A 109,897-nucleotide genomic window follows, 5' to 3' on the forward strand; every position below is an offset into this window, starting at 1 on the left:
AATCACAACCCAGCGCAAATTCAGCTGCTTGAAAAATATATTAACCAAAAGCTTGTCGTAAACCAAGTGCAGTTCAGCATCGCACATACGCCAATCATTGATTCTGGTATTTCGTTAAACATGGGAATTGATCAAGCTGTTAACCGCGACAGCAGCGTGCTTGAATATTGCCGTTTGAACGATATCACGCTTCAAGCATGGTCGCCGTTCCAAAACGGATTTTTTGAAGGTCCTTTCCTAGGTGATAAAGAGAAATTTGGAAAGCTAAACGAAGTAATTGATCGCATCGCAAGTAAATATAGCGTGACGAATACAGCGATTGCCGTTGCGTGGATTACAACGCATCCTGCAAATATTCAAGTAGTACTTGGTACGACAAATATTCAACGTATGAAAGATGCAAGCAAAGGTTCAGAAATCAAGTTAACACGCCAAGAATGGTACGATATTTATAAAGCCGCTGGCAACATGGTGCCTTAACCGCTTTAGTCTCTAAAATAAAACAGGTAACTCCGTTCGAACATAGAACGGAGTTACCTGCGTTTTACGATAAGAACTACTGGTTAAGCTAGAAAAAGATTTAGCAGCAGCTCAATTATTTTTGTGACGCCAAAACCTAATAAAAAGGCAATAAAACCGCCGATTACAATGGTAAGCATCATGTGAGCAGTATTCATCGTATCATCCTTTCTGAGTTGAATGTATGTTGCTGCTTGTACAAAAAGTCTGCAGCATAAAAAGCGCAATGAAGAAGACTCTAAAAGAATAAATCCTCGAGATAACTAGAGGTCAAGGCAAAATCATGATGTTTTTCTGAGAAGGTTAAGATGTAGGAGGAAGCAGTATGACGTATACCATTTCACAAGTTGCGAAGAAATTGAACGTGACAATTTATACCATTCGCTATTATGATAAAGAAGGGCTTTTTCCATTTTTAGATCGTACAGCGTCAGGAAATCGTATTTTTAAAGAACAAGATATTGAATGGATTGATTTAATTTGCTGTTTAAAAAGCACGGGTATGCAAATCAAGGATATTCGAACGCTTATTGAAAACTGTACGCTTGAAAATGCCGTGCTTGATAAAAGTCTGCAAATGCTGATGGACCATAAAAAAGCGGTGCAAAAAGAAATCGAAGAAATCCATCACAAGCTTGAGACGATTGATTATAAAATTAAGCACCTGCCGGAAATGTACGAGCGAATTGTGAACAAGCCTTCAAACTAAACAAAAAAGGAAGCGTAAAAATGATCGAAAAAGTAGTACCTCTCACTGCAGAGAATATACAGCAGTGCATTGACTTGTATCTAGATGTATTTACAAAAAAGCCTTGGGATGAACCATGGACGGAAGAATCAGCTAAAGAAAGGCTGACTGATTTACTGAACACGCCTAAATTTATGGGCTATTTATTTTATGACAAAGGAAATTTAATTGGCATGATTGCAGGTCACGCGAAAAAATCATACAGCGGTATGACCTTTTACGTGGCCGAGCTTTGCGTCAGTGCAAGCGTGCAAGGAAAAGGATATGGTTCAGCTATCTTAAGCCGGTTTGAGAACGAACTTCAAAGACACGATATCAACAGCTTGTATCTCTTGACGGCGACTGGAGGAGCTGCACAGGCTTTTTATGAAAGAAACGGCTATACTGTAAATGATCAGCGGGTCGTCTTGAAAAAATCGTTTGTATAATTTTGTACATAAAGCGGGAAGAGAGTTGCAGAGTGGCTCTCTTTTTAATTACTCTTTTTACCTATTAATATGTAGAAGAAAGGGAAGTATGAACAAGAAAAATAAGGTAATGAGAAGGCGTAAACAAGGAACGGTAGATTAAAAAGCCCGTGGTTTTTTCTCAGTGGTGAGTCTCATTATGAGCACACTTAAAAACAGTGCCCATTATGTGGACACTGCTTTTTCATAATAAAGTGGAAAGCTAGCTTTTGGTAAAAAATTAGTGGAAATGAAGCTGGTCATCATTATTTCTAATGATTAGCAACCGCCAAATCCTCCCCAGCAAGCACAGCCGATGATGATTAATAAAATGAATAATACGATGATTAAAGCAAAGCCACTGCCAAATCCGCAGCCGCCACCGCCGTAACCGTAACCGCCATAACCACAGCCACCATAGAAGCCCATATAGTTCACCTCCAAGTTCTGAGTACATTTTTAACATATGCCTGAAATGCAAAAGTGCTCCAAAAATATCCAATGATTTCAATGAAAATAAAAAAAGATAAGAAAATAAGATGGACACGGTACTTTTTTTCACTTTCTACATAGGATGAATCATCCCAAGATCTCATATATGAGCCCCCATGTTATAACGAAGCAGGCTAATACCACTTCCTCCTTAGCCTGCGTACATAATGAAGTAGAAGCCGAAGAATTTTTTCTTCGGCTTCTTGTTTTTTACGATGAAGTAAACATGTTAGTACTTTCCGTATACCCTTCTAAGTCAGGAACCGCTTCTTTTGTATGTATTAGGTACTAAAGACAAATCAAGCTCATTTTCATATAAACTTAGTCATTTGCTTTTTTTTGTAATTCTTTTCCCTTATTTTCAGCATAACCAAGATATTTGCCCAAGACAGCGAATAGGTAAATGCATATTCTTGGGTGAAAGCAAAAAACAAAAAAACGGAGGTTTCTCTTATGAATTCAGAAATGCATTTTTTACCCACTATGTATTCTCAAGATCATCAACTTCAACACGCAGATGAAAGGTTTATTGGCAGGCCGTTTGGCTTTGGCAGACCGTTTGGTTTTGGACGCCCGTTTGGTTATGGTTTTGGCAGACCATTCGGCTTTGGCTTTGGAGGTCCATTTTTAGGAGGATTAGCAGGTGGGCTAGTAGCAGGCTCACTGTTATCACCATATGGCTATGGCGGTTACGGATACGGTTACGGTGGTTATCCGTATGGCGGCTACGGCGGTTATGGCTTTGGCTGCGGCTGTTAAATATAAATAAAAGAAAAATCTCAGAAGAAGTATTTTTTATATCATTCTTTTCTATAAGGAAGTCTGTTTTGAAATGTAAGGCATTATATCCATCCACAGTGAATCAGAACGTACACCCCATCTCATATATAAAACCACCTGGTCATTTCTCCAGGTGGTTTTTGCGTAATTTTTTCACTTTCACATAGCAAAAGAATCAAAAAAGAGATTAGAACCGCGCGATTTGTTCTTTACATTACAGTAAGAAACGCTTACTATGTGAGAAAATGGAAGATGTTAACGAAGCATTCTTTTTACACAACTTTCTTTGAGAAGTAAAAGAGGGAGAGACATAACATGATTGAAAGTCACACTATTTATTTGCGCCCGTTGACTGCCAGCGATGCGCACGACAGCCTCCGATTGCAAAAGGACAATCGAGACTTTTTTAAGCAGTTTTCTATGAGTCGAGAGCATTCTTTTTATACATTAGAGAGCCAAGTAGAAAAAATTCAGCGTCACGAAGAGAATAGGAAAAACGATCAAGAATACTATTTTGGTCTTTTTCAAAAAGAGAATAATAAATTAATTGGCACCATTAGTCTTTTTCAAGTGATGCGGGGATCTTTACAAAGCGCAGTTATCGGCTATTTTTTAGATCACCATCATAATGGGAAAGGGTACGCAACAGAAGCCATAAAAGCACTTGTTGACTATGCGTTTGAAGAGCTGCATCTTCACCGCATTGAAGCCGGCGTCATGCCACGTAATGTGCCTTCTCAGCGCGTACTCGAAAAAGCTGGGTTTCATAGAGAAGGAATCGCTAGAAAAAATGTAAATATTAATGGCATATGGGAAGATCATCAAGTCTTAGCTATCCTTAACCCTAATGACAAAATAGAAGAAATAAACGAGTTCTTAAAATTTTGATATACGTTTGTACATTTAAAATTTATAATGAGAATAAGAGAATAGAACAGTCTATATTTAAATAGTAGGTGACTAAGGTAATGGAAGAGAGGAACATCAATGAAAAAGCCGTTTGGGATGTATTGCAGATGGCCAGCGAAGTAGTCGGAAGCAGGACGCTGTTTGTAGGGATTTTCGACGAACAATTTTCAGTTATGAAAGCCTTTAATAAAGAAGGGGGAAGCCTTGTAGAGGATGGACTGACGCTACCGTTAGAGCTTGCGGTATGCAACTTAGTCACGTGTGATGAACCCCTTGTTATTCCCAATACAAAACGCGATGTTAGAACGTCTAATTTAGCCATCATTGATGGTGCCCGGGTAGGTTCTTATTTAGGAACACCTATTGTGCTAGAAGATGGGAGAATGTTTGGTACCTTATGTGCGGTCGATCCGGATCCTTATCCGTTTAGCGAAAGTGAAATTCAAGGGTTAAACCGGCTGGCTGGTATTTTGTCTCATATTATTTATAAAAATCAAGCGGCTGTTTTGCCGAAAATTGAAGAGAAAATTCTGCAGCTTGATAAGCTGGCACTCGTAGGGCAGCTAGCAGCAGGGTTAGCGCATGAGATTCGAAACCCGATGCAGTCGGTGCGCGGCTTTATTCAATTTTTATTTAATGAAAATGAGCAGGCAGAGCCTTTTCAAAAAATTGTTCTTGATGAACTGGATCGTATGAATGAACTTATTAACAACTTCTTGCTTGTCACGCAGCCAACAGCGCCTAAAAAAGAAATCGTATCGATTGTAGAAGTTATTCATGATACCGTTGCTTTCTTGAAAAGTGAAGCTGCGCTGTATAATGTCGAAATGAACGTAAGAATAGAAGGAGCCATTCCGCTTGTATCAATCGATCCTGCTCAAATGAGACAAGTGTTTATGAATCTTTTGAAAAATGCCATTGAAGCAATGGAGAAAAAGAAACACGGGGAAGTAAATCTTATTATCAAAGAATGGGAAGATTGGGCTCTTATTGACATTCAAGATACCGGTTCTGGGATTCCGCTATCCATTATTAATAAAGTAGGAAATCCGTTTTTCTCAACAAAAGATGGAACAGGCATGGGGTTAGGGCTTTCTATTTGTAAAACGATCATCAACGAGCATAACGGTACGCTTGCGATTGAAAGTGATGAGAACGGGACAGTGGTGACGGTGAAGCTGCCTTTGACGCTTTAAGATAAAACAAAAAAGAAAGGAGAGCAAGCACTCATCCTTTCTTTTTTTGCTGACTTTTTTAATATGCTGAACTGTCTTCAATCCAGTATTCATAGTCTTCCGCATCTTTTTTATTTAACTTTTTGCCGTTGATGTAAATTTTGTTCCATTCGTAAATTTGTTTATCCAAATAAACGTTAAACACAATGCGTACATGCTCTTTTTCTGTATAATCGTAGCCGGTAAATTGTACAACGTGATGACGGCCTTCTTTTTTAATATAGGTCCATTTTGGATGATCGTTGTACATTTCAAGCGTAATTGCTTCGTCGCCGTAGCGAACTACATCTTTAATATTTGTTTTAAAACACCTTTCATTGGTTATAATCTATCATCTAAAATGACTCTATTATTATACATTATTTCTAGTATTTTTCTATTCTTCCTTAAATTATTTTTAAAGTAAGAATATTTGCGCTGTCAATTTTTTAATGAGAACTTTCATAAAAAAGAAGAATATGGTAGATTTGAAGAAAAAGGAGCTTCCCCAACGTGAATCGTTTAAAGAAAGCCCTGCATCAATCGTGGTCAATTCATTCAAGCACGAAGTGGACGGCTGACAATCCTGCTAAAGGACAGTGCGGAGTGACCGCGCTTGTCGTTCAAGATATCAAAGGAGGAGATATTTTAAAAACTCCGTGTAAAGAAGGCTGGCATTTCTATAATCAGCTCAACGAACAGCGCTATGATTTTACACAAGAACAATTTCGTGAGCCTCTCCATTACGCAGACATTTTATCCAGTCGGGAAGAAGCGTTTATGGATACGAATGAGGAGCAATATGAGGCTTTAAAGAAAAAAGTAATGACCCATTTTGTACATAAAAATTTGCGTTAGAAAGGAACACAGGAATGAAAACTATTCAGTATTCCATTGTTGATGTATTTGCACAGAGAAAATATACGGGAAATCAGCTCGCCGTTTTTAAAGACGCAGGAAGCCTTTCAGACAAAGAGATGCAGCAAATGGCTAAAGAAATTAATTTCTCTGAAACGACGTTCATTACGTCGGCTTCTCCGCAAAAAGGAGAATATGACGTGCGGATTTTTACACCTAATGAAGAAGTACCATTTGCAGGCCATCCGACGCTCGGTACCGCTTATCTTATCCGAGAAGAACTAGAAGAAAAAGATACAGAGGAGCTTATTCTTCATTATAAAGCAGGTCCTACGCCTGTTACATATGATGAACAAAAAGATGTACTGTGGATGACACAAGGTCGGCCGACGTTTGGGAAAGTGTTAGATAAAAAGCAGGTGGCGGACGTGTTAAACCTTGATGAAACTTATATCGATATGCGTTTTCCCGTTCAAGAAGTATCCACGGGTCTGCCGGTCATCCTTGTCCCGTTAACATCGTTAGCAGCGGCTAAATCGATAGAAGTAGACAAAGAAAAGTATTTTAAGCTGATAGAACATACGGAAGCAAAAGCAATCATGGTCTTTTCGCCGGAAACCTATCACCAAGATCATCACGTAAATGTGCGAGATTTTGCTGATTATTACGGCGTTCCAGAAGATGCGGCAACCGGCAGCGCCAACGGCTGTTTAGCAGCATATTTAGTCAAATACGGTTATTTTAATCAGCAAGCTATTGACATATGTGTAGAACAAGGATACGAAATCGGAAGACCTTCACTGCTGTATGTAAAAGCTAGTTATGATGGAGAGGCTTTTTACATTAAAGTAGGCGGAAAAGTAGAGATGATTGCGCGCGGTGAATGGATTTTGTAACAAGCTGTTCATCTGCTGTTCACAATAAGTCCTTATCCTAATAAAAACGCAATAGGACTACGGCGTTTGGTTACACTAGTAAACAGATAGATACTGAAAGAATAAATGATGGCGGCCAAAAGGCCGCCATTTTGAATGGTTGATAAAAGGAGTGGCAGAAGAAATGATTCACATTTTACTGGCGGATGACGATGAGCATATGCGGCAATTGGTTCGTCACTATTTGCAGCTTGAAGGCTATATGGTGCATGAAGCAAAAGACGGGGAAGAAGCTTCGGGTCTGCTTGCTAAGCAGCACATTCATTTAGCGGTTGTCGATATTATGATGCCTCATAAAGACGGATATGAAGTTTGCGAAGAAATACGCAGCTACTATGATTTTCCCATTATTTTATTAACAGCAAAAGATCAGCTCGAAGACAAAGAAAAAGGTTTTTTAGCAGGAACGGATGACTATGTGACAAAGCCGTTTGAACCAAAAGAATTGATTTTCCGAATCAAAGCACTGCTTCGCCGATACGAAGTGGTAAATGAAAAGATGATCGTGCTGAACAGCACCTCTATTGACCGAAAAAGCTATGAAGTGCACTGCAGCGGACGACTGTTCATTCTTCCAATGAAAGAATTTGAATTATTAGCTCAGCTCGCGAGCTATCCAGGAAGAATTTTCACAAGAGAAGAATTAATTCATCTGATATGGGGAGCGGATTTTAACGGAGATAACCGTACAATCGATGTACACGTAAAAAGGCTGCGCGAGCGGTTTGAACATACCGATGATTTTGTCATTACGACGGTTCGAGGCGTCGGCTATAAGCTTGAGGTGACGGCAAAATGAAGACGCTCTATTTGCGGATTGTCCTGACAACCATTGCTGTGATGGTATTTAGCAGTCTCCTCGCGTTTATTGTGGCGAACGTTTATTATCAGTACAGCTTAAAACCTTATAACGATCAAAAGCTTACGCGTATGGCAAAAGACATTGCGAGCTTTTACGAAAGCAATAGAGGCGTAGATCAACAGTCTTATTTACAGCATATTAGTAAACTTGGCTATCAAATATATGTAGTGGACAGCACTGGACATGAGACGTTTTACGGACGAGAGTTTAGAAACCAGCGCTTAGAAAAGAGTGCTGTCAAACAAGTGTTAGAAGGCAAAATGTATCACGGAATTGCAAACTTTCCTTCACAGGTGTTTGTGACGGGGTTTTTTGATAATGTGTTAGCTAATACCATCGGCGTGCCGTTAAAAGGAGAGGGTAACAAGCAGCAAGCGCTGTTTATTCGCCCTGATATTCAGCTGCAGTTCGGGGAAATGCGCATTTTTTTCTCGGTCATTTTACTGCTGATGATTGTATTAAGTATTTTGTTTGTACTTATTAGCACCCGTTATTTAGTAAAACCAATCGTCAAGCTAACGGAAGCAACAAAGCAAGTGGCGAAAGGAAAATACAACGTTGAGCTTTACGTAAAGCGCCGAGACGAAATCGGCGCGCTTGCTTCACATTTTTCCGAAATGGCTAAAAGTTTAGAGCAGCTTGAAGAGATGCGCCAAGAATTTGTATCGAACGTGTCACATGAAATTCAGTCTCCGCTGGCGTCCATTCAAGGGTTTTCGAAAACGCTCCGTTCTGCTGACCTTTCAGATGAACAAAGAAATGAGTATCTGTCTATTATTGAAGAAGAAAGCCGGCGCATGTCGTCCCTCAGCAAACAGCTGCTTACGCTTGCTTCACTTGATAAAGAAAGTGAGCATATCGAAAGAAGAACGTTTGACGTTGCAACTCAAATCAAGCAAGTGCTGTTTATGACGGAGTGGAGCTGGCGTGAAAAAGAATTAGCCATTGAAATAGATCTTCCTTCAACGATAATTTCAGGCGATCAAAAACTGCTTCATCAAGTGTGGACAAATTTGATTACTAACAGCGTAAAGTTCACCGAAGAAGGAGGAACGCTGTCTCTTCGCGTTGGTATGGAAGATACGTATTGCCACGTGGAGTTTCAAGATACGGGAATCGGCATGTCAAAAGAAAGCCTACCGCATATTTTTAATCGTTTTTATAAGGAAGATAAAGCAAGAAGCCGGACGGAAGGAAGCAGCGGTCTTGGTTTAGCGATTGTGAAGCAAATCGTCGACATGCACGGAGGTTCCATTCACGTTGAAAGCGAAAAAGGAAAAGGCAGCACTTTTCACGTCTATCTTCCGAAAATGTAATGAGCCGTTCATCTTCCATTCATTTTCTGTTTTTATACTTTAAATAGAATGAAAAAAGGAGATGAAAGAAAGATGTTTTTGGCTTTACGTGAATTAAAACATGCGAAGCTGCGCTACTTACTCATTGGCGTGATTATGGTGTTAATTGTATGGCTTGTACTTTTTGTATCGGGCTTAGCAAAGGGGCTTTCCTCTGACAATGCTTCAGCTGTTCAAGAAATGAAAGGAAATTACGTTGTGCTTCAAAAAGAAGCGGATCAGCGCCTGACGCGCTCTGTTTTATCCATAAACAAAACAGAAGATATTCAACAACTAAGCGGCAAGAAAAAAGCTGAGCCGCTTGGTGTGATGATGACAGCCGTTATAAATGATGGAAAAGCGAAAAAAATAGACGCCTCGTTTTTTGCTATAAGCACAAGCGGCTTTTTAGCTCCGAACGTAACAGAAGGGAAGATGATTACGGACGATGCAAAACATGAAGCCGTGGCGGACTCTTCGCTAAAAGAAGAAGGAGTAAAGCTAGGTGATACGATAAAAGATACAGCTTCAGGAAAAAGCTTTAGAATTGTTGGTTTTACAAAAAATCAGTCGTTTAGTCACGCGCCTGTTATTCATATTAATCTTAAAGAGTGGAAAACAATTGAAAACACAGGTGCGTTTAATGCAGTGGTGTTAAACATGAACGATAAAAAAGCACATGTTCTTCAAAAAAAGGAGTCTGACATTGACGTGATTAGTAAAGATGAAGCGTTAAAAGGAATTCCAGGTTATCAAGAAGAACAAGGCTCGCTTTTAATGATGGTCGCATTTTTGTTTATCATTGGCGCTTTTGTGCTAGCCGTTTTCTTCTACGTGATGACGCTTCAAAAAATGAATCAGTTTGGCGTGTTAAAAGCGATAGGAGCAAAAACAAGCTATTTAGCGCGAACAATTTTATCTCAAGTAGTTGTGTTAACTTTATGCAGTCTCGCTATTAGTATTGGACTGACGTACGGAGTAGCAGCCGTATTGCCGGATTCGATGCCGTTTCACTTAGACGTATCGCTAATCGCAGGGTGTTCAGCGCTGTTTGTAGCTGTTTCTGTACTGAGTTCATTATTATCGCTGTATCGCGTAGCAAAAGTAGATGCGGTTGAAGCGATTGGGAGGGCTGTTTAATGAGTGAAGAAAAATTAGTTTTAGAGAATGTTAGCAAGTCGTTTGGAGACGGAGAAAACGCTGTAGTCGTGTTAAATGACCTATCGCTGCGTGTAAAAGCGGGAGAGCTTGTGGCTATAGTCGGGCCTTCTGGTTCTGGGAAAAGTACGTTTTTATCCATTGCAGGGGCGCTGCTTTCACCGTCTAGCGGACGTGTAATTATTGACGGAGACGAGATTAATAAAATGTCTCCATCACAAATGAACAGCATTCGTCTCAAGAAAATCGGCTTTATCTTTCAATCAGCTAATTTAATCCCGTATTTAACGGTTCGCGATCAGCTTCTTCTTGTCACGGAACTAGAAGGAAATCGAAATCAAGAAGCAAAAAAAAGAGCGGATGATTTGCTTGAAAAGCTCGGGCTTGCCCATCGAAAGCATCACTATCCTGAAAGTCTATCCGGAGGAGAACGTCAGCGGGTAGCGATTGCAAGAGCGTGGATGAATAACCCTGAAATTATCTTTGCAGACGAGCCTACGGCAAGCTTGGATTCAGAGCGAGGAAGAGCGGTCGTGCAAATGCTCGCAGATGAAGTAAAGCTAAGGGGAAAAGCGGCTGTAATGGTTACCCATGACCAAAGAATGTTGGATTTATGTGACCGCGTTGTGTGGATGGAAGATGGGAAATTAGCAGAATCAACTAGCGTGCAAGTTTAAAAAAAGTGCTGCTCTTGACAAGAGCAGCACTTTTTTACGGTATAAAATTAAGAGATGGAGACGTACTTTCTTGTTCTTCGTTGTGTGCATATTTATTATCTCGATTCGGCACCTCTATACGCTCACTCCTTTGTTAGTAAGTCAGTTAGTTATTCATATTCCGTTTTCGTGAAAAGCGTGTAGCGAAAATGAAACGATTGGCATATGTAACGTCATTTAAAAAGGGAGAAAGTAAGAAGGAGGAAATAAACGAACCGTGAAGAAATAGTAAAAAGGTGATGAAAGGATGAGAACATGGAAAGTGACTGCGTTTGGACTTATTATAGCAAGCTTTTCCGGGTGTTCAAGCAGTGGAGTTCTTGAAGAATCTCCGCCAAAAGCGTATCTTGAAGCAAGCAATCGTCTTTATGACACAAAAGTTGGCACTTACTGCTGGAAAAACACGTGTGTGGATAAAGCAGGCCCTTTAGAATTGTTAAAAACAGAACAGCCGATTAAAGTAAAAGCAAATGAATCGCTATCGCTTGTTATCAAGTATAAGCGGCAGCCCAACGAAAAGCATATGGCACAAATACAAAACAGCCATGAAGTGGAAATACCACTGAAGAAAAATAAGCTGAAAGCACCTTCTGAATCAGGCACGTACTACTACTCATATTCAGTGTGGTGGATGGATGAAAGTCAAAAAAATGTATCTAATGGAGATGCATCGTACGCGTTTGTATTGGAAGTGAAATAAGGAGAGAGCCTATGCAACCCCCTATTATTCTCATTGGACCTATATGCGCGGGTAAAACGACGGTTGGTGAAAAAGTAGCGCAAAAACTAAGTATTCCTCAGTGCTCAATGGACGAAGTGCGATTTTCTTACTACGAGGAAATAGGTTTCAGCAAAGAAACACAGCAGGACATTCGAGAAAAACAAGGGTTTCAGGGTATGTACGCCTATTGGAAGCCGTTCGAAGCCTATGCCGTTAAAAGAATACTAGAAGAGTACAAACATGCGGTCATTGATTTTGGCGCCGGTCACTCGGTCTACGAAGACATGGGACTGTTTCAGCAAGTAGAAAAGATATTAAAACCTTATCAGTCTCTATTTTTATTGCTTCCCAGTGCTGATAAAGAAGAGTCCATACAACTATTACATCAAAGACTGCAGCAAATAACGGATGATGAAGATGTTTTTAAGCTTAACAAACATTTTGTAACGCATCCGTCAAATGAGCTGCTGGCAAAGCAAACAATTTACACAAAGGAAAAGTCGGCAGATACAGTAGCAAAAGAAATTATTTCATCTATATCGAAGGAGTGAAAGCAATGATTAAAAAAATCGGTCAAATTATGGTGTATGTAAACGATCAAGATCAAGCGGTAAAGTTTTGGACAGAAAAAATGGGATTTCAGGTTATGTCCGAACAAAATAATGAACAAGGCATGAAGTGGATTGAGCTAGCGCCGGTAGCGGGTGCTGAAACAACCATTATCCTTCATAACAAACAGCTAATAGCAAAAATGCAGCCGGAATTAAATGTCGGGACACCTTCGCTTCTGTTTTTTACGGAGAATGTGGATGAATTATATAGAGATTTAACTGCTAAAGGCGTAACGGTGGGAGAAATTGTATCGATGCCTTCAGGAAAAGTCTTTAATTTTTCAGACAGTGAAGGTAACTATTTTGCAGTTATGGAAAACGCGAATAATAAATAGAGCAAAAACAAAAAATACCGGGAGCATATATATTGTCTCGGTGTTTTACAGGCAAAGCAGGATAAGTTACTTTTCATTTTCATCTGCTGATTGGCAGTAGCAATACTATTCTTTATAAATTTACTCCTTTTCTTCATTATTTAACGCTATGATTGTATAAACGTGTATTAAGAGTCGCTTTAAGTTTCTAAAATTTAATAAGCCATTTCATAAATCAAGGAGTAATGCCTCTCATGATAAAATTAATAGGAGAAAAAGTGTTATTAAGAGAAGCGACACAGGAAGATGTTAATACGCTCTATTACTGGAAATACGAAGAGAAAAAACAAGAAGCGAAAAAATGGAATGCTCCGTACATACCAGATCGAAAGCTGACGAAAGAAAAGTATATGAATTCATGGGAAGAAGAGTATGAGATTTATCCATCAGTTCCCCGAATGCTTGCGGTTATTATTGATGAAATAGCTGTAGGAACGGTGAACTGTTACTGGGTGGACAAACGTACAAACTGGATGGAAACTGGAATTGTCATTTACGATTCAGACTATTGGAGCGGAGGATATGGATCAGAAGCTTATGGAATGTGGATCGACTTTTTATTTGAGTTTACACCTTTGCATAGACTCGGCATGTCTACGTGGTCAGGCAATATCAGAATGATCAAAACAGCGGCAAAAATAGGTATGAAAGAAGAAGCAAGAATCAGAGAAGCACGTATCGTAAACGGTGAATATTTTGATAGCGTCAAAATGGGAATTCTGCGAAGAGAATGGAACAAAAAGATGAAGCAGGAGCTCTAATACCCTTTGTGCTATGTTGTCATTGAACTAGGCAGTTTAGTTTGATATATCCTAATATGGGGAATAGAGGGAAAATGGGGACGTGTGAGATTTTTATATAATTTAAAACTTCTTCCTTCATGAACGGAAGAAGTTTTTCTTATGTGAAATCATGTCATATGTCAAATCTGGTATGTATAAGATAGAAAATAGGCAATATAGCTGTCCTCTCTCATACTACAAAAAAGTTATAGCCAAGCTGTGCGTATCTTTATGAAAGAATGCACTTATGGCAGAGAGAATGATAGTTGCGATGGAGGTAACTAAATGAACGTTGATGGAGAAAATAAAGTTCCTCATTTTTATTCACTGCGGTCTGTTTCGCGAAAATTATTTGAGGTTATTACCAAACAGCTGAATGTCAGCACAACGTACGTAACTAGAAGAGGAGAAACAGCGATGACGGTCCTCAGCTCATATAACGAGAAGGAAGAGATTATTCCTGAAGGATACAGCGTTGAATACGGAGGTACATACTGCCGCTTAATTATTATGAATGACGGAGACGTTATGCATACGGCAAATCTGATGAAGGATGCCGTTACAAGACAGCTAGAAGTAACGGATCAATTGCAGGTAAAAGGTTTTTTAGGTGTTACATTAAAAGATTTAAAAGGAAATGTATTTGGAACACTCTGTGTAATGGACAAGGAAGAAAAAGAATTTTCAGGAGAAGATATTGCTTTTTTACAATCAATGGCAGGTATCTTATCCCATATGATCGATCTGGATGAAACACGATATCAGATGGGATTTTTAAGCGTCCCAATTATTCCGATTACAGAGGGGGTTTCGATTCTTTCTCTTCAAGGTATTATTGATAAAGAGCGTGCGGATCAGATTATGACAGATGTGCTTCACGATGCAGCTCATAATGAAATAGATTACTTTATCATTGATTTATCGAAGCTGCTTCTGAGAGAAAAAGAGTTTCCGAATTTCTTCTTGAAAATGATTACAGCACTTCAGCTCATGGGTGCTCAAGCAGTTATAACAGGTGTAACCCCCACATTTGCGAAAGAGCAAACTAAAAATCATGATTTGAGAAACTTACAGTTAAAAGTCGTGAAAAATATTCAACAAGCTCTTCAATGTGTGGGGTATAACTTAATCAAAACATGAACCAAGCCTTGGCTCTATCAGCCAGGGCTTATTTTTGTGTATGTATATAATTCAATACGAAACGAAAAACAAGCTGGTATGCTCAGAAGCTGTGAAAGCATCAAATGCAGCATAAAGTGAATATAGATAAAGAATGTAGCTTCATTGAAGCCTTGCGTGATGATCATTACGCACCTTTTGGTGGTGTAAGAAATAGCCGGGGGAGAGACCTGTGTATGGCTGATGACCCTTTTTGCTGTATGCAAAAACATCATGGGGGGAAATACATGCGAACAAACTTTAAAAGGTCCGCACAAACGGATGTGGATATGAGAAAGAAACAGCGGAGAACACTTCAGTCCACTTTAAACACAATAGGGATACTTATGTTTATTGGAATTTTGATCAGGTGGTGGACCGTGCCGTTCGCTATTAGTAAAGATCTCCGAATTTACTATAATCAAGATTTTCAAATGACATTGAACGAGTGTAAAGAGTTTCTTACGTTCGTTTTATGCGCAGCAGGCGTGTATTTTATGTTAGTCAACGTCTACTTTTTAGGTAAGATAGGTAAAAAACTAGTCTATATCGTTCTTGTTTTACTTGCTGTTTTTAACCTCTATATGATGCTTATGCTTCTTGTCGCAGTGACGCATTAAAGTTAAAGTGTGAGTGTAGCTCAAAAAAAGAGGTCAACTTCCGGTGACTCTTTTGGATTGAGCTACGATTTTTCTATGTGAAAAACAGATAGATCTTCAGGCATCTTGATTAGCTGAGCTTCCATATTACTTCCACCTTTTGATATTTTCCCTTGGTACATATGCAAACATTATGTATGCTTTTACTTTCATACAATTCTATCAAATCCATTAAAGCAGATTTATTTTCTAAATTCAACTAAAAAGTATTTTCATTATTTTTCCATAAATTATCTAAGATAAGCGGCTATAGGGTTTAAAGAACAAAAGAAAATTGAAATGATTTTTTATGAGTTTTATATCTTGACGAAAAAATATTTCAGGAATAAGATAGGTTACATAAAGTAACGAATGAAAGAAAAGTTACTTTTTAAAGATTATATTTTTCCTAACAGGAGGAAGAGATATGGAAGCGATGACTTTTGTTTTATTCGGTTCAACAGGTGATTTAGCGAAACGCAAAATTTATCCTGCACTCTATAATTTATTTGTAGACGGGAAAATCCCTAAATCAATTTCTGTTGTAGGACTAGGCAGAAGGGAGATGTCCGACGCTGACTTTCAGGAAAAAGTAAAAGAGTCTATTCATACTTTTTCACGTCGCGTCGAAAAAGATTCATCTCTTATGCAGCATTTTCTTTCAGCTTTTCGCTACAGCCCATTGGATGCAACGAATGCTGAAGATTATAAAAAGTTGTTAAATCTAGTAGAAGCACGCGAAGAGGAACGAAACATTCCAAGCAACCGAATGTTTTATCTATCCGTTGCACCAGAATTTTTTGGTACGATTGCCGAGCATATTAAAGACAGTGGCTTAGGTGCTACAAAAGGTTGGAAACGGTTAATTATTGAAAAACCGTTTGGCCATGATCTACAGTCAGCTCGTCAATTAAACGAAAACTTAAGCAAAGCGTTTAAAGAAGAAGAGATTTACCGCATTGACCACTACCTTGGCAAGTCGATGGTACAAAATTTAGAAGCGCTGGAATTCGCTAATCCTATTCTTCAATCATTATGGAATAACGAACATATTGCGAATATACAAATTACAGCAAGTGAAACGGTCGGCGTAGAGGAAAGAGCAAGCTATTATGACCATTCAGGAGCCATTCGAGATATGGTTCAAAATCATATGCTGCAAATGCTGATGATGACGGCTATGCACTTACCGGCCCGCATTAGCGCTGATGATATTCGAAACGAAAAAATAAATGTGTTAAAAGCGCTTCGTCCGCTTGTAAAAGAAGATATGGATCTAGACGTTGTTCGCGGTCAATATGAGGCTGGAAAAATAAACGGGGCTTCAGTGCCGAGCTACATAAATGAGCCCGGTGTATCACCATCTTCTCAGACGGACACGTTTTTAGCAGCCAGACTATATATCGATAATTCGCTTTGGAACGGCGTTCCTTTCTACATTCGTACAGGGAAAAGAATGGCGGAAAAAGCGACGCGAATTGTTATTGAATTCAAAGACTCGCTAAAAGAGTTGTACTTAGACAAAGGAGAAACAACATCTCCAAATCTGTTGATCATTGAAATTAACCCGCACGAAAATATTACGCTGCAGTTAAACAGCAAAAATCCATTTAATCATGGTCATATTGAGCCTGTACAAATTAATTTTTCAGGTCAGCAAGAAGGAGCACCGGAAGCATATGAACGCCTTATTGCAGATGCATGCGCCGGAGATTCTACATTTTTTGCTCATTGGAAAGAAGTAGAGCTAGCTTGGGAATGGGTTCAGCCGCTTCTTGAAGCATTTCAGGAAAATACAGTGCCGCTTCACAACTATGTTGCTGGTTCACACGGCCCTGACGCATCAAATGAGCTTTTAGAAAAAGACGGTTTTAAATGGTGGTTGGATGAAGAAACAGCAAGTCAATCACGAGAAGTACAGCCAGTTTAATACAAACAAATTGAAAGAAGGATGACACATGAGTACCAACATAGATACACTCGCAGTTAATACGATTCGCACCCTGTCAATTGACGCGGTGAACGCAGCTAATTCAGGACACCCTGGACTTCCGATGGGAGCGGCTCCGATGACCTATGCGCTATGGGCGAATCACTTACAGCATAATCCGGCAAATTCAAGCTGGTTTAACCGAGATCGTTTTATCTTATCAGCCGGTCATGGCTCAAGCTTGCTGTATAGCATGCTGCATCTAAGCGGATACAATGTATCAGTAGAAGATTTAAAAAGCTTCCGCAAGCTAAATAGTAAAACACCGGGTCATCCTGAATTTGGCCATACGGACGGCGTAGAAGCAACAACAGGTCCTTTAGGTCAAGGAATTGCAAATGCAGTCGGAATGGCAATGGCAGAAGCTCATTTAGCGGCAAAATTTAATAAACCAAATTTCTCTGTTATTGATCACTATACGTATACGTTAGTAGGCGATGGTGACTTAATGGAAGGCATTTCTTATGAAGCGATGTCAATGGCTGGCCATATGAAGCTTGGTAAACTTATTGCTTTATATGACTCCAACGATATTTCGTTAGACGGGGAATTAAATCTTTCATTTAGCGAAAATATCCAAAAAAGAGCGGAATCTGCGAACTGGCAGTATTTACGTGTAGAAGATGGAAATGACGTGGATGAAATCACAAGCGCCATCGAAAAAGCGAAACAGCACACGGAACAGCCAACGCTCATTGAAGTGAGAACAATTATTGGCTACGGAAGTCCAAAAGTAGCGGGAACAAATAAAGCACACGGCAATCCGCTTGGAGAAGAAGAAGCAAAAGCAACAAAACAAGCCTACGGCTGGAAAACGGAAGAAAACTTCTATGTTCCAGAAGAAGTAAAAGCTCATTTTGAAAAGCTAGAAGAAAAAGGGATGAAAGCAGAAGCAGAGTGGAACGAACTGTTTGCTTCTTACCAAAAAGAATACGCTATGCTGGCTGATGAATTAGAACGTGCCATCACGGGCGAAGCGTTAATTGAAGTGAATGATATTTTAACATTCTCATCGGAAAAAGCGATTTCGACGCGTGTTGCAAGCGGAGAAGCGATTAATTATTTCACTAAATCTGTGCCATCTATTTTTGGAGGCAGCGCTGATTTATCGCATTCCACGATGACGGACATTAAAGAAGAAGGCCCTTACGCACCCGGATATTTCGGTAATCGAAATATTTATTTCGGCGTACGTGAACATGCAATGGGAGCGGCCGGTAATGGAATGGCCCTTCACGGCGGTGTGAAGCCGTTTGTGAGCACATTCTTTGTTTTTAATGATTACTTGCGTCCAGCGATTCGTTTAGCTGCACTGCAAAAGCTGCCGGTCACATATGTGTTTACTCATGATTCCATAGCAGTAGGAGAAGATGGACCAACTCATGAGCCGGTTGAACATTTAGCTTCTCTTCGTGCAATTCCAGGGCTTACCGTTATCCGTCCGTCTGATGCAAACGAAACAGCAAGCGCTTGGGCTTATGCGCTTCAGCAAGCGGAAGGTCCTATAGCCTTAGTACTTAGCCGTCAAAACTTGCCTGTATTTGAAGAAACAAAACAAAATATCAACGACCTAGCTAAAGGTGCTTACGTATTAACCGAAACAAACGATAAGCCGGAGATGATTTTCATCGCCACAGGTTCTGAAGTAGCACTAGCGGTCAGTGCAAAAGCTCAGCTAGAACGTGAAGGTACATCCGTACGAGTTGTAGCGATGCCTAGCTGGGAGCTGTTTAACAAGCAGTCAAAAGAGTATCAAGAACGCGTCTTGCCTGAATCTGTTTCAAAACGAATCTCTCTAGAAATGGGAATTTCACTTGGCTGGGAACGCTTTGTAGGGCCAAAAGGAAAAGTTTTAGCAGTTGACACATTTGGTGCTTCAGGAACCGGAGCTGATGTGATGAAGCTGTTTGGATTTACAGAAGAAAACGTAGTGGCACAGGCAAATGAATTACTAAAGGCTTAAACAAGAAGATAAAAAGATAAATAGAAGGAGCGGTTCACATGAAAGTAGGATTAGTTGGTTTAGGGAAAATGGGGATTAACTTAGGACAAAACTTACTGGATCAGCGTCATGACGTTGTAGCATTTGACGTAAATTCAAACGCAGTTGAACAAATGAAAGGGTACGGTGCTTCAGGAGTATCAAGCTTACAGGAGCTTGTTCAGTCACTCGAAACACCAAGAGTTGTATGGCTGATGGTTCCTCATACGGTTGTTGATTCTGTTATTAGTGAAGTGACGCCTCTTTTAGCTGAAGGAGATATCGTTATTGAAGCCGGAAACTCTCATTACAAAGAGTCTATTCGACGCTATAACGAGTTAAAAGAAAACAAAATCCACTTTATGGACGTTGGCACATCTGGCGGAATGGAAGGCGCTCGTAACGGAGCTTGCTATATGATTGGCGGAGATCGTGAAGCGTGGGAAATTGTTGAACCTATCTTCCGCGATACAGCAGTAGAAAACGGATATCTATATGCTGGAGAGGCAGGGAGCGGCCACTTTTTAAAAATGGTTCATAACGGCATTGAATACGGCATGATGGCAGCAATCGGAGAAGGATTTGAAGTTCTTGAAAAAAGCCAGTTCGACTATGATTACGAAAAAGTGGCGAGAGTATGGAATAACGGGTCAGTTATTCGTTCATGGCTCATGGAATTAACGGAAAATGCATTCTCTAAAGATGCTAAGCTAGATGACATCAAAGGAGTTATGAACTCTTCTGGTGAAGGGAAGTGGACGGTCGAAACGGCTCTAGACCTTCAAACAGCTACGCCGGTTATTGCGATGTCTTTACTGATGCGCTATCGCTCGCTTGAAGATGATACCTTTACAGGAAAGGTAGTTTCCGCGCTTCGAAACGAGTTTGGCGGTCATGCTGTGGAAAAGAAATAACAAGTGAAATAGTGGGTATAGTAAAAAAAACTAATGGAGGAATGAAAAAATGAAATTTTTTATTGATACTGCAAACCTTGACGATATTAAAAAAGCATACAAATTGGGCGTTTTATCTGGTGTTACAACGAACCCTTCTCTTGTTGCCAAAGAAGGCGTAAAGTTTGAAGATCGTATTGAAGAAATTTTAAAAACCGTTCCAGAAGTAGAATCCGTTTCAGCAGAAGTGACGCCGGATGCCGAAACAGCAGAAGACATGATTGCGCAAGCAGAAGAATTAATCAAAATTAACGGCGGAGATCAAAACATTACGATTAAGCTTCCGATGACACTCGCTGGACTAGAAGCGACTCGCTACCTTGCTAAAAAAGGTGTAAAAACAAACGTAACGCTTATTTTCACTGTAAACCAAGCTCTTTTAGCAGCCCGTGCAGGTGCAACGTATGTATCTCCATTCCTTGGTCGCCTTGATGATATTTCAGAAGACGGCGTACAGCTTGTGGCTAAAATTGCCGAGTTGTTCCGCATTCAAAATATCGATTCTCAAATCATTGCGGCTTCTGTAAGACATCCGGACCACGTTACACGCGTAGCCCTTGCCGGCGCTCATATTGCAACTATTCCGTATTCAGTAATTGAGCAGCTTGTTAAACATCCTTTAACCGAACAAGGAATTGAAAAGTTTGCGGCTGATTGGAAAAACGCTGTTCAAAACTAAGTAAAAGATAAAGAACGTGCGCATTCTAGAAAAAGAATGCACGCGTTCTCTCATAATATCCCTAAAGAGGTAAACATCATGAATACAGTAGACGCTAAAATTATTAAAACCCAATACGGTTCAGAAGTTTATGTAGACGATGCAGAGCATATTAACTTTAAAAGCCTTCATGCGCCGAAAGTTAACCAGCCGCTCTATCGCATTGAATTTGAAATCGGGTACTTTTTATTAAAAGAACACAGATATTACGAATACGAAAAAAACTATTTTTGGCTTGCAGTAAGCGAAGATTTTAGTAAGCTAATTATTCAAGAACCTGATATGGAAAGTTTATTTGGAGCTAAAAGCGAAGACGAAAGAACGGCAACAAAAGCGCTTTTAAGTCAGTGGCTCATTCATACCGAGGCTTATAAAAAGCAATTAAACCAGCATATTAATGACTGCAAAAAAAGTAATGAAACAAATGAGGGCATAACGGCTATTTTAGAAAAGTTGCTGCATATTTCAGCAGAAGACATTGAACAAGCCCCAATAGAGAAATTAGCTGCTTCACGAGCAGTTTAACTTAAAAAAGTAGGTAGGCATTCATAGCTGCAATAGAAAAAGATGCTTCGTTTAAAACACGAAGCATCTTTTTTCATTCTTTATAAAGAGAGAATTTATCTTTAGAATACTCTTTCAGGAGGCGCTTTCTCAATGATTAAAGACATCTATGTTGCGTTTTTGGACTTAAGACAAGCAAATTCAACTATGTAACTTTACGAAAAGAGCCTTAGAAAAAGAAAGGACAGCAATAAAAATGACAATATTGTCGTTTTTATTGACGAATTAATCGGGGAAGGGTACATTATATTAAAACGACATAGTTGTCGTTTTAATATAAGGAGGCTGAAATGATGCTTATTACGATGTTAACAACAGGAACTCGAGGAGACACCCAGCCTTTTATGGCTTTAGGATTAGAGCTAAAAAAGAAAGGATACCGTGTACGAATTGCCGCTTCAGAAGCTTACCAAAACTTCATAGAATCGTACGGGTTTGAATATGCCATGCTTCGAGGAGATGTTTCTAAAATTATAGAGAGCGGAGCAGCAGACGACGCAATTAATGCAGACAATCCTCTCAAATTTTTTTCAAGCTTAAAAAATGAAAAGATGATGGGTATGATGATTAATATACAAGAAGATTTGCACAAAGCATGCAAAGGAGCCGATGCAATTGTATATCATCCAGGTGCGGCAATTGGTTACTTTGCTGCTAAAGAGATGAATATACCAAGTATCTTAGCCAGCCCTTTTCCAATGACACCAACAAAAGACTATCCAGCTTTAATTTTTTATGATCGACCACGATTTGGGAAAATATACAATAAGCTGACGCATCGCATTTTTGAATGGGGATTTTGGAAAGTAGTAAGTGGTCCTTTAAAAAAATATTGGGTTCAGCAGTATGGAGAAGGACCTGAAGATTTTTTATGTCCGTACCCAAAGCAGCGTACAGCAGCTAACCCAACTATTATTTCATCAAGCCCCGCCGTATTTTCCGTATCTAAAGATTGGCCTGAACACGTTCATTCCTACGGAAATTGGTTTATGGACAGTGACCATAGCTATCAGCCGGAAGAGAAGCTGGAAAGATTTTTAAAGAATGGAGAACCGCCGGTTTATATTGGATTTGGAAGTATTGGGGATAAAAAAAACGCAGACGAAACGACTGCTTTAGTGATTAAAGCCTTAAAACTTGCCGGGAAACGAGGTATCATCAATATAGGAGGAAGTGGAATGAATCACACGAGGGAGATAACAGAAGACATTTTATTTGTAAAAGATATCCCTCATGAGTGGCTGTTTCCTAAAATGTCTGCCGTTGTTCATCATGGAGGAGCGGGAACAACAGCCGAAGACCTTCGAGCTGGCGTTCCAAGTGTTATTATTCCTTATGGAAATGACCAATTCGCTTGGGGAAGAAAAATTTATGAGCTGGGAGCTGGAGCAAAAGCCATTCCGAGAAAAGAATTGACGGCTGAAAAATTATCCGCAGCTATTTCCTATACGCAAGTTAATGAAATTCAATCCAAAGCACAAGAAATCGGAAAGCAAATCCGAGCTGAAAAAGGAGCCGAAAAAGCAACTCAGGTAATTATTAATACACTCGAGAGATTCAGGAATAAATAAAAAAGTAAGAGAGCGTGAAAAAAATGCCAAAAGTAAGGGAAGGATACGCTGAAAAAAAGAAGCAAGAGATTTTAGAAGCCGCCAGAAGAGTATGCAAGAGCAAACCGGTGCATGATGTAGCCATGCGAGATATCGTTCTGGAATCTGGAATGAGTCAAGGAGGCGTATACAAATATTTTTCAAACCTTGATGAAGTATTTGTCGGACTTCTTAATCAAGAAAGTGTCAGCTATAAAGTAAAAGATAAAATTGAAGCCCTGCTTCAGACCAAGAAAGACTCCTTTGAAATGCTGCATGATTTCATTATGTATATTGGAGAGCATATCCAAGAATCAATGACAGCAGGAGGAGAAATTTACTTTGAACTAGTAGCGTTGTATTCAAAAGACCCTCAGCGTTTTATGAAAATTGAAGATCAGCTAGTTGAAGTATCAAACCTTAAATATATTCAAAAAAAGCTTCACGACTTTATTACGGAACAAATAGAAGTAAAGAATTTCTCTCCGTCTGTACCAGCAGATGACCTGCTAGCTTTTATGGCTACAGCGATCAACGGAATTACGCAAAATCCAGCGCTGGTCTACAACGTAGATGGACAGAAACAAGCTGCAGAGGAGACAAACGTAGAGCGTCATATAAACACGCTGTCAATAGCTGTCCGAAAGCTGTTAGGAGAATAAATACAGTTGCAACCTTAAAAATTCCTCTTAGTATTGCCAGCAGTGTTAGGTATGTTTAGAAAAATGGTGTGTCACTTCTCCGTCTCGCTTTGAATAGTTTTGCAAAAATTAAGCATAATACGATTGCAAACTATATTTAAGGAGATGGAAAAAATGAAAAAAGGACTTATCATTGCTTCTTCGGTTCTTTTCCTTTCAGGCCTAACTGCGTGCGGAGGAAATAAAGACAACAACGCAATGGACAATACTCAAAATGACTTACGCAACACTTCTACAAACGACGGAGTTGATAACAATATCCCAATGGATAATACTGATCAGCCGACCAAGTCAGTTGAAGCAGCGCAAAATGTAGAAGATATGAAGGAAGTTGATGATGCATATGTGCTTCGTGATAATAACAACGCCTATGTAACAGTAGACCTAGCTGGAAATGACGCAGCGGACAACAACGATAACGGCAAGGTGAACACCGTAACGTATAACGGCGATACTTATCATGAAGTTTCAACTGATTTTGAGCAAAAAATTGCGGACCGTGTGAGAGAAGCAGATAGTAAAATTGACAAAGTATACGTGGCGTTTGTCAACACGGGTTTAGACAATATGAATAACAACAATAACGTACCTGGTGTAGATAAAAATGACAACATCTATAAAGATGATGAAAAAGACAACAACCGTGATCCGGAAGATATTGTAGAAGATCCAAAAGATATGATGGATCGTAACAACAAAGATCAATAACATAAAAAGGCCTCTGAATCACCAGAGGCCTTTGGTTCATTAACTAAGTTCAAGTAAAGAAATAAAAATCGGAAGAACACAGCAAGAAACGGCTGAAATAAAATCAAGCTCGTTCTGTTTTTTTGCAGAAAGCGTGAACTCCATCAAAATAATTGTCAGGATACTCATGAAAAGCGTTGCATAAAAAAGAAAATCGCGCTGACTTTCCACTAAAAACAACACCGCATTTAAAATCAAAATAACGGCATAAAGAAACTTAAGCAGCACGTGAAGCTGCATGCTGAATTTATTCTCTTGTTTGTAGCGCAAGATATAGACAAAAAAGAAAATAAATAAAGTTAATTGCCATGAGGCAGGAAGTAACTGCTGCCATAGATTGTCCAAGAAACTCATTCCTCCTATAAAACGATGATGCATATATGTATAACATACATTTTTATTTTAAAAGTGAAGAGTATCTTTAGGCAAGAACAATTCTTCCTTTTTTATTCTTTTTCTTATACAGGCTCTCAACATAAAAAAAGAACGGTCGCAATGACCATTCTTTTTACTTCACTTCAATTAAAACCTTCGTACCGTCTGGAAACTCATCTACTTGATGTGAAATCCAAGACCCGGCGCCTCGGTTGTCTGAAGGCTTTACATATTCAATATCTGCGCCGCTTCCGCCTTCTTCACAAAAGGCCATCGGAAACTCATCTCGGTCATAGCCGCTTTTAGTCGCAATGCCTTTTAAAGACTCACGGCGGTTTTCTTCAGCACCGTCTCGATCGATTGTACAAACAGCCGATTTTCCTTTATCGATTGCATGTTGAATGTGCGCTGCAGTTTCAGGGTAACGATCAGCAGGGAAGGTAATGACTTCATCGTAGGAGGGATTCGTTGAAGAGTTCTGCTCTAACGGATTTCCTTCAATCATAACAATAACGGCTATTACTAAAATTAAAATACCAGAAACAATTTTTTTCAACCTGTAAAACTCCTTTATAAAACGTTTATCACTCTTATTGTAAAGTAATAAGAAAAAAATGTAAAAACATATAATGGAACTAGCTAGAATTCATAAGACAAACATAAGCTCACGTTCAGCTGCTGAACGTGAGCTTATGTCTAATGATGAGAGTGGTGATGATGCGTTTCGTTTTCAGCTGGCTGTAGTGAACGTAACTCTTCTTTTGATAATTTGCCTACTGCGACTTGCTGAGTAGGAAGGATGTGCTCACCGCGAGCATTAATATCGGTTTTAATATAGTAAATACCATCCTCTTTAAAGGCTGCTTTTGCTTTATACATACTGCCGTCATAATGTGCCTTTATTGTTTCAACTTTACCGGGAGCATCTTTTTTCCACACGTTAAACTGAACGCTTTTGGCGTCATCCACCGTTTTATTTTCTTGCATCACATGGACTTCTAACACCTGTGTGCTCTGTGGCTCTATATTTTCAGGAAGCATCACATGCGCCGACAGAGGCTTTTGCTGCTTGTAGAGCTGGTCTGCGTCACTGTTTACGGAGCACGCGGAAAGCACAAGCGTACTGAGTATGACTAGTCCGGACATTTTCCATTTATTCATTGTTACTGCACCTCACATCGTTTCATCAATCATGCGTTTAAAAATCGCTTCAATGCTGGAATTCGTTTGATAACAAAGAAATCTAAAAGCCACACGATAACTAAGGACAGTCCGACTAAAGGAAAGAGGATACCAAACACGACGATTATACACGTCACGATTCGCATTGCACTTCCTTCAGGAACTTTAGGAGCCCCCATGTTTTTAGCTGGTTTTCTCTTCCACCACAGTAAGGATCCGCTGATAGCGATACCAGCAATTCCGATACAAATAATAAGGCCCATAAGCTGATTGATAAATCCAAACTGTGTGCCTTTATGAAGCGTAATACCAAGCGCAATCAATTTGCCCATAAATCCATAGTTGTCGTACCGATAATCGGCTAACACAGCTCCGGTATATTGATCAAGGTGAATGGTTGCTTCATCTTGAGCTCTTGGTGAAAAAACAGAGAGCGTATACACACCTTGAGCGTCTTGCGGAATAGAAATGGTGTAGCCGTCGTGCATATGCTGTTCTTTTGCAATCGTGACAATGTCATCAAGCGATACTTTTGTATATTGCGAAGCTGTGGAGCTTGGCACTTCTAACGTTTCAGCTCCCCAAGGCACGTCCGCAACATCTTTTGTTTGCACGGTTGAAGTAGGAGCACTGCCTACCCAAATAGACGGAGGGTACCCAACACCTGCGTTTGTGGCGACTTGCTGAAACGCATTGCCCCACAGTCCTGACCACGGAAGTCCTGTTAGTATGAGAAAAAGCATCCCCGCTGAAATCCAAAAGGCCGGTACTGCATGAAGGTCACGTATCAGTACGTTTTTACCTTTTGAAAAACGAGGAATCAGCACGCCTTTTATTTTGTCTTTTTTGCGCGGCCACCATAAAAAAGCGCCGGTTACAATTAAGACAATTGCCCAGCAGGCCGCAAGTTCTACGATACGATCACCTGCTGTTCCCGCCATCAGCTCTCCGTGAAATTCTTCAATTTGATTCATCAAGCGACTGGAATCATCTACTTTTCCTATGATGTGACCATTGTGAGGGTTAACAAACATCGTATATGTATGGTCTTTTAATGAAATTCCTACTTCTGACGAACGAGTAGAGAGATCACTGGGCTTATACGTCAACACATCAGCGTCTGGATACTTTTCCTTTACAGCCTGTACTTGTGCTGAAGGGGATACGGACTGTGACTGAGCTTGTACATGATAGAAGTCGTGATACAGTTTTTCTTCAATTTGAGGCTTGAATAAATACATCCCGCCCGTAACAGCTAATATAAGAAGAAACGGAGTAAACATTAAACCCGCATAAAAATGCCAGCGCCATATGGCTTTGTATAGACCTTGAGAACGCGCCGTGCTTTTTTTCGTTGTACTCGCTGATTCTTCGCGCTTTTCCTGCATCGTTTTTTCCTCCTTTTTACTAACTAACGTGCTTTTATTATAGAAGGAAAGGGAGAATTAGCCATCACCCCTGAGAGTGATTGTTGGGACTTATGAGAGAAAGGTGCTGATAAAAAAACAGCTCGTAAAAGCTGTTAGTTCATTAAGCCATTTTGAAACGCATAGCTTGTCAGCTGCACGCGGTTTTCTAAATGAAGCTTGCTTAAAATATTTTTCAAATGGCTTTTTACCGTGTGTTCAGAAATAAATAACTGCGCCGAGATATCGCGGTTTGACAGTCCTTTAGCCACTAATTGAAGCACTTCAAGCTCCCGTGCAGACAGGGGAGTGTCTGGCTTTGTAATCGATGTTTCCTGCGGAAACTCTTTTAAAATTTGAAACGCAATTTCTTTTGACATAGGAACTTCATCTAAAGCGAACGCACGCAAATAGTCGTACCACACTTCAGACTGCAGGTTTTTTAACAAATAGCCCTGGGCTCCTTTTTTCAACGCATCAAACAAATCCGTAATATCGTCTGAAACCGTGATGACCACAATTTTAACATACGGAAACTGAAGCTTAATTTGTTTTGTCGCTTCTAATCCATTCATCACGGGCATTTTAATATCCATTAGCACAATGTCAGGCATTAATTTTTCGGTTAGTTCGATTGCTTCCTGCCCGTTGGTTCCTTCGCCAACAATCATAAAATCTTCATATTCTTCTAAAATATCACGAATGCCTTCTCTTGCGTGAGCGTGATCATCTACAATCAAAATACGAAACGGCTGCATTTACGTAACCTCCTTTTTAATACTAACAATGGTCTGGTTCTGTTTTCGTTGAATGGAAAAGTCCCAGTTCATATCTTTAGCACGATCTTTCATAATTTGCAGACCAAGACCAGCCTTAAGAGATTCAGAGGTGAAACCTATACCGAAATCTGTAATTTCACAAATCCATCCGCCGGCCGTTTCACCGGCTGTAATCCAGATTTTATTTGTTTTTGCATGTTTAATGACGTTCATAGCAGCTTCTTTCACACAGGCAAACAGCTCATTTTTTTCTTTTCTCGAAAGCGTTGTTTCTGACAGTCTCCAATCTAAATTGACATCTAGTAAATGAGTATGTGTTAAATCATCGACGTATTGATGAATGCTTTCAGTCCAGCTTTCTGAAGAGTCTGAAGGAGAGTGCTTTAAATTTGTAATCGCTTGGCGCGTATCGTTATGAACATGCTGCAGAGTTTGCTTCATTCGGATAAAATCAGGATCCTGCTCTAAGTTATTTTTTCTTCCGAACTTGTTCATTTTAACAGATAGGAGAAACAGTGACTGCGCAATGCCGTCATGCAGTTCACGAGCTAATTTTTCACGCTCAATAAGCGCAGCTTTCTTTTCTTTTTCTTGCCTTAGTTCCTCTTGCATTTTTTCTAAAATAGAAAATAAATAGCGGACAAAGACAAGCGTTACAAAAAAGACAAGCAGCGGAGAAAGAACATTTCCCATGTCCATTGAGATGTAAGGGAGCAAAAAGGCATGGCGAACATACTCCCAAAGTGCGATGGTCAGAGTTGGAAGAAGCAAAATCAGCCATTTAATTTGTCTATATTTCACGGTATCCCTTCTTTCATCCATAAAATGTGTCTATATTTTATCATTTGAGCGGAAAATTACTAGAGGAAAGAATAGAAATCACTCTTAGGGGTGAGTGGATAAAGTTAATAAAGAAAATCTTATCTGCAATATCATACAAGAAAAATTCTCGAGTCAATGGTATGGTTAAAAAGCTTAGTATGTGACAAGGAGTGATTTATTAATGGCAAAAGAAATTCGGACAGCGCACGTTGACGCTGATTTACATATTGAAGCTTACCGTTTTAAAGGAATTATGCAAAAGTTTCCTGCTCATTTTCACGAGTATTATGTGATTGGATTTATTGAAGAAGGTCAGCGTCATTTAATCTGCCAAGGCAAAGAATACATCATTAATCCAGGCGATTTGCTGCTGTTTAATCCGTATGATGTCCATAGCTGTGAACAAATAGACGGCAAAACGCTTGATTATCGCTGTATTAACGTAACGCCAGACGCGATGAAAAAAGCTGTTTTTGACATTAACGGCAGTGAAAGTCTTCCGCGTTTTAACAGCAATGTGGTACAAAGAAGTGAGGCTGTCTCTAGTTTAAAAGAGCTTCATTTACAAATTTTAAATGGTGAACGGGAGTTTAAGAAAGAAGAGTTATTTTTATATTTGCTAGAAGAGCTCATGCAGGATCATTCAAATCTTTCTTTTCTTTCATCAGCCGTTGACACGTCTGATGAAATCAAAACAATCTGCAGCTATTTGGAAGACAACTATACAAACAAGATCACGCTGGATGAATTAAGTCAGCTAATTGGATGGAGTAAATACCGGCTGCTGCGCTCTTTTACAAAGCAAAAAGGAATCTCTCCATACAGCTACTTAGAAACAGTTCGAATCAATCAGGCTAAAAAGCTTCTAGAACAGGGACAAAAACCGATTGACGTCTCCTTTTTAACTGGATTCAGTGATCAAAGTCATTTGACTCGATTTTTTAAAAGTCAGGTGGGGCTAACGCCAAAACAATACATGAAAATCTTTGAAAGTGAAAAGAAAACAGAATGCTAGTAATAGCTTAAAAAGGAGAGAAGAGCTGTGGATCATTTAGCTGCTTATATGCTGATGGCGCTGGTTATGTCAATGATACCTGGTGCTGATACGATTCTTATCATGAAAAATACGCTTCATCACGGAGCAAAAGCAGGACGTTTTACCATACTCGGCATGGCTACAGGCCTCACGTTTTGGACGTTAATTGCTGTGCTTGGCTTGTCTGTTGCTATCGCGCAGTCGGTGTATCTGTTCAACACCATTAAATATATAGGTGCCGCGTATTTATTTTACTTAGGTATCAGGGTATTTCTGACAAAAAATACGCTCTCATTGGAGCACATTTCAGAAGAAGAAAAAGCTGTTAAGCCTTCATCTAATCACGCCTATAAAGAATCATACATACAGGGAGCTCTTAGTAATTTTCTTAACCCTAAAACGGTATTGGTTTATATTACATTCATGCCACAGTTTATCAACTTGGATGCTCACACGAATCAGCAGCTGCTTATGCTTGGTTTTATTCTTACACTCATAGCGGTAGGTTGGTTTTTAATCTTAGTGTATGTAGTAGATTACGTGAAAAAATGGCTTAAAAAACCGATGTTTCAAAAAGTTTTTCAGAGATGCAGCGGAGTGCTGCTGATTGGTTTTGGAATAAGAACAATCGTGTAATAGTAGCTAGTAAGCAAAAAAGAGGCTGGGGTAAAAATATGTTAGTTGAAGGAAGATCCGAATGAGTTTGATTCTTGATGGAGAATCAAACTCGTTCGGATTTTTTTATTAGTATGGTGAACATAGCCTTCATATATTTATTCAGTTATTTCTAGCTGTTGATTGGAGGGCAAGGCGAAGACTCCTGCGGGAAAAGCGGAACAGGTGAGACCCCGCAGAAGCGCAAGCGACGAGGAGGCTCACCGGCCGCCCGCGGAAAGCGAAGCCATGCACGGAAATCAACAGCAGTGTAACAAGCCACCGATACTAGTTCATGTATTCAATTTTATCGTCTTTAAATTGTATTGATTTATTTATATCTCAATCTCTTTTCTTAACGTTTAAAAACACGTAAACGAAACAATTTGTCGTGTATCGACACCGAAAATGGTCCAAAAACGTCCGTTCCATCTAAATCCTGCAACCGATCGCGGTCCTACAAAAATAGGGAAATACCAGAAGCTAGAGCCGTTTCTAAGCCATATGAACGTATTGCGGAATAGACAAAGAGAAATGGCTCCCGGGTCAACAGCAAATGGAGTTGCCGTTTGCTGAGCTGGAATAAATGCCGGCGGAGGGGAAGTTGGAGCTTGCTGCGGGTCAGGTGTAGGTAAACCGCCTGGTGGTCTAGGTGGACCGGGCGGGAGTTGAGGTCCAGGAAATCGTGCTGGGTAAAAATAAAAATCCATGTAATTAATGTCCATTTTTTAAGCACCTCTATTTTCTTAATCACTATTTTATAAAGTATGAGAAAGCTGCCTAAAGGGATTGGGCAACTATAGCTTTTTTTACATAGGTCTTTTTTATGAAGAAAAGTTTGGTTCTTAAGTCGGGAATGAATTCCTTCATGAACTCGATAAAAACTGAATAGGATAAAACAGAGTGTGTTTTTAGAGGAGGACTTTTCATGGATAATAATCCAAAAAAGATGTTTACACCGGTTAAGACCTATCAACCTTTCCACAGTATCTATGATCCGTGCCGGCCGATAGGAGTTAAATATTATTCTACGCCGCCTCAATTATACATGGGATTTCAGCCCGCGAATCTGCAGCAGTTTTCACCGAAAGAAGCGCTAAAAAAAGGAACGCTGTGGCCGGCTTTTTGGGACTACTATGAAAATCCATACAAAGATAAGAAGAGGGATGAAGAATGAAAAAACTACCTCCGGAGTACTATCAGGATTTAGAAGAAATACAGGCGATTGATTTTGCACTTGTAGAATTAACGCTGTATTTAGATACCCATCCAAATGACCAGCAGGCTATGCAGCAGTTTAACGAATACGCGCAGCAGGCTATGCAGTTAAAAAGAAACTTTGAAACAAAGTACGGGCCGCTCCAGCAGTATGGAAACAGCTATACCGACGGGAAGTGGAGCTGGGGAACAAGCCCTTGGCCATGGCAAATATAAGCAGATAAAGGCGGGAACTATATGTGGGTGTATGAAAAGAAATTGCAGTATCCAGTTAAAGTAAGTACGTGTAATCCAACGCTTGCCAAATATTTAATGGAACAGTACGGGGGAGCGGACGGAGAGCTTGCAGCTGCACTTCGTTATTTGAATCAGCGCTATACCATTCCCGATAAAGTTGTTGGACTGCTAAACGATATCGGGACAGAAGAGTTTGCTCATCTTGAAATGATTGCGACGATGATTTATAAGCTAACAAAAGATGCAACGCCGGAGCAGCTGAAGGCAGCTGGATTGACAGAACACTATGTAAACCATGATAGTGCACTTTATTACAATAATGCTGCTGGCGTTCCGTTTACAGCTACGTATATACAGGCAAAAGGAGATCCGATTGCAGATCTTTATGAAGACATAGCGGCAGAAGAAAAAGCAAGAGCTACATATCAATGGTTAATTGATATATCAGATGATCCAGATTTAAACGACAGCTTACGATTTTTACGAGAAAGAGAGATTGTTCATTCACAGCGTTTCCGTGAGGCCGTGGAGATTTTAAAAGATGACAGAGACAGGAAGAAAATCTTTTAACTAGCAAAAAACATCCCTCTTTGCGAATGCAAATGAAAGAAGGGATGTTTTTTATTATGGCAGCGTTGATTATGCGCTAGAACTGCAGTGACAAGAAACAACCTTTAATGTTCCTTCAACATCTTTCCAAATTCGCGTATAGCAGTATTCGCCTCCAATAGATTCACCAGTTGCCAGCGACCCATTTACCGCTACTTTTGTAACGGTAACGGCAAGTTCTTGAAACAGTTTAATTTCTTGTTCCAACACTTCGATGCCCGCTATATCAAGACTTTTTGAACGATGAGCATTTATATCTTGCTCTTTTGACAACCATTGCCCAAAGTGATTCACAAAAATAAGCTCATCTGAAAGTAATTCTTCTAATAACTCTACGTTATTAGAAAGCATGGCTGAGCGAAGCATTTCTTCGTATTCTATCACTCTTGCTTGGTTCATTTTTAATCCTCCTTTACGCCTTGTGTAACTCTTTTCTATTTCCACCTTACTTTTCCTTTAAACTTCTTCCTTTAATAGATTGTGTTAAATTATGTTAATAAAGGGGATAAGTGGACTAATTTTCTGTAAGCATAAAATATTCTGAAAGACTCCATTATTTACCTTTAAATGGTATAAAATTAGAGTGAAAGAACCTTTTCTTTCCACTTGTTTAGTTATCTTTTTACTATTAAGAAGCAGTTTTTTATACTTGTAATTGTAGCGGAATGAACGTTCATTCCGTTTTTGGAAAGAGGTGATAAAGTGGAATCTACTCCAACAAAACAAAAAGCGATTTTTTCTGCTTCGCTTCTGCTGTTTGCAGAAAGAGGATTTGATGCAACCACGATGCCAATGATTGCAGAAAATGCCAAAGTAGGAGCAGGAACAATTTATCGCTACTTTAAAAATAAAGAAAGCCTTGTAAACGAACTGTTTCAGCAGCATGTAAACGAGTTTTTACAGTGTATTGAAAGCGGCCTGGCTAACGAAAGAGAAGGATATCGAGATGGATTTCATCATATCTTTGAAGGTATGGTGACATTCACTAAAAATCATCCTCGTGCGCTTGGCTTTATTAAAACTCATAGTCAAGGAGCTTTTTTAACAGAAGAGAGTCGCTTAGCCTATCAAAAGCTGGTGGAATTTGTTTGCACGTTCTTCAGAGAAGGACAAAAGCAAGGCATTATTAGAAACCTTCCTGAAAATGCGCTCATTGCTATTTTATTTGGAAGCTTTATGGAAGTATATGAAATGATTGAAAATGACTATTTATCTTTAACTGATGAACTTCTTGCCGGCGTAGAAGAGAGTCTGTGGGCAGCACTTAGCAGACAATCATGAAACTTAACAAGTGAAAGAGGGATAACATGACAATTAAAGAAATGCCTCAGCCAAAAACATTTGGAGAGCTTAAAAACTTACCGTTATTAAACACAGATAAACCGATTCAAACGCTGATGAAAATTGCAGATGAATTAGGGGAAATCTTTAAATTTGAAGCGCCTGGACGTGTGACGCGCTACTTATCCAGTCAGCGTCTAATTAAAGAAGCATGCGATGAATCCCGCTTTGATAAAAACTTAAGTCAAGCGCTTAAATTTGTGCGTGATTTTGCAGGAGACGGTTTATTTACAAGCTGGACGCACGAAAAAAACTGGAAAAAAGCGCATAATATCTTACTTCCAAGCTTCAGTCAGCAAGCGATGAAAGGCTATCACGCGATGATGGTCGATATCGCCGTGCAGCTTATTCAAAAGTGGGAGCGTCTAAATGCAGATGAGCATATTGAAGTACCGGAAGATATGACGCGCTTAACGCTTGATACAATCGGTCTTTGCGGCTTTAATTACCGCTTTAACAGCTTTTATCGCGATCAGCCGCACCCGTTTATTACAAGTATGGTTCGTGCACTGGACGAAGCGATGAACAAGCTGCAGCGAGCAAATCCGGATGACCCTGCCTACGATGAAAATAAGCGTCAGTTTCAAGAAGATATTAAGGTAATGAACGATTTAGTAGATAAAATTATCGCAGATCGCAAGGCAAGCGGTGAACAAAGCGATGATTTATTAACGCATATGCTAAACGGAAAAGACCCAGAAACAGGTGAGCCGCTTGATGATGAAAATATTCGCTATCAAATTATTACGTTCTTAATTGCGGGACACGAAACAACAAGTGGTCTTTTATCATTTGCGCTGTATTTCTTAGTGAAAAATCCACATGTATTACAAAAAGCAGCAGCAGAAGCAGCACGAGTTTTAGTAGATCCTGTTCCAAGCTATAAACAAGTGAAACAGCTTAAATACGTCGGCATGGTCTTAAACGAAGCGCTGCGTTTATGGCCGACAGCTCCTGCATTTTCTCTATATGCAAAAGAGGATACGGTGCTTGGAGGAGAATATCCGTTAGAAAAAGGTGATGAACTGATGGTTCTGATTCCTCAGCTTCACCGTGATAAAACGATTTGGGGAGACGATGTGGAAGAGTTCCGCCCAGAGCGTTTTGAAAATCCAAGCGCGATTCCGCAACATGCGTTTAAACCGTTTGGAAACGGTCAGCGTGCGTGTATCGGTCAGCAGTTCGCTCTTCATGAAGCAACGCTTGTACTTGGTATGATGCTAAAACATTTTGATTTTGAAGATCATACAAACTACGAGATGGATATTAAAGAAACTTTAACGTTAAAACCTGAAGGCTTTGTTGTAAAAGCAAAATCAAAAAAAATTCCGCTTGGTGGCATTCCTTCACCTAGCACGGAACAGCCTGCTAAAAAAGCACGCAAAAAGGTAGAGAACGCTCATAATACGCCGCTGCTTGTGTTATACGGTTCAAATATGGGAACAGCTGAAGGAACGGCGAGGGATTTAGCAGATATTGCGATGAGCAAAGGATTCGCACCTCAGGTTGCAACGCTGGATTCCCATGCAGGAAATCTTCCGCGTGAAGGAGCTGTTTTAATTGTAACGGCTTCTTATAACGGACATCCGCCTGATAACGCAAAGCAGTTTGTCGACTGGTTAGACCAAGCGTCTGCTGATGAAGTCAAAGGCGTTCGCTACTCCGTATTTGGATGCGGCGATAAAAACTGGGCTACTACGTATCAAAAGGTGCCTGCTTTTATCGATGAAACGCTTGCAGCTAAAGGGGCAGAAAACATAGCTGAACGCGGCGAAGCAGATGCAAGCGACGACTTTGAAGGCACATACGAAGAATGGCGTGAACATATGTGGAGTGACGTAGCAGCTTACTTTAACCTCGACATAGAAAACAGTGAAGATAATAAATCTACGCTTTCACTTCAATTTGTCGACAGCGCTGCGGACATGCCGCTTGCGAAAATGCACGGTGCTTTTTCGGCGAACGTTGTAGCAAGCAAAGAACTACAAAAACCAGGCAGTGAACGAAGCACGCGTCATCTTGAAATTGAGCTTCCAAAAGAAGTTTCTTATCAAGAAGGAGATCATTTAGGTATTATTCCTCGCAACTATGAAGGAATAGTAAATCGTGTAACGACAAGGTTCGGTCTAGATGCATCACAGCAAATCCGTTTGGAAGCTGAAGAAGAAAAATTAGCGCATTTGCCACTCGGTAAAACCGTATCAGTAGAAGAGCTTCTGCAATATGTGGAGCTTCAAGATCCTGTTACGCGCACACAGCTTCGCGCAATGGCTGCTAAAACGGTCTGCCCGCCGCATAAAGTGGAGCTTGAAGCCTTGCTTGAAAAGCAAGCGTATAAAGAAAAGGTGCTGGCAAAACGCTTAACAATGCTTGAACTGCTTGAAAAATATCCGGCGTGTGAAATGGAATTCAGCGAATTTATCGCTCTTCTTCCAAGCATGCGTCCGCGCTATTACTCCATTTCTTCATCACCTCGTGTCGATGAAAAACAAGCAAGCATCACGGTTAGCGTCGTCTCAGGAGAGGCGTGGAGCGGATATGGAGAATATAAAGGAATTGCGTCGAACTATCTTGCTGAGCTGCAAGAAGGAGATACAATTACGTGCTTTGTTTCCACACCGCAGTCAGGCTTTACGCTGCCAAAAGATCCTGAAACACCGATTATCATGGTCGGACCAGGAACAGGCGTCGCGCCGTTTAGAGGCTTTGTGCAGGCTCGCAAGCAGTTAAAAGAACAAGGACAGTCGCTTGGAGAAGCGCATTTATACTTTGGCTGCCGTTCACCTCATGAAGACTATCTGTATCAAGAAGAGCTTGAAAACGCACAAAATGAAGATGTCATTACGCTTCATACCGCTTTTTCACGCGTACCAAATCAGCCGAAAACATACGTTCAGCACGTTATGGAACAAGACGGCACGAAATTGATTGAACTTCTTGATCAAGGAGCGCACTTCTATATTTGCGGAGACGGAAGCCAAATGGCACCTGACGTTGAAGCAACGCTTATTAAAAGCTATGCTGATGTTCATGAAGTAAGTGAAGCAGATGCTCGCTTATGGCTGCAGCAGCTAGAAGAAAAGGGCCGATACGCAAAAGACGTGTGGGCTGGGTAAATAAAAAATAACCTCCGCTATTTAGCGGAGGTTATTTTTATAGCGAGAGTGAGACATAGCTAAACCCATATCATCTAAAGCCGAACAAATTTGACAGAAATATTAACCAATGATTTCGCTTAATATTTCTGTTTCACCTTCAACTAAAATACTTTTGTCCCAACCTCATTTTTATAGCGCCTTAGCGTTTCTTCTGCGTGACAGCAGATCTTTTCAATTAGCTCCTGAGGTTCTTCAATTAAAGCATGAGCACCTAAGGTATAGAAAAAAGAAGCCATGTAGCTTAATTCATTTCCATCAGTTATCGTACCGATATAGCCGCACCCGTCTTCCGTTACCTTCACGTGATTTTCAAGCCACGGAACGCCTTTACACTGACGAACGCCTTCGTGCGTCAAGGTTACTTTTAACGAAATCGGCTGTGAGTTTACTGGTTCTGTTTCAAGCCATTCTTTTAACGTAAGAGACATCTTTTCGTCTTTTTCTAAAACTTTTAACGAGTGAATACGATCTGCTCGAAACAATAAAACTTTTTGCTTATCGCAGGAATAAGCGGGGCAGTACCACAAGCCGTTATGAGCATAAATGCCAAGGGGTTTGACTTCTTTTCTTGTTTGACCCGTCTTTGAATCATAAAGAAATTCAATATATTTTCCTGTAAGGCTTGCTTCTAGCAGCTCTTTTAAATAAGGAGTGTCTAAGTTTCTTTTAGGATTCCAAAACGCAATATGAGCACTTATTTTATCTACTTTTTTCTTCGTTTCTTCAGACAGGTACACATAAAATTTTTGAAGAGCCGCATGAATTTCTGCATCAAACGGAAGGTCATGATAATACTGCAGAGCTTGATAAGCAAAAAAGATCGAAATAGCTTCTTCTTCCGTAAACAAGATAGGAGGGAGAATACGGTTTTTTAACACTCTGTAACCACCGCTCCGTCCTTTTTCACTGTAAAGAGGCAGTCCTAATTCACTTAAGTCCAGCAAATAGCGCTGAACGGTCCGTACAGAAAGGCCAAATTCCTCCGCTAGTTCTTTTGCCGTAAACGTTCTTTTTGTATTAATAAACATAAGCATATCAACAAGCCGTCTAGACTTAGCCATTTATTTTCACCTTTTTCTTTTAATATGACAAAAAGTGTCGTATTAAGATGATATCATACAGAAACAGTAAAGTTGAAAGGAGAAAAGGGAATGAAGAAAAAAATCGTCGTATATATTGCCGCAAGCTTAGACGGGTATATCGCAAGAGAAAACGGAGAGATTGACTGGCTAGAAAGTGTAGAAGGAGAGGGAGACAACGGCTACGAAGCGTTTTATCAAACGTGTGATGCGGTCGTTATGGGAAAGGCTACGTACGATCACGTGCTGAAGCTCACACCCGAGTTTCCGTATCTCGATAAAAAGTGCTACGTGTTTAGCCGCTCAGCTCAAGGAAAAGATCAGTATGTGGAGTTTATAAACGAAAGCGTGGCGTCATTTTTCCACAACCTCAATCAAGATACGAAAAAAATATGGCTGGTGGGAGGTGCTGATATTCTCGCTGATTTCTTAAAAGCAAACAGGGTGGATGAATTTATTATATCGGTTATTCCCGTTTTGCTTGGAGCTGGTATTCCATTGTTTAAGCCAGGAATTCCAGAAATGAACTTCAAGCTCACTAATATGAAGCAGTACGGACAAATTGCTCAGCTGTATTACAAAAGAGGATAAGCCTTTTGCGGAGCATTCAATTCCTGTTATTTTAGGGACAGTGACATCAAGACCGGCTTTTTTTCATAGTATATTTTTGGGGTGAAAAAATGCCAAGAGTAAATTATCGAGATTCAGACGTTGCTTTAATGGCAAGGATGATGAGAGCAGAAGCTGAAGGCGAAGGAAAACAAGGCATGCTGTATGTTGGAAATGTCATTGTAAATCGCCTTAAAGCAAACTGTTTAGATTTCAAGAATTTAAGATCCGTTCCGCAAGTTATTTATCAGGTGCAGGGAGGCAACTATTCGTTCGAGGCTGTTCAAAAAGGAAATGTATTTTATCAACGAGCAAGAGGTGTTGAAAAAAGGTTAGCCAAAAAGAATTTGGATTATTGGAGAGAACACCCGGGGAAATATGCACTGTGGTACTTTAATCCATCCGCTCCATGCCCTCCAACATGGTACGGTCAACCCGCTTCTGGTCAATACAAAAATCATTGCTACTATGAGCCAAAGCCTGGAACATGCGCTAGCGTTTATAACGGGTAGATAGCTTAGAAGATATGCTGCGCTTTGAAAGTCTGGCCTCAAATCCAAACCGTTAGCTGCAGGTGACAAGGTAATTCTTCTTCATATAATAAGAGAAAGCCCTCTTTTCATAAAGAGGGCTTTTGCTAATTGGTGCATGTCTCATTTAGCTTCAAATTTTATGTTTTTACCAGCTGCAAATTCGGATTGATCCTTCGCTTTTGTATCTTTTACCACCCAGGACGTCTTTACCTTAGCTGCTGCTAAAATATCTTTGATTTGCTTATCGGTTAAGCCTTTCGTATAAAGGACAAATTCCCTTGTATAGATGTTTTTGTTTTCTTGCTCTTCATCTGCACCGCTGCCAAACCAATATCTTGTTTGCTGATCGTCTTTCATGTTATTAAAAGCTTCTTTATAGTTAGGTAGCTTAACTTGAATATCCGACAGGTAGTTCGTACCGCGTAAAGTAAGAGTCATATGTACTTTGTGAAAATCTTTTTTAGAAGGGCCTGTTAACCCTGATGTTCCAACTTCACTAAATTCTTTTTTCGTCAGCGGTTTAACTGTAGTAGAAACAGAAACTTTTGGATCTGAATTATTTGTCACAACGTCTTCGGTACTGCAGGCACTTAAAATGAACAGCGTTAAAAGAGCATAAATTGCTCCCATCACTTTTTTCTTCATGCTCGTTCTCCTTTGTCATTAATAGATAATGGTATTCATTCGCCATGTTCATTATCTTTACCTTTATTTGTCACAACGTCATGATTAATGCAGAAAAGTATAGAAACATTAAAAAGAGAAATGCCGAGGCATTTCTCTTTTTGTTCTATGAGTCTGGATTAAGCGAAGTATGCGTATACTCCGGCATACGCTCTTCTTTTTCCGTTAGTTGAGTATCGGGGCTTTGCTGCTCTTGTGAAACAGGAGACAGCGTGGATTTTTGTTCATGATTCATGTTTGTCATTCCTCCTTCTATGAAGTGAGCTGTTAATCAAGTTTATACGTTTACTAATCTTGCTATTAATTTACGTTACATTGTAAAAAATATACAAATAAAACGTGCATAAATGTAAAAATAGTATAAAATACCATGATTATTTTTGTTTAGATACGGGTAGAGTTAAGTACATTACTTTTATCCATTGATGATTGAAAACACATACATAAAAAACAAAGGGAGTGGAGAAAGATGAGAAAAGAAGAGCAGCCGGTATTATCTGATTTTATTGAAAAGGACCAATTTGAGTTAAATTCATATTTAACCTCTTTACTTGAAACGACAAGTGAAAAGAAAGAAAATCAAAGTTGATGAGTTGAAAACATAAAGGGCTACTTTCCATGTGGGAAGTAGTTTTTTTATTTGTGAACTTGATATACTTATTGGACAAAGAGGTGAGAAAGATGAACCAAAAAGACGTGGTTTCGAAAAGTATTTTAACAAAAGCGACCGGCTTTTTGGCATCCGGTTATACTCATAGTTTAAATCCGTATGCTGGATGTACATTCTCCTGCAAATTTTGCTACGTGCGAGAACTGCCAATTCAGCGTTTTAAAGAAATGGAGTGGGGGACGTGGTTAGAGCTGAAAGTCAACGCAGCTGAAGTCTATCAAAAAGAAATACAAAAACTGCGAAAAAAAGAGCAGCCGGTGTGCATTTTTATGTCTTCAGCGACAGATCCCTATCAGCCGGCTGAGCGTAAAGCAGGCATCACTCGGGCTCTTTTAGAAACAATGATCAATCATCCGCCTGATTTTTTACTGATTCAAACAAGATCGCCGCTTGTGACGAGAGATATTGATTTGCTTTTACAGCTTCAAAAAGTATGTGACCTTCGCGTATCGATGACTATTGAAACAGACCGAGAAGATGTAAAACAAATTTTTTCTCCTTATGCTCCGGGGATGAAACTTCGTATAAATGCGTTAAAAAAAGTAAAAGAAAGCGGAATTTTAACGCAAGTAGCCATTGCTCCATTGCTTCCTTTCACGCCTGAATTTCCTAAAAGAATAGACGGAACGATGGACCGGATTTGCATTGATACCTTGTACTTAGGAGACGGTTCCTTAGGTAAAACGTCTAAAAGGCTAGGGATGCCGGAACTATTTGATCAGCACGGTTTCCTAGACTGGTATGACAAAGACATTCATATCAAAGCCATTCGTTATTTTGAAAAATTTTATCCGTCTTCGATGATTTATCTTTCTCAAGAGGGATTTGCCCCGTAAAAAAAGAAGAGCCAGTAAAGCTCTTCTTTTTTTATATTAATTTTTATACGTATCAAACATGTTTGTATCGTCTGGCACGTTTTCTAAATAGCTGATTTTCCCGCTGTCATCTAGTTTAGCAATATCTTTTCCCGTTTGAGTAAATACGCTACCAGATGCACGTTTTCCGCATACTGCCCAAAGCGTTTCAAACATGTCCGTACCTTCAACTGCTTTCCAGCCTTCAAACATATGCTTAATATCAGCATTTTCTTTAAAAACCATTTTCACAAACAGCTTCCAGTTTTCAATGCCTTGCTTTTCGTGGCCATTTAAGACAAATACGATATCGTCTGAAAAAAGGCTCACCAATTCTTCAAATGCTTGTTCGCTTGTACGTGATTGATCGAATAAATCAAAATATCTATTTAAGTTTTCCATGATAATCTCCTTTGGGTGCTACAGCACCATTTTTTCTTCTACAGTTGCTTTTAGCATGTCCAGGTTTTCTTTTGGACATTTTTTATGAATTTCATTTGTAAGCGTGGCAATGGTTTGCCGTTTTAAAATGGACTGCCATGAAGATTCGGCTTCTTCCATTAAATCGGATAATAAGCAAATATCTTTGTCTTTTAAATTAAGCATATCGTGAAAAATACCGCTTGATGAGTAAAGAGACTGCTTGCCTTCAATGGCTACGTATACGTCATAAATACGAATTTCTTCCGGCGTTTTCTTTAAGCGAAATCCACCTTTGCTACCAGGAACGGAAGCAAGTAAATCAGCGCTAACCAGCTTGCGAAGAAGCTTTTGAAAATACGTAGGCGAACCCCCAAGCTGAGTGCTGATAACATCTCCTGGCAGCACAGCTTTTTCAGGTAAAAACGTAAGCAGCAAAATGGCATACACCGATTGCTCAACGCCTGTTTTCATATGCAAAAACATCATCTCCTGCCATATGTGTACAATGTGGATAATGATTATCCATGTTTAGATTATCATACCGCTTATGAATCAAAAAGTAAAGTAGTTACTTAATATACACACGATATTCGTGTATACTGTGAAAGAAGCAGCAACAAAATACGGAGATGAGAGAATGACAACTATTGCAGATATCGCTCGGCTTGCAGGAGTAGCAAAAAGCACTGTATCCCGCTACCTTAACGGAGGGTCTGTGAGCGATGCGACGAAACGAAAAATTGAAGGAATTATTAAAGAAACAAACTATAGCCCAAATGCTTTTGCTCAAAGCTTAAAAGCAAAAAAAACAAATATCATCGGTGTCATTGTTCCTCGCATGGGTTCTTTTGCGACTTCCCGCACATTAGATGGTATTGACCAAGAACTTAGAGACCACCACTATCAAATGATTGTTTCCAATTCTAATCAAGATTTAGAAAGAGAAATTGAAAATATTTATACGCTGGCTAAGCAGAAGGTAGCCGGTATTATTTTGCTTGCCGTTCAGATTACAAAAGCTCATTTGGAAGCGTTCCGTACGATTTCAATTCCCGTTTTGCTAATTGGACAGGAGCATAAAGAAGTTCACAGTTTAATTCACCAAGATTACGAGGCTGCATGCGACATTGGAAGGTACATAGGGGAAAAAGGGCATAAAAAAATCGCTTTTTTAGGCGTAACTGAAAAGGACATAGCTGTAGGGGTAAAGAGAAAAGAAGGGGTAAAGCAAGGTCTTAAAGACAGCGATTGCGAGATCCGCTGTTATGAAACAAGCTTTAACATGAGCGATGCAATCGGAGCAGCTACGGCAGTGATGAAAGAATTTAACCCGTCCATGATTGTATGTGCGACCGATAACATTGCGCTTGGGACGTTAAAGGCAGCTTATTTAAACGGACTGCGCGTTCCTGAAGATGTATCCATTACCGGCTTTGGAGGCTATGAAATTACAGGTGTGATTCATCCGAGCTTAACAACCGTAAAATATTACTATAAAGAAGCGGGCCAAATGGGAGCACAGCGAATTATCAAGCTAGTTAACGGCGAAGAAGTTGAAAAGCTTACACTTTCGAACTATGAATTGATTGAAAGAGAAAGCGTTGACAATCGTTTTACATAAAAAATGATTGACAGAATGTAGGAGATGCTATAGTATGAATGGTGTAAATACAAACAAATAATTGAACGTATCTCCTAAAGGGGAGTAGCTTTAACAGCAAAGTCGTCATTACAGAGATTATCTCTCGGCTTTGTTGGCGACATTATGTTGTTAGCAAGACCTTTACCGCTTATTTGGTAAGGGTCTTTTTTGTATTCAATTATAAAAAAGGAGGAAAAGGCTCGGACATTTAGAGGAGAAACGTTACATAAAAAGAGAAGGTGGAGGTAACTATGGAGGAACTAATTGGCGTATCAGTGCAAGGTTTGCTGCAAATTATTTTTCTTGATTTAATTTTAAGCGGAGATAACGCGATTGTGATTGCAATGGCGGCTCGTAACGTACCAAAAGACTTACAAAAAAGAGCGATTTTAATTGGAACAGGCGGCGCGATTGGTCTTCGATTATTATTTGCGGCTATTATTGTCCCATTATTAAAGATTCCATTAATCGGAGCGGTCGGCGGCTTGATGCTAGTCTGGATCGCGTATAAATTATTAGCCGATAATCACGAACACGGCGATAACCCTCAAGGTGGAGCAACGGTATGGAGTGCGGTTAAAACGATTATTATCGCAGATGCGGTCATGTCATTAGATAACGTATTAGCTCTAGCTGGTGTAGCTCATGAATTTGTTCCAATTATGATTGGTGTATTAATTTCAATTCCGATTATTATTTGGGGAAGCAGCTTTATTATGAAAGCAATGGAAAAATTTCCGATTATCATTTACGCTGGAGCGGCGATGCTCTCATGGTCTGCTGGAAAAATGATTGTTGAAGATAAAATTATTGGTGGATTTGTTCCAAGTACAGCTTTACATCTTGCTGTTCAAGCTATCTTAACGATTGCGGTTGTAAGTATTGGATACATGAAAAACAAAAAAATGAAAAAAGAACAAGCCCACGCAGCTTAATAAAAAAAGAGCGTACGGATGATCCGTACGCTCTTTTTTATGATTCGGGATAGTGCATAAGTAAAAAAAAGCTTGCTTCTTCTTCAGATGAATTGATATAGCTGTGAGAGGTATTTCCTGAAAAATGCAGAGCGTCTCCTGAGACTAATTCATGTTCTTCACTTTCAAAACGAACCGTTAATTCTCCTTCTTTAATCAGTAAGTATTCATCTCCTAAGTGAGTTTTTGCTTCATGCACGCATCCGGGCTTTAATGTGACAATGTAAATTTCAAACTTTTTTTCCGGGTGATAAGGAAAAAAAGAATACACTAAGTAATCACCTTTGTTGTCCGTGATGGGATCTAGCTGTTTTATGCTTACTTTCTGCACATCCGGAGTGTCTTCTTTTATAAATACAGAAAAAGAGACTTGAAGGCCGTTCGCAATCTTCCAAAGCGTAGTAACTGTCGGACTGGATTTACCTTTTTCAATTTGTGCAAGCATTGCTTTGCTCACACCTGTTAATTCAGAAACTTGATCAAGCGTCAAATTTCGATTTTTTCGTAGTTTAACAAGATTTTTAGCAATAATATCTTGAATCGCGTCCATTGTTGTACTCCTTTAATGATTATAAAGATAGTATAACATACCGTTGTTTAATATAACGTATAGATGTATAATATAGCAGAAAAGGAGGGAGTACGGTGATCGCAGAAAAAGCAGTACAGCAGAGAGAAAAAGTGGATCTAACGTTCAGACAAGGGGCCAAGGACTGTGTCCCTACGCTACTCGGTTACATAAGCATAGGGCTTGCCGCCGGGATTGTCGGCGTGTCCTCGCATCTTTCCGTTATGGAAGTTACTTTATTATCAGCGCTCGTGTATGCCGGGGCTGCTCAGTTTATTATTTGTGCACTGATGGTTGCGAACAGTTCGATTTCAGCTATTATTCTCACAACATTTATCGTTAACTTACGACATTTTCTTTTGAGTGCTACGGTCGCGCCTAAATTCACAAAATATTCGTTATTAAAAAACGTTGGAATTGGAGCACTTCTGACGGATGAATCATTTGGAGTGTCTTCAAATAAAATTGCAAAAGGGGAGCCAATTAATGACCGCTGGATGAACGGATTAAATATAACGGCTTACGTCAGCTGGATTATCGCCTGTACGATGGGAGCCATTTTTGGGCATTTGCTATCTGACCCGGAAGCCTTTGGATTTGATTTTGCCTTAACGGCTATGTTTTTAGCTCTGCTTGTTTTACAAATCGAAAGCGTGTTACCTTCAAAACTTAATCATTATTTACGTTTAATTCTTTATATGGCGATTATTATGATTGTGCTGTCTTTTTTTGTACCTTCACATGTAGCTGTCTTAATTTCAACGATTATTGTAGCGACGATTGGGGTGGTGACGGATAAATGAGTATCCACTATTCAACACTTATCATTATTTTAGGGTGTGCCCTTGTTACCGTAGTTCCTCGTATTGTTCCGTTTTTAGTTGTGCGTAACATCGCGCTGCCAGAACCCGTATTAAAATGGCTGTCCTATATTCCTATTTGTATTTTAACAGCACTTGTTGTACAGAACTTTATCATTCAAACAAATGACAGTGTGAAAATTAACTGGCCCGTCATCATCGTAGTCATTCCGACCTTACTGATTGCGCTGAAAACAAAAAGTTTATCTCTCACCGTTATTAGCGGAGTTGGAATGATGGCGCTGCTTCGTTTGTTTTTATTTTCATAAAAGAGTGTTTTCGTTTAGTTGAAGATAAAATTGAGTCTACTCATAATATGTTCATTCATAAAAAAGAAGCATCTTTTATAGCTCTACCATGCTTTTAAAAGGTGCTTCTTTTTTATTATACGTTTGTTGAAACAGGCAAGCTGCTTAGCGTTGTAAAACAAAAAGCCATTTTTTTTGCAAAATGCAAAGGAGGCTCTACAGATTGAATATGAAGATACATAAGGACGGGTTCTGTAAAAAGCCAATGGTTATGCAAAGCGCTTACGATAAGACCTTGCCGCGCAGCAGCTTCTGTAAAACGAGGGATTTCTTCTTGTAAAATAGCAATCTCAGCCAAGTTTAACGCGTTTCCCTGCGCGTCTATCGCCTCAAATGATACGCCAACAGGAACGACAGAGCTGCTTTTCCGCCCTTGAACAGAAGCCTGAAAGCTTCTTTTAAGCGACACTGAGCATCCTGTTGGACTAACTTTGCTTTTAGCGTTTAAAATCTGGCCAAACTGCTGACATATCTCACTTGTAGTATACATATAAGCCCCTGCCTTTCTTCTATACTCTTAGTAAGCTTTATGACATAAGAGCTTCACTTATGCAAACCGTGTTCTTATAAAAAAATCCTCTTCACGATGAAGAGGATTTTTTTATTATTCAGCATGCGATGAACGTTCGTTTAACAAATTTTCATAAAAACGAGCAAGTGAAGCAGAAAGGTATGGAATAGACCATAAAAAGCCGATTCCTACTGTAATAATACTTAATAAAAACCAGCCAAGAAAGCTTAGCAGCAGCAGGAAGTACTGTCCTTTATAACCATTCATCAACCTACGGCTTTCTGTAATCGCTTGATTCATCGAGTAAGTAGGATTGTCTTTACAAATATAGTACGTTTGTGAATATGCCAGTGCTTTAATAATTCCAGGAATGAGTAAAAGCAGCGACCACAGCATCACATAAAGAGTCATAAGTACATAAATTCCTAATGACTTTACATAAAGGCCAAAGTCTTGGAATGTTTTAAACAAGTGCCCCAATCGAACAGATTCACCTCGTGCTAGACCTAAAAATGCCCAGTAGTTCGCCATCAGAAGAGGCGAGAAGACAATAGCAAAGGCAGTTGAAATCCATGAAGCGGAATCAGATTCATCTTTCATCCAATTGTCATAGCCTCCGCTTGCCACAATTTCAAATGGAATAGGCAGAAGCGTATATACTCCGTACGTCACCACCGTCAGTAGAATCGCAAGTCCCCAGCGATTCTTTAAAGAAGCTTTAGCTTCTCTTTTAATCGTACCGATGTTCATGTTGTTCCTCCTTTAATGTTGCAAAACAGTATCTTTTTGCTCGTATTAACATGTAAACCATGCACAATTGTTAATTTTGTATGAAATGAAAATAATAGTCAATAGGTTCTGAGATGAAAAGAGCGCTCTTACAAAAATTTTTACTAGACAGATAGAAATCTCTAAGTAGGTACAATCTGCTTTTGAAGAAGGAGGAGGTGCAAAAGCACTGTGTGCGATGTTTTATTTTAGTATGAAGGAAAACGCTGATGGAAAGACTTTCTAAGATAGGAGGGATTTCTATGTTTGAAATGTTAAAAATGATGCAACAAGTCTTAAACGAAAAGGAATTTTCTTATTGGGTTCATCAAGATCTCTTTAGCTTTCAATGGTGGCTCATAGTGGTAATAAATGCTCTTTTCCTGCTGCTTTTTTACTTCTTCATTGATAGACAGCGCCTCTTTTTTATGCTTCTCGTTTTTTTTATCAGCTTTGACATAGTCGGTTTAGTAGATGAATTCGGGAAATTTTTTAACCTGTGGTGCTATCCTCACCAGATGCTGCCGTTTACAGATCGCTTCAATACGGTTGACTTTGCTATTATTCCGGTAAGTATCGCACTCGTCTACCAATTTTTTAGCAAATGGAAATTTTTCTTTATCGCACATATTATTACGTCTGCCGTTATTGCTTTTATAGGCATTCCGATATTCAAAGCGCTGTATTTGTACCAATTGCTGAACTGGTCGATGTTTTATTCATTTCTTACCGTATTCGTCATGGGAATTGTCGTGAAAATGATTAGCGATTGGATGGCAGGTAAGAAGAGAGGTTATAGGGTTAGCTAAACAAATAATACTCCTGTCTATTTGAGATAGGAGTATTATTTGTTTAAAGGAAAACGGTAGTATTCCTTTATAATAAATGTAAGAAAGAATGAGAGGAGACTGTGAACGTGGAAAAAGCGAATATCACCCGAACATTTTATGAGTTAGAATGCAGCCACTTAAAATCAGCGATACGAACCTCTGCTAAAGAGCTTTCAAACATTCTTGCAGATGGTTACGTGGAATTTGGCAGTTCAGGAAGGTTATGGAAACGAAAAGATTACAATAACAATCATGTACTTTCGCCAGATGTATTTGAGATCTCTCATTTTCATGTAGACGTATTGTCTCCTGACTGCGTATTAACTACCTATCATCTTATGAACCATACGGCAGAAAAAAAGACGCTTCGCAGTTCTATTTGGCGAAAAAGAGAAGAAAAGTGGCGCTTGTTTTTCCATCAAGGCACAGTGACAAACGGTGAGTAATAAATAAGATTATTCGGTTATTATTATACTTTCCCTCTATTTGATGCTATGATGAAAGTATATTTTGACGTAAGGGATGTTTTGAAATGAGCAAAAATAACGTAAAAAAAGAAGTGTTTTCATGGATTAAGTCCATTGTTATTGCATTGGTTATTGTAGTGGGAGTTCGCCATTTTTTATTTGCGCCAACTACGGTTCACGGTGAATCGATGTATCCAACGTTTGAAGATTCAAACCGCGTTATTTTAAATAAAATCAGTGATGTTGATCGCTTTGATATGATTGTATTTCATGCACCGGATGCAGATGAAAACTATATTAAACGTGTAATCGGACTGCCAGGAGATACGGTAGAAATGAAAAACGACGTTCTCTATATTAACGGCGAAGCTTATAAAGAGCCGTATTTAAAAGAATCTAAAAAATCTCTTGCACCTAATGAAAAATTCACGGAAGATTTTACGCTTCAAACGCTGCCTGCAACTGATGGCAAAGTGAAGGTACCGAAAAATTCACTATTTGTCATGGGTGACAACCGTCCTGTAAGCCATGATGGACGAGCATTTGGCTTTATTTCACAAAAATCAGTGATCGGAAAAGTGCAGTTTCGCTACTATCCGTTAAATGAAGTAGGCGAACCGAAATAAAAAAGACAGAAAGACTGACGAAATTTAATCCGTCAGTCTTTTTTTGTTGGGTGAAAAGAACTGATTTTAAAAAACGATTTGCTTTATGTGAGTTGAACATCTGCTGAAAAATTAGTGAATTAGGCCTTGTTTTTTTCTTTGTTTAGGAAATCATAAAGGTGTTTAAAAAGGGACTTCTAGGTACCTATGTTACTTCAAAGTAAGAGTAGATACTGATAGATAAGCAGTTTTTATGGGTATACAGATATATGAAGATAAAGAAGTAAGGATTTTGGAAAGGAGCAGGTCAGCATGAAAAACGTATTAATCATTAATGGACACGAGTATTATAAAAAGTCAAAAGGAGAGTTAAATCAGACGATTTTTAACGAAATGCAGCATTTACTCACTGATCAATTTGACATTAAAACAACGGTGGTTGATCAAGGCTACGAAGTAGAAGAAGAAATTGAAAAGTGGCTATGGGCTGATGTTGTGATTATGCAGACGCCTATTTACTGGTTCAGCATTCCCGGAAAGTTTAAGCAATATATTGATCTCGTGTATATGGATAATATTTTCTTTAAAGGCTCCAATCAATACGGGCGAGGCGGCTTATTAACGGGGAAAAAATACATGTTTTCTCTCACGTGGAATGCGCCGGAAGCTATTTTTAATAATGAAGAAGCTTTCTATGAAGGAAAAAGTTTAGACGAAGCCATTATGCATTTGCATAAAATGAATCAGTACGTCGGTATGAGTCCACTTCCAACGTACTCTATTCACGATGTAGTTAAACATCCAAACGTTGATCACTACAAGCATAAATTAGAAAATCATGTAGCAGAAGTATTTGGAATAGGAGAGCGCCAATAAAAATCGATATCTACAAAAAACCTGACTAAACAGTCGGGTTTTTTTATTCCCTTTGACACAAAAATCGTAGTCAAAAACAGTTTTTCTTTTTCTTTCTGAGTACTAGAGAAATGTCTACAATGGTAAGGAAGAGTTAACCATCAAGTTGCACAACAATTCGACCAGAAGTGGTAATGAAAGCGTAAACATTTTGGCGGAGATCAGTGATAGAATAAATTCAAGCAAGGGGGGAGCAATTGATGCATCTAGATGAAAGGAGCAATTTAATTTTAAAACGAGTGGTTAGTAATCCAGGTATTTCTAATTCGGAATTAGAGAGAAAATATCATCTTTCCCGGAGGCAGATTAGCTACAGCTTTACAAAAATTAATGACTGGTTAAAGAGTAATAACTACCCAAAAATTCAGCGAACGAACGGGGGGAAATTTATTATTGATCCTCTTCTAATGGAACTGTTTACTGAAAAAGTCGAACACTCTGCTGGAAGTTATATTCCGTCTGAAAAAGAAAGAGCTCAATTGGTTTTGCTAATGCTATTAAGCAGCGAAGAAGAATTATCTTTACTTCATTTCTCCAGCTCGCTATCAGTGAGTAAGAATACGGTATTAAGAGATATGAAATATACACAGAGAATTGTAAATGGTTATCATCTTGAAATTATTTATTCGCGAATGTACGGATACGACATAGTAGGAAGTGAGTGGAATAAAAGGAAGCTGCTTATTGAAGTACTCCGGACCGTATATGACATGTATCAAGGCGAGACGTATATTCAGGCATATACAGGAATTTCAAGAGAAGAAATTAAGAGATTAAAAGAGCAAATGGAAAAAGTAGAAAAGCGTTTAGCACTTCAATTTATCGATCAAAAAATAAAACTTCTTCCATATACAATAGCTATTTTGTTAAAACGAATTAAAAAAGGAAACTTAATTAAAGATTCTTATCATATCGACTATGAAGAACTGTCGGATACAAAAGAGTTTGAGGCTGCCGAAATTTTAATTGAAGATGCTGCTTGTATCCCAAAGGAAGAACGTTTATTTATTACATTACAATTGCTTACTTCTAACGTTCTATCCTCCCAATTTTTAAGAGATGAAGAAACTCTTGAATTAAAATCTTCATTAAAAAAAAGCCTTGCGTTATTTGAGAAAAAAGCATGTATTACTTTTAAAGAAAAAGAGAAGCTGCTTCAAAAATTAGTGCTGCATATGAAACCAGCTTACTACCGCATTAAATATCAGCTAACTACTAACTATTCAATAATTGAAAAAGTTAGTGAAGAGTTTGAAGCCATTCACTACATTGTAAAAGATTCATTAAAGCCTTTTGAAACTTATATTGGCTGCCCTATTCCTGAAAGCGAAGTGATGTTCATTACCGTTTTTATTGGCGGACATTTAATTAACAGTGGCGAAACGATACAGCTGAAAAAGAGAGCGGTGGTTGTTTGTCCTAACGGGGTATCCATTTCACATTTGATGGAGCACACGCTGCGCGATTTATTTCCAGAGTTTTATTTCTACGAAGCTCTTTCGATTCGAGAATTTGATCAATCAAAAGCTGAATTTGATATGGTATTTTCTCCTGTTCCTGTCCAGACTTCTAAACATTTATTTATTGTGGAACAATTTATTTCCGATTTTCAAAAGCTCCAGCTTCGGCAGCGAGTCATTCAAACCATATTCGGTTTAAATACATCCGTGGTGAACATTGAACAGTTAATAAGTGTCATTGAAAAATACGCAAAAGTTGATCAGAAGTCTCAACTTCAAAAAGCACTGCAAGATTATTTTTCTCTCCAAGTATTAAACGAAACAAGTAAAAATCAAGAATACAGTTTAGCAGATTTAATTACACCTGAAACAATTGTGCTGCGCGATCAAGTGGAAAGCTGGAAGGAAGCTATTTCAATAGCCGCTGCCCCGCTTTTACATAAAGGTATTATTACTGAAGCTTATATTGATAAAATGCAGGAACAATATCCGTCTATGTCTCCACATATTGTACTAAGACTTAATGTTGCAATACCTCACGCAAGCCCTGAGGACGGTGTTCAAGCAGTAGGCATGAGCTTACTTAAGTTAAAAGAAGGCTTATTATGCGGAGAGCAAAAAGTTCATTTTATTGTTGTTATCGCAGCTATTGATAAAAAGAAACATTTAAACGCTATGCTGCAGCTGATGAAGTTAGCGGAAATGAACGGGGTAATAAATGAGATGAAACGGCTAAATGAAAAATACAAAATCTATGAAATAATTAAAACGCACTCTATCTAATCATGGTACAGAATGTATAGCAAGGAGGATACAATCGTGACATTACAGCCTTTTTTAAAAGAAGAGTTACTGAAGTTAAATAGTGTATGTAAAGATCAAACCGATATCTTTGAAATGGTGTACAAAGAGGCATTTGGCAAAGGGTATGTCAGTGAAAATTTTCTGACAAAAATTAAAGAAAGAGAAGCATCTTTTCCGACAGGTCTTAAAATAGGCGATTACAGCGTAGCAATCCCTCATACAGATCCAGAGCACGTTTTTGAACAATTTATTAGTTTGGTTACCTTACAAAAACCTGTATCGTTTTATTTAATGGATGACAATACAAAAAAAGTGGATGTGCGCATTGTGCTTCTATTAGGTTTAAACCAGCCTCACACCCAGTTAACAGTACTTCAGGAGCTGATGCAAACAATTCAAGATCAGCAAAAAATAGAGCAATTATTACAGGCTGAAAATCAAAGGGATGTTCAAGCTATTTTTAACGGAGTTGAAAAAATTATTACAAAAGGGGAGAAGTAAAATGAAAAAGTATACGGTATTAGTAGCGTGCGGAGCGGGAATTGCAACATCAACAGTGGTGTGTGAACGAGTAGAAAATTTATTAAAAGACAACAGCATTAACGCAGAAGTTGTGCAGTGTAAAATTGCCGAAGTAGCTTCTCGCCAAGAAGGAGCAGATTTAATTGTATCGACAACGATTTTACCTACAACATATAGCATTCCGGCATTAAGCGCAACCTCCTATATCACAGGGATTGGCATGGAAGCACTGGACCAAAAAATAATAGATGCCTTAAATAAACTAGTTGCAAATTGATTCGTCAGAAAATTAAAAATAATAAATCGGGAGATGAGTAGAATGAAAAAATATACGGTATTAGTAGCTTGCGGAGCAGGAATTGCAACATCAACAGTGGTGTGTGAACGAGTAGAAAATCTATTAAAAGACAACGGGATTAACGCGGAAGTTGTGCAGTGTAAGATCGCTGAGGTAGCCTCTCGTCAAGAAGGAGCAGATTTAATTGTATCGACAACGATTTTACCTACAACGTACAGCATTCCAGCATTAAGCGCAACCTCCTATATCACAGGGATTGGCATGGAAGCACTGGATCAAAAAATTCTGACGCATTTACAAGCATAGGTATCACGTGTTGCCTCCATTTTAGAAAATGACAAAAGAAAAATGAGGGATGGATATGGATAAACTTCTATCAGGTGTGCAGGCAGTATTAAATCTAGGACCTACAGTTATTTTACCAATTGCCATTTTTATCTTAGGCCTGTTATTTAAAACAGGTGCAAAAAAAGCGTTTAAATCCGGAATTACAATAGGAATCGGTTTTGTCGGGATCAACTTAGTTATTGATTTACTTGTAAAAAACTTAGGACCAGCAGCACAAGCAATGGTTGAACGATTTGGTCTAAACCTAACTGTTATTGATACAGGATGGCCTTCTGCCGCTGCAATATCTTGGGCATCTCCCGTTGCAGCTATACTAATTCCTGTTTGCTTGTTTGTAAATATTATTTTGCTTTTATTAAAACTGACTAAGACGCTTGATATTGATATTTGGAACTACTGGCACTTTATCGCTGCTGGTGCAACAGGATACGTCGTCACAGGAAGCTGGTGGTTTGCAATATTGTGTACCGTTCTGTATGAAATTGCTGTTTTATTTGTAGCAGATAAGACGGCGCCAATGGTTCAAAAATTTTACGGGTTAGAAGGAATTTCTCTTCCTACGGGCTCTACAGCTGCGTTTGGACCAATTGGTATTTTGGTAGGTATGGGTGTATCAAGGATTCCAGGGATTAAAAGGTTGAATGCAGATCCCGAATCTATTCAAAAACGTTTTGGTATTTTCGGTGAACCAATGATGATGGGGTTAATCTTAGGATGTGTAATCGGTATATTAGCAGGCTATGACCTCGGTAAAGTTTTTCAGGTAGGTATTTCAATGGGAGCGGTTATGCTTTTGATGCCTAGAATGGTTAAAATCTTAATGGAAGGACTTATTCCAATTTCTGAAGCAGCTCGTTCTTTTCTTCAAAAACGATATGGTGATCGTGAAATATATATTGGGTTAGACGCCGCTCTTGCAGTAGGACATCCATCCGTTATGGCTACAGCACTATTACTTGTCCCCATTACATTACTTTTAGCTGTCATTCTGCCTGGGAATAAAGTATTGCCGTTTGGGGATTTGGCTACCATTCCTTTCTATGTAGCTTTTGTTGTGGGCTCATTAAGAGGAAATATTATACACTCTCTTATTTCGGGCACCGTTATGGTAGCGCTATCACTTTACATGGCAACGAATTTCGCAGATGTGCATACGCAAATGTTATCAGGAGCTCAGTTTTCGATGCCGGAAGGTGCAACACGAATTTCAAGTTTAGACATGGGAGGAAACTTATTTAACTGGCTTATTCTTAAGTTCTCTCAGCTGTGGGCTTCTATTTTTTAAAATAGGCATAAACAGGAGGTAAGACAATGAAAGCGGCCGTGCTGCATGAAAAAAATGAAATTATTTATCAAGATATTGGCATTGATTCCTGCCGAGCGAATGAAGTCAAAATAAAAGTAATGGCAGCAGGAATATGCGGATCAGATACACACAAAATGACAAGCAGATGGAAGTATCCGTTGCCTGCCATTATGGGTCATGAGTTTGCTGGATATATCGTTGAAAAAGGGGCAAAAGTAACAGATTTGAACGTTGGGGACAGAGTAGCTGCTATTCCGTTTAAACCGTGCAACGCATGTGAATATTGCCAAAAAGGGCAGTATTCGTTATGCGAAAACTACGGAATGATTGGTGCTCAAGCATTTGGTGGATTTGCTCAGTATGTCAATATTCCAGCTTCTAATGTTATACAAGTAGGAGAGATGGACTTTGAAGAAGCAGCGATGATAGAACCTTTAGCAGTAGCGCTTCATGGAGTACTTAATATTCATCCGCAAATAGGAGACACCGCAGCGGTCTTTGGAGCAGGAGTCATTGGTATGCTGGCGATTCAATGGCTGAAAATTGCAGGTGTAAAAGAAATCATTGCCATCGATATTTCTAGTGAAAAGCTTGCAGAAGCAAGGGCCATGGGTTGCGAAAAAGTGATTCATGCCCGTTATGAAAATGTCTTTGAAAAAATTAATGAATACACAAAAGGGAGAGGGGTGGATCTTGCACTCGAATGCGCAGGTTCCCCTGTCACTCAAGAGCAGTGCCTGCTCGTTACTCGTAAAAAAGGGAAAGTTGGATATTTAGGTATTGCTTATTCAGATGTGTGTTTATCTGAAGCAGCATTTGAGAGTATTTTTAGAAAAGAACTTACGTTACAAGGTTTCTGGAACTCTTATTCTGCACCGTTCCCTGGGAAAGAATGGGAAACAAGCGTTGACTTTGTTTTAAATGGAAAGATTAGATTAAAAGAGTTAATTTCTCATCGCTTCAAGTTAGAAGACACGCAAAAAGCATTTAATATGATTATTAATCGAGAAGAAGCTTATGGAAAAGTATTAATAATTCCAAATAAGGAGTGAAAAAAATGAAGGCAGTCATGAAGGTAGAGCCAGGCTACGATAATATGCTGTTAAAAACAATCCCTGAATCAGAAGTTCAGAAAAACCAAGTGAAGATTAAAGTAGCGTATACCGGAATATGCGGTACGGATATCCACACGTTTACAGGTCAATATAAAAATTCCCAGACGCCGGTTGTGCTCGGGCATGAGTTTTCCGGTATAGTCGTTGAGGTAGGAGAAGATGTAACAAAAGTAAAAGTTGGCGATAAAGTAACGAGTGAAACAACATTTGTGACGTGCGGAGAGTGTGAGTACTGCTTAGAAAAAGACTATAATCTGTGCGCTCATCGAAAAGGAATAGGTACACAAATAAACGGCAGCTTTGCTGAATATGTTATTTCACGTGAAGAAAGTGTCCATGTGCTGCCGGATACAGTCGACTTAAAAGCAGCTGCTTTAACTGAGCCTCTAGCTTGCTGCGTCCATGCAGCTTTAGAAAAGACAGTTGTTAAAAAAGAAGATAAAGTATTAATTTTTGGTCCAGGACCCATTGGTTTACTGCAAGCACAAGTTGTAAAAGCACAAGGCGCGTTTGTTATATTAGCAGGTATTACAAAAGATCAGAAGCGATTGGAGCTAGCTAAGTCCTTAGGAGTTGACGTAGCGGTAGATATCCAAAAAGAAAGCTTAGAAGAAATGGTGCTGACCTATACAGACGGATACGGTGTTGACAAATTATTTGAGTGTTCAGGTGCTGTTCAGGCGTTAAACCAAGGCTTGCCTCTGGTTAAGAAAAAAGGAACGTTTGTACAAGTAGGGATTTTCTCCGAAAAATTAAACCTTTTAGATCAAGAATCTATCATTCAAAGAGAAATTACATATATCGGCACGCGTTCTCAGAAACCAAGTTCTTGGCATATTGCTTTGAAACTTCTTGAAGAGAAGAAAATTAATACAGAGAAAATGATCACTAAAATTGTGCCTCTAGATTATTGGCGTCAAGGATTCGAAGCCGTTCTATCAGGTAATGAAATAAAAGTACTTGTTCAGTCGTAGAAATGAACTATATAAATAATGTAAATCAGGGGAGGGAGGAAGTGTGAAAGATACGCAAATGGAAGCCGGTTTATATTGTAACAGTTGCAAAGAAGAGCTTCCTCACCACGTTTACTATATTAACGGCAAAATTGTACGCGTAGAGTGTCAAGAATGTAGGCGTACAATGGTATTTAAAGTTGATGTTTTGAAAGAGTTTTATAAAGAGGTTTATAAGCGTGTCTCTACGAAACCTAACCGAGTATCAAAAAAATATAAAAAAGATATAAATAAATTTTTAATTGGAGTTCCTATAAGGTTAGTGAGCAAGCCTTATCGTCTCATAAAAGATTTTAACGAATCCATGCGTACTATTCACCGATACAAAAAATGAACTGCTGCTCTTAAAATTTTTATATAAATGATTTCCTTGAAAATCATGTTTTGGATGTTTAAGGAAAGGGTATAGTAAATAGTTCTCCGATATGAAATGAATTATGAAGCAGTACTTACACGTATCTTTACTTTAAAGTCTAAGAAGGTGAAGGTATGGGATGGATGAACGACTAGAAAATAAACGTTGGGTTGCCTATTGCCCTGTGACGGATCGGCTCGTAAATCTAGAACTTTCTTCTATTAAAAAAGAAGGAAAGAAAGACATCATCACCAGTTGTACAGGCATTGAAGATATTTGTCATACTTGCTTTATAACAAATACCGGGGATGTATCAAAAACATAGCGCGATGTTTGTAAAAGAGATGTGAGTTAGCGCTGCCTGTTATTATGACTCATGCACAAACACCTGTAGTATTTATCTTTTTTTAAATGCTACAGGTGTTTTTTGTTTAACTGGAATCTTTTGAAAATAAGCTTGCTGAGCACTTACAGGATCTGCACATCAAGCAGCAATTTTAATTGTGAGAATGCTTTTTTAGATGTTATATAAATTTTATCAGGTATGGAGCTAGGAAAAGTAAAAACATAAAAAAGCTGCTTTATACAAAGCAGCTTTCTTACGTGACAGTTTCAAACTTCAGGGTGTGAGGTGGGATAGTTTTTGTTTACCCCCCTATATGTAAATAAAACAATCTAAATGATAATGAAGTAGAAGTTATTTATTCCATTTGTTTATAAATTGTTTAAATCCAACATGAAGCAGTTTAGCGTTGGAAAATAAGGGAAAAAGCATACTAACTTGCCTGTGTATATTTAGAAAAGGAGGGATAAAGATGTCGTTAGCTCATTTTGATGATATTTCAGAAATTTGCTATGCATGTGAAAAACAGCCTCTTGGGAAAAGACAAAAACGCATTGGCGTATGGACGGAAAAAGAAATGAGAAAGCCTGTTGAAGAGAGAGTAGAAAATCAGAAGGTGGTCGCACTTTCTCGTTAATGTAAAAAAGCCTTTAGCTCATCTAAAGGCTTTTTTACGTATTGGCGTTTGGACATGTGTGAAGGGTCATAGAAGCAATCGTTATAAATCTTCTAGTCTTTGAACTTTTTTGCCTTCTATTTTATGCTGTTCCATCGTTTCTTTTAACTCTTTGTTCGCCGTTGTCATGGTCGTTTCATTTGTTACGCCCATAAATGACCAGCCGTGAGATTCAAGCCAGTACTTGAATTCCCGCAAAAACTCTTCCTGCGTTCCTCCCGTATGATAAAAAGCTCCTTGAATCGTAATAGCTGGTTTTTCCGTATTATACGTCACATACATTTTATTTGCACACATCCAAATGGACCTCCTTTATTAATAAACAAACGTAAATTGACAAAGAAGCGCTGAATCATTCCTCAATAGTTACACTATTTCTCTATTTGACTGCTGTTTTCCTTTTAATCTCTGCGATTAATCATAATTAAATCAAGTTTTTTACAGAAAGAGGAATGTAAGTAAACAGATAAAAAGCGCGTTTCGCAATGAAATCGTCATATTTCTACATATTCTTTAAGGGTCATGTAAAAGTTGTAACATAATGAATGGCACTGTAAGAAACTTAATCCAATTAGAACAAATGTTACTGTTTTTTTTAATGAAAAGGCGAATCTATGTGCTAAGGTAATAACAGGTTCAAATTTTAGGAGGTAGTTTTTGTGAGTAAAAAACGTGTAAAAAAATGGGCAGTTGCTTCTGCAGCGTCTGTAGCATTTCTAGCAAGTCAAGGAACAGCATCAGCAGCAGCTTCGCACAAAGTCGTAAAAGGAGATACCTTGTGGGGGCTTGGCCAACAAAATGGGGTTACGGTAGATGAGCTGAAAGGCGCTAATAACCGCCAAAACGACATGATTTACGTTGGAGAAACATTAACGATTCCTGACCAAGGCCAAGCACAATCTACCGCTAGTCCGGCAACATCTGTACATACAGTAGCACAAGGCGAAACGTTATATCATATTGCAACACAAAACGGCATGAATGTGGATCAGTTAAAAGCTGTTAACGGTTTACAAAGTGATATCATTACCATCGGACAAACATTAAAACTTCAAGGAGAAGCACCGGCGCCGGCACAAACTGCTCCGTCTACATCGGTTTCTGCACAAGATCAAGATTTACTAGCTAGATTAGTAGAGGCAGAAGCAAAAGGTGAGCCGTACCAAGGAAAAGTAGCGGTAGCAATTGTGGTATTAAACCGTGTAGCTTCACCGGAATTCCCAAATAGCATTCACGACGTTATTTATCAGCAGCTAGGAAACGGCGTATATCAATTTTCACCAGTAGCAAACGGAGCAATTAATCAACCTGCATCAGAAGAATCAAAACGAGCGGTAAGCGAAGCATTATCAAACCCGCATGAAAACGATGCGCTGTTTTTCTATAATCCGAAAATCGCTGAAAGCCAATGGGTTGCAACGCAGCAAGTAACGGCAGTTATCGGAAACCATGTATTTGCAAAATAAGTAGATTTCTTTCAAACATAAACATATATTTCATATATATGTAATTGCGATACAAAGAGGCTGCGACAAAAGTATTTTGCTTAAAGTTAAATCCGAACCATTAATAATTATTAATGGTTCGGATTTTTTGTTGTTATGGTGAACGTAGATTTCATGTATGTAGTTATTTCTAGCTGGTGGTTAGAGGCGAAGACTCCTGCGAAAAAAGCGTAAGGGATGAGACCTCACGGAGCGCGAAGCCTTGCACGGAAAGCAACAGCGGTGAAAAAAGCAGTCCAGATCATTTATTCCTATTATTCGTCTTTAAATGAGGGCGAGTTAGGTATGTTTTAATCTCTTATGTATGAAGAGAGAAATAGCTCTTTTTAAGTTTAATTGAACCTTAAAATGTCTTAACAGATCCATCTGTTAAGGCATTTTTTTGCTTTAATTTTAAGAAAACCATTGATTATTTAGAGAGTAATGGTATTATAGGGGTAGTCAATTGATAATGATAATCATTTACATATGATATAGAGGAGGAGATAACTAGACTTCTAGATGAAAGAAAGGAGCAAGGAAAGTTGAAGTTTTATCAGTTAATTCTTGTGTTTGCTGTACTAGCGGTTTCGTCTCTTTTTGTAGGAGTACAAGACCTGTCAGCGATGGATCTGTTTCATTTAACAAAAGAAGAAAGCCAAACGCTGTTTTTTAGTCGTTTTCCTAGGCTTTTGAGTATTATTATGGCGGGAATGAGCCTTAGTATTTGCGGGTTAATTATGCAGCAAATTACGCGAAATAAGTTTGTCTCTCCAACAACTGCAGGAACGATGGACTGGGCAAGACTTGGTGTGTTGATTTCTCTACTAGTATTTGCTTCAGCAAGTCCTCTATTAAAAATGAGCATTGCTTTCATTTTCTCACTTGCGGGCAATCTATTGTTTATGAGAATACTAGACAGAATTAAATTTAACGATACGATTTATATTCCACTAGTTGGTTTAATGCTCGGCAGTATCGTAAGTTCCCTAGCTACCTTCATCGCTTACAAATACGATTTGATTCAAAACCTTTCTTCATGGCTGCAAGGCGACTTTTCGCTAGTAGTCAAAGGGCGATATGAACTTTTATACCTGAGTATACCGCTCTTAATAATTGCTTATCTTTACGCAGATAAGTTCACGGTTGCTGGTATGGGAGAAAGCTTTTCAATCAATTTAGGCGTGAAATACAAACAAATCGTAAACATTGGATTAGTCATTGTTTCGCTTATTACGTCGATTACGATTTTGACCGTTGGCATGCTGCCTTTTTTAGGATTAATCATCCCCAATATCGTATCGATTTACCGTGGAGATCATTTGCGAAAAAGCCTGCCTCATACAGCGGTGCTTGGAGCTGTATTCGTACTTGCGTGCGATATTTTAGGCAGAGTCATTATTTTCCCTTATGAAGTTTCTATTGGGTTAATGGTCGGTGTAATAGGAAGTGCGATCTTTCTTTTTATGCTGATAAGGAGAGGTCGTTATGCATAACAAATATAAAATTATTATTCTGGCCGCGCTGGCTATTTTGTCGGCTGCGCTGTTTATCAGCTATGATTTAGGCTACTGGCAGTACACGCTGCCGCGAAGAATTGAAAAAGTCGCTGCGATTGTTTTAACCGGAGGAGCAATTGCGTTTTCATCCGTTATCTTTCAAACGATTACCAATAATCGAATTCTAACTCCTAGTATTCTAGGACTGGATTCACTGTATTTATTTCTGCAAACGTTTATTGTGTACATCTTTGGCTCGACGAATATTGTCATCATGAACAAAAATCTTAACTTTCTTCTTTGCGTTTCGCTGATGATTATCTTTTCGGTCTTGCTTTACATACTGATGTTCAAAAAAGCCGGTAAGAATATTTTCTTTATTTTACTGGTTGGAATTGTGTTCGGCACGTTATTTAAAAGCATGTCTTCATTTATGGAAATGCTGATTGATCCGAATGAATTTCAAATTGTACAAGATAAATCATTTGCAAGCTTTAACAATGTCAATACTGATTTGCTATACATAGCAGCGGTTATTTTTATCCTGCTTGGCATTTACGTATGGCGTTTTACCTCCATTTTTGATGTTCTGTCGTTAGGAAGAGAACATGCGGTAAATTTAGGTATTGATTATGACAGGCTTGTCAAAAAAATGCTGATTGTGATCGCCATTTTTGTCTCAGTGGCCACAGCTTTAGTTGGGCCGATTACCTTTCTTGGACTACTTGTAGTGAACCTTGCGAGAGAACTGTTCAAAACGTACAAGCACACCTATCTAATGATGGGATCACTGCTGCTTAGTGTTATAGCCCTCGTCGGAGGAGAATTTATTGTTGAAAAAGTGTTCACCTTCAGCACCACGCTGAGCGTCATCATTGACTTTGCCGGCGGAATTTACTTTATTTATTTGCTGCTAAAGGAGAATAGATCATGGTAGAAGTAACAAATGTCAGTAAAAAATACGGAGAAAAAACCGTTTTAGAAAAAACATCTGTGGTGATTCCAAAAGGGAAAATCACATCATTTATCGGCCCAAACGGAGCGGGGAAAAGTACGCTGCTTTCCATTATGAGCCGTCTTATTAAAGCCGACTCAGGATCAATATCAATAGAAGGAAAAAATATAGAGAATATTGACAGCTCGGATTTAGCCAAAAAAATGAGCATTTTAAAACAGTCCAATCAGCTGAATATCAGACTTAGCGTACGTGAACTCGTAAATTTTGGCCGGTTTCCTTATTCAAAAGGCCGGTTAACAAAAAGCGATGAACAAGCGGTTGATCAGGCGCTGAGTTATATGAAGCTTGAAAGTATTCAAGATAAATACTTAGATGAACTGAGCGGAGGACAGTGTCAGCGAGCTTTTATCGCTATGGTCATCGCACAGGACACGGAGTATATCTTCTTAGATGAACCGCTCAATAACTTAGATATGAAGCATTCTGTTGAAATTATGAAGCTGTTGAAACGTCTCGTAGGAGACTTAGGCAAAACCATTGTGATTGTCATTCACGATATTAATTTTGCGTCTGTCTATTCGGATTACATCGTGGCGCTTAAAAACGGTGAAGTGATCCGTGAAGGCCCAACAGAAACCATCATTCAAACATCTGTATTAAAGGATATATACGATATGGATATTCCAATCGAAACAGTTGGCGGACAGCGTATTTGCGTTTATTTTTCATAAAATTTATTCATGAGGTGACAAAAGTGAAAAAAGTGTTAGTAATGTTTGTAGCAGTCTTAACGGCGATTGTTGTGGCCGCTTGCGGTAATCAAGGAGCAAAAGAAACAACAGGTGGAGAAAGTAAGCAAAAAGAAACGGTAACGGTAACCGATCAGTTCAATAAAGACGGAATTAAAATTGAGAAAAATCCTAAAAAAGTTGTAGTATTCAGCATGGGTGCACTTGATACGCTAGATAAACTAGGCGTTGAAGTAGCGGGCTTGCCAAAACAAGCGATTCCTGAGTATTTATCAAAGTATCAAGATGATAAGTATGCGAATGTAGGTGGCTTAAAAGAACCTGATTTCGAAAAGATTGCAGAACTAAAGCCAGACTTAATTATTATTCAAGGCCGCCAAGCAGATTCGTTTGATGAATTTTCAAAAATTGCGCCGACGATCTATATCGATACGGACAACCAGCACTATATGAAGTCATTTAAAGAAAACACAAAAGTACTAGGACAAATTTTTGATAAAGAAGATCAAGCGAAAAAAGATCTAGCAGCAATTGGTAAGCAAATTGCAGATTTGAAAAAACAAGCGGACAAACTAGATAAAAAAGCGCTTGTAATGATGGCAAATGACAGCAAAATGACAGCATTTGGTCCAGGGTCTAAATACGGATTAATTCATGATGTATTTGGTATCAAAGCAGCAGACGACAGCCTAGATCCATCGGCTAAGCACGGTCAAAGCATTGCATATGAATATTTAGTTAAGCAAAACCCGGACTACTTATTCGTGGTTGACCGCGGCGCAGCAATTGGTGAAAAATCATCTGCTAAACAAATTGTTGAAAATGAGTATGTAAAAGAAGTCAATGCAGTGAAAAACAATCACGTTGTGTATCTTGATCCAGGTCTTTGGTATTTATCTGGAGGAGGCCTTGAGTCAATGGCAGGCATGATTAAAGAAATCAAAGCAGGGATAGAGAAATAATAGAGAAAAAGGAGCTGGTTTTAACCAGCTCCTTTTTTTGTGCATGGACTGGGGCAAGCTTTTCCCTGTACCAAATTATGATATTAATAAATACCCTGAATGAAGAAAATTTGTCGAGATGGGCTATCATAACACGCAATTTGATTTTAGGTCAGATCCGCACAGAATGGAAGAAATATTCCAAGGGCAGACGCCAAGCAGAAATGGCGGAGACTTGAGCGTAACGCCTCCACCGGAAGCTTTTCCCGTTCCTCACTTATCTGAAATGCCAAATGAGCACGCTCCAGGTTCAGGAGACATGAATGCATAAAAGTATGCCAATTAGCTTTAATGAATTAGAGCTAAAGTAAATAAAAAAACATTGACTGAGAGCTAGTAGTCAATGTTTTTTTATGTTTCTTCAACTGTCATTCCTCTAAAGGTAAGAACATCTCGTCGTTTGCATAAGCTCCGGATGAAATGTTTGTTCTACATCTATTTGTTAATTTAATTGTTTTTTACAAGAAGAAAAGGGAATACTTTCTTTAATCGCTTGTAATAGAAAGCTAATAAGGGGCATGCTGCTATGAGTAGTCAACAAGATGAATTTTTGTTTAAAAGAGAGCTCTATCGCTTAGTACAAGAATATAAACGTTGTAAAGTTGAAGAAATTAGACGGGCCATTCAAAAGGATATTCTGCTTTTGAAAAAGGTTATAAATAACTAAAATAGATAGACACAGACAAAAAAGCTCATGTTAGTTAATAAATGAACTTTTTTGTCTGTTTTAAACTTGCTCAAACGAATTAATATGTCTATTAATGGTCTTAGGAAGATTATGGATCATATTAAACAAAGCTAACGCAGCTGTTTCCAGTTCTTCATAACGATAAATGATATCGTTCTCAATGTCGCAGATTTGAAAACTGTTTAATTGTTCTGAATAACTCAGTGTAAACCTATTAGCAAGAGTATGAGTAATGTCACTATCTTTATAATTTACTAAATTTGTTATCATATGCTTAATTTCAGTAAGGTTCATTCACCAAGTCACCCTTTCATGTTATTGAGGTTATCATATCATGTACAGGTAATTTGAATGCTGTTTTTTACAATTTGTAACACCAATTTTCAAAATGAAACATAAAGGTAATAAAAAGTTAAAACGAGCAGCTTAACGCAAGCTGAACATCTCCTAAGAGGGTGTAGGATTTTCTTTGTAGTAGGTCAACTCCAACTTTTTATCCGCGATTTCTTTTAGACCAATACGGATCATACTGAATACTAAAATCCATAAGACAACCGTCAAAATCGTATGTCCTGCTGGGAAAATACCTAGTATAGGTGAGTCCCAAAGAGCGTGCATAAAAACGACAAGCAAAAATACACCGAGAAATTTCAGTTTTACCAGCATGTTCCACTGAAATTTCTTATCTTCTTGTACGATGCATATGGCAGCTCCTGTCAAGGCAGCCCAAGCCACATGCCCCCCAGGAGCGAAAATACTGCGCCAGAGTATTGTGGAATAAAGCATGTGAAAGCTGCCGGAAAGAAGTGCCCGTAGAGCATAGCCAGCGGTTTCAAAAGCAGCAAAACCAGCTCCTATTGCAGCTCCTAAGAGAAGTCCGTTAAGAATATATCTATATTTAAGATTGCGTACAAAATAAATAACAGCGATAACTTTAGCCAGTTCCTCACATATTCCAATCACGATCACGTTTGTGTTATTTCCAAGAATATCATAAAACACAAGTGCTAATAAAAGTGAGAGGATTCCGCCAATAAAAACGACATAAACAATTTTGTAAATAGCAATATTCTGCGGAGCGTTCATTTCCCAAAAGAAAATGAGCGTAGTAAATGGCACTGCAAAAGCACCGACTACAATAAGACCTGGTATGAAGTTGATGTTTTCGAACAAACTTACGCCTAAATATAGGCCTAAGTATGCGACAAGCGCAATAAGAAAGACCCTTGCAAAAAGCCAAGGTTTTGGCCATGTATTTACAACTTCTTCTATTTTAGGAGTCGTAAGCCCTGTTCCTACAATAAAAAGCCGTTCAGCTTCCATTTCACTGTGCTGTCGGAAGACTCGAGAAAATATATTTCGAAACTTAGGTTCAACGGAACGTTCATTTCTCGGAATTTTATCAACACGATGGGCAAACAAGTAGAATATGCTGTAGTTTTCGTTGTGGTCCACGATTTCATGGCCGCAATTTAAGCAGAATTTTACCCCTTCCGAATTAGAATAAGCACAATGGGGGCATTTCATTTATCTTCCTCCTTTTTCTAGATATAAATCGTTTGACGCTTGTCTTCTGACATCTTCTACATATATTATGTGAGCTGATGAAAAAAGCATAAGAGGGTTTGGTAGGTAATTTGCTTAAATAATGGAATGGTATGTATATAAAAGAACAGAAGCTATTGTAAAAAGAGACCTTATTAAAACTAAAAAAGGGCTGTGTCATAAGTCGAACATTCGACTTACAGCACAGCCCTTTATATGATTGAAAATGTGGATTTAAGTCTGTTTTCTTTACAGTACTACGCAATAAAAAAGCTTCCTGAAATAAAAACGATCACACCAATAATCATCATTAACGTTTCGCGGTCTTTTTTTCCTGTTTTTTTATTAGCAGGAAGCAGCGATTTTGCAAGAGGCTTGGCAAAAATAATGACAAGCATGCAAACAGCAGCAAAGATGCCAAGCGCCACTTGGAAATTACCTTCAATAAAGACGCATGCCATTAAAAGTACAAGACTTATTTTTAGAAAAATTTTTGATAGGTTCACTATCAACACTCCTTTAGAACACTTAATACGAAAGACTTAGTGATTTTTTTATGTGCCTGTTGTTTTCTACGGCTTGAAGGAGAAAATGAGCGACATCAGAACGGCTGATGTTGCGTCCGTTTTCTGGTATGCTAGCTTCTCCTATACGATAATACGTGGTTAACGGACCGCTCGTTAGACCCATTGGCCGAGCAACGGTCCAGTCGAGTCCGCTTACCTTCAAGAGCTTCACGGCTTCGTGATGGTCGCGAAGCACATTTTTTAAAATACGCTGAGCAAGCCAGCCCGTCATGCCTGGAATTTCTCTGTCGATTCCGGCTGAAGCCGTGTAGGCGATACGCTGAATTCCGTTTTCGTTCATACATTGAATCAGCAGATTTGTCGTTTCTACTAAAAGGGTAGAATGCCCTAGATTTTCGGTTCCCAGACAAGAAATGACTGCATCACACCCTCGCATAGCCTGACACACTTCATAATAATCAAGCACGTCGCCTTGTATGATGTGTACGTTCGCATGCGTTATCTTAAGCTTAGATGGATTTCGCACAAAAGCTTTTACATAATGTCCGTTTTTAATCGCTTGCTTGATTACTTCCTGTCCGGTCCTGCCGCTTGCGCCAATCAAAAAAATGTTCATACGATCAACCCTTTCGTTTCAATGTAGGTAGTAAAAACGAAATTTTCTTTTACCATAACACATTTTTCTCGATTTAGCTTGTCAAAACATAAAAGCTGCTTACGAGATTCATCAAAGTAAGAGGTATCCTCTGTTCTTTTTTAAAACTTATGTCATAGACTGTCTAGAAAACAAGGAAATGTACGAACGGTTTATAAAGGTGTTTAATGCTATAGAAGCGAAAGGGTATTATAAGAATAAGGGACGAACAGAAGGGGCGATGCACGATGAAAAAATCGGTAAGCCGAGCACGTGTTATCATAGTACTAATAGGTTTTCCGCTCATCTTTCTCATTATGGCGCTTGTGACCGGTGAGTGGCGATATATGACCTGGACCATTCCGCCTGCGCTGATGTCATGTTGGACGGCACTTTTTGTATTAAGGAAACAAGAAGAAAGATAACAGGAAATTTGAACTATTGCATCGAATTTATAGAAAAAGTATAAAATGATAGAAAGCTATAGTAAGAAAATTTAATGAAGGACGGTGTGAAGATGAACGGACAACAGTTATTGTATGGGTTGCTTACGTCTAAAGGCGATATCCTAAGAGCTGCTTATGTGTTATGTGACCACCGCATTTATACGGAAATGTCAGCACAGTATCAGCATACGGAGCATACGGATTTTCAAGCATCATTGGTAGAAGAAATGAAATTGCTTGAAAAACAGCCTGAAGTAGACATGCATCTGCATATTTTGCTTGAAATGGCGAAGTTTTTTGAACTTCCCGTTTCTCATGCTACAACAAACGGTGAGCTGTACGAGTTAAGCGATAACATTGGAAATTTGCTTGTATCTAAATACAATGAGCTGTTTTCAATTGCACGCTGTCATACGCTAGAAGACGTAATGCGCCATCAAATCCGACTGTTCTTTCATCTAATTGATTCGCAATACATGATTGCTACAAATCGTCAGCAAGCTGTGTTTCAGCAGCAGCTGATGAATTGGATTGAGCAGCTTCCTCCCATGTATCAGGAAAGAATGATTGATGTATTAGGAGAATATCAGCAGGCAGCGCTTGTGAAACTGCTGCAAAAAAAAGGGACAATCGAGCTATACAAACAGCTTCCTCCGCACGCATACCCTGCTATTTCAGGCCTTATGGCAACCGTAATGAGTATCTTTATTCCCGTTAATTACCCGCCAGCACTGCTATTTAGTATGAATGCGCCGCTTTTTTTAATGGCGAGCTTTGAAAGTCATGAAATTATTGCAAAACGCAAAGAAGCTGGAACGTTTTTACCGCTGTTATTAGTAGTTGTTCAGCTGATGTGGACGTACAAGCTTGAGCATCAGGATGAGCTGTTGAATTATCAGTCTCTATTGATCAAGTGGTCATCTGTACACACAACGTATCAAGATTATGTAAAAAAGAAAGAGCAGTCACTGTTTGATCGTGAACGGTTAGACAGCTTTATTTATAAAACAGAGCAGTATGTTAAGCAGCTCCGCGCTACGGAGAAAAAGACGGTGAAACAAATTGAAACGCTCAAAACAGCCATTCGCCATCAGCTTGATGAAATGGAGCTCACATCGTTAAACGGAGGGCTTGTGCTTCAAAAAATGATTGAAGAGCATGAATCATTAAAACAAGATGTAGAAGAACTGCAGCGCAAGCTTTCGATTAAAGGTGACTTCTTCTCTAAAGTAAGGCTGACGTTCCGTTCTGCAGAACGAGCTGTCAAAAGCAAAGTGAAAGAAGTAGAGCGTAAAAAAGTGCTTATGCAAATGACGGACTTTATTTTAGCAAATCGCTTGCCCGTATGCGTGGATATTCAAAATGAAATTTATGATTATCAAGACGAGCTGACGACGACTATTTTTCAAATTAATCAGCAGGTCGAGCTGCTTGAAGAAACAAAACAAAGCCGCCAGCTAGCCGATGCAAAAGTACGCCGCTATGATCAAGAAATAAAGCGATTTGAGCGGAACTATTATGGCTTAAAAGAAGGAACAGTTGAAGAAATGGCACAGTAAACGTATTTTATCCGAACGAGTTTGATTCTTTATGGAGAATCAAACTCGTTTAGTTATGTCTCAACCTTATTCTCTGTCTGTAGGAGCGGACAGCTGATCTTTATACTCATCTACATAGAGCATGCCGTTTGTTGACACAACTGCATACAGCACTTGGTTCAACTGAAGCTGGCGATTTGAAAGCTCAAGGTTGATCCATTGTTCGGTATATTGAGATGTTAAATTTTTATGAATAATTTCTCCGTCCATGATGAGTTCTACCGGTAAATTCATTTCTTTAAACGGCTTAGACAAAACGTCCTGTTTGGCAATGTTTTGATAAGCCGCTTTTTTTAATACTGACAGTTTTCCGCTTACTTCTAAAACAGCAAATTCTACTTCAGCAATGTTGAACGTTCCTAGTTCTCGTAAATGCTGATTCAAGTCGTCAATAGAATATTTGACTTTTTTCATATTTGCTTCAAGAAGATTTCCTTTTTCCATAATAACCGTCGGGCGGCCTGTAATCCATTTTCGTAAGCGCCTGCTTTTTAGAGCTGTTGATGCTAAAAGAAAATGAATGGCCACAAGAAAAGCAAAAGAAGCAAACATCGGCAGAAATTTTAATTTTAAATCAAATCCCATATTTGCGATGAACGATCCAATAATGATGGACATTGCAAATGTAAAATGATTATTATGCGTGTTAATTTGTTTTCCAATCAGGAAAGTTGTAATGCTTAAGATAATAAAAGAAACAAAGGTTCTAAGAAGGGACAAAAGAATGTCTTCCATCGCTTGTGATGTCACCTGCTTTCTCATAAATAGAAAGAGTATCTATCTCTATAGCGTTATCCATTTAAAGGATCGTTATACAAGAAAAAACATCAAGAAGAAGTGCGGATAATTCGTTCATATTCGGCTGCTTAAAAAGGGGTAGAAAGGCTGTAGGTAAGGCATAGAAGCGAACAAAAAGAATGTGCAAATTCCTTTGAAATTTTTTGGAGGATTTGTTACAATAAAGGTGCTTATTTTTGTTCGGTAAGGATAGTTCGAAGTGTTCGTCTTGACTTATTGTAAGAGCAGGAATAGAGTAATACACAATGTGTGGATTGTCACACAAGGAGGAAAAGAGATATGTTACAAGGTAAAGTAAAATGGTTCAACGCTGAAAAAGGTTTCGGTTTCATCGAAGTAGAAGGACAAGACGATGTATTCGTTCATTTCTCTGCTATCCAAGGCGAAGGTTTCAAAACTTTAGAAGAAGGTCAAGAAGTTACATTTGAAATCGTTGAAGGCAACCGTGGACCACAAGCTGCTAACGTTCAAAAGTAATTTTTTTTATAAAGTTTAAGCCGATCAGCAGAACGTTTCTCTGGTCGGTCGTTAAACTAAACTGGGAGAAGGCCCCTTTTATAAAAGGGGTCTTTTCTTGTTCGCTTTTTACACCTTGTTGACGATTTCTTTGATTTTGCAGAAGTATTCAAATATGAAAAAAACTAGTCACGCAGTATAAAAAAAGCGTATAATGAAATGATGAAAATAGGAATTGTAGAGCAGAAAGGATTTTAAAACGTATGAGCAACCAACTTCAAGAAACGATGGTCGATTCACGTCGTACATTCGCCATTATTTCTCACCCGGATGCCGGGAAAACAACGTTAACAGAAAAAATGCTGTTACTGGGCGGAATGATTCGTTCAGCCGGAACGGTTAAAGGAAAAAAATCAGGCAAGTTTGCTACATCTGACTGGATGGAAATTGAAAAACAACGTGGAATTTCAGTTACATCAAGTGTTATGCAGTTTGAGTATAAAGATCACTTTATTAACATCTTGGATACACCAGGACACGAAGACTTCAGTGAGGATACGTATCGTACCTTAACAGCTGTAGATAGTGCGGTCATGGTTATTGACGGAACAAAAGGAATTGAAGCACAAACGCTTAAGCTTTTTAAAGTTTGTCGTATGCGCGGTATTCCCATCCTAACGTTTATCAATAAATTAGACCGTGAAGGAAAAGAGCCGCTTGAGCTGCTTGAAGAAATTGAAGATGTACTTGGTATCGAATCATACCCTGTAACGTGGCCAATTGGCATGGGGAAACGATTCCAAGGAACGTATGACCGTTTTTCAAAGCAAATTGAAGTGTATCAAGGAAACAAAGAGTCTTATTTTGCAGACTTTGACGGTGAAAATATCGACGATGAAATTAAAAAACACGTCGATGAAATGTATTTACCAGGCTTAGTGGATGATTTATCTCTATTAGACGAAGCAGGTAATGATTTTTCAATTGAAAAAGTAAAGCAAGGCTTATTAACGCCTGTTTTCTTCGGAAGTGCGATTGCGAACTTCGGCGTACAGTCTTTCTTTAATTCATTTTTACAATTAACATCACCGCCGCAGCCTCGTGAATCAACGAATGGCACCGTTCAGCCTACGGATGAAAACTTCTCAGGTTTCATCTTTAAAATTCAAGCGAACATGAACCCAGCTCACCGCGACCGCATTGCGTTCGTACGCGTATGTTCAGGAAAATTCGAGCGTGGAATGAACGTAACATTAGCAAGAACGAACCGCAAAATGAAGCTAGCGCAGTCTCATCAGTTCTTGGCATCAAGCCGTGAAACAGTAGACACAGCGTATCCAGGGGATATCATTGGCTTGTATGACTCAGGTACGTATCAAATTGGCGATACCATTGTAGGAGAGGGAAAAGTATTCGAATTCGACGCTCTTCCAAAGTTCCCGCCTGAACTGTTTGTAAAAGTTCGTGCGAAAAACGCAATGAAATCCAAGCACTTTGAAAAAGGAATTAATCAGCTTGTACAAGAAGGGGCGGTACAGCTTTACCGTACGCCGTTCTTTGGAGATTATATTTTAGGAGCAGTCGGTGAACTTCAGTTCCAAGTATTTGAACATCGTATGAAAGGTGAGTACAATGTCGATCTTGAATTCACACGCATGTCTCACAACATTGCAAAATGGGTAGACAAAGCAACAATTGAAGATCGCATGCTAGATTCTCGCGTGATGCTAGTAGAAGATCGTGATAAGCATGCTGTTCTTATGTTTGAAAACGATTTTGTATGGCGTTTGTTCCAGGACAAATATCCATCTGTTAAATTCCTAGATCCGTTTAATCTATAAAAGTGTATAAAAAAAGGAAAACGATACATACTACTTTCATAAGTAGACAGTCGATTTTCCTCCTTTGCTTAAGAGTCAGTATTTACTGGCTCTTTTTTTAGTGAGCCACTGATTTTAAATTTAAAAGAATGACTCCTGCAATGATTAATACGATGCCAAATACCATCGTAAGACTGCCGCTTTCTTTCCAAATGACTACACCAATCACAGCTGTTACAGCAGTTCCTACACCAGACCAAATGGCGTATGCAACGCTGAGCGGAATGTGCTGAAGCGATGTGGAAAGCGCATAGAAAGCAAGACCAAATCCTAATAAAACACCAAGACTAGGCCAAAATTTTGTAAATCCGTTTGATGCTTTTAACATAGATGTACCAAATAACTCTGAACTAATTGCAATTGCTAAAAATAAATAGGCTTTCATCGAAAACCCTCCTCTGTTAATTTCCGAAGTTGTTGTTGAATCTGTTTTTGCATGTCTGGATCCACGGGTGCGAGCCCAAACATTTGGCTGAACCATAATCCATCGGCTGCTAAGCGCACAATGGTAGCAAGGACAGGGTCAATGCCATCTTGTTCAATATGGTGCTGCCACTTTTTGTAGTGTTTTTGAAGGTGCTGCAGAAGTTCAGGATTCGTTGCAATACCTGCAAGCAACCCTGCGCTCATCGCTTGTTCACGCTGAAGGTCATGAAGCGTCTCAGCGAGATAAGCCCGGCTCCATTTGCCAGGAGCATCGTCATGTTCAATTTGCACGTGTAGCCCGTCATCATATTGCTTTGTGACTGAATGCAGCATTTGCTGAATCAATTCATCTTTTGATGAGAAATGGTACAACAAGCCGCCTTTACTAACACCGGCTTCTTTTGCTACTTTTTCAAGCGTCAAATTTCCAACGCCGTCACGCTGCACAACCTGAGTGGCCGCAAGCAATATATCATCATATGTAGACACATGAATTTCCTCCTTTTTGATTTTCCCTAGAATACTTTACCGTCTGGACGGTTTGTTTGGCAATACTTTTATTTCGAATTTCAAAAAAATTTTTTGTGCACACTAAAATATAAAGTATAAAAACAAAAATGAACGCGTAAACAAAGGGTTAATCTCTTTACTACTTTTACTATATGAAGAAAAAGGAAAATTAAAGCCTGGGTATATGAAAGATAAAAGAAAGGTGTGAAGAAACCGATGAGGGATGTGTATCAAAGTTTTCAAGAACTATCACAGTGCGAACGAGCCGGAATTGATTACGAAATAAAATGTGTCATTCGCCGGAGAGAAATTGTCGTGCTTGCGATTCACGGAGGAACGATGGAAATTGGGACAGAAGAAGTAGCGGAAAAAATAGCAGAAAAGCTGAACGCAACGGTGTATGTATTTAAAACGCTGAAAACAGAAAATCCGTTTGAATTACATGTTACGTCTGCAAACTACGATGAAGAAATGGCGCGTCATCTTGTGAAAAAATCAGAGATCACAATTTCTCTTCACGGTGCCTATAGCGATGTCTGCACAACTTATATTGGAGGAAGAGACGAAAAGTTAGAAAAAGCGGTGCGTCAAGCACTTTCTAATTTTCCGATCAGTGAAACGCCCGTACATTTAAAAGGCGTTTCACCTCGAAATATCGCCAACGACAATCAGCGGCATAAAGGACTGCAGCTTGAAATCACCACTCCGCAGTATGAACAATTATTACAGGATGAGCAGCTGTTCAACGAGTATGTGAATGCGATAGTATCGGCTGTGAACTCAGTGATGTAAAGATAAATTCAACAGCTTTCTGTATATCGGCTGCAATAAGAGTTGGTTGTACATCAGCCCACTTTTCTCGTTCATGTAACGTGTCATGCCCGGCACCTGTTAACACTAAAATGCAGTGAGCGCCTGCTGCACTGGCCGCTACTAGGTCTTTCCACCGGTCGCCAATCACGATGCAGTTAGCCAAATTTAAGCTGTGCTCCTCCGCTGCTTTTAACAGCATGCCGGGGTTTGGTTTGCGGCACGAACAGGCGTCTGAATCTTCATGAGGACAAAGGTAAACATCATCAAATCCAAAAGCTAAAAGTTCAGAGATAAACTGTGATTTATTTACCTTTCCTTTTGCAACATCGGGCTGATTCGTAAAGGAAAACAGCGGAATGTTTTGTTTTTTTATGTCTTTAATCGCTTGCTTTGCTTGGGGGAACAGCTGAAAATCACCTGGATATTGAATGTCATTACTGCCTCCAATCGTTCCGTCTCGGTCTAAAAATATTGCTTCAATCATGTTATTCACCTCTTTTTCTATCATAATATAAAACAGGATGAATTTGGTAAAAACTTTGTTTTTTGAAAAAAATCAAAGAAATATGACTGTCTTTTTACTTCTCATCATATGGATAAGTTAAATAGAAGTGGTGAGGAGGGGAAGACAAGTGAACGAAGAATCGTTTTATTCACCATTTATAAGCGAAGACGGAAAGAAAAAAACAATTGGAGAAATTGAGTTTTCAGATGTGCAGCGCATGATGGAAAAACATTTAGAAGAAGGCTATCAGCTTGAGTTCAAGCGCGAAGTAAGCTCAACGGTCAAACGGAAAATCCCAAATATCATCGCTTCGTTTGCCAATGAAAAAGGAGGGTGGCTTATTTTTGGCGTAGATGAAGACGACCATTCCATTAACCTGCTCGAGCGCAAGGAATATGAGCTGTTTATTAATAATATGCTGAAAGATGTCACCAACCCCATTCCTCGTATCGTTACGCGCTTTTTATCACCTGAAGATCACCCCGGGCAAGGTGTCTTTGTTATTTGGATTCCCGAAGGTCCGAACCCTCCGTACATGTCTTACGGGAAAATTTACAGAAGAATTGGAAGCGGCACATCTCCCGTTACGGAAATCGATGATCGCTATCATTTAGATCGTCTTTATCAAAAATCGGAGGATCAAACGCAGCGAATAGAGGAATTTTGCACAAAAGAACTGTCTATCTATAACAGAAAGTGGCCGATGCACGGGAAAAGCTATATTCATTACGGGATGTGTAATATGTACGTGCTGCCACTATATGATTTGCATTTAATCGAACAAATGGAAGAAGAACGGTTAAAGCAATATATTTTAAGCAAGTCTAGCGAACCAAAACACTATCGTTTGGACGACGAGAGTATGGTGATGCTGCATACACCGTTTGTCAAAGCTTCTTATTCAGCGGAATCCATCATTTTTCGAAGCACAGATGTAATTGATGCATACGATAAAACAATTGCGTGGGAGCAGTTTTATAACGGATCAGCTAAGTTTCACATTCCTATTCCGTATATGGAAGAACCAAAACAAATTCATGACGTGCTGAAATCAAGCATTTCAAGCTACATTGATGAGACGATTTTTGAGCAGTTTCAATATATAAACGGCCCCTTTTTTCTTACATCTTTAATCAGCTGCATCGGCGGATACATCGATTGTATGATGGAACTAAAAACTGAGCTCGAAGACATGATTATTGTAATTGATTTAGAGAACGTTCGAAATGATGTGCTTTACTTTCCGCATCAGCAGTTTCAAACATTTCTAGAGAAAGAAGGGCTCGTCTTTTCAGATAAAAAGCAGTATCGGTTTAATCAATCATTTAAAACAACAAAACTAGGGGGAAACGTCGAGCTTCTTGCCTACGTTGATTATATCGTAACGGCGTTTGGCCTTTCAAAAAACCAGTCCATGGACTTTCTTAAACATTCGTTAAACCGAGTATAAAATATACAATTTTTTGACAATAGCTAAAAAAATGACAAAAATGAAAAAAAGTATGATAATATCTTTCGTAAGTAATGAGCAAGTAAAGAAGAGAAAGGGGACTCTTTTTTACAGCTGCCGTTGCTAGGTAGGGTTAAACACAAGGGGAGAAAAAGTAATGAAAAAAGCGACATCCATACTTCTAATTGTCCTAGCACTTGCTGGTCTAGGAGGAGTATGCGCTGCTTATTATCATTTGGAGCAGCAAAAGCAAACGGAAGAAATGACGTATGAACAGAACTACATAACCGTAAGAAATGCATGAAAAAACCAGCCAATCGGCTGGTTTTTTTTGGTTTCAAGTCATAGTAAGTAAAATAAAGATTTTGCTTGTTCAGTTTTTTTAAATAACTCCAATGATGTATAGACGCAAAATAGAAAGCCAACGCTTGAAAAAATAAAAAACAAGCGGAGAAAAGGGCGTTTTTTTTGAATGCGAAAGTACGTAAAAACAACGAGTGAACATACAAGCAGTACGCTCATAGCAGCAAATCGAATCGCGAGCTCTGCTAAATCATCAACCGTGCTTTGAAACAGTTTTAGCGTTTCATCGTTCAAATCAGTCTCAGGAATGTTCGTTTTGTCTTGCTGATTTAACACCCCTACATCCCATTTTTCTCGACTATAATCATGAGAAACCGTGTAGTAAAACGGACCAAGCTTTTTTTCATCTGCACCGTCATCAGCAAGTGCTGAAGCTGGATGCATGAATGCTAGAACAAAAAATAAAAAGCTCCACTTTCTCATTACCAAAGCCTCTTTCTAACTCAGACTATCTCCCATTATAAACCAAAAATTTTTATGTTTCCATCATCCCTCTTTCCTATTTCCATTTCTATATATAAAGTGAAAGGGGGAATAAAAGATGGCAGAAAAAATTCAGCATTCAAGCCAGCTTCGCTTAGTATTAGAACAAGGAATAAAAGAGGATGGAAAACCCGATTTAAAGACAAAATCCTATATGAACATTCAGCCCGGAAGTTCTGCAGATGCACTCATTACAGCAAGCGAAACCATCGCCAGCCTGCAGTCGCTGCCGCTTGTTGAAATCAACGAAGTTGTCACGTTTTCACTTTTAAAATAAGAAAAGAGGTAGAGTATGAAAACTTTAACGATGCAGTTTTTGAATGAGTCACAAAAAGCAGTAAGCCTATCGATTGAATCACCAAAAGATACGTTAGACGCAGCAGCCATCACAGCAGCAATGAACGCGCTGATCGCAAGCGATGTCTTTACTTCAAGCGGCGGAGCGCTCGTTGCCAGAAAAGGCGCCCAAATTGTCGAGCGAAATGTAACCGAATTTACGATTTAAAAATGAAAGTCCTTCCACTTCGGTGCGAAGGGCTTTTTTAAAAGGAGAGAGGAAGATGGCAGAGTGGTTTACGCTTGTTTCAGACGTTGGGTTTCCTATTGTGGTGACGCTTTATTTACTTCACCGAATCGAAGCCAAGCTCGATACAGTTGTGCTGTCCATTCAGCATTTAACCGATGAAGTAAAAAAGTGATTATGACAATTGTAAGGCGGTTGTCATGGAAAAGTTGACGGATTTGACACCTCACACTACAATTAGTAGTGTGAGGTGTCGAATATGAAAATTGAAAAATTCAAATTTAACGAAACCGGCCTTAATCGCTTTTTTGGCCCGCTTGAAGCAAAAATTATGACGGCTTTATGGAACGGAAGTGAAATGTCCATTAAAGACGTGCAGCACGTGCTTGAGAAAGAAAAAACAGTTAACTTCAACACCGTTATGACCGTTATGAATCGACTGGTGGAAAAAGGCGTGTTGCAAAAGCGTTTAAAAGGACGTACGTCGATGTATCAGCCGATTCTTTCTAAAGAGGAATTTATCGACGCTCAGTCGAAAGAGTTAACGCACGAATTGATCGATGAATTTGGCTCGCTTGCTGTTACTCATATGCTTGATGCGCTAGAAGAAGTCGATGATTCACTGTTAAGTATGCTCGAATCAAAAGTCAAACAGTTAAAAAAGGATGAATAATCAATGAATCAAGGAATACTAAAGCGTTCTAAGCTTATTTTTAACCTGTGCTTTTTTATTGCCGTGACGTTGCTTATGCAAATGGGGATGTATGTGCTGCATTTGCTGTTTGGATGGAATTTATCGTTTAACTTAATTTTACTTTGTAACAAAGTAGCCCACTTTTTCGGCTTGTTTTTTATTGAATACATGCTGAATGCCGTTATTTTTCACACGATGTTTGTGCTGTTCATTAAAGCTGTAAAGCAAGTGATTCAAATGCGGAAAGTCCGTAAAATGATTACGAAGCTGCGAGATGAAACAACAACGGCTGACCTGCAAAAAGCGTACGGAAAGGATTTAACGGTCTTAACAACAGATCAGCCCATTGCCTTAACGATGGGGCTGTTTACACCGCATATCGTCCTGTCTACAGGGTTGCTGTCGGTGCTTGATGAAAATGAACTCGAAGCCGTTATTTATCACGAGCAGTCGCACGTTGCAAACAAAGACCCGCTCAAAACGTTTTTACTAAGTACGCTTGCCTCTGCATTATGGTATATTCCATTTATTAAATGGAGCCATAAACGCTTCAAAGTTATGCGTGAAGTGCTGGCTGATCAAGATGCCATTGTGAAAAATGGCACGCCTGCTCACATCGGCAGCGCGCTTTTAAAAATGGTGAAAACGGGACAGACAAGTCTCTCGTGTGCGCACGTATCGTTTGCTGATACGTCGGTTAATTATCGCATTCAATATATTTTAAATCCGGAAACGAAAATGCCGATGCAGCCTCCTGTTATTTTAACGCTGACGTCGCTATACGTGTTTTTTATTTTGTGTGCGCTGATTTTTACAGCTCTAACAGCTTTGTAAGTTTGTAAGAGAGAAAGAAAAGAAGGAGATGAGATTGTGTCAAAAGCAAAGAAAAAGAAAAAAGTAACGCCCAATCAGCAAACATCCTCAAGCAAGTGGATTTTTTGGGTGATTGGAATTATTGCGGTCTGTATTTTAGGGTTAATCGTCCTTTCGAATATGTCAAAGGGCGGAGGAGATGAAAAGGTCGCTCTTACATATGATAATCAGCCGTATCTTGGAAAAGAGTCAGCTCCGGTAGAAGTGGTAGAGTTTGGAGATTACAAATGCCCGGCTTGCAAAAACTTCACGGAATCCTTTTTCCCGCTGATTGAAAAAGATTATGTGGATACAGGTAAAGTGAAATTCTACTTTATGAACTATGCATTTATCAACAACGACTCCTCTCGTGCAGCAGAATTCGCCGAAACGGTATACAAAGAGCTTGGAAACGATACATTTTGGAAATTCCATGAACTTCTTTATAAAAAGCAAAACGCAGCGGACGAAAAGAAAGATGTCTTAACGGAATCCTACTTAGAAGATACGCTGAAAGAAGTGTCAAGCGATGCCGATGCGAAAAAAGTAGCGAGTGCATTTAAAGACGGAAAAGGAAAAGATGCGTTTAATCAAGATATGAAGACAGCCAATGACTTAGGCATCACAGGTACACCAACCATTTATGTAGGCGGCAAAAAATTCGAAGGAAAAACAATCGATGACTTTGATCAAATGGTCAAAGATGCGGCTAAGGAGAACAAATAATGAACAAGTCTTTGGTTTTCGGGTGGATTACAGCGCTTATCGCGATGCTTGGAAGCTTGACGTTTAGTGAAGTTCTTCACTTCATCCCGTGCGAACTTTGCTGGTATCAGCGAATTTTAATGTATCCGCTCGCGATTGTGCTAGGTGTAGCCGTGTACCGGAATGATACGTTCATCTACAAATACGTCCTGCCGTTTTCGGTGATTGGTATGGCGCTTTCAGGCTATCATTATTGCCTGCAGAAGATACCGGCTCTTAAAGCATTTGAAACGTGTACAAGCGGTGTTCCTTGCTCAGGTCAATATATTAACTGGCTTGGATTTATCACCATTCCTTTTTTAGCGTTTATTGCGTTTACCATTATTACGATTATGATGCTTGTTCTTCGCAAGCAGATGAAAAAAGCTTAACCTCCGGGTTAAGCTTTTTTTATCTGAAAACAAAAAAAGTCCCGCTTACAAGAAGCGGGTGCAAATAGGGTACATCTATGAAAAATGATGAAATTGTTTTGACAAGAACAGTATATAAAAGAAAAGTGAAAAAACGGTGAAAAGAGAAAAGCTTTTTTAAAAAATATGCTTTTCTTATAAAAAAAGCCCCGCTCACAAAAAGCGGGGAATAAATAGGGGTCATTTATGAAAAATGATGAAATTGCTTTGACAAACTTAGTATACAAAAGAAAAGTGAAAAAACGGTGAAAAGATGGAAGCTTTTAGAAAAAATAAAAAAAGACCTGTTTTGGGGAAACAGGTCACTAGAAAGGGAGTAAAACTATGAAAAAATATGCTAATTGGCTTTACATGTACTATCTTACCGCCCAATAGTGAAAAAACAGTGAAAAGAAACATCAAACAAAAAAAGACCTGCTCTGGGGAAGCAGGTCTTCACAAAGGAGTAAAACTATGAAAAAAATATGCTAATTGGCTTCGCAAGTACTATCCTATACCTTTATGGTGAAAAAACGATGAAAAGAGAAGCAGGATATAAAAAAGACCTGTTTTGGGGAAACAGGTCATTAGAAAGGGAGTAAAACTATGAAAAAATATGTTAATTGGCTTCGCAAGTACTATCCTATACCTTTATGGTGAAAAAATGATGAAAAAAGAAACTGGATATAAAAAAAGACCTGCTCTGGGGAAGCAGGTCTTCAAAAGGAGTAAAACTATGAAAAAAATATGCTAATTGGCTTCGCAAGTACTATCCTATACCTTTATGGTGAAAAAATGGTGAAAAGAGAAGCGGGATATAAAAAAGACCTGTTTTGGGGAAACAGGTCATTAGAAAGGGAGTAAAACTATGAAAAAATATGCTAATTGGCTTCGCAAATACTATCCTATACCTTTATGGTGAAAAGATAGTGAAAACGAGATTAGGATATAGCTCCTATTTTTCCATATTATAGATTCATTTCTCTTTAATAGGGTATACGTTCATTAGAATCGATATAAACTTAAAGAACTGGCAGGGAGGGATATATATATGGAAAAGAAGCACGAAGCAACTGCAAATCAGCGCGTGGTTCACCGCGCTCGAAATAGCTGGTCAGGCTTTTTGTTTGGCGTAGGGTTAGTTGCTTTTATTGATGAAGCAGTGTTTCATCAGCTGCTTCATTGGCATCATTTTTATGATAAGTCCACAACGGCCGCTGGTTTAGTGTCGGACGGTTTGTTTCATGCATTCAGCTGGTTCGCTACAATCGCATCACTTTTTATGGTGGCAGATCTAAGGCGCCGGGGCGGCTGGTGGGTGAAAAGGTGGATAGGAGGAGTATTGCTTGGAGCCGGGGCGTTTCAGCTTTATGACGGGACCGTTCAGCATAAGCTTATGGGCCTTCACCAAATTCGGTACGGAGTGAAGATTGCACCTTACGACATTACGTGGAATGTACTTGCATGTTTGATGCTGCTTATTGGCATCATGTTAACATGGTTTACACGTAAACAAGGTGCACATCATGATTAAATATGAAGTACTATCTCAGCTTTTATTAGCCTTGCCTTTTGCCGCTGCCTTTTTTTTATACATGTGGGCTGTAACGTCTTCAAATGTAACGTATAGAAAATGGTCATTATATAGGACGTCCAGCTGGACACTTGGTATTTTATGCGCCATATCTTCTGTAGCAGGACCGCTCGCAGCCCGTGCTCATATGGACTTTACTGCGCATATGACGGGGCATTTGCTTTTAGGTATGCTAGCTCCGCTTTTAATGGCGTTAGGAGCACCTCTTACGCTGCTGCTTCGCACGCTTCCGGTTCATGCAGCCAGAAAGGTGTCAAAATTTTTAAAAGGGCGGTTTGTTCGGTTCATCAGCAGTCCGGTGACAGCTTCTGTTCTTAACGTAGGAGGACTTTGGCTTCTTTATACAACAAGTCTGTATGGCATGATGCATCACTCTTTTTTCGTGCATGTCGCTGTACATATTCACGTATTTTTAGCCGGCTATTTGTTCACCGTATCGATGATTTCAATTGATCCTTCGCCGCATCAAAAAGCTTTTACGCACCGAGCGTTCGTATTGGTTCTTGCTCTTGCCGCTCACGGTATTTTATCAAAATATGTGTACGCTCACCCGCCTATGCACGTCTCGGCAGAAGAGGCGCAGCAAGGGGCTATGCTGATGTATTACGGAGGCGATTTAATCGACTTATGTTTAATTGTACTTCTTTGTTATGAATGGTTTAAGCGGGTTCAAAAAGTCTCTTTTACATAAAAACGCGCAGAAAGCATCATGCTTTCTGCGCGTTTTTTTAGTGAATGTTTCGTTTTTTAAAGCGTCCGCCGCGGACTTCGGTAATATCTGCAACGGCTAAAAAGGCAGTAGGGTCAAAATCTTCAACAATGGTTTTTAGCTTTGATTCTTCAAGGCGCGTAATGATGCAGAAAATCACCTTTTTATCATCGCCCGTATAAGCACCTTCACCGTGCAAATAGGTAACGCCTCGACCTAGACGCGCATTAATCGCATCGCCGATGTCATCAGAATGATCACTAATAATCCAAGCTGATTTTGATTCTTCCAATCCTTCTACAACTGTATCAATGGCTTTAGCGGCAATGATGTACGCAAGGATGGAATACATGGCGCGGTCCCACGTGAACACAAATCCCGCTGCTCCTAAAATGAAGAAGTTGAAAAACATTACAATTTCTCCTACAGAAAACGGAATTTTTTTACTGATTAAAATGGCAAGTATCTCCGTACCGTCAAGCGCTCCGCCGTAGCGAATGACGAGTCCAATTCCAATTCCGAGAATAATCCCTCCAAAAACGGTAGCAAGAAGAACGTCTGCGGTAAACGCGGGGACATCATGAAACCTAGAAGTTAAGATGGATACAACCAGTATGCCAAAAATAGTGGAAAGGGCAAATGTTTTTCCCATTTGCTTGTACCCGATAAATACAAACGGAAGATTTAGTACAAAAAGAAAGATTCCTAGATTTACGCCGGTAATATGCGAAAGCATGATGGAAATACCGGTAATTCCTCCGTCAACAACGTGGTTTGGAACAAGGAAGATTTCAAGTCCTGTGGCCATGAGCAGGGCACCAATCGCAATAGCGATGGCCCTTCCAAATACCTGTCCCTTGGACAGCTTTCGGTGCTGAATTTTCGCTTTTTCGATTTCTGTCATTTGCATGTCTCCTTTGATGTCTCCTATGTATTTCTCACTTTAGAAAAGTGAAACTATCTTTAATTATACCTTACTGTGCACAATTAGTGGGGATAGACGGCTTAATTACTTGTTTCACTCTATAAAAAAAGCCTGCTTTAGAGTCATAAGCAGGCTTTTTAAAGAGTAAAACGATGAAAAAAAGTTGGCTTCACAATTTTCACTATATAGGGATTTGATGAAAAAATGATGAAAATGCCGGCATGTGCGGTAAGAAAATCGGGGATACTAGTTAAAAAAGGCCAAAAGGAGATGACGAAATGAGCGTGTGGATGATGTATAATCACTTGATGCACTCGCAAATCTTTTTAAGCAGCGTATTAATTAGCGGTATTCTTCTTGTTAGCGGAGGATTTGTGTACGGCAGAATAATGAGTAAAAAGTGAACCTAATATTGCCGCGGATAGGTTGTTAATGGAAGATGCTCAATAGTAGCTTGGTTAATGTTATACTTGCTCCATAAGCTTAGCGTGGAGGTGTCAGCATGAGCAAACATCATGATCTAACAGCATCATACGGAGAATCGCTAGTGACGTGTGAACATCAGTTTGAAGCTAGCTATTACTATCATCAAGTGCGCGAACAGTGCATGAATCACATTCATGAAATAAGCAAAGCGGTAGCTGAATTCACCGTTGATTTTACAGATGAAAGTTTGAAAATATTAGAGCTTCTTTACTATGATCTAGAAGACAGCAATTGTTTTGACTATTTTTCGATGACAAAAGAAGAATTCGAAGAGTGTATGGGCGTATACTTTGGTGAGGTGGTTACTTCTACGATTGATGAAGCGCGCTGGGTTGTGAAAGAATATCCGCTTATGGAAAACAAGTATGTGACCGGAATTGAAAAAGGGAATCTTTCATTCATGTTTCCCCATGGCTTTTTTAACCATAAAGAGCGGCATCCAGAGTGCGTTTTTACTCTTTATCATTTATATAAACAGCTACAAAAATAGGAAAAAGGTGAACGTAAGTTCACCTTTTTTAATGTCCAAGCTTTATGGGAATATAAATATCCATTTCATATGTATCACTATATAAATTGCTGTGTATAGCTGTATTTACAATTTCAAGAGCAGGACCTTCAATCATGCTGTAAGAAGAGTTCGGCAGCCATTCATTCCAGATGCTGTTATACGTCGACCCAAGCGATGTAATGGGACCTCTGTGTTTAAACTGCAGGTATGTAAACGAAGGAAACGTATGAACGCTCATACCGCTTGGAATACAAGCCGTATCAGCCACTTCTGTACCTGCAATATAAAAATAATTTTCTCTTTTCGGAGCCATGCAAATGCCTGTAATCATATGAGGTTCTTTTGAAGAAGTAATCATTTCTTTTTCTTTAAGTATTTGCTTCAAAAGATTCTCTTTTTGATACTCTCCGTTTTTTGCTATGCCTATCACTGAAAATCCTTCTTTATATACAACTTTACCTTGCATAATCCACCTCGAATTTTTCAAGCTCTAGCTTTTATTCTATCAATCATAAATTACTTTACCGTGATTGTAACATAATCTTAAGTAGATATCGATGCAGAAAATGGAACATGAGCAAAGCTTCAAACACATGCTTAAGTTGCTCTATTTATTACATAAAAACAGCGCGCGAATTAGTACGCTGTTTTTACTAATACAACACTTTATTTATATAACGTTTACGAAGAGTAAATCCGGGAAACTCCTTAATATAAGTCAAAATGGTAGCTAAACCAGTAGTCGTCCTGCACATTCTTTGTGTTTGAAGCGACAATATGCTCATGACCTTGTTCATCCGTGGCAATCCAGTTATAGTTGATATCCATTTTAATCGGATACATATTGCCTTTTTTAAACAAAATAACGGGGGGAGTTACTTCAACAAACTCGTTTAGTTTTTTAACAACATTTTCTTTACAGCGAATTAGCTCCATGTCTTTTTCTCCTTCGGTGTTATTGCACAATCATATTTTTTGCGTTGTGCACAATATATAATTTAAAATAACAAAGGTAAGTTTAGCACATTTTACAAAAAACAGAGAAATAAAAAGGAGCGATATCGATGAATGAACAAATTTTATTAGCAGAACGCCCAAAGGGAATGCCAACAAAAGATACGTTTAAATACGAAAAAATTGAAATGCCTACAGCGAAAGAAGGCGAGGTACTTGTTCAAACACTTTACCTTTCTGTTGATCCGTATATGAGAGGACGCATGAACGATACAAAATCATATGTACCTCCATTTGAGCTAAACGCACCGCTTGCAGGCGGCATTGTAGCACGCGTAACGGAATCAAAATCAGATCGCTTTAAAGAAGGCGATATCGTGACAGGTATGCTTCCTTGGAAACGCTATTCAGCCGCAGAAGCAAAAAACTTACAGAAAGTTGATCCAGAGCTAGCGCCAATTACAACGGCTATCGGCGTTCTTGGTATGCCTGGTCTCACAGCTTATTTTGGACTGCTTGAAATCGGTCAGCCAAAAGAAGGCGAAACAGTAGTCGTTTCCGGTGCAGCAGGTGCTGTTGGATCTGTTGTTGGTCAAATCGCTAAAATTAAAGGCGCACGTGTTGTCGGCATCGCAGGTTCTGAAGATAAAATTGCTTATTTAAAAGATGAGCTCGGATTTGATGAAGTGATTAATTATAAAAAAGGAAATGTGAAAGAAGCATTGAAAGAAGCGTGTCCTAATGGCGTTGATGTTTACTTTGAAAACGTCGGCGGAGAGATTTCAGATGCAGTTGTTAGCTTATTAAATAAATTTGCGCGCATTCCACTTTGCGGCCAAATTTCACTGTATAACTTAGAAAAACAAGATGTTGGACCACGTGTTCAAACACCTTTATTAATTAACAGTGCTTTAATGAAGGGCTTTATCGTAGCCGACTATGCAGACAAATTCCCTGAAGGCATTAAGCAGTTAGGTGAATGGGTGCAGCAAGGAAAAATCAAGTACAGCGAAAACGTTGTAGAAGGTTTTGAAAATGTACCTGAAGCGTTCCTTGGGTTATTCGAAGGAGCAAACTTAGGAAAACAGCTTGTAAAAGTAGCAGAATAAGCGTAAAAAAACCGTGCGGGAACATTTCCGCACGGTTTTTTTACATAGTTGAAGCCGTTTGTTGCTTGGCTTCTTCTTCAATATGTTCACCAGTTCGTTCGATTGGCGAGCGTTTGTGATAGCGTCCAAGCAGTCCTGTCATGATAAAAATACCAATTAACGAATAAAGAACTTGAACTACGCCGAATACCACTGTTGCAGAGCCTACAATCAACACATCTGTCAAAAGCATTGTTTTACCTGGATTAATGCCAAATCTCTTATCAAGAAACACGCATAGCATGTTGATTCCGCCAAGAGAAGAGCCGTGACGAAACAAAAAGATTAGTCCAATGCCGACGATAATGCCGCCCATAACCGCGGCTACAAGCGGATGCGGAAGTGCAAATGAAAAGTTGGCAGCTAATAAATCGGACATCACTGACATCAGGCTAACGCTGATGAAGCTTTTTATCGTAAACTGCAGTCCAATTTGTGTAAGAGCCATAAAATAAAACGGTAGATTGATGATAAAGAACAATACCCCAAATGAAATACCGGTTAAATGCTGCAGCACAATGCCAAGTCCTGCCGTTCCGCCAATAACGAGGTTAGAAGCGGTTAAAAATTGAATTCCGATGGCAACGCATAAGCAGCCAAAGGTAATCCATCCCCATTGTTTTACGTGATTCATATCTCCATCCCCTTTTGTATATTTATACAATACTTTCGATAGAAAACACCGTCTTTTAATTCACAAAATCTATTTTACTATATATCTTTTCAAAAAAAAGCACTTTTGTGAGAGAATCTAACACAAGATAAAAAGTTAGATAATTCAGATTTATTGAGTTCTTCTGGAGCAAATGAGTGATAAGCCGATATGTTTCTAAAAAAAGATTAAAAAGAAAGAATGAGAAAAACGGATTTTGGAAAATGTATAAACAAATATTTGGATAATGGTCAAAAAAAAGGGAAGGAATATCAGTTAAAACGAACTATTTTAATTATTAATTAAAATATTATTCGTATTTGTGTTGATTTTTGTTTGATTGAGGTAATATATAACATTATTAGCATGAAAATATGTAGAGATGGAAGTGGATGCAAAATGAATAAGAAATTATCAGCGTTGACAGGGGTGGCTGTACTTGCTTTTTCGCTTACAGCATGTGCCCCTCAGCAGGAAAAAGAGGTTTCTGCTGAGAAAAAAGAACCCGTTCAAAATCTAGCTGATCAGCAAATTATGGCGGACGCTTGGTACCAAACATCCGGCGAAATGAAAGCTTTGTATTACCAAGGCTATAATACAGGGAAGCTTCGTTTAGATGAGGCGCTTGCAAAAAGTACCGATAAAAAGCCTGCCATTATTTTGGATTTAGATGAGACCGTGCTTGATAATAGCCCATTTCAAGCTTCAGCCATCAAAACGGGTAAAGGATTCCCTTATAAGTGGGATGAATGGGTGCAAGCAGCAAAAGCGAAAGCAGTGCCAGGTGCTGTCGATTTCTTGACGTATGCAGATCAAAAAGGTGTAGATATTTACTACATTTCAGGCCGTACAACTTCTCAGCTTGAGGCAACAATTAAAAACCTAAAGAATTTACATATTCCTCAAGCAACCAAAGACCATGTGCTGTTGACGGGTCCAAAAGACGAAGGAAAAGAAACGCGCCGTCAAAAAGTAGCGACGAATCATAATGTAGTCCTGCTGTTTGGTGATAACTTATCTGATTTTAGCGGCTTTGATAAAAAGTCGATGAACGATCGAAATAAGCTTGTAGAAGAACAAAAAGAAGCATTTGGTCAAAAGCTAATTGTGTTTCCAAATCCAATGTATGGAGATTGGGAAGGAGCTATTTATAACTACGACTACTCAATTTCGGACAAACAAAAAGATAAGCTTCGCCGCGAACAGCTTCAATATTTTAATTAAAAAATAGGTTGAAACATAACGAAATCGCTCCAATCAAAAGGCGAACAAATTGGATACATGAGCTGAACCGCTTGTTACACCGCTGTTGATTTCCGTACAAGACTTCGCTTTCCGCGGGCGGCCGATGAGCCTCCTCGTCCCTTCTCTCCTGCGGGGTCTCATCTATTCCGCTTTTCCCGCAGGAGTCTTCGTCTTGCCCTCCAATCAACAGCTGGTATCACCTGCATTGAATGAAACCTGTGTTCAGCATCACAATAAAAAATCCGAACGAGGTTGATTCTTCATTAAGAATCAACCTCGTTCGGATTTCTCTTCAACTCACATATTGTTGTCCCAGCTTCTTTTAATCTTTTTACTATACCCTATTTAAACGATAGCTTGTACAAATGATCCTGCTTTTTAAGAAAGAAGCCACGGAGCATAAGGAGCTTGCTTCCACTCGTGTTTTAACATGCCATAAATTACAAGATCGTGGTAGTGATCATATAGATATTCACCTTCTCTGCAAATGCCTTCTTCTGTAAAACCTAGACGCGTAGGGATGGCTTTGCTTTTTTCATTATTAACGCCGCAGCGTATTTCGACTCGATGAAGGTTTAACGTATTAAATGCATAATTCAGGCATCCGTGTACGGCTCTTGTCATAATGCCTTTTCCTTGGAAATCATGTCCAATCCAATAGCCGAGACTTGTACTTTTATTTCCCCAATTAATTCCGTGGAAACCAATCATTCCGGCGATTTCTCCGTAGTACCGAATGATCGCCTGGAACCCTTGGTTATTATAGTATTGAGCTCTCCATTCAGGGATGAGTTCATCATAGTCAGCAATACTTTGCATGCTATCTACCCATGGGAGCCATTCTTTTAGGTAAGGTCTTGACTCGTTAATAAGAGAAAGCAAGGGGAAAGCGTCAGTTGATTCAATTAAATGCAAACTAACTTCGTCATCAATTTTGTATTCAAACATACGAAAGCCTCCTGTGATGATGGGCCTGCTGAGATAAGCGTAGCGTGTAGGCAGTTCTAACATCTAGTTTTTCTTTATTCTACCACAAGTAGCAGAGCGGAGAACGAGGAAGTTTGAGCTAAACGTAAATAACGCATAAAGTCGATAGGATTTTAATGATTAAAAAAATTAATAATTGAAAGCACTTTTATCAATATTTTTACAGAAAAGAAGCATATACAGTGATACAATGGAAGAAGAGATAAGGCGTTGTATGTATACATACTTTCTAACAAACATGATATTGGATTGATAAAAGCAGGTGGTAAAAACATGGATGTACAACTATTAATAACGGTATTTGCACTCGGGTTTTTCGGGTCATTTTTAGCAGGTATGCTTGGAATTGGAGGGTCAGTTGTTTTGTACCCGCTGTTGCTATTTGTTCCGCCTCTTGTAGGAGTGGGAATATTCAGCGCACACGAAGTAGCTGGTATAGGGGCCGTGCAGTCGCTGTTTGCCTCCGTTTCAGGAGCTCTTGCTTATAAAAAGGGCGGCTATTTGAATAAACCGTTAATTTTATATATGGGCGTCAGTGTCTTAGTTGGTAGTCTCATTGGTTCAACGCTATCAAACTCGTTTTCAGAAGGAATGATCAATTTCATTTACGGCGTGATGGCAACAATTGCTGCAGGATTAATGTTTATGCCAAAAAAAAATAATCCAGCGGCCGATTCATTCGAAGTGACGTTTTCAAAACCTTTGGCAGCAGCCCTGGCGTTTTTAGTTGGAATTTGCGGGGGAATTGTCGGAGCAGGAGGCGCATTTTTACTTGTTCCTATTATGATTACCGTGTTAAAAATTCCTGTGCGCGTAACGATTGCAAGCTCATTAGCCGTGACGTTTATTTCGTCTATGGGAACAACATTCGGTAAAGTAATGACGCATCAAGTCCTTTTGCTTCCGGCGCTTATGATTATTGGAGCAAGCTTACTAGCAGCTCCTATTGGCGCTTTTGTCGGGCAAAAGACGAAGGTAGCGTCGCTGCAAGTGATCTTAGCAGTCGTTATTACGGCGACTTCGTTGAAAATATGGTTTGATTTACTAATGAAATCTATTCATTAAAAAAAGCTGCCTCTTTAAGGGCAGCTTTTTTATTTTGTTGTTGATGCAACAAGGTGAGCGACTAAAATATAGCGTTCAGGTGCTGAACCAACGTAGTTAAATGGATAACAGGTGCTGACGGTTAAAGTGGCTCTAGGTTTGGGCACAATAACGGTTCGGTCATCCGCATCCACAATTCGTACTTTGTTTACTTTGTATGTGAAGGTGCCTGCTGCTGTACTTACCACAAGCGAATCGCCTTCACCCACGTCGCCAAGCTTACGAAAAACCGTATCGCGATGTCCTGATAGAACAGAATTGTCGTTTTGACCAGGCAGCACGCTTCCCGCAAAATGACCGACGCCTTTTTCTAATTCATCTTCGTTCGTACCGTGATAAATTGGCAGCTTCGCGTTTAATTTAGGAATATATAGTTCTCCCATTAAATCACCGATTTTTGGCTGTTTCGGATAAGACACATTTGACACTTTCGGCTTTTTTTCTGAGCTAGCAGTACGAGAGTGTACCGCTTTTTTGGGTTCAACAGAAGAAGCTTCAGCAGAAGAGTCTGCTGTTGATGAGTCCTTGCTTTTAGAGACTGAAGCTGCGGCTGGTTCTTCTGTATCCATTGTTTTAAATGCCAAATAGCCTCTTGCAAATTTATAGGCGTTTGTTGTTGTAAACCAAAGACCAAAGCAGATGACAGCGGCTAAAAGGGAAAGAACAATCAACCGCTTTTTACGATTGATTGTTCTTCTTGTTTTTCTTGGTTCCATTTTATGCGCGTCTCACTTTGCGGAAAAGAACAAAGCCAGCTGCTACAAGCACTAATCCAATTAATGTATTTGTTACATAATTAGAAGCCGTTTCCGGAAGTTTTCCGCCTTTAACGGTTTTTTGTACAGCGCTATTCGTTTGTTGCTTCTCCGGTTCTTGTTTCTTTTCCACTGCTGGTTTTTGCGCTTGAGCTGGTTTTGCTACAGCTTCAGCAGATTTTTCTACTTCTTTTCCTGTATCTGTGATGATATCAGAATTAAACATATCGCCTGTGATCACCATGTCTGCTAAAAATTTACCGTCTGTTGTATAAAGAGAAATTTTTAGACTTGCATTTTTTAATTCTTCTAAGTTGATTAAATCAGTAAGAGAAAGCGGTCTTTCATTTCCGCCTTGTACAAGTGAAAATTTAGCGTCTAAATGGAAGATTGATAGCATTTCTTTATAAATAGACATTAATTCAGCGATTTGATCAGCAGATAATTCTGTTGCTGTATCAAAATCTTCGAATGCCGCTAAGCGCTCGCCTAATTGATCTAAGCGGTTAAGCGTTGCTTCATTTGAAAGCTCATCTTCTAACGATGTAAAATGTGCTTCAATTCGATTTAACTCTTCTGAAGTTAAGCCTAATTCAGACTGCATAAATGATAGTAAGCCGCTTAAATCTTCTTCACTTAATTCATCATCGTAAGAAGTGTCTTCTTCGTCATATGACTCATCATCTTCATACCAGTCATCGCCTTCTAGATAGAAGCCGACATCATCGTATAAATCATCTAGGTACACATAGTCGTCTAAGCTTTGGCCGTTTTCTTTTAATAACGCATTTAAGCTTGTTTTGTCTAAGTCAAAATCTGCATACAAATCTTGCACGTTATGTAAGTCAGCTGCAATCGGTTCACCTAACAAATCTTCTAAATCTGCGATTGTATCGTAGTTTTCAAGACTATCGTCATACAGTGAAAGTGAATATTCAACGTCGTCTTTGGTTACTTCAAAACCTCGCGTTTGGCTTACCGATTTTAAATATTTGTTGAAGTCTGCGTCAAATGTTGACGCGGCTGCGAATGAAGACGTTGGAAATACGCCAACAAACAGCAGAAATGATAATAAAATTGTCCCCAGTTTTTTCATCAATTTTCTCCTTTTTTTTACGTTTTCTACAAGATTATATAGTAAGAGTTATAAATTTACAATATATACTTATATTATATATACCTTGAATATAGTGGTAATTTAAGGTATTTATAGAACTATATATTTTGAGAATACCATATGGAAGGGAGCGGAAAGACCTAGGTATAAAAAAGGGGAAAATAAAGAAAAAGGTTTATAATTTTTTTGACAAAGCAGAAATATAAAGAAACATCAAAAAAGAACAGCACTTAGAAGCTGTTCTTTTTGAAATGATATGTAAGCATTAGCATAGATAGTTGAAATTCGATACCGTTCCGCTTTAGAAAAAGGTGGCTACGAGTTATGATTTTAGTAAGGATAGTGAAGAAAAGTGAGAGCGCGGTTTTGTCAGCTCTATTTTGATTCCTTTTAGTCTTAAACGTTCTACAAACTGTTTGCGTTTTTTTCGCTTTTCATGCGGGGATTGATTCATATTCGCCTCATCCTCCATATTTAGTCAAGTAGCTAACATATCATTATCATAATCAAAAGATGACGGTTACACAATAAACATTCTCAAATATTCACAAAGATTTAAAATTTGTTACATTGATAGTGTACATGTACCCCATTCTCTTTTTTTATAACATCTCAATGTGCTGTTTTTAAATTGAAGTTTTATGAATTCCGTCGCAGAATAAAAAAACATGATCAAAATGAGCACGCAGACTTTTATATTTTGATTCATGGTGCTTAAAAGCTATACTAGTAGTGCGTATAGAAAAGACGAAAACGAGATTGGATATCTCATCTATTCGTATACAAAAAAGAAAGAGGGATCTTGATGAAAACAGAACAGCAGTATTTTGAAGAAGGAAAATCAATTCAAACATATATGAACGACATGAGTACATTAAAAGAGGAAAGTTTAGCTGTTTATGAACAATTTCAGCTTCCTAAAGATGGACTGGCTGACAAATTAAAAGCTCACAGGCTTCACTTCTTAGCGATTACTGAAGATTGGTGCGGAGATGCGATGATGATTAACCCAATCATTCGTAAAGTAGCTGAAGCTGCCGGTATCGATGTGCGTGTTGCACTGCGCGATGCGGATACCGAATTAATTGATCGTCACTTAACAAACGGCGGCCGTGCTATTCCGATTATTTTAATTTTTAATAATGAAGGAAATTTACTAGGTAAATGGGGTCCTCGTGCTCCTGAAGTTCAGCAAATCGTGGATGAGCTTCGCGCCGAACTTCCTTCAAAAGAAGATCCTTCGTTTGAAGAAAAGCAAAAAGAAGTCTTTTCTGCGTTACGAACAAGATATAAAGAAGAACCGGCTCTTTGGTCGTATGTTTATAACAGCTTCAAAGAAACAGTGTTAGCTGTTGTAAAATAATTTAAAAAAGCAGGGTAAAATGAGCGCTTCATTTTACCCTGCTTTTTTTCTGGTTATTGCAGCAAAATCGTTTGTATATCACTTTAATGAAAAGGCTGTTTTTATAAATGTTAGTGTTCAAAACGCGCACTTTTAATTGGTAAAACGCACAAAATTCTAAAAATAAAAATATTTTTTATTCAAAACGCGTACTTTTTTAACTTGATGATGATATAATAGCAAATAATAAATGAAGAAGGGGGACGCGTGAATGAATGTAAAAGCTTTTGGTTAGTACTTTTAAGCAGCATTTTTAGAGATCAAAATGAATTTTATTTTTTAAATTTAATGAAAGCGCTTAATAACTCACTTCTCAGAATATATAGAAGAAAGGTGTTAGATACATGAATAACTTACATAGAAAAATGGGAACGTTTTCTCTCATGATGGTCGGCCTTGGATCTATTATTGGATCAGGATGGCTGTTTGGGGCATGGAGAGCTGCTCAAATTGCAGGCCCTGCAGCAATTGCTTCTTGGATTATTGGAATGGTTGTTATTTTATTTATAGCTCTTTCTTACAGTGAACTAGGATCGATGTTTCCAGAAGCAGGAGGTATGGTTAAGTATACGCAGTACTCACACGGCTCATTTCTTGGCTTTATTGCGGCTTGGGCAAACTGGATTGCCATTGTATCAGTTATTCCTGTTGAAGCGGTTGCCTCTGTTCAGTACATGAGTTCATGGCCGTGGGAGTGGGCGAAATGGACAGGCAGTTTAGTAGAAAACGGGATTCTTACTGGAAAAGGCTTGGCTATTGCTACAGGGCTATTAATCATTTATTTTCTTTTAAATTATTGGACGGTAGGCTTATTTTCGAAAGCTAACTCACTTATTACCGTTTTTAAAATTGTGATTCCAGGGCTTACAATTGGTGCTCTTTTATTTGCAGGATTTCACGGCGGAAACTTTTCCTCTGCAGGAGGCGTTGCTCCAAATGGATGGGCAAGCGTGTTGACAGCTGTTGCTACGTCTGGGATTGTGTTTGCTTTTAACGGTTTTCAAAGCCCTATTAACATGGCGGGAGAAGCGAAAAATCCGGGACGCTCTATTCCAATTGCCGTGGTAGGATCCATTTTGATTGCAACCGTGATCTATGTATTGCTTCAAATTGCGTTTATTGGAGCGGTAAATCCTTCAGAAATCGTAAAAGGATGGAGTCATCTGAACTTTAATTCGCCGTTTGCCGATTTAGCGATTGCACTAAATATTAACTGGCTTGTTATTGTTTTATATGCCGATGCGTTTGTATCGCCATCAGGAACAGGTATTACGTATACAGCTACCACGTCACGCATGATTTATGGTATGGAAAAAAATAAATACTTGCCGAATATACTAGGACGAGTTCATCCGCTTTACGGCGTTCCTCGTCAAGCCATGTTTTTTAATCTATTTGTCTCATTCATCTTTTTATTTTTATTTAGAGGCTGGGGAATTTTAGCCGAAATTATTTCTGTAGCTACGTTAATTTCATATCTTACTGGTCCTATCACAGCTATGACGTTAAGAAAAACGGGGACCAATCTTTATAGACCTTTACGTATAAAAGGGTTAAATGTAATAGCGCCTCTTGGCTTTATTTTTGCTTCACTTACTCTTTATTGGGCGAGATGGCCGTTAACTGGACAGGTATTATTTATTATTTTAATTGGTTTGCCAATTTATTTTTATTATCAAGCAAAATCAAAATGGAAAGGCTTTGGTCAAAACTTCCGAGCTGGCGTTTGGATGATTGTCTACTTATTATGTATGATGACAATCTCCTGGATAGGAAGTGAAAAATTCGGGGGACTCAATATTATTAAATACGGCTGGGATATGGGACTTATTGCAATTGTTGCACTTTTCTTTTATGCTTGGGCACTTAAAAGCGGGTACAAAACAGAGTATTTAAAAGAAGCAATTCATGTTAATAATGAAATGAAAGCAGCGGAAGCACAGACTGCCTCGGCTAAAGAACAAATCATGGAAAAACAAATTAAATAAGTAGTAAAAATAAGGCTGGGACAAAAGTATTTCAGTTAAAGTCAAATGCGAACTATTAATTATTTTTTAATTGGTAGTTCGTGTTTTTTGTTGTTATGTTGAAGATAGATTTCATGTTTTCAATTGCTTCTAGCAGTTGATTGGAGGACAAGGCGAAGACTCCTGCGGGAAAAGCGGAACAGATGAGACCCCGCAGGAGCGTAAGCGACGAGGAGGCTCAGCGGCCGCCCGCGGAAAGCGAAGCCTTGCACGGAAATCAACAGCGGTGTAACAAGCAGCTCAGCTCATGTATACAATTTATTCGTCTTTAGATTAGATTGATTTAGTTATGTCCCAGCCTTTTTTTATGGATAAATTTTCTTTTTTTGAATACTAGATAGTAAAAAATGCTATAATGGTTGGCAAAATCATGCAGGGGGAGAACGACTTATGGATATCGTATCAATCACTTCTTTTTTAAGTGTCGCCGCTTTGCTTACGGTTATGCCTGGTCCTGATAACTTATTTGTTTTAGCACAAAGCATATCAAACGGTAAACACGCAGGGATTTCGACTTCATTAGGTCTTTGCACGGGCTTGCTTGGTCATATAGCAGCGGCAACGTTGGGTCTGTCAGCTATTATTTATCAATCAGCTTTAGCATTTGCTATTGTCAAATACGCTGGGGCAGCTTATTTATTATATCTGGCTTATAAGACGTTTACAGCCAAAGATTCCGCTCTCGCTGTTGAAAATAAAGAAGCCATTGAGTACAAGGTGCTATATAAAAAAGGAGTGATTATGAACCTGCTAAATCCAAAAGTTTCGCTTTTTTTTCTTGCTCTTTTACCTCAGTTTGTTAATCATTCAACCGGACACACCACGCAGCAAATGCTTGTTTATGGAGCTGTGTTTTTAGTTCAAGCGCTGATTATCTTTACGTTAATTAGTCTATTTGCAGGGAAAGTAGGGGAGTTTTTGCGAAAATCTCCGGCGCTGTCTAAGCGGCTTAATCTCGTGCAAGGCTCTATCTTTACGCTTATTGGCTTAAAAATTGCTTTTAGTGAGAAATAGCAGAAGATAAGGTGGCGAACCTGTTTTTTATCTCTATTAAGAGGCGTGGACATAGGTTAGTTAAAGGGAGATCCGAACGATAAATCCAATTCGTTCGGATTTTTTATGTTTATGGTAAAATCCAGTTTTTTAAGTTATTGTTCTCTAACCTTTAAGAGGACGAACCCTTCTTGTCCACTTACATATATATATAAAATGAGAGATAAAACATCGGACAAAGCCGGTGTTAACCCCAAGTTCTTTCATATTATGGCTGAAAGGAAAGGTTCACATGAAAAAAGTATGGCTAGATGCAGGGCACGGCGGTACAGATTCAGGCGCTTTAGGAAATAATTTGCGTGAAAAAGATATTACGCTGCAGCTTGTATTACACGCGCGGGCGTATTTAGAGCATAACTATTTAGTAGATGTTCAAGTAACTCGTTCAACCGATGTGTTCGTTTCATTATCAGATCGAGCGAACCGAGCTAATGCATGGGGAGCAGATATATTTGTTTCGATGCACATTAATGCCGGCGGAGGTACTGGATTTGAAACGTATCGCTATCCATCACAAGAGGGAAGTCAATCTTCTCTTTTACAAAAAGAGCTTCATGCAGAGATTTTACCAACCATGTGCAAATTTGGAACGATTGCAGATCGCGGTTTAAAAACAGCTAATTATGCTGTACTGCGTGAAACAAATATGCCTGCTGTTTTAACTGAAAACTTGTTTATCGATACAACAGCCGACGCTGAAAAATTAAAAAACGCGACGTTTCTTCGTGAAGTGGGAGAAGCACACGCGCGTGGAATTGCTGCGTATTTAAACTTACCTTCTACTAGCGTTACATTCTATATCATTCAATCTGGAGATACGTTTTATAGCATTGCAAAGAAGTATAATATCACCGTTCAGCAGCTGCAGGATGCAAATCCCGGCGTAGATCCTACCAAACTGCAAATTGGGCAGCAGATTGTTCTTCCTGTCACTACGTATACTGTACAAGCAGGAGATACGTTCTATAGCATTGCAAAGAAGTATAATATGACTGTTCAGCAGCTGCAGGATGCAAATCCCAGCGTAGATCCTACCAAACTGCAAATTGGGCAGCAAATTATCATTCCCGCTGTTTAATATCTGTAAATAAAAAAGATGACACGGCACCGTGTCATCTTTTTTATTATTGAACTAATCTTACAAGCATATGGGCAAGGTGATGCTGTTGCTCTTCGTTTCCAACCTTCCACAGTTCGTGAAGCAGGTTTTCCTCTCGGTTGCGCGGCTCTTCATGCTTAGCAAGATAGTCAGCTACTTTCTGAGCTGTTTTAGCCAGCTGTTCCTCATTCATCCCTAACTTTTCGCCTTTTGAGACCTTGTCCCCTAGATAACTTTTAAATCCTTCGAAGCTAGAGAGAATATCCTCTTTTTTCTCCTCGCTCATAGAATTAATGGCTCCTTCAACTTTTGCTGAATGATTTGTTTCTACAGAATTACTCATAGTTTTTTTCTCCTCTCATGGTTATATTTGGGTGTTAGAAAGCATATTCCCTGAGGATTCAGTAAATAAACGTCCAAATGTGTTATTTTTACATTATGACATTTTACAAGGACTTAAAAAGGTGAGGTCAACCGAGAGTTTATCAACCAATAATAAAATGACAAAAAAAGACTTTGAATAAAGAAATCAAAGTCTTTTCATGATTTTTATACTGAAGCATCATACTTCCGGCGTAGGAGTAGGCGTAGCATAGCCTTCCTTATATTTATCATCGATTTCTTTGCGAATGTCTTCGATGCTTTTGCCTTTGCTGTAGTCTACTACAGCTTGAGCCGCTATTTCTAAGCAGACACCGCATTTTGTTCCGTGATCATCCCACGTTACTGCGCCGTTTTCTTTGTTTTCAAAGATAAAACAGTCGTAGTTGTTTTGATGATTAGCTTCTTCTCCACATCCGCAGTAGCAAGGAATGTTTTCTAGTAAGGTTTGATGCTTAGCAGCGGCTGCATAAATAAGCTGCATATCTTCGGGCTTGTCACTCAGAAAGGAAGGGAGAGTTTCACTATTTTTTGTTTCTTCTCGTTTATCCCCTAATGTGTGCGGCTGATGTTCTTCATGTTGTGTTGTTTCTGTATGTTTGCTAGCTGAACTTTCTTTACTTTCGTTTCCGCAGCCGGACACCATGCCTGCTGCAAGGACAACTGTTATGACCTTTGATTTCATCATCAAAATGTTCATCCTTTCTTCAATTAAAGATAGAAAATAATATGTACATCCATCACGTTAAAAAGACATCATTCGTCTTTGAAGTCATTCATCAACTTTCTGCAAAATAATTTTCCGATACATACCTTTTAACATGACGCTTGAATTTTCCTTCAAGATAAGCTGATCCCGGCTTGCTTCAAGCATATGTTCAAAAGAGAGGCCAATATCTGTTCCTAGTAATTTTACGAAGAGGCGGAATATTTTTTTAGGAAAAGCCGCGGATTTCTTTTTGGTTTCAAATTTATCAAAAATCAGGATCGTTCCCTTGGGCTTTACTACTCTTGTCATTTCTTTTAAAGCTTGCTTTGCATCAGGCACTACGCTAAGAATCAAGCTTGCTACAACAACATCAAACGAAAAAGAGTCGAATGTTAGCTGCTGAGCGTCCATTTGGTGGAAAGTTATAGACGGGTTTTTGTATTTATCTTTTGCTTTTTGAAGCATTTCACTGGAATAGTCGATGGCTGTTACATTTACTTGATGAGGAATAAAAGCTAAATCGGCACCCGTTCCAACACCTACAAATAAAATGCGCTGCTCAGACGAAAAGGGGACATCTTGAAAGACTTTTTTTCTGGCTCGATAAAACATCCCGTTATTAAAAAAGACATCATAAAAAGGGGCCCAGCACTTATAAATAAATTGGTTCCAGCGGTTATTCACGTAAACCCTCCTAAAAAATAAGCTTTCCAACGTATGCTGGAAAGCTTATAGATTCCATTTATTTTTTCATTTTGAGTAAGCGAAGGCTGTTTAAAATAACAAGTAGCGCTGCTCCTGTATCGCTTAAGACGGCAATCCACAGAGTAAGCCACCCTGGGAAGATAAAGGCTAAGGCAATGACTTTAACAATAATAGAAAACCAAATGTTTTGTTTGATAACAGCTAACGCTTTGCGACTTAGCTTCATTGTATGAGGAAGCTTTTCTAAATTGTCTGCCATCAGGACAATATCAGCTGTTTCCATGGCTGTATCAGTACCAGCACCGCCCATTGCAATGCCAAGATCAGCAGTAGCAAGGGCAGGGGCATCGTTAATTCCATCTCCAACCATAGCCGTTTGATACCCTTCATGTTGAAGCTGCTGTATGGCCTTTACTTTGTCTTCAGGCAGCAAATCAGCGAAATAGCGGTCTACCCGAGACTGAGAAGCAATCATTTTAGCTGTTCCTTCGTTATCACCGGTTAACATCACAATTTGCTGCATTCCGTTTTGCTTAAGGCTTTCTAAAGCAGATACGGTTGTATGTCTGATGGTATCAGCTACGCTAATAATGCCTAGAACACTTTTAGCTGTTCCGACAATAATAATCGTTTTACCTTCGTTTTGAAGCTTTTCAATCTGAGACCAGCAGTGTGTTAGAGGTGTTCCTAAATCTGAGAATAATTTTGCATTACCTGCGTAATAAACCGTGTCTTGAATTGTTGCTTGCACGCCTTTTCCCGTAAGAATTTTAAAATTTGATCCTTGTAAAGAAACAACTTTTTTCTCCGCAGTATAATCCACGATAGCGCGGGCAATAGGGTGATTTGAATAATCTTCAAGCGTTTTGGTTATCGCTAAAAGCTGATTTTCTTCAGCAGCAAGGGAAACAACTTCTGAAACGGCTGGTTTGCCTTCTGTTAGCGTTCCTGTTTTATCAAAAGCAATCGCATTGATTGCACCGGCTTTTTCTAAAAACGTCCCGCCTTTAATGAGCACGCCATTTTTCGCCGCGTTTCCAATCGCAGATACAATGGCGACGGGAGTCGAAATGACTAGCGCGCATGGACAAGCGACAACTAATAATTCAAGCCCTTTGTAAAACCACTCGCTCCATGCACCATCAAACAGGGGAGGGATGACCATAATGAATAAAGCTAAAATAAAGACAATAGGTGTGTAAATGGTTGCAAATTTATCAACAAATGCTTGAGTCGGCGCTTTTTTCTCCTGTGCTTCTTCCACTAAATGAATGATTTTAGAAATGGTCGTATCTTCGACTAGCTTTGTTACTTTAATTTCTAAAGATCCGCTTTCGTTAATCGTGCCGGCATAGACAGCATCGCCCATTACTTTATCAACGGGAATAGATTCACCTGTAATAGGAGCTTGGTTGATACTGGATTCCCCGTTTATAATTTCACCATCGAGCGGAATTCGGTCTCCTGGCTTTACGACAATCGTGCTGCCAATTGAAATATCTTCCGCAGCTTTTTTAATCAGCTGCCCGTTTTCCTTTACCCATGCTTCAGAAGGAGCTAAATCCATCAAACCTCGTATCGAGTTTCTTGTTTGTTCAATTGATCTTGTTTGCAGAGCTACACCTAAAGCAAACAGCCAAACGACCGTAGCGCCTTCAAGCCATTCACCAATAACAGCTGCTCCAAGTGCTGCAACGGTCATTAAAACATTCATGTCTAAAGAACGGCTTTTGATTCCGTAATAAGCACTTTTAGCCGGCTTATATCCACTAACAATCATAGCAATAGCGTACAGTACAGTTGTCATATAAGAAGCAATTCCTGTATGAGAACCGATAAAACCTAGTGCGATGAGAATACCTGAAAAAATAATCGGACCATTTTTGCCTTTATGGTGCCGAGATTCAGCGGGCTGCCTGCTGCTGGTCACTAAAGTAGCGGTATACCCAGCTTTAGATACTTCTTTAATAATGTCATCAGCTTCATTATCATGTTCAATTTGTGCTTTTCCCGTTGAAAAGTTAACGCGTACGTCTTTGACAGCAGGAACTGTTTTTAAATGATTCACAATCGTGTTTGCACAAGCTGCACAGTCCATTCCTTCAATCAAATACGTTTTCATTTTCTTATTTGATTGAATAGGCTCAATACTAAAGCCCAGTCTTTCCACTGAGTTTGGAATGAGTGACAGAGCTGATTCACTTGCCGCCGCCACTTGAAGCTTTCCTGTATTGTAGTTGATTGCTACGTGTTGAATATCGTTTAACGTTTTTAAACTTTTTTCAATCGTAGCAGCACAAGAAGGACAATCCATTCCATACACGCGGTATTCAGCCGTTTCTTCTATGTCACTGCCTGTTGCTATATCGTGATCACTGCAGCAAGAATGCTGGCTTTTATCGGTCGTTAACGCACTTGTATCTGAACAGCAGCTGTGACTGTGTGCGTGACTCTTTGTACTACAGGAAGAAGGTTCTTCAGTAGGTGCGGCTTCTGAAGAAGAGGAGCAGCAGGGGCTGTTCTCAATTTCTGATGAAGAAGGGCCGCTGCAGCAGCTTCCGGTATGGTGATGATGTTTTTTATCTTCGTGTTTCATTGTGTCCCACTCCCTATACGGTAAGAAAAACTTAAATGGTTACATCTTCTTTTTTAGCAAACATAATATCAATTACTTGTTTAATATGTGCATCCCTTAAAGAATAAAAAGCTAACTTTCCTTCTTTGCGATAATTGGCAATTCCTATATTTCGCAGCAGTCTTAAGTGATGAGAAGCAGTAGCAACCGTAGAGCCTACAATGTTGGCTACGTCACATACACATAATTCCTCACCTTTATAAAGGGCTAATACGATTTTCAGCCGCGTTTCATCTCCCAACGCTTTGAACATCGTAGAAATATCCTGAACAGCTTCAACATCGATAGAAGGCTTAATACGATTCACCTTTTCTTCGTTAAAACAATAAATATCACAGCGGTCTTTTGGCATGATTTCCTCCTTCATTCAAACATTCAAATGATTGTTTGTTTATAATATATGTCAATTTTAAAAAATGTTCAAACATTTATTGATTATTCGGACTTTTTTTCTGAGCAAAACATAAATATAGAAAGAATAAATATGAAAAGTATGCCTATTAGTGTATGTACTGTGGACTAAATGGTGCGGACAAAAAGAGAATGACTTTACGTGTAGAACAAAACAAAAAGCCACCCCTATAGGTAGCCTTTCAATGACTTTTAAAAATGAGAGAAATAACCGAATACAGCGCAAATTATGTTCATTTGGTTATCGTTTTAATCGATTAAATAATAAATCTGCTGCATTATTTAACACCTTGTCCGATTCTTTTAATCGCTTGTCTGAGTTTTCTAAATAGGATTGAGCAGATAATACAACATCTAATGGATCCTTGACATTTTTCTTTTCGGTGCATACTAAATGACCTACATTATTTTTCCAATGAATCGTGCATTTAAAATTCACAAATGTATCATCGCTCGTTCTCAAACGCAAATGCCTGATGATGGGGTTAGATGAAGAGTGCTGTGACAGCATCCACATTGCTTGTTTCCGGTCGTCTTTATGAATAATGCTCCACAGACTGGAGACTGAAGAAAAATAAGAATGTGCTTGACTAGAAAAATGCAGGATTTTACCTTCTTGATTTAATTGAAAGTAAGGAACGGGGATCCATTTAAGTATGTTACTTTCCATCATGCACCTCTCCCAACTTAAGTAATCTCTTTTACCATATCACAATTACCTAATATTTGTATGATTTTTATCATTTTTCCCACTCTTTTCTCCATTTTAAGCTGTAAAAGCTACCGAATTATTCAGTTTACAACACTTGAAAAAAGAACGTGTGTTCGGTAAACTAAAAATTAAAGGAGCGAATTCTATGGAACGGCTACTTCAAGAAAGCTACTCTTCGAAACGACCTGTTGAAATTATTTATATGGATGATAAAGGATGTTTGACACAGCGATTTATCATTGTGTATAAAATTGATCCTCAGAGCGTAAAAGCTTGGTGCTTACTAAGGAACGAGAAACGAACGTTTAAAATAGAGAATATCCTTTCATGCGGATTCAGCAATAAAAGGAAAAGCAGTTTTAGGCAGAAAGCTCACTCAATTTAAGAGGGGCTTTTTCATATCATTTCCTCTTATGGCGTGTGAGTTATTTTCATACACTATATCCACCAGAAAGGGGAATGAACATGACATTAAACCAAGGAAAGAAAACTAAACATATTGCTAAAGGGAGCAAGGACGGAGAAAATATGACAATGCAGGGTGAAAAAAAACAGCATGAAGCACAAAGTACCTCTTTGTCTCATAATAATTGTCGTGCAAACCTTGACGGAGATTAATCTAGAAAAGGAAAGCTTTCGTCTCCGAAGCTTTCCTTTTTTTTGTGTATATCGCATTTCTAAGTTAACTCGTATTTTCCTGAGCCAATCACAATATACTCTTTCGCTTCACGTGTTCATACTATCCTATCTCGCATCCTTCGTTTTTAGAATCATTTTTCTGACGTTCTTGCAACACTGGGTCTACTATATTACTCATAAGCGAACCTCAGCCTTAACGGGAAAGAAAAGGGGAAATGAAGATAAAAATTCTGCGTTTCTTCATTATAATAAGAAAAAACGATCTGTTTACTAGTATTTAAATCTTTCGAAAAATCAAAATAAATAATGATTGATTTCGTCACTTTATTGTGGTTTCATAATAAAGTGTAAAAAGACCATTTTTCTTTCAGAGAGAAATGAGATAGAGTACTTCTGTGTTGATTCTTTCTTTTGAATATAGTATACATACAGGGGTATAGAAATTAATTGGGAGGAAAACATGGCGATATTATATATGAGCATAGGTATTTTACTTTTATTAATTTGTTACAGTTTTTATAAACGCTATGTGCCGGTGCAAGGAATAAAGAAAGTGACGACCGCCGACTGTGCTTCTACAACGATTTCGTATGTAGATGTTCGTCATTTTCATGAAATGAAACAAAACCCCTGTCAAAAAGCAATCCATATTCCGCTTCCTTATTTAGAGAGACAGCATGAGGAAATTCCATATAAAGAAGTGGTCGTAATTGTTCCTGACAGCATTTCCCGAAATTTAAGCATTCGGCAGCTAAAAAAACATGGATATCAGGTCAAAGGATACATGTGTGCGGAAAGATGTGTATAATAAAAAAACGGCAAATAAGCCTTAAACGACTTTGATATAGAAGGATATAATAGATAAGCTAAGCGATACTCATTTCAAAATGGGTATCTTTTTTTGCTTTAAGGATTAAGAAGGGGAGTGGAGATCGGTTTCTTTTGGTTCAACAGCTACTGAGTCTTTTAGCGTATTTTTATGACAAAAGGTTTGAAAAATCCCTTTTGTGGTAAAAAAAAACGTAGTTCTACTAGTGCATAGACAGAGGTTTAATAGGAAGTTATAATTTAGGCAATTACATAAAAGGGGAGTAAGCTAAGGAAGGTGAATAGATGTGCGAAAGATAAAGCGGTTGCTATTTCTGTTCATTTGTATAGCGGTTGTAATTGTTGCGTATGAGATGATTCGATATCCGATTGAAAACAATGCTGCAAGTGTGCAGCAGCATTTGCGAAATTGGGAGCATAAAGAAAGTATTGATGGTTCTGCAAGGATTACGCTGCAAGATTTTAAACGGGTTGATCACTCTAATACATACATAGCCTTATTCTCCATACCTGGTGATAAAGAAGGAATGGCCGTATTGAAGCAAGGATGGAACAAACGCCTGCGTATTGAAGTCAGTACCAAAATGAGCAATTTAGTGGATTATGATGATATCCATACAAATAAAGGTACATATGCGCTGTTTACAGGAACAAATAGAAGTAAACAAATTGAGCGCGTAAAGGCGGCTTTGGTGCACGATACATATACAATTGATGCCGCGGTTCCAAAAAGTGATTATTTTGTGCTGTATGAAAAAATACCGAGTCATATTAAACATCCGTTTCCAGCAACGACAACGCTGCTAGATAAAGCAGGGGATGATATCACGGTTAAAGAATTTATGGACCAAGAGCTGCGTGAATAACACGCGGCTTTTTTCTATAATAAAAAGCTTTTTAAAAAAATTCACGTTTTGTTCATATTTTCGAAAGAAAGAATTTTAAGCAAAAAAATCAAATATTTGCTACAAAACAAAGGGGAATTAACGGGCAAAATAAGTTTCATACAGGGCGTCACATTTTCTTTGAAAATTTGTCACAAAATATTCAATTATGTCGATGTGTATTGATATATCAATGTTGAAGCAAACATGCAAAGCTAATTTTGCAGTTATTCCTAAAGAAATAGTTAAGAAATGGGAGCTTAATCCTTTTATTTACATTTATTCATACCAAATTATGTGATAGAATATCGCAAGGTTGAAGCACTCTAACCCCATTGGTACAGTCACTATATTAGAATATTTTTAATATAAAAAAATAAAGCAAAAGGGACGAAAAAAATGTCATTTTGTATTACAATAGTAGTGGCCTACAAATAAGGGGGAAGAGAGTCTGTATAAAAATGTCGTTATCTAGCGAAAGATAGCGCATTTTGAATGTTCATCAATATAGGCTTCGCATCATGTGTTGTTAGAAAGGAGAGTTTTAAGTGAAACCAAAAAAAGGATTTTGGAAGCTAGTAGGTTTACTATCTGCGCTTTCACTAGTATTTTTGAGCGGTTGTTCAAAACTTGCTGTATTGAACCCGCAAGGTCCTGTTGCAAAAACGCAATCTGATTTAATCATTTGGTCTATGTGGATGATGTTGATCGTGGTTGTTGTCGTATTTGCTATTTTTATATTTGTTCTTGTCAAATATCGTGAAAAACCTGAAAACATGGACTATGAGCCACCTGAGCAAGAAGGTAACTTAAAGATGGAGGTTATTTGGACAGCATTCCCAATCATCATCTTAATTCTATTAGCAGTGCCAACTGTTAAAGCGATCTACTCTGCAGAAGAAGTACCGGCAGAATCAAAGGATAAAGATCCAATCGTGATTCACGTTACATCTGCAAACTGGAAATGGATTTTCAGTTATCCGGAACAAAATATCGAGACGGTTAACTACGTAAACATTCCAGCAGATACGCCAGTGAAATTTGAGTTAACGGCTCAAGGACCTATGAACTCATTCTGGGTACCAGAACTTGGCGGACAAAAATATTCGATGAACAATATGTCAATGCCATTATACTTAGAAGCTGATAAGCCTGGTTCTTATATGGGACGTAGTGCTAACTTCTCGGGTGAACATTTCACTCAAATGCAGTTCGAAGTTCAAGCTCAAACGGACAAAGACTTCAAAGAGTGGGTTAGTGACGTAAAAGGTACAGCTGGTAAATTGACTGAAAAGAAATATGATCAAATCCTAAGCCCAGGCGTTGTTGGTCGTCAAACTTACAACGGTACACATTTAAAATGGATTGACCATGCAAAAGATGTATACATTCCTGGCAAAGAGCTAGAACGTGGTACAGGACATGATCACAGCAAGATGAAAGAAGACGAAAAAACGAGTAATGAAGAAATGGAAAACATGGATCACTCAAATCATGAATAACATTCATTTATTACACTAAATAACGTAATGATTGGGGGAAGACATAATGAAGCTAGATGAATTTTTCGTCACTGGCGAACCTATGATTTACGCTGCTGACGCAGCAATCGCTATGACGGTCATCGGTATCGTTTTTGTCTTAACATATTTCAAGAAATGGAAATGGTTATGGACAGAATGGTTAACAACAGTTGACCATAAAAGACTCGGTGTCATGTACATCCTTTCAGCTGTATTAATGCTTTTCCGCGGCGGAATTGATGGAATCATGATGCGTATGCAGCTTGCATTCCCGGGTATGAACATTTTAGATGAACATCACTACAACGGAGTCTTCACGGCTCACGGTGTTATCATGATCTTATTCATGGCAATGCCATTTATTATCGGACTAATGAACGTAATCGTTCCATTACAAATTGGTGCGCGTGACGTAGCATATCCGTTCTTAAACGCAATCAGTTTCTGGACATTCTTTATGGGAGCAATGCTATTTAACCTTTCTTTCGTAATCGGAGGAGCTCCTGATGCAGGTTGGACAAGTTACTTCCCGCTTGCAGGTAAAGAATTCAGTGAGGGTATCGGAAATAACTTCTATGCCGTTTCACTACAGATTGCTGGTGCTGGTACATTAATGACTGGTATCAACTTCTTTGTAACAATTTTAAAAATGCGTGCCCCTGGCATGACAATGATGAAAATGCCAATGTTTACTTGGTCAATCTTCATCACATCAATTATTATCATTTTCGCGTTCCCTGTATTAACAGTAGCGCTTGCACTTATGACACTTGACCGTGTATTCGGAACAGCCTTCTTTACAATGGCTAACGGCGGTCTTCCAATGATGTGGGCTAACTTATTCTGGATTTGGGGTCACCCTGAAGTATATATCGTTATTTTACCGGTATTCGGTGTCTTCTCAGAAGTTATCAGTACACATTCTCGTAAGAACTTATTCGGTTATAAAGCAATGGTAGTATCAATGGTCGGTATCGCATTCTTAAGTTACCTTGTATGGGTGCATCACTTCTTTACAATGGGTAACTCACCGTCAGTTAACTCGTTCTTCTCAATCACAACGATGTTAATTGCAGTACCAACCGGAGTTAAAATCTTTAACTGGCTCTTTACAATGTATAAAGGCCGTATCAAATTTACGACTGCGATGCTTTGGTCATTAGCGTTTATTCCAAACTTCGTAATCGGTGGGGTAACAGGGGTTATGCTTGCGATGGCATCAGCCGATTATCAATATCATAACAGTTACTTCCTAATCGCTCACTTCCACTATGTATTAATCTCTGGTACAGTGTTTGGCTGTTTCGCAGGTTTATACTTCTGGTATCCGAAAATTTTCGGTCACACGTTGAACGAAAAATTAGGAAAAATTTCATTCTGGATTTTTGTTGTTGGATTTAACGTATGTTTCTTCCCACAATTCTTCCTAGGTTTAGACGGTATGACTCGTCGTATGCAAACTTATGCAGACAACCTTGGCTGGAACGGATTAAACTTAGTTTCAACAATCGGTGCATTCTTAATGGGTCTTGGCTTCTTCGTATTAGTAGTTAACTTATTATACAGTGCATGGAAAAACAAACGCGACACTGCAAACGATCCTTGGGATGGTCGTACACTTGAGTGGTGGACTAAATCACCAGTTCAAGCTTACAACTTTGCAGTAATTCCTCATGTGAAAGAAATGGATGCATTCTGGCACATGAAAAAACGTAATGAAACAGAAATTAAAGCAGAAGACTTAAAACCAATTCACTTACCAAGCAACTCTGGTGTGCCGTTTATCTCAGGTATTTTCTGGTTTATCGGTG

General features: G+C 38.9%; 135 protein-coding genes and 1 pseudogene (2 of these 136 running past the window's edge). 94 read left to right on the plus strand and 42 right to left on the minus strand.

The genetic code is table 11. The features are described from left to right. From ACRPLQ_RS06185 to ACRPLQ_RS06195, 3 genes are all read left to right on the plus strand, one after another. Window positions 1–480: the 3' portion of an aldo/keto reductase gene (locus tag ACRPLQ_RS06185; RefSeq protein ID WP_028414523.1), read on the plus strand. The gene continues 456 nt to the left of window position 1, outside the view; 480 of the gene's 936 nt are visible here — the last part of the coding sequence; its start codon lies beyond the left edge, outside the window; it ends in the stop codon at window positions 478–480. A gap of 364 nt (window positions 481–844) precedes the next feature. Next, window positions 845–1,228 (plus strand): MerR family transcriptional regulator, encoded by a 384-nt coding sequence (locus tag ACRPLQ_RS06190; RefSeq protein WP_025751010.1) that lies wholly within the window; start codon window positions 845–847, stop codon window positions 1,226–1,228. 20 nt (window positions 1,229–1,248) lie between these two features. Continuing rightward, the gene (locus ACRPLQ_RS06195; RefSeq protein WP_432235800.1) at window positions 1,249–1,695 is read left to right on the plus strand and encodes a GNAT family N-acetyltransferase; all 447 of its coding nucleotides are present in this window, start codon (window positions 1,249–1,251) and stop codon (window positions 1,693–1,695) included. A gap of 297 nt (window positions 1,696–1,992) precedes the next feature. Here the strand turns inward: ACRPLQ_RS06195 and yjcZ are convergent, their stop codons facing one another. Continuing rightward, the gene (yjcZ, locus tag ACRPLQ_RS06200; protein WP_014459214.1) at window positions 1,993–2,142 is read right to left on the minus strand and encodes a sporulation protein YjcZ; all 150 of its coding nucleotides are present in this window, start codon (window positions 2,140–2,142) and stop codon (window positions 1,993–1,995) included. 516 nt (window positions 2,143–2,658) lie between these two features. Between yjcZ and ACRPLQ_RS06205 the strand changes: the two genes are divergently transcribed. The 3 genes from ACRPLQ_RS06205 (at window position 2,659) to ACRPLQ_RS06215 (ending at window position 5,090) form a co-directional block, all read left to right on the plus strand. Next, window positions 2,659–2,964, plus strand: a complete 306-nt coding sequence (locus ACRPLQ_RS06205; protein WP_165636468.1) for a hypothetical protein — start codon at window positions 2,659–2,661, stop codon at window positions 2,962–2,964. A 336-nt stretch (window positions 2,965–3,300) separates the two neighbouring features. After that, window positions 3,301–3,873 (plus strand): GNAT family N-acetyltransferase, encoded by a 573-nt coding sequence (locus tag ACRPLQ_RS06210; RefSeq protein ID WP_028414520.1) that lies wholly within the window; start codon window positions 3,301–3,303, stop codon window positions 3,871–3,873. Window positions 3,874–3,953: 80 nt separating this feature from the next. Continuing rightward, on the plus strand, window positions 3,954–5,090 hold the full coding sequence (locus tag ACRPLQ_RS06215) for a GAF domain-containing sensor histidine kinase (RefSeq protein ID WP_048019595.1): 1,137 nt from the start codon (window positions 3,954–3,956) through the stop codon (window positions 5,088–5,090). A 58-nt stretch (window positions 5,091–5,148) separates the two neighbouring features. Here the strand turns inward: ACRPLQ_RS06215 and ACRPLQ_RS06220 are convergent, their stop codons facing one another. Continuing rightward, the gene (locus tag ACRPLQ_RS06220; protein ID WP_321202021.1) at window positions 5,149–5,379 is read right to left on the minus strand and encodes a hypothetical protein; all 231 of its coding nucleotides are present in this window, start codon (window positions 5,377–5,379) and stop codon (window positions 5,149–5,151) included. Window positions 5,380–5,621: 242 nt separating this feature from the next. On the opposite strand from ACRPLQ_RS06220, the gene ACRPLQ_RS06225 reads away from it, so the two are divergent. From ACRPLQ_RS06225 to ACRPLQ_RS06320, 20 genes are all read left to right on the plus strand, one after another. Beyond that, window positions 5,622–5,966, plus strand: coding sequence for a YunG family protein (locus ACRPLQ_RS06225; protein ID WP_028414517.1), 345 nt, complete (start codon window positions 5,622–5,624; stop codon window positions 5,964–5,966). 14 nt (window positions 5,967–5,980) lie between these two features. Then, window positions 5,981–6,862, plus strand: coding sequence for a PhzF family phenazine biosynthesis protein (locus ACRPLQ_RS06230; protein WP_432235801.1), 882 nt, complete (start codon window positions 5,981–5,983; stop codon window positions 6,860–6,862). A gap of 163 nt (window positions 6,863–7,025) precedes the next feature. Further along, the gene (locus ACRPLQ_RS06235) at window positions 7,026–7,700 is read left to right on the plus strand and encodes a response regulator transcription factor (protein ID WP_028414515.1); all 675 of its coding nucleotides are present in this window, start codon (window positions 7,026–7,028) and stop codon (window positions 7,698–7,700) included. Next, a complete protein-coding gene (locus tag ACRPLQ_RS06240; protein WP_155007919.1) occupies window positions 7,697–9,079 on the plus strand; it encodes a sensor histidine kinase in 1,383 nt (460 codons plus the stop codon). The genes ACRPLQ_RS06235 and ACRPLQ_RS06240 overlap by 4 nt, the downstream gene beginning before the upstream one ends. Window positions 9,080–9,151: 72 nt before the next feature. Beyond that, window positions 9,152–10,237: an ABC transporter permease gene (locus ACRPLQ_RS06245; RefSeq protein WP_165636473.1), complete on the plus strand. Its 1,086-nt coding sequence runs from the start codon at window positions 9,152–9,154 to the stop codon at window positions 10,235–10,237. Next, complete coding sequence (locus ACRPLQ_RS06250; protein ID WP_098627552.1) at window positions 10,237–10,932, plus strand: ABC transporter ATP-binding protein; 696 nt, start codon at window positions 10,237–10,239, stop codon at window positions 10,930–10,932. The genes ACRPLQ_RS06245 and ACRPLQ_RS06250 overlap by 1 nt, the downstream gene beginning before the upstream one ends. 286 nt (window positions 10,933–11,218) lie before the next feature. Continuing rightward, entirely contained in the window at window positions 11,219–11,671 is a 453-nt protein-coding gene (locus ACRPLQ_RS06255) for a hypothetical protein (protein ID WP_432235802.1), read from the plus strand. A gap of 11 nt (window positions 11,672–11,682) precedes the next feature. Next, window positions 11,683–12,243 (plus strand): shikimate kinase, encoded by a 561-nt coding sequence (locus ACRPLQ_RS06260; RefSeq protein ID WP_028414510.1) that lies wholly within the window; start codon window positions 11,683–11,685, stop codon window positions 12,241–12,243. A 5-nt stretch (window positions 12,244–12,248) separates the two neighbouring features. Next, complete coding sequence (locus tag ACRPLQ_RS06265; RefSeq protein WP_028414509.1) at window positions 12,249–12,638, plus strand: VOC family protein; 390 nt, start codon at window positions 12,249–12,251, stop codon at window positions 12,636–12,638. A gap of 233 nt (window positions 12,639–12,871) precedes the next feature. Continuing rightward, a complete protein-coding gene (locus ACRPLQ_RS06270) occupies window positions 12,872–13,438 on the plus strand; it encodes a GNAT family N-acetyltransferase (RefSeq protein ID WP_028414508.1) in 567 nt (188 codons plus the stop codon). 306 nt (window positions 13,439–13,744) lie between these two features. Next, window positions 13,745–14,599 carry a GAF domain-containing protein gene (locus ACRPLQ_RS06275; RefSeq protein WP_432235803.1) on the plus strand — a complete coding sequence of 285 codons (855 nt, stop codon included), beginning with the start codon at window positions 13,745–13,747 and terminating at the stop codon, window positions 14,597–14,599. Window positions 14,600–14,865: 266 nt separating this feature from the next. Then, complete coding sequence (locus ACRPLQ_RS06280) at window positions 14,866–15,237, plus strand: hypothetical protein (protein ID WP_034328210.1); 372 nt, start codon at window positions 14,866–14,868, stop codon at window positions 15,235–15,237. A 445-nt stretch (window positions 15,238–15,682) separates the two neighbouring features. Further along, entirely contained in the window at window positions 15,683–17,185 is a 1,503-nt protein-coding gene (gene zwf, locus ACRPLQ_RS06285) for a glucose-6-phosphate dehydrogenase (protein ID WP_432235804.1), read from the plus strand. 28 nt (window positions 17,186–17,213) lie between these two features. Next, a complete protein-coding gene (gene tkt / locus ACRPLQ_RS06290; RefSeq protein WP_432235805.1) occupies window positions 17,214–19,208 on the plus strand; it encodes a transketolase in 1,995 nt (664 codons plus the stop codon). A gap of 38 nt (window positions 19,209–19,246) precedes the next feature. Continuing rightward, entirely contained in the window at window positions 19,247–20,140 is an 894-nt protein-coding gene (gene gnd / locus ACRPLQ_RS06295) for a phosphogluconate dehydrogenase (NAD(+)-dependent, decarboxylating) (RefSeq protein WP_047750468.1), read from the plus strand. A gap of 49 nt (window positions 20,141–20,189) precedes the next feature. Further along, window positions 20,190–20,858, plus strand: a complete 669-nt coding sequence (fsa, locus tag ACRPLQ_RS06300) for a fructose-6-phosphate aldolase (RefSeq protein WP_013083988.1) — start codon at window positions 20,190–20,192, stop codon at window positions 20,856–20,858. A gap of 78 nt (window positions 20,859–20,936) precedes the next feature. Beyond that, complete coding sequence (locus ACRPLQ_RS06305; protein WP_098627549.1) at window positions 20,937–21,422, plus strand: hypothetical protein; 486 nt, start codon at window positions 20,937–20,939, stop codon at window positions 21,420–21,422. A 332-nt stretch (window positions 21,423–21,754) separates the two neighbouring features. After that, complete coding sequence (locus ACRPLQ_RS06310) at window positions 21,755–23,032, plus strand: glycosyltransferase (RefSeq protein ID WP_432235806.1); 1,278 nt, start codon at window positions 21,755–21,757, stop codon at window positions 23,030–23,032. A gap of 23 nt (window positions 23,033–23,055) precedes the next feature. Then, complete coding sequence (locus ACRPLQ_RS06315; RefSeq protein ID WP_432235807.1) at window positions 23,056–23,712, plus strand: TetR/AcrR family transcriptional regulator; 657 nt, start codon at window positions 23,056–23,058, stop codon at window positions 23,710–23,712. A 153-nt stretch (window positions 23,713–23,865) separates the two neighbouring features. Continuing rightward, window positions 23,866–24,459, plus strand: a complete 594-nt coding sequence (locus ACRPLQ_RS06320; RefSeq protein ID WP_033580502.1) for a hypothetical protein — start codon at window positions 23,866–23,868, stop codon at window positions 24,457–24,459. Window positions 24,460–24,498: 39 nt separating this feature from the next. Here the strand turns inward: ACRPLQ_RS06320 and ACRPLQ_RS06325 are convergent, their stop codons facing one another. The 6 genes from ACRPLQ_RS06325 to ACRPLQ_RS06350 all read right to left on the minus strand — a co-directional run bounded on the left by ACRPLQ_RS06325 (window position 24,499) and on the right by ACRPLQ_RS06350 (window position 29,041). Continuing rightward, on the minus strand, window positions 24,499–24,843 hold the full coding sequence (locus ACRPLQ_RS06325) for a DUF1516 family protein (protein ID WP_028414497.1): 345 nt from the start codon (window positions 24,841–24,843) through the stop codon (window positions 24,499–24,501). 163 nt (window positions 24,844–25,006) lie between these two features. Continuing rightward, a complete protein-coding gene (locus ACRPLQ_RS06330; RefSeq protein WP_047750471.1) occupies window positions 25,007–25,429 on the minus strand; it encodes a NucA/NucB deoxyribonuclease domain-containing protein in 423 nt (140 codons plus the stop codon). Window positions 25,430–25,569: 140 nt separating this feature from the next. Further along, window positions 25,570–26,034, minus strand: coding sequence for a FixH family protein (locus ACRPLQ_RS06335; protein WP_099000378.1), 465 nt, complete (start codon window positions 26,032–26,034; stop codon window positions 25,570–25,572). A gap of 29 nt (window positions 26,035–26,063) precedes the next feature. Continuing rightward, the gene (locus ACRPLQ_RS06340) at window positions 26,064–27,443 is read right to left on the minus strand and encodes a PepSY-associated TM helix domain-containing protein (RefSeq protein ID WP_432235808.1); all 1,380 of its coding nucleotides are present in this window, start codon (window positions 27,441–27,443) and stop codon (window positions 26,064–26,066) included. A gap of 134 nt (window positions 27,444–27,577) precedes the next feature. Then, window positions 27,578–28,219 carry a response regulator gene (locus ACRPLQ_RS06345; protein ID WP_033580507.1) on the minus strand — a complete coding sequence of 214 codons (642 nt, stop codon included), beginning with the start codon at window positions 28,217–28,219 and terminating at the stop codon, window positions 27,578–27,580. After that, the gene (locus ACRPLQ_RS06350) at window positions 28,220–29,041 is read right to left on the minus strand and encodes a sensor histidine kinase (protein ID WP_432235809.1); all 822 of its coding nucleotides are present in this window, start codon (window positions 29,039–29,041) and stop codon (window positions 28,220–28,222) included. Between the two features lie 202 nt (window positions 29,042–29,243). Between ACRPLQ_RS06350 and ACRPLQ_RS06355 the strand changes: the two genes are divergently transcribed. The 3 genes from ACRPLQ_RS06355 (at window position 29,244) to ACRPLQ_RS06365 (ending at window position 31,027) form a co-directional block, all read left to right on the plus strand. Continuing rightward, complete coding sequence (locus ACRPLQ_RS06355; protein ID WP_432235810.1) at window positions 29,244–30,077, plus strand: AraC family ligand binding domain-containing protein; 834 nt, start codon at window positions 29,244–29,246, stop codon at window positions 30,075–30,077. 27 nt (window positions 30,078–30,104) lie between these two features. Then, window positions 30,105–30,734: a LysE family translocator gene (locus ACRPLQ_RS06360; protein ID WP_028414490.1), complete on the plus strand. Its 630-nt coding sequence runs from the start codon at window positions 30,105–30,107 to the stop codon at window positions 30,732–30,734. A 158-nt stretch (window positions 30,735–30,892) separates the two neighbouring features. Next, a complete protein-coding gene (locus ACRPLQ_RS06365) occupies window positions 30,893–31,027 on the plus strand; it encodes a hypothetical protein (RefSeq protein WP_260503752.1) in 135 nt (44 codons plus the stop codon). An 87-nt stretch (window positions 31,028–31,114) separates the two neighbouring features. On the opposite strand, the gene ACRPLQ_RS06370 is transcribed toward ACRPLQ_RS06365, so the two are convergent. Beyond that, window positions 31,115–31,477, minus strand: coding sequence for a hypothetical protein (locus tag ACRPLQ_RS06370; RefSeq protein ID WP_033580509.1), 363 nt, complete (start codon window positions 31,475–31,477; stop codon window positions 31,115–31,117). A 203-nt stretch (window positions 31,478–31,680) separates the two neighbouring features. Between ACRPLQ_RS06370 and ACRPLQ_RS06375 the strand changes: the two genes are divergently transcribed. The 3 genes from ACRPLQ_RS06375 to cotJC are packed head-to-tail and all read left to right on the plus strand — an operon-like array spanning window position 31,681 to window position 32,777. Continuing rightward, window positions 31,681–31,929, plus strand: a complete 249-nt coding sequence (locus ACRPLQ_RS06375) for a spore coat associated protein CotJA (protein ID WP_033580510.1) — start codon at window positions 31,681–31,683, stop codon at window positions 31,927–31,929. Beyond that, window positions 31,926–32,186, plus strand: coding sequence for a spore coat protein CotJB (locus ACRPLQ_RS06380; protein WP_025751042.1), 261 nt, complete (start codon window positions 31,926–31,928; stop codon window positions 32,184–32,186). The genes ACRPLQ_RS06375 and ACRPLQ_RS06380 overlap by 4 nt, the downstream gene beginning before the upstream one ends. A gap of 21 nt (window positions 32,187–32,207) precedes the next feature. Then, on the plus strand, window positions 32,208–32,777 hold the full coding sequence (gene cotJC / locus ACRPLQ_RS06385) for a spore coat protein CotJC (protein ID WP_025751043.1): 570 nt from the start codon (window positions 32,208–32,210) through the stop codon (window positions 32,775–32,777). Between the two features lie 69 nt (window positions 32,778–32,846). Here the strand turns inward: cotJC and ACRPLQ_RS06390 are convergent, their stop codons facing one another. After that, window positions 32,847–33,215 carry a nuclear transport factor 2 family protein gene (locus ACRPLQ_RS06390; RefSeq protein ID WP_165636482.1) on the minus strand — a complete coding sequence of 123 codons (369 nt, stop codon included), beginning with the start codon at window positions 33,213–33,215 and terminating at the stop codon, window positions 32,847–32,849. A gap of 303 nt (window positions 33,216–33,518) precedes the next feature. On the opposite strand from ACRPLQ_RS06390, the gene ACRPLQ_RS06395 reads away from it, so the two are divergent. Both ACRPLQ_RS06395 and ACRPLQ_RS06400 read left to right on the plus strand, forming a co-directional pair. Continuing rightward, on the plus strand, window positions 33,519–34,097 hold the full coding sequence (locus tag ACRPLQ_RS06395; RefSeq protein ID WP_028414486.1) for a TetR/AcrR family transcriptional regulator: 579 nt from the start codon (window positions 33,519–33,521) through the stop codon (window positions 34,095–34,097). 26 nt (window positions 34,098–34,123) lie between these two features. Further along, complete coding sequence (locus ACRPLQ_RS06400; RefSeq protein WP_432235811.1) at window positions 34,124–37,273, plus strand: bifunctional cytochrome P450/NADPH--P450 reductase; 3,150 nt, start codon at window positions 34,124–34,126, stop codon at window positions 37,271–37,273. A 143-nt stretch (window positions 37,274–37,416) separates the two neighbouring features. On the opposite strand, the gene ACRPLQ_RS06405 is transcribed toward ACRPLQ_RS06400, so the two are convergent. Beyond that, entirely contained in the window at window positions 37,417–38,376 is a 960-nt protein-coding gene (locus tag ACRPLQ_RS06405) for a helix-turn-helix transcriptional regulator (protein WP_432235812.1), read from the minus strand. Between the two features lie 90 nt (window positions 38,377–38,466). On the opposite strand from ACRPLQ_RS06405, the gene ACRPLQ_RS06410 reads away from it, so the two are divergent. Together ACRPLQ_RS06410 and ACRPLQ_RS06415 are read left to right on the plus strand one after the other, a co-directional pair. Further along, the gene (locus tag ACRPLQ_RS06410) at window positions 38,467–38,985 is read left to right on the plus strand and encodes a dihydrofolate reductase family protein (protein WP_328141299.1); all 519 of its coding nucleotides are present in this window, start codon (window positions 38,467–38,469) and stop codon (window positions 38,983–38,985) included. Window positions 38,986–39,074: 89 nt separating this feature from the next. Continuing rightward, window positions 39,075–39,515: a cell wall hydrolase gene (locus ACRPLQ_RS06415; RefSeq protein WP_013083968.1), complete on the plus strand. Its 441-nt coding sequence runs from the start codon at window positions 39,075–39,077 to the stop codon at window positions 39,513–39,515. Window positions 39,516–39,656: 141 nt separating this feature from the next. Here the strand turns inward: ACRPLQ_RS06415 and ACRPLQ_RS06420 are convergent, their stop codons facing one another. Beyond that, complete coding sequence (locus tag ACRPLQ_RS06420; protein WP_028414482.1) at window positions 39,657–40,181, minus strand: hypothetical protein; 525 nt, start codon at window positions 40,179–40,181, stop codon at window positions 39,657–39,659. A gap of 145 nt (window positions 40,182–40,326) precedes the next feature. Further along, a complete protein-coding gene (locus ACRPLQ_RS06425) occupies window positions 40,327–40,455 on the minus strand; it encodes a hypothetical protein (RefSeq protein WP_255219776.1) in 129 nt (42 codons plus the stop codon). Window positions 40,456–40,901: 446 nt separating this feature from the next. Here ACRPLQ_RS06425 and ACRPLQ_RS06430 point away from each other — a divergent pair, with 446 nt between their 5' ends. After that, window positions 40,902–41,726: a radical SAM protein gene (locus tag ACRPLQ_RS06430; protein ID WP_432235813.1), complete on the plus strand. Its 825-nt coding sequence runs from the start codon at window positions 40,902–40,904 to the stop codon at window positions 41,724–41,726. 36 nt (window positions 41,727–41,762) lie between these two features. On the opposite strand, the gene ACRPLQ_RS06435 is transcribed toward ACRPLQ_RS06430, so the two are convergent. Both ACRPLQ_RS06435 and ACRPLQ_RS06440 read right to left on the minus strand, forming a co-directional pair. Then, window positions 41,763–42,146 (minus strand): nuclear transport factor 2 family protein, encoded by a 384-nt coding sequence (locus ACRPLQ_RS06435; RefSeq protein WP_432235814.1) that lies wholly within the window; start codon window positions 42,144–42,146, stop codon window positions 41,763–41,765. Between the two features lie 18 nt (window positions 42,147–42,164). After that, window positions 42,165–42,644, minus strand: coding sequence for an RrF2 family transcriptional regulator (locus ACRPLQ_RS06440; protein WP_013057917.1), 480 nt, complete (start codon window positions 42,642–42,644; stop codon window positions 42,165–42,167). 160 nt (window positions 42,645–42,804) lie between these two features. Here ACRPLQ_RS06440 and ACRPLQ_RS06445 point away from each other — a divergent pair, with 160 nt between their 5' ends. Next, a complete protein-coding gene (locus ACRPLQ_RS06445) occupies window positions 42,805–43,788 on the plus strand; it encodes a LacI family DNA-binding transcriptional regulator (RefSeq protein ID WP_028414479.1) in 984 nt (327 codons plus the stop codon). Window positions 43,789–44,060: 272 nt separating this feature from the next. Continuing rightward, on the plus strand, window positions 44,061–44,744 hold the full coding sequence (locus ACRPLQ_RS06450; RefSeq protein ID WP_328157890.1) for a TerC family protein: 684 nt from the start codon (window positions 44,061–44,063) through the stop codon (window positions 44,742–44,744). Window positions 44,745–44,781: 37 nt separating this feature from the next. On the opposite strand, the gene ACRPLQ_RS06455 is transcribed toward ACRPLQ_RS06450, so the two are convergent. After that, on the minus strand, window positions 44,782–45,333 hold the full coding sequence (locus ACRPLQ_RS06455; RefSeq protein ID WP_028414477.1) for a helix-turn-helix domain-containing protein: 552 nt from the start codon (window positions 45,331–45,333) through the stop codon (window positions 44,782–44,784). A 95-nt stretch (window positions 45,334–45,428) separates the two neighbouring features. Between ACRPLQ_RS06455 and ACRPLQ_RS06460 the strand changes: the two genes are divergently transcribed. Both ACRPLQ_RS06460 and ACRPLQ_RS06465 read left to right on the plus strand, forming a co-directional pair. After that, window positions 45,429–46,154, plus strand: coding sequence for an AzlC family ABC transporter permease (locus ACRPLQ_RS06460; protein ID WP_028414476.1), 726 nt, complete (start codon window positions 45,429–45,431; stop codon window positions 46,152–46,154). Then, complete coding sequence (locus ACRPLQ_RS06465; protein WP_028414475.1) at window positions 46,151–46,480, plus strand: AzlD domain-containing protein; 330 nt, start codon at window positions 46,151–46,153, stop codon at window positions 46,478–46,480. Before ACRPLQ_RS06460 ends, ACRPLQ_RS06465 begins: the two co-directional genes overlap by 4 nt. Window positions 46,481–46,595: 115 nt before the next feature. Here the strand turns inward: ACRPLQ_RS06465 and ACRPLQ_RS06470 are convergent, their stop codons facing one another. After that, window positions 46,596–47,009, minus strand: a complete 414-nt coding sequence (locus ACRPLQ_RS06470; protein WP_028414474.1) for a DUF1259 domain-containing protein — start codon at window positions 47,007–47,009, stop codon at window positions 46,596–46,598. 114 nt (window positions 47,010–47,123) lie between these two features. Beyond that, window positions 47,124–47,780 carry a DUF975 family protein gene (locus ACRPLQ_RS06475; protein ID WP_028414473.1) on the minus strand — a complete coding sequence of 219 codons (657 nt, stop codon included), beginning with the start codon at window positions 47,778–47,780 and terminating at the stop codon, window positions 47,124–47,126. A gap of 281 nt (window positions 47,781–48,061) precedes the next feature. Here ACRPLQ_RS06475 and ACRPLQ_RS06480 point away from each other — a divergent pair, with 281 nt between their 5' ends. The 14 genes from ACRPLQ_RS06480 to ACRPLQ_RS06545 all read left to right on the plus strand — a co-directional run bounded on the left by ACRPLQ_RS06480 (window position 48,062) and on the right by ACRPLQ_RS06545 (window position 58,816). Continuing rightward, window positions 48,062–48,607: a CBO0543 family protein gene (locus tag ACRPLQ_RS06480; protein WP_165636487.1), complete on the plus strand. Its 546-nt coding sequence runs from the start codon at window positions 48,062–48,064 to the stop codon at window positions 48,605–48,607. Between the two features lie 107 nt (window positions 48,608–48,714). Then, a complete protein-coding gene (locus ACRPLQ_RS06485) occupies window positions 48,715–49,074 on the plus strand; it encodes a DUF4440 domain-containing protein (protein ID WP_165636488.1) in 360 nt (119 codons plus the stop codon). An 86-nt stretch (window positions 49,075–49,160) separates the two neighbouring features. Beyond that, window positions 49,161–49,721: a signal peptidase I gene (lepB, locus tag ACRPLQ_RS06490; RefSeq protein ID WP_165636489.1), complete on the plus strand. Its 561-nt coding sequence runs from the start codon at window positions 49,161–49,163 to the stop codon at window positions 49,719–49,721. A gap of 291 nt (window positions 49,722–50,012) precedes the next feature. Next, entirely contained in the window at window positions 50,013–50,576 is a 564-nt protein-coding gene (locus ACRPLQ_RS06495; protein WP_165636490.1) for an NAD(P)H-dependent oxidoreductase, read from the plus strand. A gap of 239 nt (window positions 50,577–50,815) precedes the next feature. Beyond that, complete coding sequence (locus ACRPLQ_RS06500; protein ID WP_165636546.1) at window positions 50,816–52,858, plus strand: BglG family transcription antiterminator; 2,043 nt, start codon at window positions 50,816–50,818, stop codon at window positions 52,856–52,858. Window positions 52,859–52,894: 36 nt separating this feature from the next. Further along, window positions 52,895–53,380, plus strand: coding sequence for a PTS sugar transporter subunit IIA (locus ACRPLQ_RS06505; protein ID WP_165636491.1), 486 nt, complete (start codon window positions 52,895–52,897; stop codon window positions 53,378–53,380). Between the two features lies 1 nt (window position 53,381). Then, window positions 53,382–53,678 (plus strand): PTS sugar transporter subunit IIB, encoded by a 297-nt coding sequence (locus tag ACRPLQ_RS06510; RefSeq protein WP_165636492.1) that lies wholly within the window; start codon window positions 53,382–53,384, stop codon window positions 53,676–53,678. A gap of 42 nt (window positions 53,679–53,720) precedes the next feature. Further along, window positions 53,721–54,005, plus strand: a complete 285-nt coding sequence (locus ACRPLQ_RS06515) for a PTS sugar transporter subunit IIB (protein ID WP_013057899.1) — start codon at window positions 53,721–53,723, stop codon at window positions 54,003–54,005. A 55-nt stretch (window positions 54,006–54,060) separates the two neighbouring features. Next, complete coding sequence (locus tag ACRPLQ_RS06520) at window positions 54,061–55,332, plus strand: PTS galactitol transporter subunit IIC (protein WP_063247355.1); 1,272 nt, start codon at window positions 54,061–54,063, stop codon at window positions 55,330–55,332. Window positions 55,333–55,358: 26 nt separating this feature from the next. Continuing rightward, complete coding sequence (locus ACRPLQ_RS06525) at window positions 55,359–56,405, plus strand: galactitol-1-phosphate 5-dehydrogenase (protein ID WP_063247354.1); 1,047 nt, start codon at window positions 55,359–55,361, stop codon at window positions 56,403–56,405. A gap of 5 nt (window positions 56,406–56,410) precedes the next feature. Beyond that, complete coding sequence (locus ACRPLQ_RS06530) at window positions 56,411–57,442, plus strand: zinc-binding dehydrogenase (RefSeq protein WP_063247353.1); 1,032 nt, start codon at window positions 56,411–56,413, stop codon at window positions 57,440–57,442. A gap of 43 nt (window positions 57,443–57,485) precedes the next feature. Next, window positions 57,486–57,815, plus strand: coding sequence for a bh protein (locus ACRPLQ_RS06535; RefSeq protein WP_165636493.1), 330 nt, complete (start codon window positions 57,486–57,488; stop codon window positions 57,813–57,815). A gap of 160 nt (window positions 57,816–57,975) precedes the next feature. Beyond that, a complete protein-coding gene (locus tag ACRPLQ_RS06540; protein ID WP_014459286.1) occupies window positions 57,976–58,161 on the plus strand; it encodes a hypothetical protein in 186 nt (61 codons plus the stop codon). 490 nt (window positions 58,162–58,651) lie between these two features. After that, window positions 58,652–58,816 (plus strand): hypothetical protein, encoded by a 165-nt coding sequence (locus tag ACRPLQ_RS06545; protein WP_013057894.1) that lies wholly within the window; start codon window positions 58,652–58,654, stop codon window positions 58,814–58,816. A gap of 81 nt (window positions 58,817–58,897) precedes the next feature. Here ACRPLQ_RS06545 and ACRPLQ_RS06550 read toward each other — a convergent pair whose 3' ends face one another. After that, on the minus strand, window positions 58,898–59,152 hold the full coding sequence (locus ACRPLQ_RS06550; protein WP_013057893.1) for a hypothetical protein: 255 nt from the start codon (window positions 59,150–59,152) through the stop codon (window positions 58,898–58,900). 362 nt (window positions 59,153–59,514) lie between these two features. Between ACRPLQ_RS06550 and ACRPLQ_RS06555 the strand changes: the two genes are divergently transcribed. The 7 genes and pseudogenes from ACRPLQ_RS06555 to ACRPLQ_RS06585 all read left to right on the plus strand — a co-directional run bounded on the left by ACRPLQ_RS06555 (window position 59,515) and on the right by ACRPLQ_RS06585 (window position 65,213). Then, the gene (locus ACRPLQ_RS06555; RefSeq protein ID WP_430077734.1) at window positions 59,515–60,321 is read left to right on the plus strand and encodes a cell wall hydrolase; all 807 of its coding nucleotides are present in this window, start codon (window positions 59,515–59,517) and stop codon (window positions 60,319–60,321) included. A gap of 563 nt (window positions 60,322–60,884) precedes the next feature. Further along, window positions 60,885–61,835 (plus strand): ABC transporter permease, encoded by a 951-nt coding sequence (locus ACRPLQ_RS06560; protein WP_028414467.1) that lies wholly within the window; start codon window positions 60,885–60,887, stop codon window positions 61,833–61,835. Further along, on the plus strand, window positions 61,828–62,775 hold the full coding sequence (locus tag ACRPLQ_RS06565) for an iron chelate uptake ABC transporter family permease subunit (protein ID WP_034267834.1): 948 nt from the start codon (window positions 61,828–61,830) through the stop codon (window positions 62,773–62,775). Before ACRPLQ_RS06560 ends, ACRPLQ_RS06565 begins: the two co-directional genes overlap by 8 nt. Beyond that, a complete protein-coding gene (locus ACRPLQ_RS06570; RefSeq protein ID WP_274862582.1) occupies window positions 62,769–63,527 on the plus strand; it encodes an iron ABC transporter ATP-binding protein in 759 nt (252 codons plus the stop codon). Before ACRPLQ_RS06565 ends, ACRPLQ_RS06570 begins: the two co-directional genes overlap by 7 nt. A 23-nt stretch (window positions 63,528–63,550) precedes the next feature. Continuing rightward, on the plus strand, window positions 63,551–64,507 hold the full coding sequence (locus tag ACRPLQ_RS06575; protein ID WP_432235815.1) for a siderophore ABC transporter substrate-binding protein: 957 nt from the start codon (window positions 63,551–63,553) through the stop codon (window positions 64,505–64,507). 43 nt (window positions 64,508–64,550) lie between these two features. Continuing rightward, window positions 64,551–64,817, plus strand: a pseudogene (locus ACRPLQ_RS06580) (manganese catalase family protein); the annotation flags it as partial. 255 nt (window positions 64,818–65,072) lie between these two features. Continuing rightward, window positions 65,073–65,213, plus strand: coding sequence for a hypothetical protein (locus ACRPLQ_RS06585; RefSeq protein WP_014459290.1), 141 nt, complete (start codon window positions 65,073–65,075; stop codon window positions 65,211–65,213). A 468-nt stretch (window positions 65,214–65,681) separates the two neighbouring features. On the opposite strand, the gene ACRPLQ_RS06590 is transcribed toward ACRPLQ_RS06585, so the two are convergent. The 3 genes from ACRPLQ_RS06590 to ACRPLQ_RS06600 form a co-directional block, all read right to left on the minus strand. Further along, complete coding sequence (locus tag ACRPLQ_RS06590) at window positions 65,682–66,761, minus strand: PrsW family intramembrane metalloprotease (protein WP_432235816.1); 1,080 nt, start codon at window positions 66,759–66,761, stop codon at window positions 65,682–65,684. 275 nt (window positions 66,762–67,036) lie between these two features. Continuing rightward, window positions 67,037–67,285 (minus strand): hypothetical protein, encoded by a 249-nt coding sequence (locus tag ACRPLQ_RS06595; RefSeq protein WP_328172558.1) that lies wholly within the window; start codon window positions 67,283–67,285, stop codon window positions 67,037–67,039. Window positions 67,286–67,307: 22 nt separating this feature from the next. Then, window positions 67,308–67,922, minus strand: a complete 615-nt coding sequence (locus ACRPLQ_RS06600) for an NAD(P)-dependent oxidoreductase (RefSeq protein WP_432235817.1) — start codon at window positions 67,920–67,922, stop codon at window positions 67,308–67,310. Window positions 67,923–68,188: 266 nt separating this feature from the next. Between ACRPLQ_RS06600 and ACRPLQ_RS06605 the strand changes: the two genes are divergently transcribed. Beyond that, window positions 68,189–68,365 carry a hypothetical protein gene (locus ACRPLQ_RS06605; RefSeq protein WP_016764823.1) on the plus strand — a complete coding sequence of 59 codons (177 nt, stop codon included), beginning with the start codon at window positions 68,189–68,191 and terminating at the stop codon, window positions 68,363–68,365. A gap of 92 nt (window positions 68,366–68,457) precedes the next feature. Beyond that, window positions 68,458–69,945 (plus strand): hypothetical protein, encoded by a 1,488-nt coding sequence (locus ACRPLQ_RS06610; protein ID WP_432235818.1) that lies wholly within the window; start codon window positions 68,458–68,460, stop codon window positions 69,943–69,945. Window positions 69,946–70,011: 66 nt separating this feature from the next. On the opposite strand, the gene ACRPLQ_RS06615 is transcribed toward ACRPLQ_RS06610, so the two are convergent. Continuing rightward, window positions 70,012–70,734, minus strand: a complete 723-nt coding sequence (locus ACRPLQ_RS06615) for a DUF421 domain-containing protein (RefSeq protein ID WP_432235819.1) — start codon at window positions 70,732–70,734, stop codon at window positions 70,012–70,014. A 327-nt stretch (window positions 70,735–71,061) separates the two neighbouring features. On the opposite strand from ACRPLQ_RS06615, the gene cspD reads away from it, so the two are divergent. After that, window positions 71,062–71,259 (plus strand): cold-shock protein CspD, encoded by a 198-nt coding sequence (gene cspD / locus ACRPLQ_RS06620; protein WP_013057877.1) that lies wholly within the window; start codon window positions 71,062–71,064, stop codon window positions 71,257–71,259. Between the two features lie 242 nt (window positions 71,260–71,501). Continuing rightward, entirely contained in the window at window positions 71,502–73,079 is a 1,578-nt protein-coding gene (locus ACRPLQ_RS06625; protein WP_028414456.1) for a peptide chain release factor 3, read from the plus strand. Between the two features lie 97 nt (window positions 73,080–73,176). Here the strand turns inward: ACRPLQ_RS06625 and ACRPLQ_RS06630 are convergent, their stop codons facing one another. Further along, entirely contained in the window at window positions 73,177–73,503 is a 327-nt protein-coding gene (locus tag ACRPLQ_RS06630) for a DMT family transporter (RefSeq protein ID WP_013057875.1), read from the minus strand. Further along, window positions 73,500–74,033 (minus strand): TetR/AcrR family transcriptional regulator, encoded by a 534-nt coding sequence (locus ACRPLQ_RS06635; protein WP_165636501.1) that lies wholly within the window; start codon window positions 74,031–74,033, stop codon window positions 73,500–73,502. Before ACRPLQ_RS06635 ends, ACRPLQ_RS06630 begins: the two co-directional genes overlap by 4 nt. A gap of 237 nt (window positions 74,034–74,270) precedes the next feature. On the opposite strand from ACRPLQ_RS06635, the gene ACRPLQ_RS06640 reads away from it, so the two are divergent. Beyond that, complete coding sequence (locus ACRPLQ_RS06640) at window positions 74,271–74,846, plus strand: poly-gamma-glutamate hydrolase family protein (RefSeq protein ID WP_034267864.1); 576 nt, start codon at window positions 74,271–74,273, stop codon at window positions 74,844–74,846. Here the strand turns inward: ACRPLQ_RS06640 and ACRPLQ_RS06645 are convergent. Next, entirely contained in the window at window positions 74,797–75,351 is a 555-nt protein-coding gene (locus ACRPLQ_RS06645; protein ID WP_047750495.1) for an HAD-IIIA family hydrolase, read from the minus strand. The genes ACRPLQ_RS06640 and ACRPLQ_RS06645 overlap by 50 nt on opposite strands. Window positions 75,352–75,499: 148 nt before the next feature. Between ACRPLQ_RS06645 and ACRPLQ_RS06650 the strand changes: the two genes are divergently transcribed. After that, window positions 75,500–76,822, plus strand: a complete 1,323-nt coding sequence (locus tag ACRPLQ_RS06650; protein ID WP_165636502.1) for an AlbA family DNA-binding domain-containing protein — start codon at window positions 75,500–75,502, stop codon at window positions 76,820–76,822. A gap of 157 nt (window positions 76,823–76,979) precedes the next feature. Continuing rightward, window positions 76,980–77,126, plus strand: a complete 147-nt coding sequence (locus ACRPLQ_RS06655; RefSeq protein ID WP_165351766.1) for a hypothetical protein — start codon at window positions 76,980–76,982, stop codon at window positions 77,124–77,126. A 38-nt stretch (window positions 77,127–77,164) separates the two neighbouring features. Here the strand turns inward: ACRPLQ_RS06655 and ACRPLQ_RS06660 are convergent, their stop codons facing one another. Further along, window positions 77,165–77,608 (minus strand): hypothetical protein, encoded by a 444-nt coding sequence (locus tag ACRPLQ_RS06660; protein WP_028414451.1) that lies wholly within the window; start codon window positions 77,606–77,608, stop codon window positions 77,165–77,167. A gap of 118 nt (window positions 77,609–77,726) precedes the next feature. Here ACRPLQ_RS06660 and ACRPLQ_RS06665 point away from each other — a divergent pair, with 118 nt between their 5' ends. From ACRPLQ_RS06665 to ACRPLQ_RS06705, 9 genes are all read left to right on the plus strand, one after another. Next, complete coding sequence (locus tag ACRPLQ_RS06665) at window positions 77,727–77,945, plus strand: DUF1659 domain-containing protein (protein WP_013057868.1); 219 nt, start codon at window positions 77,727–77,729, stop codon at window positions 77,943–77,945. 15 nt (window positions 77,946–77,960) lie between these two features. Further along, window positions 77,961–78,173 carry a DUF2922 domain-containing protein gene (locus ACRPLQ_RS06670; protein ID WP_013057867.1) on the plus strand — a complete coding sequence of 71 codons (213 nt, stop codon included), beginning with the start codon at window positions 77,961–77,963 and terminating at the stop codon, window positions 78,171–78,173. Between the two features lie 55 nt (window positions 78,174–78,228). Then, window positions 78,229–78,366 carry a YvrJ family protein gene (locus tag ACRPLQ_RS06675; RefSeq protein ID WP_028414450.1) on the plus strand — a complete coding sequence of 46 codons (138 nt, stop codon included), beginning with the start codon at window positions 78,229–78,231 and terminating at the stop codon, window positions 78,364–78,366. An 84-nt stretch (window positions 78,367–78,450) separates the two neighbouring features. Continuing rightward, window positions 78,451–78,864 carry a BlaI/MecI/CopY family transcriptional regulator gene (locus tag ACRPLQ_RS06680; RefSeq protein WP_028414449.1) on the plus strand — a complete coding sequence of 138 codons (414 nt, stop codon included), beginning with the start codon at window positions 78,451–78,453 and terminating at the stop codon, window positions 78,862–78,864. Window positions 78,865–78,867: 3 nt separating this feature from the next. Further along, window positions 78,868–79,719: a M56 family metallopeptidase gene (locus ACRPLQ_RS06685; protein ID WP_028414448.1), complete on the plus strand. Its 852-nt coding sequence runs from the start codon at window positions 78,868–78,870 to the stop codon at window positions 79,717–79,719. A 36-nt stretch (window positions 79,720–79,755) separates the two neighbouring features. Then, window positions 79,756–80,463: a DsbA family protein gene (locus ACRPLQ_RS06690; protein ID WP_432235820.1), complete on the plus strand. Its 708-nt coding sequence runs from the start codon at window positions 79,756–79,758 to the stop codon at window positions 80,461–80,463. After that, a complete protein-coding gene (locus tag ACRPLQ_RS06695; RefSeq protein WP_028414446.1) occupies window positions 80,463–80,873 on the plus strand; it encodes a disulfide oxidoreductase in 411 nt (136 codons plus the stop codon). The genes ACRPLQ_RS06690 and ACRPLQ_RS06695 overlap by 1 nt, the downstream gene beginning before the upstream one ends. 1,069 nt (window positions 80,874–81,942) lie before the next feature. Beyond that, entirely contained in the window at window positions 81,943–82,425 is a 483-nt protein-coding gene (locus ACRPLQ_RS06700) for a DUF2243 domain-containing protein (protein WP_047750497.1), read from the plus strand. Continuing rightward, the gene (locus ACRPLQ_RS06705; protein WP_432235821.1) at window positions 82,418–83,176 is read left to right on the plus strand and encodes a cytochrome c oxidase assembly protein; all 759 of its coding nucleotides are present in this window, start codon (window positions 82,418–82,420) and stop codon (window positions 83,174–83,176) included. Before ACRPLQ_RS06700 ends, ACRPLQ_RS06705 begins: the two co-directional genes overlap by 8 nt. A 37-nt stretch (window positions 83,177–83,213) precedes the next feature. Here the strand turns inward: ACRPLQ_RS06705 and ACRPLQ_RS06710 are convergent, their stop codons facing one another. Further along, entirely contained in the window at window positions 83,214–84,098 is an 885-nt protein-coding gene (locus ACRPLQ_RS06710) for a YitT family protein (protein WP_432235822.1), read from the minus strand. Window positions 84,099–84,397: 299 nt separating this feature from the next. Between ACRPLQ_RS06710 and ACRPLQ_RS06715 the strand changes: the two genes are divergently transcribed. Both ACRPLQ_RS06715 and ACRPLQ_RS06720 read left to right on the plus strand, forming a co-directional pair. Further along, entirely contained in the window at window positions 84,398–84,523 is a 126-nt protein-coding gene (locus ACRPLQ_RS06715; protein ID WP_016764808.1) for a hypothetical protein, read from the plus strand. Between the two features lie 98 nt (window positions 84,524–84,621). Beyond that, window positions 84,622–85,095 (plus strand): hypothetical protein, encoded by a 474-nt coding sequence (locus tag ACRPLQ_RS06720; RefSeq protein ID WP_432235823.1) that lies wholly within the window; start codon window positions 84,622–84,624, stop codon window positions 85,093–85,095. Between the two features lie 28 nt (window positions 85,096–85,123). Here the strand turns inward: ACRPLQ_RS06720 and ACRPLQ_RS06725 are convergent, their stop codons facing one another. Together ACRPLQ_RS06725 and ACRPLQ_RS06730 are read right to left on the minus strand one after the other, a co-directional pair. Further along, a complete protein-coding gene (locus ACRPLQ_RS06725; protein ID WP_432235824.1) occupies window positions 85,124–85,582 on the minus strand; it encodes a GyrI-like domain-containing protein in 459 nt (152 codons plus the stop codon). 242 nt (window positions 85,583–85,824) lie between these two features. Further along, window positions 85,825–86,052: a hypothetical protein gene (locus tag ACRPLQ_RS06730; RefSeq protein ID WP_013057853.1), complete on the minus strand. Its 228-nt coding sequence runs from the start codon at window positions 86,050–86,052 to the stop codon at window positions 85,825–85,827. A gap of 128 nt (window positions 86,053–86,180) precedes the next feature. Between ACRPLQ_RS06730 and ACRPLQ_RS06735 the strand changes: the two genes are divergently transcribed. After that, on the plus strand, window positions 86,181–87,179 hold the full coding sequence (locus ACRPLQ_RS06735) for an NADP-dependent oxidoreductase (RefSeq protein WP_028409240.1): 999 nt from the start codon (window positions 86,181–86,183) through the stop codon (window positions 87,177–87,179). A 40-nt stretch (window positions 87,180–87,219) separates the two neighbouring features. Here the strand turns inward: ACRPLQ_RS06735 and ACRPLQ_RS06740 are convergent, their stop codons facing one another. Further along, complete coding sequence (locus ACRPLQ_RS06740; RefSeq protein WP_028414439.1) at window positions 87,220–87,852, minus strand: YitT family protein; 633 nt, start codon at window positions 87,850–87,852, stop codon at window positions 87,220–87,222. 417 nt (window positions 87,853–88,269) lie between these two features. Here ACRPLQ_RS06740 and ACRPLQ_RS06745 point away from each other — a divergent pair, with 417 nt between their 5' ends. After that, entirely contained in the window at window positions 88,270–89,094 is an 825-nt protein-coding gene (locus ACRPLQ_RS06745) for a 5'-nucleotidase, lipoprotein e(P4) family (RefSeq protein WP_028414438.1), read from the plus strand. On the opposite strand, the gene ACRPLQ_RS06750 is transcribed toward ACRPLQ_RS06745, so the two are convergent. Next, window positions 89,087–89,302, minus strand: a complete 216-nt coding sequence (locus ACRPLQ_RS06750) for a hypothetical protein (RefSeq protein ID WP_416420710.1) — start codon at window positions 89,300–89,302, stop codon at window positions 89,087–89,089. The two genes, ACRPLQ_RS06745 and ACRPLQ_RS06750, sit on opposite strands and share 8 nt — an antisense overlap. Window positions 89,303–89,493: 191 nt before the next feature. Further along, window positions 89,494–90,063 (minus strand): GNAT family N-acetyltransferase, encoded by a 570-nt coding sequence (locus ACRPLQ_RS06755; protein ID WP_013083913.1) that lies wholly within the window; start codon window positions 90,061–90,063, stop codon window positions 89,494–89,496. A gap of 312 nt (window positions 90,064–90,375) precedes the next feature. On the opposite strand from ACRPLQ_RS06755, the gene ACRPLQ_RS06760 reads away from it, so the two are divergent. Next, window positions 90,376–91,167: a sulfite exporter TauE/SafE family protein gene (locus tag ACRPLQ_RS06760; RefSeq protein ID WP_033580552.1), complete on the plus strand. Its 792-nt coding sequence runs from the start codon at window positions 90,376–90,378 to the stop codon at window positions 91,165–91,167. Window positions 91,168–91,196: 29 nt separating this feature from the next. Here ACRPLQ_RS06760 and ACRPLQ_RS06765 read toward each other — a convergent pair whose 3' ends face one another. The 3 genes from ACRPLQ_RS06765 to ACRPLQ_RS06775 all read right to left on the minus strand — a co-directional run bounded on the left by ACRPLQ_RS06765 (window position 91,197) and on the right by ACRPLQ_RS06775 (window position 93,532). Further along, window positions 91,197–91,922: a class D sortase gene (locus tag ACRPLQ_RS06765; protein ID WP_028414436.1), complete on the minus strand. Its 726-nt coding sequence runs from the start codon at window positions 91,920–91,922 to the stop codon at window positions 91,197–91,199. A gap of 1 nt (window position 91,923) precedes the next feature. Beyond that, a complete protein-coding gene (locus tag ACRPLQ_RS06770; protein WP_325077164.1) occupies window positions 91,924–93,057 on the minus strand; it encodes a processed acidic surface protein in 1,134 nt (377 codons plus the stop codon). A gap of 343 nt (window positions 93,058–93,400) precedes the next feature. Beyond that, on the minus strand, window positions 93,401–93,532 hold the full coding sequence (locus ACRPLQ_RS06775; protein ID WP_013057845.1) for a hypothetical protein: 132 nt from the start codon (window positions 93,530–93,532) through the stop codon (window positions 93,401–93,403). A gap of 351 nt (window positions 93,533–93,883) precedes the next feature. Between ACRPLQ_RS06775 and ACRPLQ_RS06780 the strand changes: the two genes are divergently transcribed. From ACRPLQ_RS06780 to ACRPLQ_RS06800, 5 genes are all read left to right on the plus strand, one after another. Beyond that, window positions 93,884–94,441 carry a thioredoxin family protein gene (locus ACRPLQ_RS06780; RefSeq protein WP_432235825.1) on the plus strand — a complete coding sequence of 186 codons (558 nt, stop codon included), beginning with the start codon at window positions 93,884–93,886 and terminating at the stop codon, window positions 94,439–94,441. 383 nt (window positions 94,442–94,824) lie between these two features. Further along, on the plus strand, window positions 94,825–96,468 hold the full coding sequence (locus tag ACRPLQ_RS06785) for an APC family permease (RefSeq protein WP_165636509.1): 1,644 nt from the start codon (window positions 94,825–94,827) through the stop codon (window positions 96,466–96,468). Between the two features lie 136 nt (window positions 96,469–96,604). Beyond that, a complete protein-coding gene (locus ACRPLQ_RS06790) occupies window positions 96,605–96,739 on the plus strand; it encodes a hypothetical protein (protein WP_255219779.1) in 135 nt (44 codons plus the stop codon). Between the two features lie 158 nt (window positions 96,740–96,897). Next, a complete protein-coding gene (locus ACRPLQ_RS06795) occupies window positions 96,898–97,521 on the plus strand; it encodes a LysE family translocator (RefSeq protein WP_325077162.1) in 624 nt (207 codons plus the stop codon). 271 nt (window positions 97,522–97,792) lie between these two features. After that, on the plus strand, window positions 97,793–98,638 hold the full coding sequence (locus tag ACRPLQ_RS06800) for an N-acetylmuramoyl-L-alanine amidase (protein WP_432235826.1): 846 nt from the start codon (window positions 97,793–97,795) through the stop codon (window positions 98,636–98,638). Between the two features lie 46 nt (window positions 98,639–98,684). On the opposite strand, the gene ACRPLQ_RS06805 is transcribed toward ACRPLQ_RS06800, so the two are convergent. From ACRPLQ_RS06805 to ACRPLQ_RS06830, 6 genes are all read right to left on the minus strand, one after another. Next, window positions 98,685–99,002, minus strand: a complete 318-nt coding sequence (locus tag ACRPLQ_RS06805; protein ID WP_014459329.1) for a DUF3243 domain-containing protein — start codon at window positions 99,000–99,002, stop codon at window positions 98,685–98,687. 219 nt (window positions 99,003–99,221) lie between these two features. Continuing rightward, window positions 99,222–99,728 (minus strand): PCYCGC motif-containing (lipo)protein, encoded by a 507-nt coding sequence (locus ACRPLQ_RS06810; protein WP_367077987.1) that lies wholly within the window; start codon window positions 99,726–99,728, stop codon window positions 99,222–99,224. Window positions 99,729–99,812: 84 nt separating this feature from the next. After that, window positions 99,813–100,433 (minus strand): class I SAM-dependent methyltransferase, encoded by a 621-nt coding sequence (locus ACRPLQ_RS06815; RefSeq protein WP_028414429.1) that lies wholly within the window; start codon window positions 100,431–100,433, stop codon window positions 99,813–99,815. A gap of 58 nt (window positions 100,434–100,491) precedes the next feature. Beyond that, window positions 100,492–103,050, minus strand: coding sequence for a heavy metal translocating P-type ATPase (locus ACRPLQ_RS06820; RefSeq protein ID WP_098113276.1), 2,559 nt, complete (start codon window positions 103,048–103,050; stop codon window positions 100,492–100,494). A 31-nt stretch (window positions 103,051–103,081) separates the two neighbouring features. Then, the gene (locus ACRPLQ_RS06825) at window positions 103,082–103,441 is read right to left on the minus strand and encodes an ArsR/SmtB family transcription factor (RefSeq protein WP_028414427.1); all 360 of its coding nucleotides are present in this window, start codon (window positions 103,439–103,441) and stop codon (window positions 103,082–103,084) included. A 300-nt stretch (window positions 103,442–103,741) separates the two neighbouring features. Then, a complete protein-coding gene (locus ACRPLQ_RS06830; protein ID WP_223546161.1) occupies window positions 103,742–104,170 on the minus strand; it encodes a PAS domain-containing protein in 429 nt (142 codons plus the stop codon). 187 nt (window positions 104,171–104,357) lie between these two features. Here ACRPLQ_RS06830 and ACRPLQ_RS06835 point away from each other — a divergent pair, with 187 nt between their 5' ends. The 6 genes from ACRPLQ_RS06835 to qoxB form a co-directional block, all read left to right on the plus strand. Then, entirely contained in the window at window positions 104,358–104,597 is a 240-nt protein-coding gene (locus ACRPLQ_RS06835) for a hypothetical protein (RefSeq protein WP_033580560.1), read from the plus strand. Between the two features lie 80 nt (window positions 104,598–104,677). After that, the gene (locus tag ACRPLQ_RS06840) at window positions 104,678–104,830 is read left to right on the plus strand and encodes a hypothetical protein (RefSeq protein ID WP_165573530.1); all 153 of its coding nucleotides are present in this window, start codon (window positions 104,678–104,680) and stop codon (window positions 104,828–104,830) included. Between the two features lie 481 nt (window positions 104,831–105,311). Further along, window positions 105,312–105,659: a rhodanese sulfurtransferase gene (locus ACRPLQ_RS06845; protein ID WP_028409228.1), complete on the plus strand. Its 348-nt coding sequence runs from the start codon at window positions 105,312–105,314 to the stop codon at window positions 105,657–105,659. 307 nt (window positions 105,660–105,966) lie between these two features. Beyond that, complete coding sequence (locus ACRPLQ_RS06850) at window positions 105,967–106,545, plus strand: hypothetical protein (RefSeq protein ID WP_013057828.1); 579 nt, start codon at window positions 105,967–105,969, stop codon at window positions 106,543–106,545. Between the two features lie 566 nt (window positions 106,546–107,111). Then, the gene (gene qoxA / locus ACRPLQ_RS06855; RefSeq protein ID WP_013057827.1) at window positions 107,112–108,065 is read left to right on the plus strand and encodes a cytochrome aa3 quinol oxidase subunit II; all 954 of its coding nucleotides are present in this window, start codon (window positions 107,112–107,114) and stop codon (window positions 108,063–108,065) included. A gap of 46 nt (window positions 108,066–108,111) precedes the next feature. After that, a protein-coding gene (qoxB, locus tag ACRPLQ_RS06860) for a cytochrome aa3 quinol oxidase subunit I (RefSeq protein WP_013083896.1) crosses the window boundary here: on the plus strand, window positions 108,112–109,897 show its 5' portion. Its footprint extends 158 nt past the window's final position; only the first 1,786 of its 1,944 coding nucleotides appear in the window; it begins with the start codon at window positions 108,112–108,114; the stop codon falls past the right edge of the window.

It is taken from the genome of Priestia sp. TRN 1309 (assembly GCF_050846875.1).
Classification (GTDB): domain Bacteria; phylum Bacillota; class Bacilli; order Bacillales; family Bacillaceae_H; genus Priestia; species Priestia zanthoxyli.

Excerpts from the sequence above, each read along its gene's own strand:
- ACRPLQ_RS06190 (WP_025751010.1), top strand. The coding sequence starts at position 845 with ATGACGTATACCATTTCACAAGTTGCGAAGAAATTGAACGTGACAATT.
- ACRPLQ_RS06195 (WP_432235800.1), top strand. The coding sequence starts at position 1,249 with ATGATCGAAAAAGTAGTACCTCTCACTGCAGAGAATATACAGCAGTGC.
- yjcZ (WP_014459214.1), bottom strand. The coding sequence starts at position 2,142 with ATGGGCTTCTATGGTGGCTGTGGTTATGGCGGTTACGGTTACGGCGGT.
- ACRPLQ_RS06205 (WP_165636468.1), top strand. The coding sequence starts at position 2,659 with ATGAATTCAGAAATGCATTTTTTACCCACTATGTATTCTCAAGATCAT.
- ACRPLQ_RS06210 (WP_028414520.1), top strand. The coding sequence starts at position 3,301 with ATGATTGAAAGTCACACTATTTATTTGCGCCCGTTGACTGCCAGCGAT.
- ACRPLQ_RS06215 (WP_048019595.1), top strand. The coding sequence starts at position 3,954 with ATGGAAGAGAGGAACATCAATGAAAAAGCCGTTTGGGATGTATTGCAG.
- ACRPLQ_RS06220 (WP_321202021.1), bottom strand. The coding sequence starts at position 5,379 with ATGTACAACGATCATCCAAAATGGACCTATATTAAAAAAGAAGGCCGT.
- ACRPLQ_RS06230 (WP_432235801.1), top strand. The coding sequence starts at position 5,981 with ATGAAAACTATTCAGTATTCCATTGTTGATGTATTTGCACAGAGAAAA.
- ACRPLQ_RS06235 (WP_028414515.1), top strand. The coding sequence starts at position 7,026 with ATGATTCACATTTTACTGGCGGATGACGATGAGCATATGCGGCAATTG.
- ACRPLQ_RS06240 (WP_155007919.1), top strand. The coding sequence starts at position 7,697 with ATGAAGACGCTCTATTTGCGGATTGTCCTGACAACCATTGCTGTGATG.
- ACRPLQ_RS06245 (WP_165636473.1), top strand. The coding sequence starts at position 9,152 with ATGTTTTTGGCTTTACGTGAATTAAAACATGCGAAGCTGCGCTACTTA.
- ACRPLQ_RS06250 (WP_098627552.1), top strand. The coding sequence starts at position 10,237 with ATGAGTGAAGAAAAATTAGTTTTAGAGAATGTTAGCAAGTCGTTTGGA.
- ACRPLQ_RS06255 (WP_432235802.1), top strand. The coding sequence starts at position 11,219 with ATGAGAACATGGAAAGTGACTGCGTTTGGACTTATTATAGCAAGCTTT.
- ACRPLQ_RS06260 (WP_028414510.1), top strand. The coding sequence starts at position 11,683 with ATGCAACCCCCTATTATTCTCATTGGACCTATATGCGCGGGTAAAACG.
- ACRPLQ_RS06265 (WP_028414509.1), top strand. The coding sequence starts at position 12,249 with ATGATTAAAAAAATCGGTCAAATTATGGTGTATGTAAACGATCAAGAT.
- ACRPLQ_RS06270 (WP_028414508.1), top strand. The coding sequence starts at position 12,872 with ATGATAAAATTAATAGGAGAAAAAGTGTTATTAAGAGAAGCGACACAG.
- ACRPLQ_RS06275 (WP_432235803.1), top strand. The coding sequence starts at position 13,745 with ATGAACGTTGATGGAGAAAATAAAGTTCCTCATTTTTATTCACTGCGG.
- ACRPLQ_RS06280 (WP_034328210.1), top strand. The coding sequence starts at position 14,866 with ATGCGAACAAACTTTAAAAGGTCCGCACAAACGGATGTGGATATGAGA.
- zwf (WP_432235804.1), top strand. The coding sequence starts at position 15,683 with ATGGAAGCGATGACTTTTGTTTTATTCGGTTCAACAGGTGATTTAGCG.
- tkt (WP_432235805.1), top strand. The coding sequence starts at position 17,214 with ATGAGTACCAACATAGATACACTCGCAGTTAATACGATTCGCACCCTG.
- gnd (WP_047750468.1), top strand. The coding sequence starts at position 19,247 with ATGAAAGTAGGATTAGTTGGTTTAGGGAAAATGGGGATTAACTTAGGA.
- fsa (WP_013083988.1), top strand. The coding sequence starts at position 20,190 with ATGAAATTTTTTATTGATACTGCAAACCTTGACGATATTAAAAAAGCA.
- ACRPLQ_RS06305 (WP_098627549.1), top strand. The coding sequence starts at position 20,937 with ATGAATACAGTAGACGCTAAAATTATTAAAACCCAATACGGTTCAGAA.
- ACRPLQ_RS06310 (WP_432235806.1), top strand. The coding sequence starts at position 21,755 with ATGCTTATTACGATGTTAACAACAGGAACTCGAGGAGACACCCAGCCT.
- ACRPLQ_RS06315 (WP_432235807.1), top strand. The coding sequence starts at position 23,056 with ATGCCAAAAGTAAGGGAAGGATACGCTGAAAAAAAGAAGCAAGAGATT.
- ACRPLQ_RS06320 (WP_033580502.1), top strand. The coding sequence starts at position 23,866 with ATGAAAAAAGGACTTATCATTGCTTCTTCGGTTCTTTTCCTTTCAGGC.
- ACRPLQ_RS06335 (WP_099000378.1), bottom strand. The coding sequence starts at position 26,034 with ATGAATAAATGGAAAATGTCCGGACTAGTCATACTCAGTACGCTTGTG.
- ACRPLQ_RS06340 (WP_432235808.1), bottom strand. The coding sequence starts at position 27,443 with ATGCAGGAAAAGCGCGAAGAATCAGCGAGTACAACGAAAAAAAGCACG.
- ACRPLQ_RS06345 (WP_033580507.1), bottom strand. The coding sequence starts at position 28,219 with ATGCAGCCGTTTCGTATTTTGATTGTAGATGATCACGCTCACGCAAGA.
- ACRPLQ_RS06355 (WP_432235810.1), top strand. The coding sequence starts at position 29,244 with ATGGCAAAAGAAATTCGGACAGCGCACGTTGACGCTGATTTACATATT.
- ACRPLQ_RS06370 (WP_033580509.1), bottom strand. The coding sequence starts at position 31,477 with ATGGACATTAATTACATGGATTTTTATTTTTACCCAGCACGATTTCCT.
- ACRPLQ_RS06375 (WP_033580510.1), top strand. The coding sequence starts at position 31,681 with ATGGATAATAATCCAAAAAAGATGTTTACACCGGTTAAGACCTATCAA.
- ACRPLQ_RS06380 (WP_025751042.1), top strand. The coding sequence starts at position 31,926 with ATGAAAAAACTACCTCCGGAGTACTATCAGGATTTAGAAGAAATACAG.
- cotJC (WP_025751043.1), top strand. The coding sequence starts at position 32,208 with ATGTGGGTGTATGAAAAGAAATTGCAGTATCCAGTTAAAGTAAGTACG.
- ACRPLQ_RS06390 (WP_165636482.1), bottom strand. The coding sequence starts at position 33,215 with ATGAACCAAGCAAGAGTGATAGAATACGAAGAAATGCTTCGCTCAGCC.
- ACRPLQ_RS06400 (WP_432235811.1), top strand. The coding sequence starts at position 34,124 with ATGACAATTAAAGAAATGCCTCAGCCAAAAACATTTGGAGAGCTTAAA.
- ACRPLQ_RS06405 (WP_432235812.1), bottom strand. The coding sequence starts at position 38,376 with ATGGCTAAGTCTAGACGGCTTGTTGATATGCTTATGTTTATTAATACA.
- ACRPLQ_RS06410 (WP_328141299.1), top strand. The coding sequence starts at position 38,467 with ATGAAGAAAAAAATCGTCGTATATATTGCCGCAAGCTTAGACGGGTAT.
- ACRPLQ_RS06415 (WP_013083968.1), top strand. The coding sequence starts at position 39,075 with ATGCCAAGAGTAAATTATCGAGATTCAGACGTTGCTTTAATGGCAAGG.
- ACRPLQ_RS06420 (WP_028414482.1), bottom strand. The coding sequence starts at position 40,181 with ATGAAGAAAAAAGTGATGGGAGCAATTTATGCTCTTTTAACGCTGTTC.
- ACRPLQ_RS06425 (WP_255219776.1), bottom strand. The coding sequence starts at position 40,455 with ATGAATCATGAACAAAAATCCACGCTGTCTCCTGTTTCACAAGAGCAG.
- ACRPLQ_RS06430 (WP_432235813.1), top strand. The coding sequence starts at position 40,902 with ATGAACCAAAAAGACGTGGTTTCGAAAAGTATTTTAACAAAAGCGACC.
- ACRPLQ_RS06435 (WP_432235814.1), bottom strand. The coding sequence starts at position 42,146 with ATGGAAAACTTAAATAGATATTTTGATTTATTCGATCAATCACGTACA.
- ACRPLQ_RS06445 (WP_028414479.1), top strand. The coding sequence starts at position 42,805 with ATGACAACTATTGCAGATATCGCTCGGCTTGCAGGAGTAGCAAAAAGC.
- ACRPLQ_RS06450 (WP_328157890.1), top strand. The coding sequence starts at position 44,061 with ATGGAGGAACTAATTGGCGTATCAGTGCAAGGTTTGCTGCAAATTATT.
- ACRPLQ_RS06455 (WP_028414477.1), bottom strand. The coding sequence starts at position 45,333 with ATGGACGCGATTCAAGATATTATTGCTAAAAATCTTGTTAAACTACGA.
- ACRPLQ_RS06465 (WP_028414475.1), top strand. The coding sequence starts at position 46,151 with ATGAGTATCCACTATTCAACACTTATCATTATTTTAGGGTGTGCCCTT.
- ACRPLQ_RS06470 (WP_028414474.1), bottom strand. The coding sequence starts at position 47,009 with ATGTATACTACAAGTGAGATATGTCAGCAGTTTGGCCAGATTTTAAAC.
- ACRPLQ_RS06475 (WP_028414473.1), bottom strand. The coding sequence starts at position 47,780 with ATGAACATCGGTACGATTAAAAGAGAAGCTAAAGCTTCTTTAAAGAAT.
- ACRPLQ_RS06480 (WP_165636487.1), top strand. The coding sequence starts at position 48,062 with ATGTTTGAAATGTTAAAAATGATGCAACAAGTCTTAAACGAAAAGGAA.
- lepB (WP_165636489.1), top strand. The coding sequence starts at position 49,161 with ATGAGCAAAAATAACGTAAAAAAAGAAGTGTTTTCATGGATTAAGTCC.
- ACRPLQ_RS06495 (WP_165636490.1), top strand. The coding sequence starts at position 50,013 with ATGAAAAACGTATTAATCATTAATGGACACGAGTATTATAAAAAGTCA.
- ACRPLQ_RS06500 (WP_165636546.1), top strand. The coding sequence starts at position 50,816 with ATGCATCTAGATGAAAGGAGCAATTTAATTTTAAAACGAGTGGTTAGT.
- ACRPLQ_RS06510 (WP_165636492.1), top strand. The coding sequence starts at position 53,382 with ATGAAAAAGTATACGGTATTAGTAGCGTGCGGAGCGGGAATTGCAACA.
- ACRPLQ_RS06515 (WP_013057899.1), top strand. The coding sequence starts at position 53,721 with ATGAAAAAATATACGGTATTAGTAGCTTGCGGAGCAGGAATTGCAACA.
- ACRPLQ_RS06520 (WP_063247355.1), top strand. The coding sequence starts at position 54,061 with ATGGATAAACTTCTATCAGGTGTGCAGGCAGTATTAAATCTAGGACCT.
- ACRPLQ_RS06525 (WP_063247354.1), top strand. The coding sequence starts at position 55,359 with ATGAAAGCGGCCGTGCTGCATGAAAAAAATGAAATTATTTATCAAGAT.
- ACRPLQ_RS06530 (WP_063247353.1), top strand. The coding sequence starts at position 56,411 with ATGAAGGCAGTCATGAAGGTAGAGCCAGGCTACGATAATATGCTGTTA.
- ACRPLQ_RS06540 (WP_014459286.1), top strand. The coding sequence starts at position 57,976 with ATGGATGAACGACTAGAAAATAAACGTTGGGTTGCCTATTGCCCTGTG.
- ACRPLQ_RS06545 (WP_013057894.1), top strand. The coding sequence starts at position 58,652 with ATGTCGTTAGCTCATTTTGATGATATTTCAGAAATTTGCTATGCATGT.
- ACRPLQ_RS06550 (WP_013057893.1), bottom strand. The coding sequence starts at position 59,152 with ATGTGTGCAAATAAAATGTATGTGACGTATAATACGGAAAAACCAGCT.
- ACRPLQ_RS06565 (WP_034267834.1), top strand. The coding sequence starts at position 61,828 with ATGCATAACAAATATAAAATTATTATTCTGGCCGCGCTGGCTATTTTG.
- ACRPLQ_RS06570 (WP_274862582.1), top strand. The coding sequence starts at position 62,769 with ATGGTAGAAGTAACAAATGTCAGTAAAAAATACGGAGAAAAAACCGTT.
- ACRPLQ_RS06585 (WP_014459290.1), top strand. The coding sequence starts at position 65,073 with ATGAGTAGTCAACAAGATGAATTTTTGTTTAAAAGAGAGCTCTATCGC.
- ACRPLQ_RS06590 (WP_432235816.1), bottom strand. The coding sequence starts at position 66,761 with ATGAAATGCCCCCATTGTGCTTATTCTAATTCGGAAGGGGTAAAATTC.
- ACRPLQ_RS06600 (WP_432235817.1), bottom strand. The coding sequence starts at position 67,922 with ATGAACATTTTTTTGATTGGCGCAAGCGGCAGGACCGGACAGGAAGTA.
- ACRPLQ_RS06605 (WP_016764823.1), top strand. The coding sequence starts at position 68,189 with ATGAAAAAATCGGTAAGCCGAGCACGTGTTATCATAGTACTAATAGGT.
- ACRPLQ_RS06610 (WP_432235818.1), top strand. The coding sequence starts at position 68,458 with ATGAACGGACAACAGTTATTGTATGGGTTGCTTACGTCTAAAGGCGAT.
- cspD (WP_013057877.1), top strand. The coding sequence starts at position 71,062 with ATGTTACAAGGTAAAGTAAAATGGTTCAACGCTGAAAAAGGTTTCGGT.
- ACRPLQ_RS06625 (WP_028414456.1), top strand. The coding sequence starts at position 71,502 with ATGAGCAACCAACTTCAAGAAACGATGGTCGATTCACGTCGTACATTC.
- ACRPLQ_RS06630 (WP_013057875.1), bottom strand. The coding sequence starts at position 73,503 with ATGAAAGCCTATTTATTTTTAGCAATTGCAATTAGTTCAGAGTTATTT.
- ACRPLQ_RS06640 (WP_034267864.1), top strand. The coding sequence starts at position 74,271 with ATGAGGGATGTGTATCAAAGTTTTCAAGAACTATCACAGTGCGAACGA.
- ACRPLQ_RS06645 (WP_047750495.1), bottom strand. The coding sequence starts at position 75,351 with ATGATTGAAGCAATATTTTTAGACCGAGACGGAACGATTGGAGGCAGT.
- ACRPLQ_RS06655 (WP_165351766.1), top strand. The coding sequence starts at position 76,980 with ATGAAAAAAGCGACATCCATACTTCTAATTGTCCTAGCACTTGCTGGT.
- ACRPLQ_RS06660 (WP_028414451.1), bottom strand. The coding sequence starts at position 77,608 with ATGAGAAAGTGGAGCTTTTTATTTTTTGTTCTAGCATTCATGCATCCA.
- ACRPLQ_RS06665 (WP_013057868.1), top strand. The coding sequence starts at position 77,727 with ATGGCAGAAAAAATTCAGCATTCAAGCCAGCTTCGCTTAGTATTAGAA.
- ACRPLQ_RS06670 (WP_013057867.1), top strand. The coding sequence starts at position 77,961 with ATGAAAACTTTAACGATGCAGTTTTTGAATGAGTCACAAAAAGCAGTA.
- ACRPLQ_RS06675 (WP_028414450.1), top strand. The coding sequence starts at position 78,229 with ATGGCAGAGTGGTTTACGCTTGTTTCAGACGTTGGGTTTCCTATTGTG.
- ACRPLQ_RS06680 (WP_028414449.1), top strand. The coding sequence starts at position 78,451 with ATGAAAATTGAAAAATTCAAATTTAACGAAACCGGCCTTAATCGCTTT.
- ACRPLQ_RS06685 (WP_028414448.1), top strand. The coding sequence starts at position 78,868 with ATGAATCAAGGAATACTAAAGCGTTCTAAGCTTATTTTTAACCTGTGC.
- ACRPLQ_RS06695 (WP_028414446.1), top strand. The coding sequence starts at position 80,463 with ATGAACAAGTCTTTGGTTTTCGGGTGGATTACAGCGCTTATCGCGATG.
- ACRPLQ_RS06700 (WP_047750497.1), top strand. The coding sequence starts at position 81,943 with ATGGAAAAGAAGCACGAAGCAACTGCAAATCAGCGCGTGGTTCACCGC.
- ACRPLQ_RS06705 (WP_432235821.1), top strand. The coding sequence starts at position 82,418 with ATGATTAAATATGAAGTACTATCTCAGCTTTTATTAGCCTTGCCTTTT.
- ACRPLQ_RS06710 (WP_432235822.1), bottom strand. The coding sequence starts at position 84,098 with ATGACAGAAATCGAAAAAGCGAAAATTCAGCACCGAAAGCTGTCCAAG.
- ACRPLQ_RS06715 (WP_016764808.1), top strand. The coding sequence starts at position 84,398 with ATGAGCGTGTGGATGATGTATAATCACTTGATGCACTCGCAAATCTTT.
- ACRPLQ_RS06720 (WP_432235823.1), top strand. The coding sequence starts at position 84,622 with ATGAGCAAACATCATGATCTAACAGCATCATACGGAGAATCGCTAGTG.
- ACRPLQ_RS06725 (WP_432235824.1), bottom strand. The coding sequence starts at position 85,582 with ATGCAAGGTAAAGTTGTATATAAAGAAGGATTTTCAGTGATAGGCATA.
- ACRPLQ_RS06730 (WP_013057853.1), bottom strand. The coding sequence starts at position 86,052 with ATGGAGCTAATTCGCTGTAAAGAAAATGTTGTTAAAAAACTAAACGAG.
- ACRPLQ_RS06735 (WP_028409240.1), top strand. The coding sequence starts at position 86,181 with ATGAATGAACAAATTTTATTAGCAGAACGCCCAAAGGGAATGCCAACA.
- ACRPLQ_RS06740 (WP_028414439.1), bottom strand. The coding sequence starts at position 87,852 with ATGAATCACGTAAAACAATGGGGATGGATTACCTTTGGCTGCTTATGC.
- ACRPLQ_RS06745 (WP_028414438.1), top strand. The coding sequence starts at position 88,270 with ATGAATAAGAAATTATCAGCGTTGACAGGGGTGGCTGTACTTGCTTTT.
- ACRPLQ_RS06755 (WP_013083913.1), bottom strand. The coding sequence starts at position 90,063 with ATGTTTGAATACAAAATTGATGACGAAGTTAGTTTGCATTTAATTGAA.
- ACRPLQ_RS06760 (WP_033580552.1), top strand. The coding sequence starts at position 90,376 with ATGGATGTACAACTATTAATAACGGTATTTGCACTCGGGTTTTTCGGG.
- ACRPLQ_RS06765 (WP_028414436.1), bottom strand. The coding sequence starts at position 91,922 with ATGGAACCAAGAAAAACAAGAAGAACAATCAATCGTAAAAAGCGGTTG.
- ACRPLQ_RS06770 (WP_325077164.1), bottom strand. The coding sequence starts at position 93,057 with ATGAAAAAACTGGGGACAATTTTATTATCATTTCTGCTGTTTGTTGGC.
- ACRPLQ_RS06775 (WP_013057845.1), bottom strand. The coding sequence starts at position 93,532 with ATGAATCAATCCCCGCATGAAAAGCGAAAAAAACGCAAACAGTTTGTA.
- ACRPLQ_RS06780 (WP_432235825.1), top strand. The coding sequence starts at position 93,884 with ATGAAAACAGAACAGCAGTATTTTGAAGAAGGAAAATCAATTCAAACA.
- ACRPLQ_RS06785 (WP_165636509.1), top strand. The coding sequence starts at position 94,825 with ATGAATAACTTACATAGAAAAATGGGAACGTTTTCTCTCATGATGGTC.
- ACRPLQ_RS06795 (WP_325077162.1), top strand. The coding sequence starts at position 96,898 with ATGGATATCGTATCAATCACTTCTTTTTTAAGTGTCGCCGCTTTGCTT.
- ACRPLQ_RS06800 (WP_432235826.1), top strand. The coding sequence starts at position 97,793 with ATGAAAAAAGTATGGCTAGATGCAGGGCACGGCGGTACAGATTCAGGC.
- ACRPLQ_RS06805 (WP_014459329.1), bottom strand. The coding sequence starts at position 99,002 with ATGAGTAATTCTGTAGAAACAAATCATTCAGCAAAAGTTGAAGGAGCC.
- ACRPLQ_RS06810 (WP_367077987.1), bottom strand. The coding sequence starts at position 99,728 with ATGATGAAATCAAAGGTCATAACAGTTGTCCTTGCAGCAGGCATGGTG.
- ACRPLQ_RS06820 (WP_098113276.1), bottom strand. The coding sequence starts at position 103,050 with ATGAAACACGAAGATAAAAAACATCATCACCATACCGGAAGCTGCTGC.
- ACRPLQ_RS06825 (WP_028414427.1), bottom strand. The coding sequence starts at position 103,441 with ATGCCAAAAGACCGCTGTGATATTTATTGTTTTAACGAAGAAAAGGTG.
- ACRPLQ_RS06830 (WP_223546161.1), bottom strand. The coding sequence starts at position 104,170 with ATGGAAAGTAACATACTTAAATGGATCCCCGTTCCTTACTTTCAATTA.
- ACRPLQ_RS06835 (WP_033580560.1), top strand. The coding sequence starts at position 104,358 with ATGGAACGGCTACTTCAAGAAAGCTACTCTTCGAAACGACCTGTTGAA.
- ACRPLQ_RS06840 (WP_165573530.1), top strand. The coding sequence starts at position 104,678 with ATGACATTAAACCAAGGAAAGAAAACTAAACATATTGCTAAAGGGAGC.
- ACRPLQ_RS06845 (WP_028409228.1), top strand. The coding sequence starts at position 105,312 with ATGGCGATATTATATATGAGCATAGGTATTTTACTTTTATTAATTTGT.